Genomic DNA, 115,343 nt, shown 5'->3' on the forward strand with positions numbered 1-115,343 from the left:
CCGCAACGATTGCGGGCTCCACATCCCTTTGAAACTCCTCAATGGAATGCAGATGCTCAGCCACCTCAACGGCAGACTTCTGCTCGGGATTCATCTCTTGTTCTCCTTCCGAACGGGGAACACACGCGGCACACAGCAGCACCACGCAGACACCCGCGACGAAAGCACGCACCAGCCTCAAAACGCCTCCCTCCATCGCCACGAGCCCCACAGCGCCTCATGGTTGCAACCACGAAAGCACTCACGTCACACAAAGAGCATCAGGACCATGCCCCGTTATTGCTCCCTGTATTTCTCCGTCAGCTCCGGGGTGAGCCACTCCGGCACCCGCCCCTCCAGCGGCAAGAACACGGAAGGATTCTCACTGGAACCATCGCTACGCAGCGGACCCGCCGAGTAGGACGTTGAGCTCTGAATACCCACATGGGTGACGACATCGACAGACGCCGCGTAACTCGCGTTCGTCCACACCAACAGCACCGTGTCCGGATCATTCTTCTCCCACAGCTCGAAGCCCAACGGCTTCAGCTTCTCATCGTAAACATCACGAATACGATCAGCGTCAGTCTCAGAGAAGGTGTAGGACCGAGCTCTTAGGCTGTAAAGCGGCGTGCTATCGGGGTACAGCTCATCAATGAAATCGTTCGCATACAAGCCAACGATCGTCTCCTGAGTGAGGAACTCATTGCGTGCCGCAACGATTGCGGGCTCCACATCCCTTTGAAACTCCTCAATGGAATGCAGATGCTCAGCCACCTCAACGGCAGACTTCTGCTCGGGATTCATCCTTTGCTCTCCTTCCGAACGGGGAACACACGCGGCGCACAGCAGCGCCACACACATTGCTGGCAGGACGGCACGCGCAAGCCTCATACTCACTTCTTACCGGCACCGGCGATTACGCCAGCGATCTCGTACTGGGCTCGTGTTTGGTCCTTGAAGTAATCCATGTGTTGGCCGAAGGGACTAAAACCGGAGGGCGCCGGACCCACGTCACCCGACAGACGGTTGAAACCGTCAGCCCAGTCGGGATTCTTACCGAAGCCAAACATGGAGCCCATCCCCTGGACCATGTCGTACTGGTAGGGCGCCGCGCTCACCCACGCGTGCCCCTCCGGCACGTGATACTCAGCGGTATCTTCCACACCCGCGCCCGGGGAACCGGCCAGTACGATGTCGTCCACGACGCCTTCGTTGACGAGGGTGGCCGCCATGCCCGACGTCGTCGACCCGTACGAGTGGCCGAACAGTGTGATGTGAGCATCCCCCGCGCCATGTTCGCGGGAGGCATCCACACCGTTGAGGAACCCGGCAAGACCGGGGGCACCTCTCTTCGCGTAGTCGGTGCTCGCTGCCTCGATTTCAATCTGTGGAGCGTCATAGCCCAGATACTCCACCATCGCTACGGTTTCACCCGGTTTGACTTGCCTCCTGGCTTTATCCAGCATACTGGCTGAGCGATCATCGTAATCGCCGAGCGTATTCTGGACGTTCGTATGAAGCCCCGGGACGATGACACCGACATGGTCAGCCGTATCCACGTTCCCCTGTGCGACGATCGCCTTCAGATTGCGCCCGGAGGAATCGAGGCCCAGCAGCTGACGTGGGATGCCGTCTCCTTGGGCGCCAGTCTTCGGATCGGGGCCTCTCTTGAGAGTTTCGTTGACAACCTTCAATTCGTCGAGCTCGTGCTGAAGCTTCGCCTTCTTTCCCAAGATCGCATTGCGAATGAACGGCGAAGGAGCGTTGGCCGCTTCCTCATCCAGCTTGTCTATCTGTCCCGGCAGATCATTGAGCTTCTGGTCGAGGACGATGCGATTCGCCTTGTCCCTCGACGTAGCATCAACGCCGTTAAGGTTGCCGATCTTCTCCGGATAATTCTCGATGAGCCACTTCTTGTTCGCGTCGCTCTGTTGGGACCACCAGGAGGCCACCTCTTGCTCGCTCGCGACAGCCGGAGGAAGAGAGGGTTTCGAGGCGCCAGAAGCCGAGTAGTTGACACGATTATCGAAGATACCCAGCCCAAGGGCCGCCATCATGGCGACCAGTTTGACCTCGAGGGCGGTGGCCTTCGCAAGAACCTTCCCGATGCGATCCCCAATAGTCTTCACCATCTCTTGAGGATGCGTGACGAGCGATTGAACAGAGTCGACGATGGATCCTACGAAAGAGACGACGCCGCTTGTGTCGATGTGGATAGGCCAGGATGTCAGGAGCTGCTGGATATCCTCGATATCGGCGCGAATGTCGTCGATGCCGTCGACGCCCGCGCTCGCAATTTCGCCGACGCTGATCAGGTAGTTGACCTGCTTGTCGATCTCCGAGATGCGCTTGCTAATAGCCTGCTGAACGGCCGTGACGGTCTTTCCGCTGCCCGTCAGGGAGTTGAGCTGGGCGTTCAACTCTTCACCTGCCGCCTGAAGCTCGCGCGATTTACTCTCCGCATCGCGCGCGAGCTCGGCAAGTGGCGCGGACTCCCACTGGAGGACTTGGAACCAATTCATCGTGACTCCCCGCAGCACCGGTGGGATTCGACCATGGCAACGCTCTCATTCATCGGCGGATGACAATACCGCTCTATGTTACCCGTATCTCAGGAAGGGTGTCACCTTGTCGGATAAACCTAACGCCCTTGTCACTTCACCGGTCGACGATATCCAGGACGGCACGCACCTGCTCGACGGTGAATTGTCCGGGGGCGCTCCCCTCCCAGCCGGGCAGGGTGGCGAAGGTGGCCGCGGAGCCAAGCGCAGAACCGACCAGCCGCGTGGGCGCGCCGTGCTGCCCCATCGAGATGCCGATGATGGGACGGTCGTAGGCCTCGCGCGCCCACGCCTGCGCGGCCAGGACACGGGCCGCATCCGTGGCACTGTGGGCCAGGCACGCGAACTTGAGAACATCCGCGCCGGCAACGTTCATGGCAGCGAGGACCTCGGCGAGCCGTTCATCGCTGGGGGTGGCCTCAAAATCGTGGAAGGAAGCAACGACGATCGCCCCCTCCTCGTGTGCATCCTCGATGAGGGTAGAAGATCCGTCGCGCGAGATCTCCACGTCGACGCCTCCCACGCACGAAGCGAGCCGACGCACGAGGGCGCAGTACTCCTCGTCATCCAGGTATGCCTGGCCGCCCTCGACCGATGTGCGGATGGTCGCCAAAACCGGCAGCGGCGAGGAGTCCGCGACGTAGCGGGCCATGCTCACGAGATCTTCCCCGACGTCGGAGGCTGACACGAAGTGTGCCCCGACGAGGGAGGAAAGGAAGGTGTCGGCCCGCCACTCGACGATGTCCGCGCGGCACGTGGCCATTGCCTGAACTTGCCCGATGAGGGACTGCGAATCCCCGCTGAGGGGAACAATCACCTGGGTGTGGCCACCGAGGGTCGCCTTCTTGGCGGCTCGCCCGATGGTGACGAGTCCGGGCGCAGGGTCAGGGTCGGGCGCAGATGAGTGAGGCATGATTCCTTCGCTTAGTATCCGATTTCTGCCAGGTGCAGGCGATCTCGTTCGCTCTGCGTGAGGTAGGGGTGGTCCAGCCAGCCGTCGGGCAGGTGGGGTGTTTTCTCGCCGCCGGCGCGTCCTCGCGGTCCGCGGGCGGCGGGCGGGAACGCCTGGTCGAGGTCGAGGTCGCCGAGGCGATCGTGCAGCTCCTGGAGGGTGGAGACCATGGACAGGGCGTGACGCTGGGGGCCGCCGACGGCGAATCCGCGCAGGTACCATCCGATGTGTTTGCGCATTTCGCGCAGCGCGCGTCCCTCGTCGCCCTGGTCGACGACGCACCATGCGGCGTGGCGCTCGATGACGGAGACGACCTCGGCGAGGCTGGGGCCGGGCGGGATGGCCCCGCCGTGGTAGGCGGCGACAATGTCGCGGAAGATCCAGGGGCGTCCCTGGGCGCCGCGCCCGACGCTGATGCCATCGCATCCGGTGCGCTCGAGCATGGCCAGGGCGTCGGCGGCCTCGAAGACGTCGCCGTTGCCGAAGACGGGGATGTCGAGCAGGTCCTTCAGGCGCGCGATCTCATCCCAGTGGGCCTGGCCCGCGTAGTGCTGGTTCTGCGTGCGCGCGTGCAGGGTGAGGGCGGCGGCGCCGAGCTTCTGCGCGGCCAGTGCGGCGTCCGTCGCGGTCTCGTGCTCGGAGTCGATGCCGATGCGGATCTTGACGGTGACCGGGATTTCGCGCCCGATGCGTTCCCCGGCCTCGTTTGAGGCGCGCACGACGGCACCCACGAGGTCGGAGAACAGGTCACGCTTCCAGGGCAGGGCCGCTCCCCCGCCCTTCTTCGTCACCTTGGGGACGGGGCACCCAAAGTTCAGGTCGATGTGGTCGGTGAGGTCGCGCTCGATGAGCATCGTCGCAGCGCGGGCCATGACGGCGGGGTCAACGCCGTACAGCTGCAGGGAGCGCACGCGTTCGGCGGGGTCGGGGCGCACCATCTCCAGGGTGCGTTCGTTTTCCTCGACGAGGGCGCGGCTGGTCACCATCTCAGTGACGTACAGGCCGGCGGGCGCATCCACGTGCGGGATGGCGACGTGGCGCGGCTCGTTGGAGCTTTCGTCGGGCGCCTTCGGGGACGAGGCCGTGGCCCCCTCCCCCGACTCGGCCGCCCAGGAGGGGATGCCGGCGGGTCGCAGGTGGTCGGGCAGGCCCGACTCGCCCATGATGCGGCACAGGCGTCGGAAGGGCACGTCCGTCACCCCGGCCATGGGGGCCAGGACGACGGGTGTCCACAGGCGCAGCGGCCCCACGTGAAGAGGGGCCGCTGCGGACGTTGAGGCTATCTGCAAGTCAGCAGCCCAGGCGTTCGATCAGGTACGACTTGACCTTGTCGAGCGGGATGCGCACCTGCTCCATCGTGTCACGCTCACGGATGGTGACGGCGTGGTCTTCGATCGAGTCGAAGTCGTAGGTGATACAGAAGGGCGTGCCGATCTCATCCTGGCGACGGTAGCGGCGGCCAACGGCGCCGGCGTCGTCGTAGTCGACGTTCCAGATGCCGCGCAGCTCGTCGGCCAGCTCCTGGGCGGGGCCGGTCAGTTCGGGCTTGCGGGACAGGGGCAGGACAGCGGCCTTGACGGGGGCCAGGCGCGGGTCCAGCTTGAGCACGACGCGCTTGTCCACACCGCCCTTGGCGTTGGGGGCCTCGTCCTCGTGGTAGGCCTCGATGAGGAAGGCCATGAGGGAGCGGGTCAGGCCTGCGGAGGGCTCGATGACGTAGGGGGTCCAACGTTCCTTAGTGTTCGGGTCGAAGTAGTCGAGCTTCGCGCCGGAGGCCTCGGAGTGGACGGTCAGGTCGTAGTCGGTGCGATTGGCGATGCCTTCGAGCTCGCCCCACTCGCTGCCCTGGAAGCCGAAGCGGTATTCCAGGTCGACGGTGCGCTTGGAGTAGTGCGAGAGCTTCTCCTGCGGGTGCTCGTACTCGCGCAGGTTCTCGGGATCGATGCCGAGGTCCACGTACCAGGCCTTGCGGTAGTCGATCCAGTACTGGTGCCATTCTTCATCCGTGCCGGGCTCGCAGAAGAACTCGAGTTCCATCTGCTCGAACTCGCGGGTACGGAAGATGAAGTTGCCGGGCGTGATCTCGTTGCGGAAGGACTTACCGATCTGGCCGATGCCGAACGGCGGCTTCTTGCGCGCGGCGTTCATGACGTTCGCGTAGTTGACGAAGATGCCCTGGGCGGTTTCGGGGCGCAGGTAGTGCAGGCCGGCCTCGTCGTCGACGGGGCCCAGGTAGGTCTTGAGCAGGCCGGAGAAGGCGCGGGGCTCCGTCCACTGGCCGCGCACACCACAGTTCGGGCAGGCGAGGTCGGCGGTGGTCAGGGAGGACTCTTCGACGCCCTTCTTTTCGGCGAGCTCTTCGATGAGCTGGTCCTCGCGGGCGCGCTTGTGGCAGTTGAGGCACTCGATGAGCGGGTCGGTGAAGGCCTTGACGTGACCGGAGGCGACCCACACTTCGCGCGGGAGGATGACGGAGGAGTCCAGGCCGACGACGTCGGCGCGGCGACGCACCATGTAATTCCACCAGGCGCGCTTGATATTTTCCTTCAGTTCCACGCCGAGCGGGCCGTAGTCCCACGCGGAGCGGGTGCCACCGTAGATTTCACCGCAGGGGAAGACGAAGCCGCGGCGCTTGGCCAGGCTAATAACGTTGTCGAGGCGGGAGGGTCCCTTAGCCACTTGTCACTCCTTGAGTATTTGGGGCACGACTGGCTGTCGTGTCGCCATCGATACTAGTCGATAACTACTGTTTCGGGCGCTTCCGGGCCCCTGCGCGCTCATGGATCCCACCACAGGTGCGCGCCCGGAGTTCTGGCCGAGCCCTGCAGCGCCCTCCCCCGCAATTCTCCACGGGATTGCGCCCGGAGTTCTGGCTGAGCTCGCTGTTCGCTTCGCTCGGCACGCTCGCGGATAGGTTATGAGCATACGGATAGGTTATGAAGATACGGATAGGTTATTAAGCTATCCGCATGTGAATAACCTATCCACATCGCCGTAACCTATCCGCATACGGAGGGGGCAGGCTCCTCTGCGGCGACGGCAAGCATGTCGGCTTCGAACCTATCCGCATGCGCACATGCCAGCACCGACAGGGCCGACAGCGCCGACAGCCACCACCCACGCTCACCAAGCACAGCGCCCCAAAAGTCGCAGGCAATTCCCCTTTACCTATTTCATACGATGAAATAATATCGTTGAAATTCCGCCATTTTCAGCACATGATTGAACATTCCATCATCGAATTGCATGCGAAACTGCAGGGCGCGCACAGAACTACAGCGCCACACCCAGCAACCAGCAGCACCCGAGCATCCCCCCCCCCAGCAACTGGCAGCCCCGGGACACTCACGTGGAGCTGCCACAACACGCCCGAATGCATAAAACAGCCCCGGCCTCGTCCCTGGATGAAGCGGGGACGAGGCCGAGGCCGGGTCGGGGGTATGCTCCCCGGGCGGAACGGACGTTCAGTTGAGGCGGCGGATCCTGCCCGTGAGGGTCAGGCGCCATCCGGCGGCGGCGACTGCGAGAGTGATGAGGCCGAGGAACCAGAAGGCGGGGTGCATCGGGGGAAGGTAGCCGGACTTGTGAACAAGCGTGAGGACCAGCCAGGTGACCGGACCGGCGATGCCGGCTAGGCCCAGCACAGTCGCCACGATAATGGCGAGGGCGACCGACCACGGGCCCCGACCATGGCGCGAGGCCGCACCGATGAGGCGTCCAGCCCCGTCGCAGGCGATCCAGGCGACCACCACAAAGAGCCACGAGTCCAGTCCGAGGGGGTACTCAAGGCTCCCCAGGAAGAAAATGTGCGACTGAGCCAGGGCAAGCACCCACCAGATCACACTGGCGATGGCGATAACGACGGCACTGTGCACGTAGGTCGACAGTGCCAGGGTGCGGCGCGACGCGCCGCTCAGAGACGCTGCCCGCAGGTCCGTCGTCGTAGTGATGATCTGCGCGATGAGGATGTAGATGCCCGTCGAGAAGGCGGCGTTCATGGCGGACTGATCGACGTGCCCCGAGAAGTCGTCCGAGGTCGCGTACATGATGGCGCTCACCGTGGAGTTAATGGCAAATTGACCGACGACAACCGCGGCGTACACTCCGAAAGCGAATCGCCAGTCGACCATTCCAAGTCGCCAGATCGAGGGCTGAGAGGAAACAGTGGTTGCGGTGCTCATTGGTCATTCTCCTGGATGAGGTAAGCGAAGGCGTCCTGGAAGGAGCAGGGCGCTGCGCTGAGGCTATGGGTGGCAAGATCGGCCTCGGTGATGGAGGCGCCGCGCAGGTCCACGACGATCTCTCGCGTGGAGCCGAGCTCGCGACTGGCGATCACGGCGAGGTCCGGGTGGGCGGCAAGGAAGCGCTCAATGTCGGAGGCGTGGCCGGTCAGAGCTGAGACTCGGCAGGTGAAGTCGTCAACGCTCTCGTGAGCGAGGAGCTCGCCCTTCTTCAAGACGATGACGTCCTCGGCGACCTTTTCGAGTTCGGAGACCATGTGCGAGGAGATGAGGAAGCGTCGCTGGGGGCGCTGTCCTTCCATGACCTCCCCCGCCAGAGCGAGAATCTCCTCGTAGAGGGCGTAGCGCGTGGGCACGTCCAGGGGCGCCTGGATCTCGTCGAGGAGGGTGAGGGGCGCTCCCGAGGCCAGCGCGATCGAGGCGGAGAAAATGGCGGCCTGCCCGCTGGAGAGCTTGCGCACGGACTTACGGCTCAAAGCGAGTTCGAAGCGGTCGACGTAGTGCTCGAAGAGCTGCTCGTCCCACGTGGGACGCAGACGCGCGTAGGCGACGAGCGTCTTACTGTTCGCATCATCGAGGTCACGCGCAGACGAGGCCACGATCGAACCGGTGAGCAGGTCGTCAGCGCTGGCCTGGCTGCCGTCGATGGAGATGCTCCCCGCGGTGGGGACCATCAGGCCGCCAAGGATCTGCATGAGCGTCGTCTTGCCCGAGCCGTTGGGGCCGACGAGGGCGGTGACGGTCGCGTCTCCGAGTGTGAGCGAGATGTCGCGCAGCGCCGCCACGTTCTCTCCCGGATACGTGTGCCTGATGGAGTTGAGGGTGATCATGAGTTGTCCTTGGCGGTTGTGTCGGCGCTGTAGGCGCGGACGTGGTCGATGATGGCGTCGAGGTCGAGGCCCAGGGCCAGGCCCGCCTCGACGGCGGGGTTCAGGGTCTCCTCCACGTAGGACGCGAGTCCGTCGGCCACGAGGACATCGCGAGCACCTTCGGCGACGAACATGCCGATTCCGCGCCGCTTTTCGACGAGCCCTTCATCGACGAGGATTGCGAAGGCCTTGCCGACGGTGGCCGGGTTGATGCGGTAGGTCGCGGAGTATTCCGTGGTGGAGGTGAGCTGATCCCCGGCACGCAGGGCGCCGCGCAGGATCTGCGCGCGGATGTCGTCGGCGATCTGCACGTAGATCGGGATCCCCGAGACGAATGTGGGTGCCATGCGTACCCTCCCTTCAGCTTCAGTGGTTCATTACATGACTAATGAACCATATAACCGACTAACCTGTCAAGCGCTCTCACCACACAAGTCTCAGGTCACACTCCACTCCCCCACGCCTGCGCCCACGCCATCCCTCCCCGACACCCACACCCACCACAACGAACCCACTCCCCCAAAAAGTCGCACGTAATTTCCCTTGGTCAGTATTTAACGCAGCCTACAAACGTTGCAATTCCAATGATGCGATTTCAATGTTTGAAAGATTCACATGGGAATTACGTGCGACATTGCTGGGGAACCATACCTGCAATGCTCGTGATGCGCGTATTGTCCACATCCGCACGTCACCTGATCACCTCACACAGCACCCCCCGAACGCAGCACCCCGCCTCGCGCACACTCCACCCCACCCCCGAACGCAGCAACCCACCCCAGGAACACAACACCCCGCGCCCGAACGCAGCAACCCACCCCAGGAACACAACACCCCGCGCCCGAACGCACAAAATAGCCCCGGCCTCGTCCCACGGGGATAGGGGACGAGGCCGGGGCTAGCTAGGCAGGAGTGTGCGGGAGCGCTTACTCCTTGACCGCGCCGGCGGTCAGGCCGGACACGATGTACTTCTGCAGGTACTGGAACAGCAGGACCACGGGGATGGCCGCGATCACGGAGCCAGCGGCGAAGATACCCCACGGGGCAGTACGCGAGTCGGCAGCCCACATGTACATGCCGACCGCCAGCGTGAACTGGCTCTGATCCTGCAGGACCACACGGGCGATAACGAAGTCACCGAGCGAGGAAATGAAGCTCAGCAGGCCGACGACCGCGAGGACGGGACGCACGAGAGGCATGATGATCGTCCAGAAAGTCTGCGCATGGGTCGCGCCGTCAATCATGGCCGCCTCATCGAGCGAACGCGGGATCGAGTTGAAGAAGCCGTAGAGCAGGAACGTGTTCGAACCAAGCGCGCCACCCAGGTAGACGCAGATCAGACCGAGCTTGGAGTTCAGACCCAGCACCGGGAAGATGTCCTGGATGCCCAGCAGCAGCAGGAACAGGGCCACAAAGGCCAGCATCTGCGGGAACATCTGCACCAGCAGCAGGCCGGTCAGGGTCGCGCGACGGCCCTTGAAGCGGAAGCGGCTGAACGCGTAGGCGGCCGCGGCACCCATGAGGACCGTACCAATCGCGGTCGCGGTGGACACGATCAGGGAGTTGAGAATCCACGACCAGTACATGGCGTACTTGCCGCTACCCAGCGCCTGGAAGTTCTCCAGCGAGAACTTCGAGAACAGCGAGTTCGAACCGGTCAGCGTCGCGCCGGGGTTCAGGGACACCGACAGGACGTAGAGCAGCGGGACGACGCAGTAGACGATCGTCAGGATGGCGACGATGTGACGCCAGCCGACCTCGGCCCACCAGCGGGCACCCTTGAGGGTGCTTCCATCATGCTTCTTAGAAACGGTTGCAGCGCTCATCACAGCTCCTCAAGGGTCTTCGTCTGACGGAAGCCAAGCCACGCAATCACGCCCACGACAATGAAGATGACGATGGACATGGCCGAGGCGAGGCCGTAGTTCGGGGATCCGGAGTCAATGGCGATCTTGTAGACCATCGAGATCAGGATGTCGGACTCACCGACGGGCACCGACAGGCCCGGGTAGTTCGGCCCGCCACCCGTCAGCATGTAGATGAGCGAGAAGTTGTTGAAGTTGAACGCGAAGGAGGCGATCAGCAGCGGCACGGTCGACTGCAGGACCAGAGGCAGCTTGATGGACCAGACGGTACGCAGGCCGGAGGCGCCGTCGATCTTCGCAGCCTCTTCAATGTCGCCCGGCAGCGACTGCAGGGCACCGAGGCAGACGAGGAACATGTAGGGGAAGCCCAGCCACAGGTTCACGCCGAGGATCGAAAGCTTGGCGAGCAGGCCGTTATCGAGCCACGGAATGTGCGCGCCGCCGAGGAAGACCTGGTTGATGAAGCCGAAGTCCGTATTGAGCATGCCCTTCCACACCAGGGTGGCCAGGAAGGCCGGGAAGGCGTAGGGCAGGATCATGAGGGACTGGTAGACCTTGCGGCCCTTGATGCGCTTGTCGGAGAAGACGAGGGCCAGGATGAGACCAAGCGCGAAGGTGGAGAGCACCGATGCAGCGGCGAACACGAAGGACCACACGAGCGCCTTGAGGAAGGGGCCGCCCAGGTCATTGCTGGTCACCATGTTCTTGTAGTTACTGAAGCCGACGAAGACGCGCCAGCCGGGGGTGAGCTCGTTGCCGGCGGAATCGACGAAGACACCGGTCTTGTTATCGGCCGTGTACACGGTTCCGGTGGCAGTGTCGGTGAGGGTATCAGCCTGGGCGTCGTAAGCGTAGGTCGACTTGGCCAGGTAGGCGGTCGTACCATCATCGGTCTTGTAGTATCCGTCGTTCGGGTCGGAGGAGACGGGAACAGTCAGCCCGGCGACGTCGGTCTGGCGCTTGAGGATGTCCGCAACCTTGAGGACTTTGTAGCCCTGGACGTCGGAGATCATGCCGGCGGAGACGGTGCCCTGAACATCACGCAGAGGGGTGTCGGGGTTGCCTTCCTTGAGAGCGCCGGTGGTCGGATCTGCGATGACGAGGCCGAGGCCGGAGCCGTCCTCAACGACCGCGGCGGTCACGTTGACCGCACCGGGGGCGCGCTGCTCGGAGGCTTTCAGGATAGCGGAGATCGCGTCTTCCTTGGTCGAGTTGTGTCCCTGACCGTAGTTTGTGAAGGACACGTAACCCGTGTATCCCATGACAAACACCTGGTAGATGAGCAGGAACACCATGCCGGGAACCAGGTACTTCGCGGGGATCATCCGCTTGGAGAAGTAAATCCAGTTCACGACAATGAGCAGCGCGGCGAGAACACCGAGGACGATCCAGGACTTCACCATGTAGGCGGTGAAGACTCCGTAGAGTCCCAGGGCGTCAATCAGCATCATCAGGATGAGCTTGACGAAGAAACCACGCTTGGTCACATCATTTGCATGAGAGGTCTTGGGCCCCTCTTTTTTCTTTTCCGCAGCCTTCACTGGCTCAGACATCGTGTCCTCCACACGTGCGCGTTCGCGCGTCATTGCGACTTGGTTCTGCCCCCGACTGGCGACAGAAGGTGGCACCGGTCGTGCCGCGCGCCGCTAAGCGGCGCTGCTATCAGAGGGCCTCACACCCGCCCGCCGCGTGGGAGGCGGTCGGGTGTGAGGCGGTGCTCACCGGAGGCGAGCGCGTTGCGCGCGGGCGGCTAGCGCCCGGCGCTCACGATCACTTGGAGGCGATCGCGTTGTTGATGTTGGTGATCATCGTCGCCCAGCCGTCGGCAGGAGCCTCGGCGCCGCTCACGATGTTGGCCTCGGTCTGGCCCCAGAAGTTCCACACGGAACCCATTGCGGGGATCGCGGGAGCGAGAGCACCGGACTCGGCGACCTTCGAGAAGTCCTTGATGTCCTGATCGTCCGAAGCCTGCGCAACGGAGGGCATCGCGGAGGCGCGACCGCCGAGCTTCTGCATCTCAGTCTGAGCCTCGGGGGTGGCCAGGTAGTTGAAGAACTGCTTGGCGGCAACCGGGTTGGCGGACTTGGCGCTCTGGTAGAACATCTGGACGCCAACGAAGGGCTGAGCAGCCTGCGAGCCAGCCGAGGGGATCGGCAGGACGGACACGTCCATGCCAGCCTCGCGGAAGGCGGCGACGTTCCAGGGGCCGGTCACCGTGTAGGGGGCCTGGCCATCGAGGAAGGCCTGCTTGGCGATATCGGCGGTGATGGACGGAGCGATGATGCCCGCGTCACCCTGAGCCTTGAGCCAGTTGGCGAAATCGGTGCCGCCGGAGCCGCCCATAGCCAGCTCCGAGGTGTACTCGCCGTCAGCGTTCGTGTTGAAAACCGGGGCGCCGAAGGAGGTCTGGAAGCCGTAGAAGTGGTAGGGATCGCCCTCCGTGCCCATCTGGATGACGAAGGGGTACTGCTTGCCGGCAGTCTTACCCGAGGCGATCATGTCGTCGTAGGTCTTGGGCTCGTCCTTGGTGAGCGCGTTGTTACGCACCAGGGCAACGGACTCGATGGCGTAGGGAACGCCGTAGGTCTGGCCGTTGTAGGTCACGCCCTTGACCGCCACGTCGGCGAACTGGGACTTAGCCTCACCCAGGTCAACGGGAGCGACGACACCGTTAGAGACGAGCGCACCCAGCTTGTCGTGGGCCATGACGATCAGGTCGGGGCCGTTGCCGGTGGGGACCTGGGTGGTGAACTCCTGGTCCATGTCCGACTCGGACTTCTGAACGACATCCACCTTCACGCCAGTCTTAGCGGTGAAGTCCTGGGAGATGGTCTCAACCTGCGTGAAGCGGGTGTCATCCGCCCAGATCGTCAGCGTTGCCGCCGCATCGTTGCTGTTGTCAGAGGACGAGGAAGAGGACGTCGTGCCGTTGTTGCAGGCGGCCAGGGCGGTAGCCGCCGCGATGACGCCGAGTGCTGCGATGCCACGTCGCATTATTACTCCTGTGTTGGTCAGGTGGTCGCCACCATCAGCGACCAGCTACAGGACTCACTGTAATACCCCCGATTTTGTTTCTGCAACAATTTTCGCAATTGTGTGCAAGCTGTTACATTTATAAGGAAACAGCCGCGCGCGAAGACCCAAAGGAGCGTTGAGTCGATGACGAAAAATCGCACGAGCATGGCCGATATCGCCATGCACGCTGGCGTCTCAACCGCAACTGTTTCACGCGTTTTCAACGGCGTTGGACAGGTCTCCGAAGATACCCGCCGCAGGGTCCTGACCGCGATTGACGAGCTGGGATACGATCGCCCGGCCGCCGAGCGCACACCGAGCACGCCAACGATCGGCGTCATCGTGCCGGAGCTCACGAATCCGATCTTCGCGTCCTTCGCCCACCACCTCCAGGAAGAGATTTCTCGCGCGGGCGGCATCTGCCTCATCCGTTCGCAGACACCGGGAGCGACGTCCGAGTTCGATCACCTCTCCTCGCTCATCGAACACCGCGTGAACGGACTCATCTTTGTCTCCGGTCGACATGCTGACCTGCTTGCGGACCTCGCGCCATACCATGACGTCATCGCTCGCGACATCCCCTTCGTAACGATCAATGGCGCCCGCCCGGAGGTCGCGGCTCCCGACTTTTCGACAGGGGACGCGCTCGGCATCCGCGCAGCAGTGACGCACCTGTACGAGCTGGGACATACGCGCATCGCTCTCCTGACGGGACGCACGCACATTGTCCCGGCCCTACGCAAGGCCGAAGCCTTTACCCAGGTGATGGGCGAGCTGATCGGTGACCACTCCCCCATCATCGAAGAAACCTTCTACACGTACGAGGCCGCGGCCGCCCACACGCACGCGCTCCTCGAGCGCGGCGCCACAGCGATTATCACCGGCTCTGACCTCCAGGCCCTCGGCGCAATCCGCACGATTACCTCACTCGGCCTGTCAGTCCCGGGCGACATCTCAGTGATCGGCTTTGACGATTCGTTCCTCATGGGTCACCTGGATCCGGCGTTGACAACGATCCATCAGCCCGTCCCATCGATCGTCTCATCGGCGGTGCGCAGCCTCTTCGAAGCCCTGCATACGCCCGACTATGTGCCCACGCACGCCGACTACGTCTTCTCGCCCGATTTGATCGTGCGAGGATCGACCGGGCACGCGCACTAGCACTCGCAACGGGGTCCGATCTCCGAGAATGACTTGACAAAGATTCTCAATTGCAAAGAGAATGATTCTCATGTCGAAGAGAATCCTTGCTGCCGCCTGCGCAGCCGCCACTGCGCTCGCCCTGTCCGCCTGTACTTCCACGGCCTCATCCTCTGGTAGCTCCTCCAAGGACGAGACCCTGACCGTCATGGCGTCCTTTTACCCCCTGAAGTACCTGGCCGAGAAGATCGGCGGCGACCACGTCACCGTGACCTCGCTGACCCCGGACGGCGCAGAGCCTCACGACCTTGAGCTCTCCCCCAAGATGGTCGACTCCCTGTCCTCCGCGGACGCGGTCGTCTACCTCGCGGGCTTCCAGGGTGCGGTCGACGAGGCCATCGAGCAGCAGGCCCCCAAGACCGTCATTGACGTCTCCCCCGCCGCAGAGCTCGTTGAAGCCGGTACGGACGCGAACCACCCCGCCGAGGAAGAGGAAGAGGGCACCGACGAGGCCCAGTCCGGCGAGGCGGAAGGCCACGACCACGAAGGTCATGACCACGAAGGCCACGAGCACCACCACGACATGAGCGCGGACCCGCACTTCTGGCTGGACCCCGTGCGCATGGCGAAGGCCGCGACGCTGGTGGGCGACAAGCTCGCCGAGGCTGACTCCGCCCACGCGGACACCTACAAGGCCAACGCGAAGGCCCTCTCCGAGGAACTGACCACGCTGGGCGATACCCTCGTTTCCAGGACCTCGACCTGCAAGGTTAAGACGTTCGTGACCGCCCACACCGCTTTCGGCTACCTCGCGGATCGCACGGGTCTGACCCAGGTGGGCATCTCCGGCCTCGACCCCGAGTCCTCCCCCTCCCCGGCACGCCTGGCCGAGATCGCCCAGATCGCAAAGGACCAGGGCGTGACGACGATCTTCACCGAGGCCCTCATCGACCCCAAGGTCGCTCAGACCCTGGCCGACGACCTCGGCATCACGACGGCCGTCCTGGATCCGATCGAGTCCCAGACCGACGCGTCCAAGGACTACGCTGCAACGATGAACTCCAACATTGATGCTCTGACGAAAGCTCTTGACTGCCAGTGACAACTACTGACATCCCCACGACGGCGGGAGCCTCCCACGCGGAGGCGACCGCCGTCGTGCGTCTCGATAATCTGCACGTGGCCTGGGATACAGACCTGATCCTGCATGGCATCTCGCTCAGCATTCCCGCAGGCCAGACCGTCGCGATCACGGGGTCGAACGGCTCCGGCAAGTCCACGACCCTCAAGGCCCTGCTCGGCACGGCGCCCATCACCAGCGGCGACGCCCGGCTCTTTGGTCACTCGGTCACCACCCGTCGCCGCGTCCCCTGGAACAGGATCGGCTACGTGCCCCAGCGCATCTCCTCGGGCGGCGCGATCAGCGCCAGCGCGATCGAGGTCGTTCGTTCCGGGCTGCTCGGACCTCGTCGACTGTGGGCGCTTCCGGGCGACACCGCGAAGGCGTTGGCCGCCCTCGAACGCGTCGGCATGGCTCACCGCGCTCACTCCCCCCTGAATATTCTGTCGGGCGGACAGGCGCAGCGCGTCCTCATCGCCCGCGCCCTCGTTCGCCGTCCCGAACTGCTCATCATGGATGAGCCAATGGCCGGAATTGACGCGGCCTCGCGCGCACGCCTGGCGCAGATTGTCGCCGAGGCCAAGGCGGAGGGGACGACGATCCTCATCGTCCTGCACGAGCTCGGCGAGCTCGGCCCCCTCCTCGACCGAGAGCTGCACATCAGCGCGGGTCACGTCTCCTACGACGGCCCACCCCACATCGAGGACGACCACGAACAACACCACGGTGGCGGCGACCATTGCCACCCCACCATCGAGCCCGGGGCCACGCCGACCGACCACGGCCTCGTGAGCGGAATCTAGACGGGAGCGACGCATGATTGACGCACTGACGACCCTCCTGTCCTCGCCGATGATGCAGCGTTCGCTGCTGGCTGCCCTCATCGTGGGCCTCACCGCCCCAATCATCGGCACGTATCTCGTGCACCGCAGGCTCGCGATGCTCGGAGACGGCATCGGGCACATCTCGCTGACCGGCGTCGCGCTCGGCTGGCTGGTCGGCACGTTCGCGAACGTGAGCCCGGCCGACTCGTGGGCGATCCCAGGTGCGGTGATCATCTCACTGCTCGGCGCGATCACGATTGAGCTGGTGCGCCAGAGCGGTCGCACGTCCGGGGACACGGCCCTGGCCATGCTGTTCTACGGCGGCATCGCCGGCGGTGTCCTGCTGATCGGCCTGGCGGGAGGCACCTCCGCGCAGCTCAATTCCTACCTTTTCGGGTCAATCTCGACGGTGCGATGGAGCGACATCACGCTCATCACGATCCTCGGGATCGCGATCGTGGCCCTCGGCGTGGGATTGGCTCCCGCGCTCTTCTCGGTGACCAACGACGAGGACTTCGCGCGCTCGACGGGTCTGCCCGTGCGCACGCTGTCCCTCCTCATCGCGGTTCTGTCGGCGCTGACCGTCGCCGTTGCGATGCGCGTCGTCGGATCGCTGCTCGTCAGCGCCCTCATGGTCATCCCCGTCGCCATCGCGCAGCTGGGCGCGCGTTCATTCCGCTCAACGATGGGCATCGCGATGGCTCTGGGCGTCATCATTTGCACGTCGGGCCTGTCCCTGACCTACTTCGTCGACCTCTCCCCCGGCGCAACGATTGTTGTGGGAGCCATCGCTCTGTACGCGATTGGTTTCGGGATCAGGGCTATTGTGGATCGTGTCCGCAGGGTGCGCAGGATTCGCGCGGCACGTGGCCACAACCAGCACCCTGAGCACGAACAGACCGCTCACGCAGACGCATGACGACGGAGGGAACACCATGCAGCGCATGACGAAGCAGCGTCAAGCAGTCCTCGACGAGCTCACGCGCGTCAGCGATTTCCGCAGCGCCCAACAGATCTTCGAAGACCTGCACGGTCAGGGGCAGCGCGTGGGGCTGGCGACCGTCTACCGCTCGCTCCAGAGCCTCGCGGAGGACGGACGGGTTGACACGCTGCGTTCCTCCGACGGCGAGGCCCTCTACCGCTCGTGCACGACGCACGATCATCATCACCACCTGGTGTGCCGCGAATGCGGTTTCACCGAGGAGATCGAGCAGTCGCAGATTGAGTCGTGGGTGGAGTCTGTCGCAACCGCGCACGGGTTCAGCGACGTTGAGCACTCGTTGGAACTGTTTGGCGTGTGCAGCTCCTGCCGCGCCAAGGGCTAACGGCGCGATACATCCACGAAGAGGCCTGGGAGGCGGATACACTCCCAGGCCTTTTCTGCACCCCACCTCGCAGGTTAGGATAGGCTTCGTTTGCTGAGCCTCACTCTGGGAGCGTCATGTTTGCCGCCGGTATCGACTCCATGGTCCCCGCCTTCGCACGCGAGGGCATCTGGCTCTTCGTCTTCCTTTTCGTGGTCGTTCTCTTCCGCGCCCAGCTCACCTATTGGCTGGCGCGAGGTGCCGCCTCGGGCGCGGTTCGAGCGAACGGGCGTCAGGGTTTCGTCGGCGCCGTCGCACGCTGGTTCGACGGCCCCATTCCCCGCAAGGGCGCGGCCATCCTGGACAAGTGGGGAATCATCGTCATTCCCCTGTGCTTCCTGACGGTCGGCATCCAGACCGCCGTCAACGCGGGCGCAGGACTCGTACGCATGCGCTGGAGCACCTACACGTTCGCGATGATCCCGGGGTGCATCCTCTGGGCTCTCCTGTATGGCCTGGGCACGCTCGCGGTCTTTGCGGCCGCGATCCGCGCAGTTGCAGGCTCCCCCTGGGGGTGGGCGGGCCTCGCCCTCATCGCCACGTTGATCGCCGCGAAGATTGCGTGGGGCCGCCGCAAGCGCCCCGCGGTGAACGCCGCGCTCGCGCCAGACAGTGCGGATAACGACTAGGAGCTGGCGACACGGTCGATCGCGCCGCCGAAGCGACGATCACGGCCCGCGAACTCTTCCAGACACCCCCACAGCTCTTCACGGTCGAAGGCCGGCCAGGGCGTGTCGACGAACATCATTTCGGCGTACGCCATCTGCCACAGCAGATAGTTGGAGAGGCGCTGTTCGCCCGACGTGCGGATCATGAGGTCGACGTCGGGAACGTCTGGCAGGTAGAGGTGGCGCGACAGTGTCTTTTCGGTGACGCCGCGCGGGCTCAGGCGCCCGGCCGCGACGTCCTCGGCGATGGATCTGGCGGCGTCCGCCAGCTCGGCACGACCGCCGTAGTTGACGCACATGATGAGGTCGAGGGTCTTGCAGTGTGAGGTCGCACGGTCGGCCTTTTCCAGCGCGTTGATGACGCTCTTCCACAGCTTGGGTCGGCGCCCGCTCCAGCGCACGTGCACTCCCCACTGGGCCAGTTGGTCGGTGCGGCGGGCGAGCACGTCGGAGGCGTAGTTCATGATGAAGGAGACTTCCGCAGGCGAGCGTTTCCAGTTCTCGGTCGAGAACGTGTAGACGCTCAGGTAGCGCACGCCCGCGTCGATCGCACCGGCGATGGTGTCCATAAGGGCGTACTCCCCGGCGCGGTGTCCTTCGGTGCGCGCCAGGCCTCGACTGTTGGCCCAACGCCCGTTTCCGTCCATGATGAGGGCGACGTGCGCGGGTTCCTCTCCCTTGCGAAAGACGGGCGCCTCACGGTGCCATTGGCCCGGTCCGAGCAGGGGCGCGGTGGGGTCTTGCGGGGCGCGGTCCATAGGAGTGGGGCGCAGATCTGTCATGGGTGACTCCTATCGATGACGCTCAGCGAGCGCAGGCGGCGTTCCAGATGCCATTGAGTGTACGAGGAGATGATGCCCGAGGCCTCGGTGCGCGCATAGGGTTCGCAGCGGTCGGCGTGCTCCCAGTCGCCGCTGAGCAGTTGGCCGAGGAGGGCCACCGTGTCGGGCGCGGGCGAGGAGGCACCGGGCGGACGACAGGTGTCGCAGACGGTGCCTCCATCGGGGATGGAGAACGAGGAATGGGGTCCCTTGGTGCCGCACACGGCGCAGTCGAAACAGGAGGGCGCCCATCCGGCCAGGGCGAGAGCGCGCAGCGTGTACGAGGTACGAATGAGGGTCGGGTCGTGGCGTCCCCTCGCGAGGGCGTTGAGTGCGCCGAGGAGGAGCAAGTACTGGGAATGCGTGCCGTCCTGCGCATCCGTCGTGAGGCGTTCGGCGGTCTCAACGATGACGGTGGCCGCGAGGTAGAGGTCGTAGTTGGCGGCGATCGCGTCACCGTATTGGGCGATGGACGCAACCTGGGTCAGAGTATCGAGGGTGCGGCCACGATGGAGCTGGGCGTCGATGACGGAGAAAGGTTCGACGCGCGCACCGAACTTGGAGGTCGTCTTGCGCACGCCCTTGGCAACGGCACGCACCTGGCCATGCTCAGCGGTGAGGAGCGTGATGATGCGATCCGCTTCGCCCAGCTTGTGGGTGCGCAGGACGATCGCCTCGTCTCGATAGGACTTCATCACACGAACATTGTGTCACGTCGGCACAGTCGCAGTGACGTGATGCCCGCGTCCATCGCAGGGCGCGAAATCAATTGTGAAGTGCACTGTCACATCCACCGACAAGCCCTCAGACGGGCGCTGACAACAATATATGAGAAACTGACAGCGTGGTCGGTTACACAGCCGGCAAGTAGTTTTCGAGTAGATAGTTTCTTCGTAACTGGTTATGGTTTACTCATAACCGTCGAAGGAAGGATACAGATGGCACCCCCGATCGATGCCCGCGAAAAGCTTGGCACTGCACTGCGTCAGGCACTGACCCAGACCCCCCTGTCAAAGATCTCTGTCAGCGCGCTGACACGTTCCGCTGGGGTCACCCGTCAAGCGTTCTACTACCACTTCAACTCACTGAGCGACCTCAACGCCTGGGTTTTCCGCGAGGAAGTCACATCCCGCCTGACCGCCAGTTCGGGAGAATGGCTCGACGCTATCGAGGCCACCATGACCTGGATGCACAACCATCGCGACGAGACCGCCTCGGCCATGAAGACCATCGAGCCGAACGACCTGTGGGCGTTCCTGACCTCTCACATCCAGGAGCTCATCGAGTCCCGCCTGCCCGGCTCCGCCTCGGCTACAGCGCGCGACGTCGTCGCCCAGCACTTCGCCCTGGCGACCACCGCCCACATGGGACAGTGGATGCTCTCCGGCCTCGAGGTCAACCCCTCGCTCGCGATTGCTCGCATGCGAGTGCTCATGACCGACCAGACCACCCCTGCCCTGGCTCGCCTGGCCAAGTAACGCGGTTATTCCCACCAACCGCACAGGGACAGACACGCAGCCTTCTCAGCCCCGACCTCGTCCAGATAGCGAGGCCGGGGCTGAACCATACACTCCACCACCCAAGAACGACGTTTCCGGATGCATACAAGCCAATCTGAGCTATACAATTGGTCAGCCGCACATTGCACTGAAATTTCGCAGATCCGCGATTCAGCCTGTACAGTTTGCTCGTAACCCCTCTTTTCATGTCGACGAGGATCTCCGATGCCCCACACCGATGCGAAAACGATGCTCGCGCACGCCCTGCGCGACGCACTCCAGACCGTCCCCCTGTCGAAGGTGACCGTCTCCGGCCTCACGCGCACCGCCGGCGTGACCCGCCAGGCTTTCTACTACCACTTCGCCGACATCCGCGACCTGACCGTCTGGGTTTTCAAGCGCGAGGTTGCCAACCAGATCGACGCCCACTCCACCCACGAGGACTGGTCCAAGGGACTGCTCGCCATGCTCACATGGATGCAAGTTCACCCCGAAGAGACGCGCTCCGTCGTCTCAACCCTGTCCACGGAAGATCTCCAGGTCTTCCTCTACAAGCAGCTGCGCGCCGTCATGGAGCCCATCGTCGACCACTACAGCAACGATCTGACCGTGCGCCCCGACGACCGTGAGTTCATCACCGAGCACTTCACGCTCAGCGTGCTCGGACACGTCTCCCAGTGGCTCGCCTCCGACATGAGCGCTGATCCCACCCTCCTCACGGAGCGCATCTCCCGCATCCTCGCCGGGCAGGTACGTCGCAGCCTCGAGCTCTTCGCACACTCCCCCGTTTCCTGAGGGCCCACCTCCTGAGGGCACTGACGCATACGAAGGACCCCGGCCTCGTCACCATGAACGAGGCCGGGGTCCTTCTCGTTGTCGCGCGCGCTCAGCGCAGGGCGCGGTTCACCGCCGAAATGACGGCCTTGTAGGACGCGCGAGTGATCGAGGAGTCGATGCCGACGCCCCACACGATCTGGCCATCCACGGCCGCCTCCACGTAGGCGGCAGCGCGCGCATCACGGCCCTGGCTCATCGCGTGCTCGGAGTAGTCGAGGATGCGCACATCCAGGTCGAACTCGTGCAGCGCGGACACGAACGCGTCGATCGGACCCTTGCCCTGCGCGTGGACCTTGACGACCTCGCCATTGTCGGTGAGCGTCGCATTGAGCTCGACATGCTCATCATCCATGGTGCCCACCTGCGAGGAGCGCAGATCGAAGCGACCCCACGACTCCAGGCCCGGCGCAGCGTTCGTCGGCAGGTACTCGTCGGCGAAGATCTGCCACAGCAGATCCGCGTTAATCTCGCCGCCGTAGGTGTCCGTGTGGCGCTGGACGATGCGAGAGAACTCCACCTGCAGGCGACGCGGCAGCTCAAGGGCGTGTGCCGTCGACATGAGGTAGGCGACGCCGCCCTTGCCGGACTGCGAGTTCACGCGCACCACGGCCTCGTACGAGCGGCCCACGTCGTGCGGGTCGATCGGCAGGTAGGGCAGCTCCCACACGACCGCTTCCTCGTCGCCGCCGGCCGCGTCGACCTTGGCCTTGCGGGCGGTGAAGCCCTTCTTGATCGCATCCTGGTGCGAACCGGAGAAGCTCGTGTAGACGAGGTCGCCGACGTAGGGCGCACGCGGGGAGGTCTCCATCTGCGTACAGTACTCCACCGTGCGGCGGATAGCATCCACGTCCGAGAAGTCGATGCCCGGATCGATACCCTGGCTGAACAGGTTCAGACCCAGCGTCAGCAGGTCGACGTTGCCGGTGCGCTCACCCTGACCCAGCAGGCAGCCCTCGATACGATCCGCACCCGCCAGCAGCGCGAGCTCGGCCGTCGCCACGCCCGTCCCGCGGTCATTGTGGGGGTGCACGGACAGCGCCACGTACTCACGGCGGCTCAGGTTGCGGCTCATCCACTCGATCTGATCAGCGAACACGTTCGGGGTCGCACGCTCGACCGTGGACGGCAGGTTCAGGACAATCTCGCGTCCCTCGCCCGGCTCCCAGACGTCCATGATGGACTCGCAGACCTCGAGGGCGAAATCGAGCTCAGTGTCCACAAAGATCTCGGGCGAGTACTCGAATCCGAAGATCGTCTCATCGCCCAGGCGCTTCTCAGCCTGCGCAATAATCTCGCGCGCACCGGACTGGGCCAGCTCAATCGTCTGCGCCTTATCAGCGTGGAAGACGACCTCGCGGAACACGGGGGCCGTGGCATTGTAGAGGTGCACCGTCGCGCGCGGGAAGCCAACCATGGCCTCGACCGTGCGCTCGATCAGCTCCGGGCGAGACTGCGTGAGCACCGAGATCGTCACGTCCTCGGGCACCGCGTCGTCCTCGATCAGGGAGCGCACGAAGTCGTAGTCGGTCTGCGAGGCCGCGGGGAAACCGATTTCGATCTCCTTATACCCCAGCTTGATGAGCAGATCGAACATGCGACGCTTGCGAGCAGGATCCATCGGCTCGATGAGGGCCTGGTTACCATCGCGCAGGTCGGTGGACATCCAGCGCGGCGCCTTCGTGATGCGCTTGGAGGGCCACTGGCGATCCGGCAGATCGATCGGATTCGTATCAAGGAACGGCCGATACTTACGGATCGGCATACGCGAGCCGGAGGGAACGGGAACAGCGGATGTAGTCTTCACGCTTCGTAGTTTATCGACGAGGAACCGCCCGCGAGCAGGCGCTGCGCATACTGGACGTGAGATGCGGCGCGATGCCGGTCACGTACAGCGCACAGAAAACACCCAAAATTATGTGCGTCACCCCGTTCATATGTCATGATGATTAGGTCCAATGTCCCACACACCGACGCGCGGAGCATCCATGACCCCCCTGTTGTTCGCCCAATCTTTCACCCCGTCGACAACTGCAGTCGCGGGCAACGTCTTCCTGACAGCCGTCGTCGGGCTTCTCCCGCTCGTCGTCTTCTTCGTCCTTATGGGCGTCTTCAAGGTCGCCACCCACTGGTGCTCGATCATCTCCCTGGTGCTGTCCCTGGGCATCGCCGTCCTCGCGTTCCATATGCCCGTCGGCATGGCCCTCCTGGCCGGCACGCAGGGCGCCGCGATGGGCTTCATGCCGATCATCTACATCATCATCGCGGCCGTATGGCTCTACAACCTCACCGAAAAGTCGGGCCGCAGTGCCGACCTGAAGGCCGTTTTTAACACGATCGGCCGAGGCGACCAGCGCGCCCAGGCCCTCATCGTCGCCTGGTGCTTCTGCGGCCTTCTCGAGGGCCTGGCTGGCTTCGGCGCTCCCGTGGCCATCACCTGCGCGATGCTCGTGACCCTCGGCGTCCCGAAGATCAAGGCAGCCGTCGTGGCCGTCGTCGGCAACGCCATCAACGTCGGCTTCGGCGCCATGGCTATTCCCACGACGACCGCCGGCAAGCTCGGCGGCGCGGACCCCGTCGTCGTCGCCGGCGACATGGGGCACCTGACGTGGATCTTCTGTCTGTTCATCCCCTTCCTGCTGCTGTTCATCCTCGATGGCGGGCGCGGCGTACGCCAGCTCTGGCCCCTCGCCATCGTTGCCGGTGCAGCTGCCGGTGCCGGTCACTTCTTCACTCCCTCGATCTCCTACGAGCTGACCGCTGTCGTCGCCTCCCTGCTCGGATTCGCCGCCTGCTACGTGTTCCTGCTGGCGTGGGGGCCGACCACCCCCGCGGAGTGTGCGACCGAGGCAGACGAGGCCGACAAGCCCACCGGCTCGCGCATCAGCCTGGCGCTCCTGCCCTACGTCCTCGTCGTCGTCATCATCGCGATCACGAAGCTGGCCAAGCCGGTCGCGGCCTTCTTCTCATCGACGGACGTGAAGATCCCGTGGCCCGGCATCTACGGCAACCTGCTAACCGGCGACGGATCACCCTCGACCGCCGCAATCTACTCGCTGCAGATCCTGTCCAACCCCGGCACCTGGATCTTCGTCACCGGCATCATTGTCGCCATCGTGTACGGGACAAACTCCTCGAACGGCCGTTTCCAGACCTCCGTGGGTGAGATGTTCGCGGTCCTGCCGCGCACCATCTACTCGCTGCGCATGGCGATCCTGACAATCGCCTCCGTCATGGCTCTGGCCTTCGTCATGAATTTCTCGGGCCAGACCACCTCGATCGGCGCCGCGCTGGCGACGACGGGCGCGGCCTTCGCATTCCTCTCCCCCATCCTGGGCTGGATCGGTACGGCCGTTGCCGGTTCGGCGACCTCGGCGGGCGCGCTCTTCGCGAACCTCCAGTCGACCGCCGCGGCTGGTGCGGGCCTCGACCCGTCCATCCTGCTGGCCGCCAACACCATTGGCGGCGGCATCGGCAAGATCGTATCCCCGCAGAACCTCGCGATCGCCGCGACCGCCGTCGATTCAAAGGGTTCCGACGCGGAGATCCTCAAGAAGGCCGCCCCCTACTCGGTCGGTCTGCTCCTGGTCCTGTGCACCCTCGTGTTCATCGCATCCCAGGGCTGGCTCGGCGCCTACATGCCGCACTGATCATTGCCGCGCATGTGATCGGAGGTCCCGGGAGGCAGGTTGCTTCCCGGGACCTCCCCCTTGTAGGCTCCCAAGACAAGCACCGGAAGGAGACGACAGTGAGCAACAGGTTTTCCTTGCGAGTTCCTCGGCTGCGGACAACAGCTCTCGGGCGAGGCATCATTGCCCTCGTCGCCGTCACCATGCTGTGCTCGGCGTGCTTGGTACCTCCGTACCCGAAGGACCCACGCTTCGCTACGTTCACGTATGAAACCGATGAAGCGGTGAAGGTACAGGAGCGTGTCGACTCATTCAACGGACGTATACCCGAACTGGGAGCGACCGAGGGGCACGTCGTTGTCGCCCGGTTCCGGGACGGATCCTGGCTACCGGCACCCGACTACCAATACTGGATGACCGGTGTCGCCACGGTCCCCGATACGACGATCGCTATGCTCACTGACGACAACAACGGCGGATCTTCGTTGCTGCCCGGCATCCACCCCAGCCTGTACGAGTACGTACCCAAGGAATGTTCTTTCACAACAGTTGACCCTGACGTCGCCAACAAGGTCCTCGGTGCTGATCGAGCAGACATCTACTCGGAGTGGGGCTCGTTCAAGATCCAGTCGTTCGCGGTCTCCGCTAACTGCAACCTCATCATTGTCACAGGCGATGGCATCAACGCCTAGTACACCGAGGTTAAAGACAGCCATGAAGCTCCCACTCACAGCCCTCGTGCCGCTGCTTGCGGTCGCTGCGCTCGGCGCCGCCTGTAACCCCTTCACACCCTGGAACAGGCCGACAGCTGATCCGACTCCCTACCCGCAAGACCCCCGCTTCGCCGAGTTCAAGTATGAGACCGATGACAAGCTGGAGGTACAGGAGCGTGTCGACTCATTCAACGAGCGCATACCCAAACTGGGAGCGACCGACGGCCACGTCCTCGTAGCCCATTTTCGGGATGGCGCCTCCTGGCAGCCGACGCCGGATCGCCAATTCTGGCTGACCGGTGTCGCCGAGGTCCCCGACACGACGATCACCATGCTGGTCGACAAAAGCATCGGCGAATCTTCGTTGCTGCCCGGCATCCACCCCCTCCTGTACACGTACGTACCTGAGGATTGCTCTTTCACAACCGTTGACCCAGCCGTTGCAAATAAGGTCCTCGGTACCGATCCAGGAGCCATCTATTCAGAATGGGGATCGTTCGAGATCCGCGAGTTTGCTGTCTCTGCCGACTGCAATCTCATTATCGTCACCGGCGATGGCCTCAACGCCTAGTACGTTAACGTTAAAGACACGTATTCAACCCATTAGGGAGGATTCAACCTGATCGGGAAGATTCAACCCGATCAGAAGGGGTTGAATCTTCCCGATCGGGTGGAACACCTCATCGGCAACAAGTCTCATCGTGGGGCTGACAGCGGCCGCACCTAACCGGCCAGCACCAGGCGCGGCGCCCGGAGGCAATGCACTAGTTACGACAGCAATGCACTAGTTACGAGGGCATTGCACCACCTACTATCTAGTGCAATGCTGCCCCAAGTAGTGCAATGCCGCTAAGCAACAAGCTCACACGCAGCTAGGTCCGACCCAATACCTTTTCAGCAAGGCACCCGTTCCCCGCATCACTGTCGATGCCCCACGAGACGGAAGTCAGTTCAATCAAGAACGAGGCCGGGGCGACCTCTTGCGCACACAAAACCATCGCAAAACCGAAAAACGAAAACTCACCCTGAGCTAAGTCGCGTCTCGAAGGCCCTAAAACGCCCGATAAGACGCTGTTTTTCACTGATCATTGTGGGCGATTTTTCCGCGATAAATGGCGGGTAAAACAACCTTGCGCACACTGTCTGAACAAAAACGCATGCTGGGACCTCAGACCTAGCCATAACCTGGGTGGGACAGCACCCACGAGGAAGGATCCCCCAGTGCGCATCGCTCTCTTTTCCACCTGCCTGGCAGACGTTATGTTCCCCCAGGCTGCCCAGGCCACAGTGACCCTGCTGGAACGCCTCGGCCACGAGGTCGTCTTCCCTGAAGACCAGGTCTGCTGCGGCCAGATGCACGCCAACACCGGCTACTTCGAAGACGCCGCGAAGATCACCCGCAACCACGTCAAGACCTTCGAGCCCGTGCTCGACGGCCAGTGGGACGCCATCGTCGTCCCCTCCGGCTCCTGCACCGGTGCAGCGCGCCACGAGCAGAAGGTCGTCGCCGAGCACGTGGGTGACAAGGAACTCGCGAAGCAGTCCCAGCGCATCGCCGAACACACCTACGATCTCACCGAGCTCATCACCGACGTGCTGGGCCTGGAGGACGTGGGCGCGTACTTCCCTCACACGGTCACTTACCACCCGACCTGCCACTCGCTGCGCGTCGCCAAGGTCGGCGACCGCCCCTACCGCCTCCTGCGCGCCGTTGAGGGCCTGACCCTCGTTGATCTGCCCGACGCCGAGGTCTGCTGCGGTTTCGGCGGCACCTTTGCCATGAAGAACTCCGAGACCTCCACGTCGATGCTCGCGGACAAGGTCACCAACGTCATGTCCACCCGTGCCGAGGTCCTCGTCATGGGCGACTACTCCTGCCTCATGCACGTCGGTGGCGGCCTCTCGCGTCTCAACTCGGGCATCCGCCCCATGCACATCGCCGAGATCCTGGCATCCACTAAGGACCAGCCCTTCGAGGGCAACATCTCCTTCGCACCCGAAAGCGCACAGGTGATCTGACATGTCTGAAACATTCATCGGTATGCCCGGCGTGGTCTCTGACGACGCGAACGCACAGGCACACACGGGCGGCTGGCGCACCACCGTGTCCATCCCCGAGGACACCCTCCGTTGGGGTCCCACGTTCCCGCAGGGCGCTCGCAAGACCCTGGCGAACACGCAGATGCGCCGCAACCTGGGCCACGCCACCCGCACGATCCGCACCAAGCGCGGACAGCGCGTCGCGGAAATGCCCGACTGGGAGGACCTGCGCAGCGCAGCCGAGGCCGTCAAGTTCGAGGTCGAGTCCCGCATGCCCGAGCTCCTCGAAGAGTTCGAGCGCAACGTGACCGCTCGCGGTGGCATCGTCCACTGGGCTCGCGACAAGCACGAGGCCAACCGCATCATCGCGGACATCATCAAGTCCAAGGGTGTCGACGAGATCGTCAAGGTCAAGTCCATGGCCACCCAGGAGACGAACCTCAACGAGTACCTGAAGGAACAGGGTATTCACGCTCGCGAGACTGACCTCGCCGAGATGATCGTCCAGCTGGCCGACGACATGCCCAGCCACATCGTGGTCCCCGCGATCCACCGCAACCGTTCCGAGGTCCGCGGCATCTTCCTGGATCGCATGGAGGACGCTCCTCGCGACCTCTCCGACGACCCGACCGAGCTGACCGCCGCGGCACGCTCCCACCTGCGTAAGAAGTTCCTGCACGCCAAGGTCGCTGTCTCCGGCACCAACATGGGCGTCGCGGAAACCGGCACCGTCTCGATCTTCGAGTCCGAGGGCAATGGCCGCATGTGCCTGACCCTGCCCGACACGCTCATCACCCTGATGGGCATCGAGAAGCTGGTCCCCCGCTTCCAGGACATCGAGATCTTCTCTCAGCTCCTGCCTCGTTCCGCCACCGGCGAGCGCATGAACCCCTACACCTCCATGTGGACGGGCGTCACCCCCGGCGACGGCCCCCAGGAATTCCACCTGATCCTCATGGACAACGGCCGCACCAAGGTCCTCGCCGACCCGATCGGCCGCCAGGCCCTCGCCTGCATCCGCTGTGGCTCGTGCATGAACATCTGCCCGGTGTACCAGCACACTTCCGGCCACGCCTACGGCTCCGTCTACCCGGGCCCCATCGGCGCGATCCTGACCCCGCAGCTCACTCAGGGCCTCGACGAGCACGATCCTGTGCACACCCTGCCCTTCGCGTCCTCCTTGTGTGGTGCGTGTGGCGAGGTCTGCCCCGTCAAGATCGATATCCCCACGATCCTCATTCACATGCGTGCGCGCACGGTCGACGTCAAGCGCAACCTGGTGCCCGACGTGTGGGACCTCGCGATGGGCGTGACCACCCCGGTCATGTCGAACGCAAAGCTGTGGAAGGCCGCGAACATGCCGACCAAGGCGACGCGCCTCTTCGCGAAGAAGGGCGCCATTGGCGCGCTACCCTTCCCGGCCTCGCTGTGGACCCGCGCGCGCGACCTGCCGGTCGCTCCCAAGGAGACCTTCCGTCAGTGGTGGAAGCGCACTCACAAGGGTTCCGACGCCAACGCGCCTCGCACGGACGCCCCCGCGACAGGTATCCCGCTCGCGTCCGAGCACGGCATGACCACCAACACGACCCCGAAGGAGGCGTGACATGAGCACCACCACCATGGACGCGAAGACCGCGATCCTGGCTCGCGCACGCGACGCCATCTCTCGTTCCCAGCAGGACCGTCCGGTGCGTCCGATCCCCCGCGACTACATCCGCTCCACCGAGCACGCGCCCGGTTCTGACGCGGTCATCGAGGAAATGATCGAGACGCTCGAGGACTACTCCGCGCAGGTCGTCGTGGTCTCCAGCGACGACGAGGCCGCCGACGCGGTCTCGAAGTTCCTGGCGGACAAGGAGGCCACCTCCGTCGTGGTTCCCTCGGGCCTGGATGACGTCTTCAAGAAGGCCGCAGCCCGCGACGGCCGCACGGTGCGCGAGGATAGCCGCGAACAGGCCATTGCGACGCTGGACCTCGACAAGATCGACGCCGTCGTCACGCGTTGCCGCGTCGCTATCTCCCTGTCCGGCACCATCGTCCTCGATGGCGAGCCCGACCAGGGGCGCCGCGCGATCACGCTCGTGCCCGACACGCACGTTGTCGTTCTGCGTGCCTCCGACATCGTCCCCACGGTGCCCCAGGCGGTCGATATTCTCGGCAAGAACCCGAGCCGTCCGATGACCTGGCTCGCCGGCGGTTCGGCGACCTCCGACATCGAGCTGGTCCGCGTCAACGGCGTGCACGGCCCCCGCTTCCTGCGAGTCGTCATCGTCAAGTGATCTGATCACGACGCAGGAGTGCCCGGCTGCCGCGTGGCAGCCGGGCACTGCATTATGCCTTCTTTATGAACCGTTCTGTCCCGGGGCATGGCAGCTGGGTCCTACGGGTGGCACCGCAAACCGCGGCAACGCAGCTGAGCCGGACAGGTCGAAGCGACCCGGGGATCGTGGACAGTGTCGTGGGCCGAAGTCCGCACACAGAAGTTCGCCTGAGGCACTTCATCAACCATAAGTCGCATGCAATTCGGATATCCAAACATTCTACAGCGCCCCAAAACGTTGCAATTCCAACGATATGATTTCAATGTTTGAAGTGTTCGCACGGGAATTGCATGCGACATTTCTGAGGAACCACAACACGAGGCCACAAAAACCCCAAGCAGAAGGCAACTCTCAGAAGGCGCCCACATCCCCGGCACCACCACAACTGCCAGAAGCGCGGGGCACTACACCCGATCTGGGGCGCTGCACCCGATCTGGGGCACTGCACCCGAACAGAAGAGGTGCATTGCCTACGGATCGGGTGCAGCGCCCCAACACACAAGAACAAACGCGGCACAGGCAAACCGAGTGACCTCCCGCCCACAAGCAACCCGAGCACAGGACACCGAGCCCGTAATGATAACCCCGTCAGCGCAGGTAGCGGCCCGTCACCGAAGCCTCGTTGGCTGCAATATCGGTCGGCGTCCCCTGTGCGATGATGCGCCCGCCTTCCATGCCGCCGCCCGGTCCCATGTCGATGACCCAGTCGGCGCAACGGATCAGGTCCAGGTCGTGCTCGATGACGAGGACCGTCGCTCCCCGCTCGATGAGGTGCTGCAACACGTCGAGGAGGACCTGCACGTCGTCGGGGTGCAGGCCGATGGTCGGCTCGTCGAAGACGAACAGCGTCCCGTCTTGGCGCCGTCCCATCTCCGAGGCCAACTTGAGTCTCTGCGCCTCGCCGCCGGACAGAGCAGGTGTTGCCTCTCCGAGCGTCAGGTAGCCCAAACCTAGGCCTGACAGCGTTTCTAAGAGCGCGCCCGCTTTCTTCAGACCGCGCACGGCAACCCGGGCCTCGTCGACGCTCATCGCCATGATGTCGGGCAGGCTCAACCCATCACGGCGGATCGATGCCGCCTGCGCGCCGTAACGGCTCCCCCGGCACTCGGTGCACTCGATGTCAACGTCGGGCAGAAACTGAACGTCCAGGGTGATCTGCCCGGTCCCATCGCAGGTCGGACAACGCAGCGAGCCCGTGTTGTAGGAGAAGGCACCGGGTTTCAGCCCGGCCACCTGCGCCTCCTCCGTGCGTGCAAAGGCCCGGCGCAGCTCGTCCAGCACGCCAGAGTACGTCGCCACAGTCGAGCGCACATTCACGCCAATGGGCGTCGCGTCAATCAGGTTGACCCGCGACAGACCACCAGCATCCACGTCGCGCACGTGCGCGGGCAGCGACTCGCCAGCCAAGCGCGCACGCAGCGCGGGAACCAGCGACTCCAGGACGAGCGTCGTCTTACCCGACCCGCTCACGCCCGTAACGGCCGTCAGCGAGCCGATGGGAATGTCCACACTCAGGGGCCGCACCGTGTGTATCTGCGAGGTCTCCAGGTGAATCGCGCCGCGCCCATCGACGTCCGCGCCCCGATCTGACTCCCCGGCCGCACGCTTAACCCGACGCACCCCAGCCATGTACGGGCCGATGCGGGAGGCTGGGGCGTGGGAGGCCTCGTCGATGGCGCCCTGGAAGATGACGCGACCGCCGTCCGCGCCAGCTCCCGGGCCGATCTCGATGAGGTGGTCGGCGGCCCCCAGGACCCGCGTGTCGTGGTCGACGACGACAACGGAGTTTCCGTCGGCGATAAGCTCACGGATGATCGATAGGACACCGTCGACGTTGGAGGGGTGCAGGCCGATTGTCGGCTCGTCGAGGACGTAGAGGACACCGGTCGTCCGGTTGCGCACAGCTCGGGCGAGCTGCACGCGCTGGCGCTCGCCATTGGACAGCGTCGAGGACGCGCGGTCAAGGGACAGGTAGGACAGGCCAAGCTCCACGAGGCGATCCATCGGCTCGGTCATCTCGTCGACGATGACGCGGGCCATGGGCGCCACTTCCTCCGGGACGAGGCCGGGGACACGCTGGACCCAGTCGCGCAGTTCCGTGAGACTCAGGCGAGAGGCCTCGCCAAGGTCGATGCCGTCGATGAGCGTCGAGCGCACCCGCTCCCCCAGGCGTGTGCCGTCGCATGCCGGGCACGTGCGGGTGATGAGGTATTTGTCGACGCGGGCGAGCGCTTTCTCATCTTTCGCTTTCGACAGGGCATTCTCGACGGTGGCGACCGCGTTGAAGTAGGTGAAGTCCAGCTCCGCGCCACCGGTCTTGGTGGCGACGACGATGTGGCGTTTTTCGGCGGGCCCCTCGTAGACGATTGTCTTTTCGGCATCGCTCAGATCCCGGAAGGGCACGTTCGTGCGCACGCCCATCTCGCGGGCGACGTCTTTCATGAGCTTCCACATGAGAGACCCCCACGGGGAAACCGCACCCTCGTCGATGGTGAGGGACTGGTCGGGCACGAGGGACGCACGGTTGACGACGCGCTGGACGCCCGTCCCCTCGCACACCGGGCACGCGCCGGCTGAGTTGAAGGCCATCGCCTCCGCGCCGAGGCCGTCAAAGGACTCCCCGCATTGCGGGCACGTCAGGGGCACTTCCAGGGCAACGCCCAGCGAGGGCGGGACGCGGTGCCCGTTCGGGCACAGGTAGGAACCCGCACGCGAGAACAGGAGGCGCAGGTGGTTGAGAAGCTCCGTCGCCGTGCCGAAGGTGGAGCGCACGTCGGGCACGCCCGGGCGCTGGCGCAGCGCGAGCGCAGCAGGTACGTGAGCGACTTCGTCCACCGAGGCCTTCGCAGCTTGGGAGATGCGCCTGCGCGTGTAGGTCGCCAGGGACTCCAGGTAGCGCCGCGATCCCTCGGCGTAGAGCGTGCCCAAGGCCAGGGAGGACTTGCCCGACCCGGACACACCCGCGACCGCGACGAACGCGTTCAGGGGAACGTCGACGTCCACGTTCTTCAGGTTGTGGACACGGGCGCCGCGCACGCGAATGACGCTGGGCATATCAGAAGCCGAGGCGTCCCAGCATCTTGGGGTCGGACTGCCAGTCCTTGGCGGTGCGCACGTGCAGGTCGAGGTAGACGCGCCTGCCCAGCAGCTCCTCGATGTGAGCGCGGGCCTGCGTGCCGATCTGCTTGAGCCGCGAACCCTTTCGGCCGATGATGATGGCCTTCTGGGAGTCGCGCTCGACGTAGACGTTCACGTGAATGTCAAGCATCGGCGGGCGGTCGTCGCCCTCGCGGCGCGGCCTCTCGATGATCTCCTCGACCTGGACGGCCAGGGAGTGCGGCAGCTCGTCGCGCACACCCTCCAGGGCTGCCTCGCGGATGAATTCGGCGATGAGGGTGTCGCGCGATTCGTCGGTGACGTCGCCGTCGGGGTAGAGCGGCGGCGAAAGCGGCACCGTCTCGGCAAGCACCTCGCGCAGGTGGTCGATGCCCTTGCCTTCCACGGACGAAACGGGGACGATGGCCGCCCACTCCCCCAGCTTCTCGATCGACAGCAGGTGCTTCATGACGCGGTCGCGCGGCACGGCGTCGCACTTGGTCGCCACCGCGATGATCGGGCGCTTGATGCCGCGCAGCTCGCGGGCGATGAACTGGTCGCCGGGGCCGATGCGCTGGTCGGCGGGCAGGCAGAAGAGCACGACGTCGACCTCGGAAAGAGCCTCGCGCACCATGTCGTTGAGGCGCTTGCCCAGCAGCGTGCGCGGACGGTGGTATCCGGGAGTGTCCACGAGCACCAACTGGTAGTTATCCCCGTGCACGATGCCGCGGATGTTGTGACGCGTGGTCTCGGGGCGGCCCGAGGTGATCGCGATCTTGCGTCCGACCAGCGCGTTCGTCAGGGTCGACTTGCCGACGTTGGGGCGGCCGACGATCGACACGAAGCCGGCACGGTAGTCCTCGGGGAAGTCCGGGATTTCGATGGTCGCAGCCGCGTCCTCGCGCAGGGATGCGAGCGAGGTCAGCGCCTCGAAGGCGTCGAGGTCGGCATCATCCTCGTCCTCCAGGCCCTCGAGGTCCTCGTACTCTTCCTCGTCCTCGTCTTCCTCGGAGTCGTCAAAGTCCTCTTCATCGCCGGACTCAGCCCCGGCCTCGTCCTCGTTATCTTCGCCGAGGCCGGCGTCGATCTGCGCGCGAGCGTCGGCTTCCGGGTCGGCCGCATCGGGTTCGACCTCAATGCGCGTGTCCCCGAAGGCGTTGGGGCCGGCCATGAGTTCGTCGTCGGAGGGGAATCGCATGTCAGTTGTCCTTGTCGTCGGCGGGGTTGTGGTCGGGGGTCAGGGGCTGCGCGTCGGGGTCGAGGCGGCACAGGATCGTGGAGACTTGGCGGCGGCGTCCGCGTGCCTCTTCGGCGGTCATCATGACGCCAGCGAGGGTGCCGGTCGCGCCGGGCAGGGGGACCTTACCGATGGCCTTGGCGAGCAGGCCGCCGACGGAGTCGACGTCCTCATCCTCGATCTCACGGTCGAGGAGCTCGCCCAGTTCGGAGATCGGGTAACGTGCGGGCACGCGCCACACGCCCGGCTCGACTTCTTCGGGTTCGATGGCGTGGCGGTCGTGCTCGTCGGTCAGCTCGCCGACGACTTCCTCGAGGATGTCCTCGAGCGTGACCAGGCCTGCGACGCCGCCGTACTCGTCGATGACGATCGCCATGTGGAAGCGCTCGGCCTGCATCTGGCGCAGCATGTCGTCAGCGGGCTTCATTTCGACGGCATATTCGGCGGGGCGCATCATCTGCTCGGCGCGCATGTCGAGCTGTCCGCCCGTGGCTTCCCAGCGCGAGACGAGGTCCTTGAAGAACAGGATGCCGCGGATATCATCCACGTCGTCGCCGACGACGGGCACGCGCGAGAATCCGGAGCGCACGAAGAGGCGCAGCGCGGAGGGGGCGGGCGTGTCGGCGTCGATGGTCACCATGTCGGTGCGCGGCACCATGACCTCGCGCACGAGCGTGTGCCCCAGGTCGAGGACGGAGCGGACCATGTCGCGGTCCTCTTCCTCGAAGCTCTCGGGTTCGCCGACCTCGTCGACGATTTCACGCAGGTCGGAGATGAGCTCGGCGCGCGCTTGGGCCTCGGTGGGTTCTGGCGCGGGGCGAGAGGAGCGCACGCGGGTCAGCAGCGGGTCCGCGAGGTGACTCAGGCGCGCGAGGCGGTCAGCCAGCCTGGTACCAACGAGGGCGATGCCTTCGGGGTTGCGCGCGCCCCACTGGGCGGGCAGGAAGGAGACGAAGACCAGCTGGATGGCTGCGATCACGCTGACGGCGATGAGGGCGACGGCCCACCACGGCAGGTTCGTGCCGACCAGGACGATCGTGCCCATGACCGCGTAGACGACCTGCCAGAACGTACGGAAAGCACGCAGCGACAGCAGGGTGCGCCGACGGCGATCCACGAGCCCGTAGAGGACGCGCGCGTGCCTGCGTTCTTCCTCGATGAGGTCCTCGACGCCGGCCAGGGTCAGGCGTTGGATAGCCTGCTCGATGCTCTGCGCGTAGGACGCCGAGGCCAGGGCGATGATCGCGAGGATCAGAAGCGCGACGGAGGGCACGTCCAGCGGTGACGAGGCCGGGGACGCTTCAAGAGGAAGGATCATCGGGTGGCCAGGAAGGTCAGCAGGAGCTTGCGCTGGAGCGCGAACATTACCTCGCGCTCCGCGTCGGTCGCGTGATCGTATCCCAGGAGGTGCAGCATGCCGTGCGTGGCCAGGAGCAGCATCTCCTCGGCGGCGCTGTGGCCGGACTCTGCGGCCTGGCGCGCGGCGACCTTGGGGCAGATGCAGATGTCGCCGAGCATGCCGGGAGGCGTGGGGTGATCCGCCGTGCCGGGGCGCAGTTCATCCATGGGGAAGCTCATGACGTCGGTCGGGCCGGGCAGGTCCAGCCAACGCACGTGCAGGTCCTCCATCGGCTCGGGCTCGATGAAGATGATGTTGACTTCCGCGTCGGAGCTGACGTGCATCTGGTCGAGCACGTAGTCGGCCAGCGCGGAAAACTCGGCTTCGTTGATCTCGTAGTCGGTCTCGTTGATGACCTCAGTCATGACGTGTACTCCCTGCGTGCGGTGTTGTGGCTGCGCGTGCGTGCGCGACGCGCGGCGTTTCGATCGTCAAAGCGCTGGTAGGCATCAATGATTGCGCCGACCAGCTCGTGGCGCACGACGTCGGCGCTGGTCAGGTGGCAGAACTCGATGTCATCGATGTCGCCGAGGATGCTTTCGACGACAGACAGGCCCGAGGTCTGGCTGCCCGGCAGGTCGACCTGCGAGGCGTCGCCCGTGACGACGACCTTGGAGCCAAAGCCGAGGCGCGTGAGGAACATCTTCATCTGGCCGACCGTGGTGTTTTGGGCCTCGTCCAGGATGATGAAAGAGTCGTTGAGGGTGCGTCCACGCATGTACGCCAGGGGCGCGACTTCGATCGTTCCGGCGGCCATGAGCTTGGGCAGGGCCTCGGGGTCGAGCATGTCGCCAAGCGCGTCGTAGAGCGGGCGCAGGTAGGGGTCGATCTTGTCGGTGAGGGAGCCGGGAAGGAAGCCGAGGTTCTCCCCCGCCTCAACGGCCGGGCGGGTCAGCACGATGCGGCGTACCTCGCCGGAGAGGAGGCGGCGAACGGCCTGGGCCATCGCCAGGTAGGTCTTGCCCGTGCCCGCGGGGCCGATGCCGAAGACGACGGTCGCGCGGTCGATGGCGTCCGTGTACGCCTTCTGGCCGGGGGTCTTGGGGCGGATCGATCGCCCGCGCGCGGAGAGGATTTCCTCCGTGGGGGCCTCGCCGGAGGTCAGGCGTCCGAGCAGCCCGATGGCCTGCTCGACGGCGGCGGCGTCCAGGGCGGTTCCGCGCCGGGCCATGCCGATGAGTTCTTCGAGGAGGCCCGCGGCCACGTCGATGTCAGCCTGGGTGCCTGCCAGGGAGATTTCGCGCCCGGTGACGAGGAAGCGGACGTGCGGGAAACCGCGTTCGAGGGCGCGCAGGACCTGGTCTGCGACGCCGAGGACCACGATCGGGTCCATGTCTGCGGGGATGGTGACGCGCCCCGTGGTGTGTGCGAGGGTGGCCGCCGCGAGCGCCGGCGCTGTGTTCTCCGTAGTCATACTGATTCTATTCTACGCTGGAGCGCCCCTCTGCAGGCTTCACGGTGCCCTCTCACGCAGTGACCCCGGACGCATCGGCACAGAGAGACGATTCTTCCCCGGATGCGTGCGCACCCCAAGAACACGCACAATGAATCCATGCCTACCCTCGAAGAACTCGTTTCGCACCCGCCACAGCTGCCGGTGACGCGCGCCCTGGGTGACATTGCGGCGGCGACGCGGCCGGGCGGCTGCGCGGTGATCACGGCACCTCCGGGCACGGGTAAGACGACGCTGTTGCCGCCCGCGGTGGCGGTGGCCTTGGCGCGCCATGACGCGTCGGCGGGTCGGGTTCTCGTCACCCAGCCGCGCAGGGTGGCCGCGCGGGCGGCGGCGCGTAGGATCGCGCGTCTGCTCGGCGAGGAGGTCGGCGGACAGGTCGGTTATTCGGTGCGCGGGGATTCACGGGTCAGTGAGCGTACGCGCGTGGAGATGGTGACGCCGGGCGTGGCGCTGCGCCGGCTGCAGCGCGATCCGGAACTACCCGGGGTGTCGGCGCTGATCGTGGATGAGTTCCACGAGCGCGACCTGGATACGGACCTGGCGCTGGCATTTGCCTTGGATGCCCGTTCGGCGCTGCGCGACGACCTGTTCGTGGCCCTCACGTCGGCCACGCTCGAGGCCTCGCGCACAGTTGATTTCCTGCGGTCCTCGACGGGCGAGGAGCCTGCGCTCGTTGATATTCCGGGGGATATTTTTCCGCTGGAGCTGCGCTATGCTCCCCCGCCGCGCGGCGTCGAGGCCGTGGGCGCGATCGGGAACGAGCGGGTGGGCGTGCGCCGCGAGTACCTGGCGCACGTGGCGCGCACGGTCGAGGAGACGGTCGCCGCCACCGAGGGCTCGGTCCTCGTGTTCCTGCCGGGCGTGGGCGAGATCGAGACCGTGCGCAGCAACCTGCACCTGGGCGACATCCCGGTCCTGACGCTGCACGGACAGCTCAGCGCCGCCGAGCAGGACCGCGCACTCTCCCCCGCCAGTGGTCGCCGCGTCATCCTCTCCACGTCGATTGCGGAGTCGTCTCTGACGGTCCCGGGCGTGTCCGTCGTCGTGGATGCGGGTCTGGCGCGCGAACCGCGCTTCGACGCGGGTCGCGGCCTCTCTTCGCTCGTCACGGTCCCTGCTGCCCTCGCGCGCCTCGAGCAGCGCGCGGGTCGCGCCGCGCGCACCGGCCCGGGCATCGCAGTGCGCGTCATGGATGCGGTGGACGTGGCGCGCAGGCCCGCCCAGTCTGCGCCCGGCATCGCCACGCAGGACCTGACGGATGCACGCCTGCAGGTCGCCGCGTGGGGCACCCCGGTGGAGGAACTGGCCCTGCTCGACGCTCCACCCGCGGGCACATGGGAGGCCGCGGGCCAGCGCCTGTCCTCCCTCGGTGCTATTGACGAGGCCGGGGCCGCCACCGCTCTCGGCCGCACGCTGGCGTCGCTGCCGTTGGACCCGCCCTTGGGCAGGGCCCTCCTGGCGTCGAGCGCGGTCCTGGGGGCGTCGAAGGCGGCGCGTTTCGTGGCCCTCCTGTCGGAGGACGTGCGCGTGCCGGGGGCTGACCTGGGTGCGTGGGAGCGTCGGCTGGGTCGCGGAGGCGCCAGCGGCGCTTCAGGTGCGCACGCGCAGGCGGCTCGGGTGAAGGAGACGCAGGCGCGCTTGGAGCGTCTAGCGAAGCGCCTTCCAAACTCTTCAGCGACAGACGCGCTTGCCCCGACAGCTGCGCGCCAGGATGCGCACGGGCGTACCCGCGAGGACGAGTTGGCGCTGACGTGCGCGTTGGCGTATCCGGAGTGGATTGCGCGTCGCCGCCCGGGGTCGATGGCTTACATCTTGGCGGGCGGCGTGGGGGCCGAGCTGCCGCAGGGCTCTCCTCTGGAGGGCCAGGAATGGCTGGCGGTCGCGTCAATTGACCGGGCTCCGGCTTCGCGCCACGCGCGCATTCTCGCGGCTGTCCCCCTGGCAGAGGAGGACGCCCTGGCGGCCGGCGCGGCGCTGCTGGAAACCCGCACGCAGGCCTCAATTGACAAAGGCGCTCTCACAACCACACGCACGCGCACCCTGGGGGCGATTCCCCTGAAGGCCGCCCCGGCCTCGTCCCTGAGCGAGGAGGAGGCGACCGCGCTGGTGGCCGATCACCTGGCCGCCCACGGTCTGGGGGATCTGGGCTGGGGGAAGGAGGCCTCGTCCCTGCGCGAACGCATGCGCGTCCTCCACGAGGTGCTGGGCGATCCCTGGCCCGATGTGTCGGATGAGGCCCTCGCACGCACCGCTGATCAGTGGCTCATTCCCTGGGCCAAGCGCCTCGCAAACGGCGGTTCCCTGTCCAAGGTGTCGATGCTTGACGCGCTGCGTTCGATGCTGCCGTGGCCGGATGCTGCGCGCCTCGATGAACTGGCGCCGGAGAAGATGCCGATCCCGTCGGGCGGCACCCGACCGATCGATTGGAGCGGCGCGCACCCGGTGCTCACGCTGCGCGTCCAGCAGGCCTTCGGGTGGACGGACACGCCCCGGCTGGTGGACGGGCGCGTGCCTCTGGTGCTGCATCTGACGGATCCGGCGGGGCGTCCCGCGGCGGTCACCTCTGACCTGACGTCGTTTTGGGCGGGGCCGTATCGGGACGTGCGCGCGCAACTACGCGGGCGCTACCCGAAGCACCCGTGGCCCGAGGACACGCTGCACGCGGAGCCCACGAACCGCGCCAAGCGCCGGGGGTAGCGCGCTCGCACCCCCGCGCTGGGCGTCTACTCGTCGAGTTTGCCGACGACTCCCCGCCCGTCGGGCAGGTTCTTGGACGGCATCTGGTAGGCGTCAAGGTCCGCCATGGCGGGACGTTCGAGGCCAAGTTCGCGCAGCTGCGCGTAGGTCGACATGCGCACGGGGCCCAGCTCGGCGACGGGCTGGCCTTCCTCTGTGAGCGTGACGACTTCACCGGATGAGGCGCGCGCAAGTGCGGCCCCCACATCCTCTTTGAAATCACCAATTTCTAGAGCCCTCATGCCCCCTATCTAAGCATGCCGACGGGGGTTTGAACGAACGGCACGATCACTATGTGGCCCTTCGCTTCATTACACCCGCCAAACGAGAGTCAGTTTGCTGTTTCAGCGTGATAATACGCACCTTTCGATTGCCCACCTGTCGGAATAGAACACGGCGCGGCGCGTTGAGATAGGTAACCCTGAACTACCCAAGGAGAAACATGTCCACGAACGCAATCGAGACCGTCGACCTGCTGGTCGTCGGCGGCGGCAAGGCCGGAAAGTCCCTCGCGATGGAGCGCGCGAAGGCGGGCTGGAAGGTCGCCATGGTGGAGCGCCGTTTCGTTGGCGGCACCTGCATTAACGTCGCGTGCATCCCGACGAAGTCGCTGGTCAACTCGGCGCGCCGCCTGAGCGATGCCCGCACGGACGAGGCGTTCGGCATCGTCGGCACCGAGGGCGCTCACGTCGACCTGGCCAAGCTCCGCGCCCACAAGGAGGGCATCGTCGGTGCGATGGTCGGCGCGCACGAGAAGATGTTCGCGGCCCCCGGTCTGGACTTCATCCGTGGTGAGGCTCGTTTCACGGGCGAGCGCACGGTGACCATCGCGCTGGAGGACGGTGGCGAGCGCACGATTCGCGGCGAGCGCGTCCTCATCAACCTGGGCTCGCGTCCGGCGCGCCCCGCGATCCCCGGCCTGTGGGAGTCCGGCGCCTGGACGAACGAGGAGATCCTGCGCCTCGAGGAGCTGCCCTCCTCGCTGGCGATCATCGGTGCCAGCTACATCGGCGTGGAGTTCGCGTCGATGATGGCGGCCTTCGGCGTGGACGTCACGCTCATTTCCTCGGGCGATCACGTGCTGCCTCGCGAGGACGAGGACGCCGCCCGCGTCGTCGAGGCCGGTCTGGAGGCCGTCGGCGTGCGCATCGTGCCGGGCCGCGCCGAGTCGGCCTCGCGCGAGGGCAACACGACGACCCTGACGCTTTCCGACGGTTCCACGGTTTCCGCCGAGGCTGTCCTGGTGGCCGTGGGTCGAGTTCCGAACACGGACGGCATCGGCCTGGACGAGGCCGGGGTTGAGCTCACCGATCGCGGTTTCATCGCGGTGGACGAGCACCTGCGCACCTCCGCGCAGGGCGTGTGGGCGGCCGGCGACTGCGCGGGCACCCCCATGTTCACGCACGCGTCCTGGTCTGACTTCCGCATCATCCGCGCGCAGTTGACCGGCGCATCCCTGGACGATCCGACGACCACCACGAAGGGCCGCACGATCCCCTACGCCGTGTTCGCTACCCCCGAGCTGGCCCGCATCGGCCTGTCCGAGGGCGAGGCGCGCGAGGCTGGCCTCGACGTGCGTATCGCCAAGATTCCCACGGCCGCGATTCCGCGCGCCAAGACGATGCGCTACGCGGGCGAGGGCTTCTGGAAGGCCGTCGTGGACGCGAACACGCACCAGATCCTGGGCGCCACGCTGATCGGCCCGAACGTCTCCGAGGTCATCACGGCCGTGCACGTCGCCATGGCCGGCGGCCTGACCTACGAGCAGCTGCGCTTCCTGCCGATCGCGCACCCGACCATGGGCGAGGGCCTGCAGGTCCTCTTCGACTCCTTGGGGTAACCCCCATCGCGCCCCGGGGCATCGTTGGGGCGCGCCCGGATCTCTCCCGGGACCTGTGAGAGAAGGCGGGGCGGGTCCGAACACGATTGTTCGGACCCGCCCCTCGTGTCTTCAGTTGCGCCGAGCGTGTGGCGCTGCGCGTCAGGCGCGCTGGGCGTCAGTTGCGCTCTGCGTCAGGAGCGCTCAGCGCGGGGGTCGAGGCCGAAGTGACCTAGCCCCGGCCTCGTCCCCGCCTGTTCAGCCGAGCCAGGCGCCGGAGGACGCGAAGTGGTAGCGCGTGCCGTCGATGGTGACCCAGCCGGTCACCATCTTGCCGGAGGCATCGAGGTAGTACCAGGTACCGCCGTCGTTAACCCAGCCGATCGCCATCGCGCCGCTGCCGGTGAGGTAGTACCACTTGCCGTTCACGGCGGTCCAGCCGGTGGCCATGGAGCCGTTGCCGTTCAGGTAGTACCAGGAGCCGTCAACGTTGGCCCAACCGGTAGCCATCGCGCCAGAGGCGTTCAGGTAGTACCAGGTGCCGCCGTCGTTAACCCAGCCGGTCGCCATGGCGCCGGTCGTGGGATCGAGGTAGTACCAGGTGCCGTTCGCGTTGGCCCAGCCCTTGGCCATGCGGCCAGACGGGGTCATCCAGTGCCAGGCGCCGTCGAAGGTGACCCAGCCGGTCGCCATCACGGCTTCGCCGTTGAAGTAGTAGGTGTCGCCATCGATCGTGACGTACTTGCTGCGGGCGCAGTAGCCGTCGGTGTAGCAGTACTTCCAGCCGTCGGCGGCGTTGACCCAGGCGCCGCCGTCGTGCAGGGACTCGTCCACGTGGAAGTGGATCGTGTCCTTGACGTCGTCATCGGCACGAGAGTCCTTGTTGCGGCCCTCGGCGGACACGGTGACGTCGACGTGCGGGCCATCACCGATCAGGTCGGCAGCGGCGTAGGGGCCGGCCACGAGAGTGACCTCGTTACCCGTGAAGGCGCCGGTGCCGGTGCCGGTCACGGGCTCCTTGTCGGCGACCTGGAGGGACGCCGCGGTGACGGGGCCGGAGACCGTGGTGCGCACGTAAACCGTGCCCGAGACGTGAGCGTCGGCCAGAGGACGCCAATCGGTGGCGCCGTCGTGCGAGTACTCAAGGTTGCCGACGACCGGCTGCGGCTGGTCCTTCAGGACGGCAGCCAGGGCGTTGACGAGGCCAGCGCCGCGGTATTCCTTGCCGTCGGTCGGCACGGCGAGGCGGTCGTAGGTGTAGCCCGCCTGCTTCTTGAGCAGCTCAATCGTCTGATCGGGGGTGTAGTCCGGGTGGATCTGCTTGATCAGTGCGGCAACGCCCGCGGCGTGCGGGGAAGCCATCGAGGTACCCGACAGGTAACCGAAGGGCGGATCCTTCTTCCAGGTCGGCAGGGTCGACCAGATGCGCGAGCCGGGAGCGGCCACGTCCACGGAGTTCTTGCCGTAGTTGGAGAACTTAGAGCGCTCGAGCGTGGCCGTAGCCGGATCGGTGCCGGTGGGCAGGGCCACGGCGGACACGGAGACGACGGAGTCGTTGAGCATGGCGGGCACGTCCACGCCACCGGCCACGTTGCGCTCAACCGCGGCGCCCTCGACGTCGTTGGGCGAGGCCTTGTCGATCGTCGGGTTGTCGTGGTCGTCGTTGTCGTTACCCTCGGCGGCGATGTTGACGACGCCGTGGTTCTTCGCGTAGCGGATCGCGCGCGAGGCAGCCTCCAGGCCCGCAGCCTGGGAGCCCTCGGTGGGCATCCAGAAGGCGTAAGGGTCCATGTAGTAACTGGAGTTCGTCACGTCAATATCGTGCTCGGCAGCCCAGTCGAACGCGCAGGCCACGTACTCCGGGTAGAAGGAGCCGGCCTCGTTCGAGGTCTTGATCGCGACGATCGTGGCGCTGGGGGCCACGCCGTCCACGCCGTACGCGTTGTGCGCGGCGGCAATCGTGCCGGCGACGTGCGTGCCGTGGTAGTGGTCATCCTTCCAGGCGCTCGGGTCCTGGTTGGGGATGCCGTTCATCTGGCAGCCCACTGAACGCGAGGCGTCGAGGTTGTCCTTGAGGTCCTTGTGGTCGGGGTCGATGCCGGTGTCCATGATGCCGACGGTGACCTTCTCGCGGGCCACGTCGACCTGCTGGGCGTCAATCGCGCCGATGGCGGACAGACCCCAGGCGTTGGCGTCGCCCTCGTCGGGGGTGAAGTCGTTGAGCTGAGAGTCGGCGGACAGGCCGGTCGTGTGCGTGCCGGCGGCGTCGGCGACCGCGTTGGCCTCAGAGGTGGTGTTCTGGGGCTGCTCGGTGCGTACCTCAGAGCCGGTGACCGTCTTGTAGCGGGTGGGGCCGATCGATTGGTAGGAGATGCCGGTGTCGACGAGGTTCTTGCCGAGGGTGGGCGCGAAGGCGGCCTTCACCGACTGGACGAAGAAGGTGTTGAATTCGGGGTACTGGGCCAGCACCACGCCGCTTTCCGAGGCCTTGGAGACGGCCGCGTTGAAGTCGTAGCGGGAGGCGTCGGCGGTCAGGTTGACCGCGTAGTTCATGACCTCGTCCTGGGCGCGAGCCTCAGAGGTGATCCCCGGGGTGCCGGCCGCATGCGCGGGGGCGCCGAACGCGGTGAGCGTGACGCCGACAGCGAGCGCCGCACCTCCCGCGATGAGGGTCTTCCATGAGCGTTGATGCATCATTGTTCCTCGTTTCTGTTCTGATGGGGACGCGTCTCCGGGGCTGTCCGGATGGCACGCCATTGGACCATGGTGTCAAGGTTTGTCGATAACCTCCTAGAGGGTTTCACATTTTAAGAATCCTTGACCTTTTGGTGAAGAAGTGGAGAGGCGGGCACTTGGAGTGGTTACGAACCCACTCCCCTAGCGCCTGTCTGGCAGACGTGGGAGCTTGCCAGAAATCGACCCGACAATCTATTGGACAACTATGGGGCCGCAAATTTACCCTACGATTAAATCAAATGTTACGACAAGGATTTTCCGGCGATCCGCTTGTATTTTTCAACTTGCCAGACAACTTGACAGTTGCGCATGACCTATCCAAACAGCTGTGTTACGGTCGGAGACGACAGTCACATTGGAGTGCTGGAGGGAACAGGGCTGATAGCACAGGGACACGTCAGAGCGAACACCTATTGACACGCCCCACACAAACATTAGACGAGCACCAACAAGCCCAAGCCCCACAGCCCCCACTATTCCAACAAGCCAGAACCATAGGACACCATGAACACAGAAGCCCACGACGAAAGCGAAGAACATAAAGAAACGGAAGAAGAAAGAAGGATACGCGACGAGAGATTCGTCGAAAAGTTCTTCACAGAGCGCGAGCTTATTGTCAACTTCGACGACACCAGCGACTCCGATGAGAAAAACGCTCAGGCGTGGTACGAGGCAGTAGAAAAGACCATTAACACACTGCCAATATACCAACACGACAATATGGGACGACCACTTAACCACGCCGATCCCACAAATACAAATGGCGCCGACTCAGAAAGAGCGGACCAGATCGCCCCAAACGAGCCAGATAACAAAACCACTAATTCAAGACCTAAATCACAAGCCTGGTTTTTCCGCGGCCAAAAGGATACAAAATTTGCTTTTACCTCCACACTCTATCGACGACTATTAAACGCACGCCCCACCAAGCTATCGACTATAAGCCTTCAGAAACTGTCACTCGATGAACAATATAGCCAGCATTTCGAGGAACAATCAACCCTCGAAAGAAGCATGATCAAAGCTGAAACTAAGTTACTAAAGAAGGTAAGAGAAATAGGGATTGGACGAGAGCTGACAGCACTCGAAACTCTCACACTGCTACAGCACCACGGATCCCCAACACGTCTCATCGATGTCACCTCAGACTGGAAGGTCGCCCTCTTTTTCGCATGCGAAAATGACGATGACAGAGACGGCAGAATCTTTCTTATCAACACTAATTTACTCAAATGGAAGACTTTCCCGAAGGAAGAGAGCGAGGTAAATCGATCTGAGCAACTTATATGGCAGGACATGATAGAACGATGGAACAATCTAGATAAGCTGCTCGAGAATCCAGCCTTTGCCACCTTCTGGAGCACCATAACATGGCCAATACTCCTACCATTTTCTGATCCAAGAATGATCTCTCAACGAGGCTTTTTTCTCACCGGAGGCATTCCATTTTGGACATCTGGTACAAAGTTATATACAAACAGGTGCCCAAAATGCAACAAAAATCGTTGCAAATGTGCAGGCAGCATAATATTACCACGCTCAATAAAGCATTTACAAAAAGCGGGTAGACCAACCTACTATCCACTTAACACCGAAGAGTTCCGCATGATCACATCATTACCCATCGATTTTAGGAATGATAGGTTATTTTTTCATGAAATTAAGGAACTGAAAACCCCTCAGCGCAGAGCAGCTGGATACTCCATTAGAGTACCAAAGCATTACAAACGTAAGCTCAGAGAGATTCTTCGTGATAAAGGAGTACATACGGATTCGATCTATCCGCCATTACGGGAGACTGTACGGCTGTTTGAACACGTTGTCGACGAGTCACTGAAACAGTAGCTACCCGGCCTCTTACAGCCCTGCCGACAGTGAGGATCTTTTACCACTAGGCACCCAAGCCCGAGTATGACTCGACACCGAGCCCGAGCACACGACCGAGGCCTCCCCGCGACAACGCGGGGAGGCCTCGGCAATGCGGGACGTGGCAGGAGCACCTACGACCGTAAACCAGCACCCCTCTTCGACGGGTGCCTTCTATCCTCTCCCCTCCACCACGGCATCCAGGCGCGGTACCCATCCGAGGGCGGGGTGGGTGAGTCGGGCTCGAAGCCCAGCTCGGCGGGGGTCTCGGGGATGCGGTCGACGAGGAAATACTTGTCCTTGTCATCGCAGTGTTCGCGTACGATGGTGCGGAACTCGGCCAGCTCGCAGTACAGGACGCCCGTGATCGGATTCCGCTTGTACACCACGATCTTGTACAACCAGTAGGCGAACAGCGCGACGTTGGCCGCGAGCGCCAGGGCCGCGCACGTGATGTTCGCGCGCGGGTCCATGGTCGCGAAGTTGAAGATGTCCGAGGGAGGCACCAAGACCTCGGGCAGGAGCGTGTTCATGGAAATCCAGAAGACCAGCGTGAAACAGCGGAACCAGATCCACTGGCCCTTCGCCCACGTGAACGCCGGAATCGTGCAGGCGAGCAGCAGGGCGAGCGTGCAGTACCACGTGTAGTCGGCCAGCGAGTTGTACAAGAACGCGTGGTTCCACAGGTCGTAGGCGATCACCCACGGCCACACCATGTCCACCCAGATGAGGCCGCGCACGGAACGCTTCCCGGGCGAGGTCACGATGATCTTGCCCAGGCCCGTGATCGTGATGATGTTGAGCAGGCCGGCCGCAGCGGACAGCAGGTTCCAGTAGCCGCCGATCGTGCGGAATCCCGTCTCCGGGTCGATGCCGACGTGACGCTCCGCCAGGTTGGCGGCAACCTCCTGGTACCACTGCTGGGAGTGCAGCTCGGCGGTCACTCCCCTGGCCTCGGGCAGGCCCGCAATCATGTCGATCGTGTGCGCGTCGTTGACGCCCTTCAGGCACTGCCAGTCAGCACCGCACGCGTAGTACGCATCCGCGTTGAAGTAAATCGTCAGGTCGCGGATGTTCGCCTCCATGATGTTGACAGCCAGGCCGATCCACAGGGCCACACCCAGCCAGATCGCGTACTTGTGCGCCTTGACCGGGTTACGCTTCGCGTACACCAGGACCGTGCCCGTCATTGTGGCGGTCAGGATCATGATCGCGTACTTGCCGAACGGAAACCAGCCCACCATCGGCGTCCCATGGATCCACGCGTAGGGCATGAGGGCGATGCCGCCCACGGTCCACACGGCGAAGATCGTCCAGTTCCACCTCCGATTGATTTCCGCGACGGCGATCTGGGCGGCGAGCACCAGCAGCCAGATGAGATACACCTTGGGAGTCCCCAGCTCCCACAGGAAAAGCGAGTCCACGGCATTCTCCTTCGAACGCACAACCAGGCTAATAGTTGTCGGCTATCATAATCCGAAACACTAACCTAGTGTGCGGGGTTCACCGTCGAATCCCCATCGTTCCGGGGCTCCACACGGGCCAGCGCTAGCGCGGGCGCCCCTCGTCAATTCCTCAAGGAGGAGGACCCATGACACGCCTACCCCGTCGTACCCTCTGCGCTGCCGGCCTCGCCGGAACCACCGCGCTCCTGGGAGGCATGTACGCCTTCAGCCAGCTCAGCGGCAAGGCCACGCCCGAGGAACAGGCCTGGCACTACCCGGGTGACGACCTCATCGACGCCAACTACGACAACGGCTACTCCTCGACCTACGCGATCACGATCGACGCGCCCGCCTACGCGGTGTGGCGCCTCTTCAAGCAGATCGGCGCGGAAAAGTCCGGATCCTTCTCCTCGGAGTTCCTCGAGCGAGTCTTCGCGCGCCTGCCCTTCTTCAACTCCTACGAGATCCAGGAGGAGTTCCAGCAGCCCGACTCGATGGTGCCCGGCGACATCGCGGCCTTCGACTTCCACGGCATGTCGATGGAGTGGGCGGACGTCGTGCCCGGCAAGTACATGGTCCAGTGGGTCGACACGAAGAACCCACCCAAGGCGCCCGGCTCCTACGCGTTCCGCTTCCCCGGGATGACGAACTTCGCGGCCGCTTGGTGTTTCTACATGGTGCCTCTATCGGGTGAGCGCACGCGCCTCATCAACCACTGGCGCATCGGATACGAGCCCGCCTCCCCCGCCATGAAGGCCCTGAACTGGATCAACATCGAGTTCATCGGCGGGTGCATGACGCACCTGCAAAACCTCTACGTCAAGCGCGTCCTCGAGTTCAAGAAGAAGCAGCACCTGACGGGCCGCTTCATGCGCGGAATGCTGGGCGGGCGCTTCTTCAACTCGGGCACGCCCGCCGGTCGCTACGACGGGACTCCCCTGTTCGAGGACACCTTCACCCAGTGGTTCCGCTACGGACGGTCCGCCCCGGCCGTCACCGAGATCCGCCCACCCGTCACCGACGACCCCTCCTGGCCGCCGACGGGCGCGGACAGCCCGTGGGCGAGCGAGGTCGACGCCTCCTACTTCGACGGCTGGCGTGAGCCGACATTCTCCTGGGATGAGCAGATCCGCCAGAAGATGGAGCGCACCTACCTGCCCAATTGGGGCAAGGAGCAGCGCTGATGGGCGGCGGCATCACTCCCCCGGACTACCCAACGCTCTTCTTTTTCGAGGTCGGCCAGTGGTGGGACTACGCGATGCTCCTCCTCGTCGTCGCGCTCCTCGCCGGCGCCGCATGGCTGGCCCAGCGCAACATGTGGGTGGTCCTCGCGCTCTTCGTGGTCGTGCCCATCGCGCTGACTATCTTCTGGTGGCCGCACTCGACGGCGGGGACGGCCTCGGCGGGCTGGTTCCCGATCGTGAAACAGTACTCGGCGCTGGCGGGGTCCCTGTGCCTCGTCGCCCTGCAGGTCTTCCCCAGGCTGCGACACAACCGCTGGTACCTCATCATCCCGCCCGCGATCCTGGCGGTGAACATCGCCGAGGCCGTGGTGCGCGACTTCCAGTGCTACGGGATTCACGGGGTGGATCCCGCCCAGGGGATGGTCACGTGGGGCGGGCCGTGGAACATCATGAACGGCGTCGCGGGAATCCTGAACCTGCTCGCGATCTCCGGGTGGGTCGGGATCTTCGTGTCCAAGGGCAAGGAGCGTGCCCTCATCTGGGGCGACCTGACGATCGGATGGATCATCGCCTACGACCTGTGGAACCTCGCCTACGTGTACAACTGCCTGGCGGACCGGGCGTGGTATTCGGGCATGGCGCTGCTGGCCTCGTGCACTATCCCGGCTCTCATGAAGTTCGGGCGAGGCGCGTGGATCCAGTACCGGGCGTACACGCTCACGCTGTGGTCGGCGGTCGTGCTCACCTTCCCCCACTTCATGCAGGACTCGATGTTCGCCCACCGCAGCGCCCACAACCCCTGGGCGATGGTCATCCTCTCGGCGGCCGCCCTCGTGGCGAACGCGTGGGTGTTCGCCGCGCACGTGCGCACGATCGTCTCCAAGCGGCGCAACCCGTTCACGCAGGAGGTCCACTCCGACGAGGCCACCTACGCCTCGTGGGTCCGTGACCTCGCGTCAGAGAAGGACAAGGAGCTCATCGCCGCGCGCCTGGGCACGACGCCGGAGAAGGCAGGCTTTGCATCGGCGAACCGTGGGTAAGGAGCGACAATGTTACGCGACTATCCTCCGATCGGATCTGTACAGATCGGAGAACAGTGACGCTCACTGGACGCATTCCCGTGCCAACAAGACCCGATAACAGAGCTATCGAAGCCCCTCCAGAAACTGTGGACGTGCCTTCATTGCATGGATCAGAAGTTCTCCACCGCTATCGAAAATCAAGACGACCATCTCAAGCACGCGTCCAGATTGATCAATGCCCACCACGAGCCAGCGCCCTGGATCGTTCTCATCATCGAGGGGCCACGAGTTCAAGGCGTGCTCGTAAGCATATCGGACCGCTTCATCAGTAAGCCGGTCACGCACGAAATGTTTGCGCGCGCTGGCGTGGAGTTTAAGCGACATGGGTCCACTCGCGCACGGCTGCGCGTATCGCGTCGGAACGACTATCGATCCCCTCGCGGGCAGCACGTTCCATAAGGGCGTTGAGAGTCTGCGCATCCAAACGCACTGTGACGGCTGCCCCTGGCCCCTTTCCCACCGGAGGACGGCCGGGACGCGGAGGCGGCAGCTTGGTCAGGTCATAGCCGCGCTCAGCCTCATCAGCCCACGCTTGAATCTGCTCGTCACTAACGAACTTTCCATGAAGAAGACGCTCACTCATACAAATATCGTATACGAAATTCATGCCACGCATGGCGACCACCCCATAACATCTTCTTCACTCATTGACGAGGTCGGAGCTGGGTTGCATGGTCGCACGCACGCTTGTGCGGCCGGGGTGGAAGAACGTGCATGGTGGTTACTATGCATTCTTTATGTTTCGTGTCGGTTCTGCGCGTACCCTGAAACAGTAGGGCGCGCTCCCAACGACGGGGGCACGCCGCAGGGCACCTCACCGTGGAGGAGTACTACGCCATGACGGTTCCACCATTGTTCGACCCCCTCGATACCGAGGATGATGATCAGCTGCCGCGCGACACCGCGTCACGGGAAACATGCCTTTCGGCCAGTGGCGGGCTGGGGGTTGATGACGACGCCCATCCTGCGGGGGCCCATCCCCGGCTTCGGGCGTGGCTGCACGTCGAGCCGTTCTACTGGACGATGCGCGTGGTCTACGTGTGCCTCGTCGCAGGAGCCGTCTTCGCCGTCTACATCAACGGGGTTGCCGAAGGCTGGTGGAGAGCCTGGGGCGAAAAACCTAGCGTCGCGGCGACGACCCCTGCCACGCAGCCCACACCCGCATCATCAGTGTCGAGCGAGGCGGCCATGTCGGGCGGCTACCAGATCGGCCCCGACGGCGTCCTCGTACGCCCCGCCCAATACGCCGCAGACACCTACACCAAGCCTGAGTTGCCTGAGGAGGCCAAGGAAAACACCGAAAGAGGCGCAGAAGCAGCCGCAGAACACTACCTCGCACTCCTGATCTATTCTTGGAATACCGGCGACACCCAGCCACTTGCCAATATGTCTGACCCATCATCGAACTTTGCAAAGAACCACATTGCCAATACTCAAGAAATGTATACAAATGGCTGGTCATATGGAAACTCAGTAACAGTACAGGAGGTACTTCGTCTTGAAGCAGTTTCATCGCAAGATGGAACGATTCCACCAAATACCGTCGGAGTTCGCTTTCGCGTCAGCGCAAATAATGGAACAAGGTGCAAGGGGCAGAGCATTATTGTTGACGATTCCGAACACAGTTCAACAATTACCTTATTCATGACATGGAAAGATAACCGCTGGACAGAGGTACAAGGAAGCTCCACAGATCATGATGACGAATAAATTACGCATTTTCCTAGCAATCACCTCCACTTCATCTTCTTTACTAATTTTTAATTGCCTACCTGCGATAGCCCTCGCACCAAGTTCGGGTTTTGACGCCAACGGAATCGATAGGGATGTCAACACTGATATGTGGGAGGATGGGAACGAAGATAATCCTGGCACAGTAGGAAGCCCCTCTCAACCATCAGAAGATGACACGGGTTCACCTCGAGCGACTGAACCAACGACTACGAACAGCGTTTTGGATTTTGCGTTTGGCTACCATTGTGAACACCCAGTTTCCTACGATTCGGGTCATATGATGTTCCCAACCTACTGGAGATGCGACGATCCTCCGCCGTCCGCAGAAACGCCGTCAGATCCTCCTTCAACCCAGAAGATTCTGCGTCACGCTGCTGCCACCATTCACGCGGATGGCGCAGGGATCTACAAGCAGCCACCAAAAGTCTCGTATACGAACAAGTACATCCCGACCCTCGTATCAGTCACTAACCCGACCCAGACTCACGTCATCAACCTGCTCGGACACGACATCACCATCACCCTGAAAGCCACGAACTACGAATGGGACTGGGGCGATGGCACACCGAACACCATCACCGCCTACCAAGGGATGGCCTTCGAAAAGGGCATGGACCCCAACAAGGACCCCAGGCTGATCCGCCACTACTACACCCCGCCCAACGGGTGGCGCTCACGCTTCGACGGCCCCTACCCCGAGGCCACCCGCACCATCACACTGACCACCACCTGGTCGGGTACGGCCACCAACCCCTTCACCGGAGAAACCCAAACCATCAACGGCCTAGTCACCACCAAAGAAACAACAGGCCCCTTCCCCCTCAACCACCTCATCGTCTCCAACACCGACACCTGGGAAGAAAAACAAGGCCACTAAACCGTCACCAGGCCACACACGCACCACGCTCCCAAAAATTTCGCACGTAATTCACACACACCCCTCCGACGACAGAACGCAGAAACCGTGCAATAGCAACGATTCCAAAGACAACCATGAAGGACACACACCGGAATTACGTGCGAGATTGTCAAACAACCACACACCCACCGCGCACCACGGCACGCAACGCACAGGACTCAACGCAGCGGGGCCGCGCACGAGCAATCGTGCGCGGCCCCGGGCACCTCAGCGACATGGTGCCGCCGCGGAGCATACCCGGATCACTGCCTCAAACGCCCACGCGCATCAAACACGTAGCGCTTGCCGTCAATCCAACGAGTCCCCGTCACCATGACGCCCGACGACGACAGGTAGTACCACGAGTCGCCATCGCGCAGCCAGCCAACGCGCATCGCGCCGCTGGACGGATCCAGGTAATACCAGGACGACCCCTCACGCAGCCACCCCGTCTTCATGGCCCCGCTGGACGGGTCCAGGTAGTACCACGAGGGCCCCTCGCGCAGCCACCCGGTGCGCATAGCACCCGACGACGAGAAGTAGAACCACGTGCCACCGACACGCACCCAGCCGACGCTGGCCACCCCACTGGTGGGATCCAGGTAGTACCAGGAGCCGTGCACGCGCACCCACCCGTAGGCCTGCTCCCCCGTCGGGGGCGTGTAGTAGTACCAGTGGCCACCCTCAGCGAACCAGCCGGTCACCACGTACCCGTGGGCGTCGAAACGATACACGGACCCGTTGATGCGCAACGACGTCGAGGCGGGGTACGTGCCGTCGGCGCGACGCCACCACCTGCCCAGCGGATTCGTCATCCACTGGCCATCCCCGGCCTCGTCGGCGCCTCCCGGATCGGCGGTCACGGTGAACGTCACGCTCGCCGACACATCATCGTCGGCGCGCGCGTCACTGTTGCGCCCCTGGGCCTCAACAGAGGCGACCAGGGACCCCGTCACCGGGGTCGGGTCACCCGAAGCGGACACGTCCACTCCGTCAGCGCGCAGCACGAGGCCGTCCCCCGTGAACGCGCCACTGCCCGACGCGGACGCAACCTCGCGCCCATCCACCGCCAGGCGCGCCGACGTCACAGGACCACTCACCCGCACGCGCACGGACACGCGCCCGGACACGCTCGCCCCCGCGAGCGCGCTCCACGTCGCGCCGTCGGACGAATACTCGACCTGCCCGATCGTGGGACGAGGCTGATCCTTCAAGACGGCGTCGAGGGCGCTGGGCATGCCGGCACCGCGGTACTCGTGGTTCTCGTCGGGGGCCACCAGGCGATCCCAGTTCGCGGGATCACTGGCCTGCTTGCGCGCCAGTTCGAGAATCTGCGAGGCGTTCATGTCCGGGTGCACCTGGCGCAGGGTTGCGAGCACGCCGGCCACCAGGGGTGACGCCATCGACGTGCCGCTCGTCATCGCGTTCGCGTCCCCCGCCCACGAGGGCATGGGGGCGTAAATGTCTTGCCCGGGCGCGGCGAAAGCGACGGTACGTGCGCCCCAGTTCGACCACGAGGCCCGCTCCAGCGCGCCCGCCTGTCCGTCCGCCCCCTGGGTGCGAGCCAGGGCAGACACGGGGACGACATTGTCGAGCATCGCGGGCGCGAGCACGCCCCCGTAGACTCGGCGTTCCTGCGGCTTCCACGTGTCGTTAGGCGACTGGTCATCCAGCGACGGCGGATTATCCAGGTCAAACCCGTTGTTTCCTGCCGCCACCACATTGATGACATCGTGGGAGGCCGCATAGTTGATAGCGCGGCGTACCGACTCTAGGCCGGCGGCCTGCTCACCATCGCGGGGAAGCCAGTACATCCACGGGTCGAGGCGGAACGAACTATTCGTCACCGAAATACCGTGGTTCGCGGCCCACGCGAAACCACACACCACGTACTCGGGGTAGAAATAGCCGCCGTTCGCGGAGGCCACATTGATTGCGGCGATGCGCAGCGTCGGATTCACCCCGTCGGTGCCGTGCCCGTCGTGTTTGGCGGCTATCGCCCCGGCCACGGCCGTACCGTGCGTGGACGTCGTACGCCTCCACGCCGACGGGTCGCGGCTCGCAATGCCGTTAAACGAGCAGGACACGGACTTGTCGAGATCCACCTGGCCCGCCAAGTCCGCGATGGTGTCGTCCACCCCCTGATCGAGGATGCCAACCGTCACATCCCCACGCATGACATCCACGCCCTGAGCCTCCAGAGCCCCCAGCGCCTGCAGATGCCACCCGTTCCCCGTCTGCGGGTCGGGCTTCCACCCAGCGTCCGCCTGGTCGCTCGAGGCCGCAGCGGCGTCCGCAACCGAGGTCACCCCCAGCGCACCCGTACTGCCCGGCGCAGCGGCCACCGCCTCGTTCGCAGCCACGCGCACCTCGTGATCGAGAGGAACCATGGCCTCGTTGCCGCCGACCGGCACCTCGCGAGTCGGGCCGATCGAGTCAAACCGGATCCCCTCGCCGGCCAGGGCCTCGCCCAAGTCGAACGCGAACGTCGGGGACGCCGACTGCACGAAGAACGTGCCAAACTCGGGGTACTGTCCCAGCGCCAGGCCCTTCAGGTTCGAGGCCCGGGCGAGGGCCCGCTGGAAGGTCGCGTGATCCGTGCCCTGCGCCAAGTTGACCGCATAGTTGGCGGGCAGCTGAGCGCTCGTGCGCTGCGGTGACGTGATCCCGGGCAGGACAGGCTCGCCGGGGGTCGGCTCCGCACCCGGATCCGGCTCCTGCGGCGTAGGCACCGCCGACGGGTCACGCGCCACCGTAAACGTCGCTTCGTGGAACTCGTCATCGTCGGCGCGCGGATCAGCGTTATTGCCGCTCGCGCTGACCTGCACGCGGGCGCGAACCCACGCCTCGCCCTCGGGTATCAGGGAGGACAGGTCCACGCCCTCCAGCGTCACCGTCAACGCATCGTCGAGGAATTGTCCCGACCCCGCGCGGTCCACGCTGGCCAGCCCCGCAACATCCAGGTGCACATTCGTCACCGGAGAAGTCACCACAGTCTGAATATCCACCGGGCCCGCGGGCAGAACCGCGCCGTCCACACTCGTCCAGCTGCCACCGGCGACACGGTAGTTCACCATCATGATCGAGGGCCGAGGCTGGTCGCGCAGCACCGCGTCCAACGCATCCGGGAACCCATAGCCGCGGTACTCCTTGCCATCCTTCGGCGCGGACAACCGGTCGTAGTTCATCGCCGCCTGCTTACGCATCAGGTCCACGATCTGATCACCCGTCATCGTCGGATGCACCGACTTGATGAGCGCGGCGACACCCACCGCGTGCGGAGAAGCGAAAGACGTTCCGCCGCCGTTGGCGTAGTGCGCCGGCATCACGTCATTGGGGACCGTCGATTCAATATCGTCACCCGGCGCGGCGAAATCAATGCTCTTCCCGTAGTTCGAGAAGTCGGCACGCAAGTACACCTCGCGCATGCCTTCCGACACCACCCCCTGGCGGGCGACCGCACTGACCTGATTGACCCCCTCAATCATCTGGGGGACCATCACGCCGCGCTTCCCGCGCGTCGACGCCAGATCCGCACCATCGTGGGGAAGATCCTGGCCCGCCGGGTGATCATTGTCCGCGTCATCGTTGGCGGCAGCCGCGAAAATCGCGACCCCCTGACTGCGAGCGAACGTAATCGCGCGCGTCGCCGCCTCCAAACCCGCCGCCTGCTCAGGATCCGACGCATCCCAGTAGCGCCACGGGCCCATCACATACGAATTATTCACGATATCCACGCCGTGATTAACGGCCCACGTGAACGCACACGCCAACGCCTCCGGGTACGTGTGGCGCTGGGCATCAGCGGCCTTGATCGACACGATCGTCGAATCGGGAGCGATGCCGTCGATACCGTAACCATTGTGGTTAGCGGCAATAATGCCGGCGACCATCGTGCCGTGAGAGTCATAGTCCTTCCACGCGCCATACTCCTGGTTAGGCATGCCATTCCACGTACACGACACCGAATGATGCGAATCCACGCGCCCGATCATGTCGGGATGGCGATCATCCACACCCGTGTCGATAACGCCCACAACGACGGGAGCATGCGGAACCGCCACCGCGGCGGCCTCGGCCGCGTGCATGGCGACGCTCCCCCAGTTCGTCAGCTGTTCGTACGCCCCTCCCGTGGGCGCAATGTCCTCATCCAACGTGGCCATGTTCTCGGCGGCTACCGTTCCCGGTTCGTCGCCGCTCTGAGGACCGCTCTGAGGACCGCTCTGGCTGCCCGATTCGGGGGTGGGCTCCGCATCGGGGTCAAAGCCCTCGGGTGGCAGCTCCATGCGATCCGACTCGGGTAGCTCCTGCGTGCGCGTCGGACCAATCGAGTGGACGCCGACGCCTTCGCGGGCCAGATCCTGCGCCAGGTCCTGCGCGAACGTCGGCGAATTACTCTGCGCGAAGAACGTGCCGTAACGCGGGTAGCCGGCCAGAATCGCGGCCTGATGATACGGCAAGCGGGCGACGGCCCGATTCATGGCATCCGTGCCGACGTCACTCAGGTTGATGGCATAGTTCATGTAGATGGCGCTCGCCCTGGCGGGCGCGATGATGCCGACGGGAGGATCATCGGCTCGAGTGGGTGGGGGTATCGTTACTGTTCCCATCGCGAAGGCTACGAGGGTGGCGATGCCGATGCGTGCAACGGTGCGGCGCATGGTTCCTCATCTTTCACTTGTCACTGTCACGCACACATCTTTGTGCGCGCAAAAACAATTATCAGCATGTTTGTCACCGGCCACATTCACTTGAAAAATCCCGCCGAAATACAAGGACAACGGCGCAGTTTCCACCCCCGCGAAAAGCCCCTCTCATACACGGCCACGCACCTACCGCGCAGGCCACCCACTCCTCGAACGCGCCATCCCCACGCGCAACGCTCAGGGGCCGCGCACGAGAACTCGTGCGCGGCCCCTGGACGCTCAACCGGGGAAGGAACCCCGGCCTCGTAACGCCTACTCCTGGAGGCGACCCGACTGATCGAACACGTAGCGCGTGCCGTCAATCCAGCGTGCCCCGGTCACCATCGCCCCGGAGGAGGACAGGTAGTACCAGGAGCCGCCGTCCTTCACCCAGCCGACGCTCATCGCGCCGGAGGGGGCGAAGAAATACCAGGAGGAGCCGACGCGCGCCCAGCCCGTGGCCATCGCGCCGGAGTCAGCCAGGTAGTACCAGGTGGAACCCTCGCGCATCCAGCCGGTGCGCATGGCACCCGAGGACGCCAGGTAGTACCAGGTGTCGCGCACCTTGGTCCACCCGCTGGCCATCTCTCCGCTGATGGGATCCAGGTAGTACCAGGTCCCATGTACCTTCACCCAGCCCGCGGCCTGGCCGCCGGAGGGACCGTAGTAGAACCAGTGGTCGCCCTCGCTGACCCAGCCGGTCACCATGTAGCCGCGCGCGTCGAAGCGGTAGATCGCCCCGTCAATGCGCAGCTGCGTCGAGGTCGGGTACGTGCCGTCCTCGTAGCGCCACCACCAGCCAAACGCACCGGAGACCCAGCGGCCCGAGCGGGCCTCGTCGGGGCCGACCTGGTCGGGGCTGACCGTGAAGGGAACCTGGAGGGTCGCATCGTCGTCGGCGCGCGCGTCGTTGTTGCGGCCCATGGCCTCGACCGTCACCGTCGCGGCACCCGCGAAGCGTCCCGTCCCATTCGGGTGGGACACGTCCACGCCGTCGGCCTGCAGCATCACCGAGTTACCCTCGAAGGCGCCGTTGCCCACACCGGTCGCAACCTCACGCTCACCGACGAGGAGTCGCGCCGAGGTCACCGGACCGGTCACCGTCACGCGGATGGACACGCGCCCGGAGACACTCTCCCCCGCCAGCGGCTGCCACGTGGTGCCGTCGGTCGAGTACTCGACGCTGCCGATGACGGGCTTCGCCTGGTCCTTGAGGACGGCGTCCAGCGCGTTGGGCAGGCCCGCACCCCGGTACTCGTGGCCCTCCATGGGCTTCAAGCGGTTCCAGTTCGCCGGATCGCTCGCCTGCTTCTTCGCCAGGGCGATGATCTGCTCGGCGTTCATCTCCGGGTGGACCTGGCGCAGCGTCGCGATGACGGCGGCCGCCAGGGGCGACGCCTGCGACGTGCCGTACAGGTTGCCGTAGGCCTTGCCGTACCAGCTCGTCAGCGGAGCATAGATCTTCGCGCCGGGGGCAGCGAAGTCGATGCTGTTCGCACCCCAGTTCGACCAGGACGTCGGCTCGAGCACGCCGGTGGCGGGGTCAGCGCCCTCGGGCAGCTGCAGGGCGGACACCGCGAGCGTGCCGCGCAGCATCGACGGCATGTAGACGCCGCCCTTCACGTCGCGCTCATACGCGCCCCAGGTGTCGCCCGGCGACGAATCGTCGGTGGCAGGCGGGTTATCCAGGTCCGTCGTCCAGTTGCCGGCGGCCACCACGTTGATGACGTCCTTCGAGGTCGCGTAGTCGACCGCGCGCTGCACGGCCTCCAGGCCAGCGGCCTGCTCGGGGTCGTTCGGCATCCAGTACTTCCACGGGTTGACGTAGTACGAGCCGTTGGTCACGGAAATGCCGTGGTCGGCGGCCCACACGAAGCCGCACGCGATGTACTCGGGGTAGAAGAAACCACCGTTGCGCGAGGCCACGTTGATCGCGGCGATGCGCAGGGTCGGGTTCACGCCATCCACGCCCACGCCGTCGTGCTTCGCGGCGATCGAGCCGGCCACGTGCGTGCCGTGGGTCGCGTCGTCCCAGCGCCACGCGTCGGGGTCGCGGTTGGGCACGCCGTTGACGTTGCAGGCCACGGACTTGTCGTAGTCGACCTGTCCAGCCAGGTCCGGCACGGTGTCATCCACGGACTGGTCCATGATGCCCACCGTCACGGGGGCGCGCATGACGTCCACGTCCTGCGCCTCAAGGGCGTGCAGGGCCTGGAGGTGCCATCCGTTGCCCGTCTGCGGGTCCGGGGTCAGGGTCGCGTCCTGATCGCTCTGAGCCCCCTGAGCTCCCTCGGAGCGGGGTGCGGCCGCAAGCGCCGCGTCCGCCGCGACTCGGGTCTCGTAGGGAACGGGGACCACGGCCTCGTTGCCGCCGACGGGTGCCTGGCGGGTCGGGCCGATCGAGTCGTAGCTGATGCCTTCCTTCACGAGCGCGGCGCCCAGGTCGGGCGAGAAGGTGGGCGAGGCAGCCTGCACGAAGAACGTGCCGAAGGCCGGGTACTGGGACAGGACCAGGCCGCCCAGGAACGAGGCCTGGGCCGCGGCGCGCTGGAAGGTGGCGTTATCGGTGCCCTTGGGCAGGTTGACCGCGTAGTTGGCGGGCAGCTGCTCGGCGGCGCGCGCGGGGGCGGTGATGCCGGCCTTGGCGGGGCCAGCGGGCGCGGGCGTTATGTCGGGCGCGGGCGTCGGCTGCGCCGCGGCGTTCGGGTCGCGCGAGACGGTGAAGACGGCCTCGCGGCCCGTGTCGTCGTCGGCCTGGCGGTCGAAGTTGATGCCGGTGGCGCTCACCTGGACGCGCGCGGTCACGGAGTCGGTGCCCTCGGGCAGGAGTGAGGAGAGGTCAACGTTTTCAGCGGACACGCCGACGGCTGAGTCACCGTACTTGCCTGAACCGTCGCGGTCGACGCTGGTCAGGGAGGCGACATCCATGTGCAGGTGGCTGATCGGTGCGTTGGCCTCGGCGTAGAAGGTGACGGGGCCGGCGGGCAGGGTCGCTCCATCCAGGTCCTTCCATTCACCCTTGCCGACCCGGTACTGGAGGGTCGTGACGGTGGGCTGGGGCTGATCGCGACGCATGGTGGTCAGCGCGTTGATGAAGCCGTAGCCGCGGTACTCCTTGCCGTCCTCGGGCTCCTGCAAGCGCGTGTATTCCATGGCGGCCTGCTTGCGCATGAGGTCGGTGATCTGCTTACCCTGGAAGCCCGGGTGGATCGACTTAATGAGCGCGGCGATGCCCGTCAGGTGGGGTGCGGCCATCGAGGTGCCGCTGGTCTTGGCGTAGCCGGATGCGAAGATCGCCGTGGGCACGGTCGAGTAAATGTCCTCGCCCGGCGCGGTGAAGTCGACGCTCTTTCCGTAGTTGGAGAAGTCGGCGCGCTTGAGGTTCGACCATTCGGGCTTGGTCTCGACGTCGGTGCGCGTGGCGGCGCTGACCTGGCTGACGCCCTCGACCATGGCGGGGACCTTCACGCCGTCCTTGACCGGGCGGTCCTTGATCGGGGTGTCGAGGTCGGTCGGCGATCCACTGTCGGTCGTGACGTTGTCGTTGTCCATGCCGTCGTTGCCCGCCGAGGCGATGACAGCCAGACCCTTACCCTGCACGTAGGCAATCGCGCGGGTCGCTGCCTCGAGGCCGGCGGCCTGCTCGGGGTCGCTCGGGCTCCAGTAGACCCACGGATCCATCGAGTAGGAGTTGTTCACGATGTCGACACCGTGGCTGGCGGCCCACATGAAGCCGCAGGTCACGTACTCGGGGTACATGAGCTGCTCGCTGTTCGCGGCCTTGATGGACACGAGGGTCGAGGTCGGGGCGATGCCGTCGATGCCGATGCCGTTGTGGTTGGCGGCAATAATGCCCGCGACGTGCGTGCCGTGAAAGTAGTCGTCACGCCAGGAACCGTAGGCCTGGGAGGCGATGCCGTTGTGCGCGCAAGAAACAGACCGGGAGGTGTCGACGCGTCCCACGAGGTCGGGGTGCGTGTCGTCGATACCCGTGTCGATGACGCCGACGGTGACGGGCGCGTGCGCGATCGGAACGGCGGCAGCGTCGGCAGCGCTCATCGCCTGAGCACCCCAGTTGACGACCTCCTCGGGCTTATCGGCCTCGGTCGCGCTCTGGCCGCGCAGGGAAGCCGGACCACCCGACTGAGCGCCGGACTGGGCCCCCGACTGGGCACCGGACTGCGCGGTATCCGCGTCCCCGGACTGCGGTCCGGGCTGCGGGTCGGGAGCGGCCTGACGTTCCCCTTCGGGCACGGCGGCCACGCGCGTCGGGCCCACCGAATGCACAGAAATGCCGGCCTTCGCCAGGGCTTGGGCCAGGTCCGGGGCGAACGAGGCCGACTCGCTTTGGGCGAAGAACGTTCCGATCTGCGGGTACGAGGCCAGGGCGACGCCCCCCGCGGAAGCGACCAGCGAGGTCGCGCGCGCGAGATCTTCGGCGCTGGCCTGCGGGCTCAGGTTAATCGCGTAGTTCATCAGGCCGGCGCTCGCGCGGGCAGGCGCGATGAGGCCGGTGTGGTCGTCGGCCCGGGTGGGTGGGGCGGTCGCTGTGGCCACGCCCATGGAGAGGGCGAGGGCAGCGACGAGCCCGATGCGTGCAACATTGCGGCGCATGGTTCCTCGACTTTCGGTTGTGGGTCTGGCGAGTACGGCAATGTACTCATCAGAACTATCATGCTTTAGTTTGTCACTCGCCACAATTTAGCACCGCTTAACTCCGCCAACACCTCGATAAATGACGAGAATTTCCGGTAATCATTCCCCCGCTTACCCTCGCACGGAAGGCGTGACAATAGCACCCCGGCCTCGGGACAAGGCTGCTCCAGAGCCATGATAAGACGGTGGGGCCGGGCACCCGCAGATGCCCGGCCCCACCGCGACGATTCACCGCCGCCAGTTAGCGCATGCGCCCGTCCGGCCCGAAGGTGTAGGCCACGCCGTTCACCTGCTGGCTACCGGTGACCATCGCACCCGTCGCGGGATCCAAGTAGTACCAGGAGCCGCCCTCATGCAGCCAGCCGATCGCCATCGCGCCGGAGGGCGCGAGGTAATACCAGGCGCCATCGACGTAGGCCCAGCCGGTCGCCATCGCACCCGACGCTCCCAGGTAGTACCACGTGCCACTGACGAACACCCACCCCGTCGCCATCACGCCCGAGGCGGGATCCAGGTAGTACCAGGTGCCGTTCACGTTGGCCCAGCCTGCCACCTGCGCGCCCGAAGCACCGTGGTAGAACCACTGGCCCCCGTCAAAGGCCCATCCGGTCACCATGTAGCCGCGCGCGTCGAAACGGTAGGTCGCCCCGTCGATCTGAGCGCTCATCGACGCCGGGTAGCTGCCATCCTCGTAGCGGTACCACCAGCCGACCGCGTCCTTCACCCACGCGCCAGCCTTGGCCTCGTCAATCTGATCCACTCCGGACGTCACCGCATCGAGCGCATCGAGGAAGCCGTAACCGCGGTACTCCCTGCCATCGATGGGCGCGTTGAGGCGCCCGTAATTGGCCGTCGCCTGCTTCTTCATGAGGTCGATGACCTGCGCGCCGGTGAGCTCAGGATGCACCGACTTGATGAGGGCCGCGATGCCCGACACGTGCGGCGTCGCCATAGACGTGCCGTCGGCGACGGCGTAACCGCTCGGGTAGAACAGCAGGGGAACCGTGGAGTAAATCTGGTCGCCCGGAGCAGCAAAATCGATCGTGTCGCCGTAGTTAGAGAACTCGGCGCGACCGAGGGACAGTCCGGGCTTCACGTTGTACGCCTGACCGACCGCGCTCACCTGCGCGACGCCGTCAAGCATGGAGGGAACGCGGATACCGCCGTTCACGGCCCTGTTCTTCGTCGGCGTGGGCACGTCGGTCGGGGATCCGTTATCGATCGTCGGATTGTCAATGTCGACGCCCTCGTTACCGGCCGCCGCGATCACGGCCAAACCTTTATCCTGCGCATACTTGATGGATCGCGTCGCCGCCTCGAGGCCCGCCGCCTGCTCGGGGTCGGTCGGGCTCCAATAGACCCACGGATCCATCGAGTACGAGTTGTTCACGACATCGACCCCATGGCTCGCAGCCCACATGAACGCGCACGTCACATACTCGGGGTAGATGAGACGATTATCGTTCGTCGCCTCAATGGCGACAATGCTCGCCTCCGGAGCAATACCATCAATGCCGATATCGTTGTGATTGGCCGCAATAATGCCCGCGACGTGCGTGCCGTGATAGAACTCGTCACGCCACCCATAAAAATCCTGAGTCGCAACGCCGTTCACCGAACACTTCACGGAACGCGACGTATCAACGCGCCCCTCCAGGTCCGGATGAGTGTCCTCAACGCCGGAATCAACGACGGCGACGGTCACCGGCGCACGCTTGACATTCACGGCCTCAGCCTCGCGCGCATGCATGGCGACCGCACCCCAGTTGAAAACCTCCTCGTTTGTACCAGCGGGGGCGGCGCTCGCGCTCTCCTCACGCATGGAGGTCAGCCCGCCTGCCGCGCCGGACTGCGGGCCCTTGTCCTTCTTGTCTGTGGGTAGCTCGACGCGCTCGTAGTACAGGACGGGAGCCACGCGGGTGGGTCCAATCGAGTGAATCGCGATGCCGGCCTGCCGCAGGGCGGCGGCCAGGTCGGGCGCGAACGAGGGCGTGGCACTCTGCGCGAAGAAAGTCCCGATCTCTGGGTACGAGGCCAGGGCAGCACCGCCCGCCCCGGGGACGAGAGCGAGGGCTCGCTGGAGATCCTCGGGATCGGTGCCCGCGAGGTTGATCGCGTAGTTCATCTCGTCATTGTCAGAGCGGGGCGCAGAGACGAGGCCGGGCTCCTCGGCTCGCGCGGAGGGAGCGTTCACCGCGGCCACGCCCATGGACAGGGCGAGTGCCGCGACGAGACCGATGCGTGCAGCAGTGCGGCGCATAATTCCTCGGCTTTCGTTTGTCACTGTCGGGATATCGACTGCATTCGCAGCTGCGCCCATCATCCTAGAGTTTGCCAGTAACAACAAAACCTAGGCTTACCTAAGCTCGACTCCTCACTGTGCGACCCTCCCCCAATTTCGCATGCAATTCCCCTGGCCCCAATTTTCGAAACCCCCGAAAAACCGCAGAATATCAACGATTCGATTTCAAATCTTGAAATACTCATGTGGGAATTGCATGCGAAATTTGGGGGAATGCAGGCCAGAGGGGCACGAAACGGGGAGCACACGAGCGGGAGCACACGGTACACCGGGGGCACATGGCACACCAGGAGCACATGGCACACCGGGAGCACGAAACGGGGAGCACAAAACGGGGAGCACCCGCAGGCACTCCCCGTCTCGCACTCTGTTTACTCCAGGCCGGCGGTTACTCCAAACCGGCGTCGAGGGCCAGCAGGTGATCGACCGTCTGCGGGCGGATGAACCAGCGGGCGACCCCATCCTCGACGGCGAGAACGCCGGGCTTCGTCAGCATGTTGTAGTTCGAGGCCATCGAGTAGCCGTACGCGCCCACTGCCGGGACGGCCAGCAGGTCACCGCCCGCGATGTCAGCCGGCAGGTCGATGTCGCGGATGATGATGTCACCACTCTCGCAGTGCTTGCCGACGATGCGGCAGCGCACCAGGGACGAGGCATCGGCTGGGTCTCGGTTCGCGAGCGTCGCCGTGTAGACCGCGTCGTAGAGAACCGGGCGAATGTTATCCGACATGCCGCCGTCGATCGCCACGTAGCGGCGCACTCCCCCGTCTTCCAACGAGACGTCCTTGACGACGCCGACGCGGTAGAGCATGACCATCGAGGGGCCCGCGATGGAGCGGCCCGGTTCGACGGACACGTGTGGGATCGGCAGGCCGTGGTGGGCGCAGCGCTCGCGCACGACCTCCGCCAGGGCGCGAGCGACCTCGACCGGTGAGGTTGGGACCGGGTCCTGGCCCGTGTAGGCGATGCCGACGCCGCCACCCAGGTCAATCGCGGGAACGTCCAGGCCGAGCTCGGCCTTCACACGCGCCGCGAAGTCGACGACGATGCGCGCGGCCTCGGCGAAGGCCTCGGTCCCGAAGATCTGGGAGCCGATGTGGCTGTGCAGCCCGCGGAAGTCCAGGTGAGGCGCGTCCTTGATTGCGACCACGGCCTCGTACGCCTGGCCGGTGGCCAGGGACAGGCCGAACTTCTGGTCCTCATGGGCGGTCGCGATGTACTCGTTGCCGCCCGCGTGGATGCCGGACTTCAGGCGCACCATGACGGGCGCGACGACGCCGAGGTCAGCGGCGATACGCTCGATCTGGCGAACCTCGTCCATGGAGTCGATGAAGATGCGGTGGATGCCAGCCTCGAGGGCGAGGCGAATCTCCGCGTCAGACTTATTGTTGCCGTGCAGGCCGATGCGGTCGGGGTCCACGCCCGCGCGCAGGGCCAGGCTCAGCTCGCCGAGCGAGGCGGTGTCGATACCCAGGCCCTCGGCCGCGACGAGGCGCGCGACGTCGGCGCTCAGGAAGGCCTTGCCAGCATAGAAGGCGTCGCCGCCGTTCATGCCGTAGCCGTCCCAGAACTCCTCGGCCATCGCCGAGGCCCACACGCGGGCGCGGCCGCGCATGGCCTCGACGTCGAGCACGAAGGTGGGCGTGCCGAAGTCGGCGGCGACGCTGGTCAGGTCGACGCCTCCCACGCGCAGCACGCCGTCCTCCCGAGAAGCGCTCCACGGCCACAGGTCGGGGCGCTCATCGGGGGTCGGGCAGGTGAGGGTAGCGACGCTTGCCGTCTCGCTCACCAGCTCACATCCTCTCGGGGGCGCTCACGCCGAGGAGGCCGAGGCCGGTGCGCAGCACCTGGGTGACCGCGTCGTTGAGCCAGAGGCGGGCGACGTGGCCGGGCTCGACCGGGTCGTCGCCGCGAGGCGTCACGCGGCACTGGCCGTACCAGGCGTGGTAGGTCGCAGCCAGGGACTCGAGGTAGCGGGCGATGCGGTGCGGCTCGCGCAGCTCGGTCGCCTGCGCGACCTGCGCGGGGAACTGGGCGAGGGCGGCCAGCAGGGCCTCGTCGGCCTCGGAGTCAAGGGCGGCCGGGTCGAAACCGGCGTCGCGGGTGACCCCATGCTCGGCGGCGTTGCGAGCGACGTTGCAGGTGCGCACGTGCGCGTACTGCACGTAGTAGACCGGGTTGTCGTTGGAGTGCTGCGAGAGCAGGTTCAGGTCGATGTCGACCTGGGTGTCCATCGACACGCGCACGAGGGCGTAACGCGCGGCATCCACGCCCACGGCGTCGACCAGGTCGTCGAGGGTCACGATCGTGCCGGCGCGCTTGGACATGCGCACGGGCTCGCCGTCCTTCACCAGGTTGACGAGCTGGCCGATGAGGATCTGCAGGTTCTCGCCCGGCTTATCGCCGAAGGCGGCGCACATCGCCATCATGCGGCCGATGTAGCCGTGGTGGTCGGCACCCAGCAGGTAGATGGCGGCGTCCGCGCCACGCTCACGCTTGTTGAGGTAGTAGGCGACGTCGCCCGCGAAGTACGCGGCCTGGCCATCCGACTTGATGAGGACGCGATCCTTATCGTCGCCGTAGGTGGTCGTGCGCAGCCACACCGCGCCACCCTCGTCGAAGATCTCGCCGCGCTCACGCAGGCGCTCGATCGCCGCGGCAACCGCACCCGAGGTGTGCAGGGACTCCTCGTGGAAGAACACGTCGAAGTCGGCGCGGAAGGAGTGCAGGCGCTCCTTGATCTCCGCAAACATCAGCTCAACGCCGCGAGCACGGAAGACCTCAATGGCCTCTTCCTCGGGCAGGGTGATCGGGTCGGGCTCGCCGGCCGCACGCGCGTCGGCGCGGACCTGCTCGGCGATGTCGGCGATGTACTGGCCGCCGTAGCCCTCCTCGGGGACCTCGCGGCCCATCGCACGAGCGTAGAGGGAATGCGAGAAGCGGTCGATCTGCGAGCCGTGGTCGTTGAAGTAGTACTCGCGGGTCACGGCGGCGCCGGAGGCAGCCATGAGGCGGGCCAGGGAGTCGCCGACAGCGGCCCAGCGGGCGCCACCCAGGTGCACGGGGCCGGTCGGGTTCGCGGACACGTACTCGAGGTTGATCGAGCGGCCCGAGAGGGTCTCGTTGCGGCCGTATGCGGCGCCGGCCTCGACGATCGTGCGCGCCAGCTCGCCGGCCGCACCCGCGCCCAGGCGGATGTTAATGAAGCCGGGACCCGCAACCTCGACGGAGTCAATGCCGTCGGCAGCCGCGAGATCATCGGCGAGGATCTGCGCGAACTCGCGCGGAGCCATGCCAGCCTTCTTACCGAGCTGCATCGCGACGTTGGTCGCCCAATCGCCGTGCTCGCGCACGCGCGGGCGCTCCACGGTCACGGGGTCGGGGACCAGCGAAGGGTCGATCGAAATGCGACCGGCGGCGGCAGCGTCCAGCAGGGTCGCGCGGATGAGAGTAGCAAGTTCTTCTGGAGTCACCCCTTTAGACTACGGGGTCTGTGCACCTATCCGCGAACTCTCCCCGGCCTCGTGGATGAAAACCTGGCCACATACGCGTCCCATGCGCCACTCTCCCACCCCACGCGGGTGCCAATCCGAGTAATGTTTCGGGTAGCCGAAGTATTTCCGTCAGCAGTGAGGATTTCCAGTGACCAGCACGGACACCGAGCACCACCACAAGCTCATCCCCCTCCTCGGCCCCGCCTTCGTCGCGGCCGTCGCCTACGTCGATCCAGGAAACGTCGCCGCCAACATCACGGCGGGCGCGCGCTACGGGTACCTGCTCGTATGGGTTCTCGTGGCCTCGAACATCTTCGCGATGGTCATCCAGTACCTCTCCGCCAAGCTCGGCCTCGTCACCGGCAAGTCCCTGCCCACCCTGCTCGGCGACCGCATGTCTAAGCCCGCGCGCATCGCCTTCTGGATCCAGGCGGAAATCGTCGCCGCAGCAACCGACCTCGCTGAGGTCATCGGCGGTGCACTCGCCCTCCACCTCCTCTTCGGGATCTCACTCCTATGGGGCGGCATCATCATCGGCATCGTCTCCATGGGCCTCCTCCTCGTCCAGGGCGGCGGACGACAGCGCCAATTCGAGACGATCATCGTCGGGCTGCTGATCATCATCACGCTCGGCTTCCTCGCCGGCCTCTTCGTCGCTCCTCCCAGCCCCTCCGGCATGCTCGGCGGGCTCCTCCCCCGCTTCCAGGGAACCGACTCGGTCCTCGTGGCCGCCTCCATGCTGGGCGCGACCGTCATGCCGCACGCGGTCTACCTGCACTCCTCACTCGTCAACGACCACGACGCCGACGAGCTCGGCCCCTCCACCGGCGACGCCCGCCACTCCTCGGGACACCTCTCGCGACTCCTGCGCGCGACCCGCATCGACATCTACTGGGCGCTGAGCATCGCGGGTCTGGTCAACATCGGCCTGCTCCTCCTGGCCGCCGCAGCCCTAGCCGGACAGAGCGGCACCGACACCATCGAGGGCGCGCACGCCGCGATCTCCTCCACGCTCGGCCCCATCGTCGGCACTGTCTTCGCGGTCGGCCTGCTCGCTTCGGGCCTCGCCTCCACGTCGGTCGGCGCCTACGCGGGCTCCGAAATCATGAACGGCCTACTCCACATTCGCGTCCCCATCCTCGTGCGCCGTCTCGTCTCCCTGATCCCCGCGCTCATCATCCTGGGTGCGGGCGCCGAACCCACGTGGGCGCTCGTCGTCTCGCAGGTCGCCCTGTCTTTCGGCATCCCCTTCGCGATCATCCCACTCATGCGCCTGACCGCAAACCGTGAAGTCATGGGCGACTACGTTAACAATCGCCCCCTGCGCGTCACAGGTTTCCTCATCGCGGCCGTCATCGTCGCACTCAACCTGTTCCTCGTGTACCTCACCTTCACCGGCCAGGGGTAAGGGGCTGCCGCCGCTGGGGCTATGGGCCCACTGTGCGGGGTGGCCCGCGGTGAGGGCCGGGTGCGGACCGGATGCAGGCAGGGTGTGGGACGGGTGTAGGCCGGGCGCATGGGCATGCCCCGCGACAAAACTCGCCCTGCAAACCCCCAATCAGGCACACACCGCGAAAAAACTCGCCCAGCACGGCAAAATTCGGCCGTTTTGGCCTTTTTTCGGAGCGCTGGGCGAAAAATATCGCGCTTTCTACGCAGGCACTCGAAGCAGGGCGAATTTTCTCGCGCAGACCACCACACACTAGCCACACAGCGCACACCCACGGTACAAAACTCTCCGGGCACACAGCGTGTAAGGCCGCAACCGGTACAAAACTCTCCCAGCACAGCAAAAAACACCCAAATCAGCCCATTCGAGGCGAGCAGGGAGAAAATTATCCCGGTCGAGACGGAAACAAGCGACGCAGGGAGAATTTTATCCCGCAGACCACCACACACTAGCCACGCTGGGCACACTCACTGGGACAAAACTCTCCCCGCACGCCCCCACACAGGCGCCCACCGGTACAAAACTCTCCCAGCACAGCAAAAAACACCCAAATCAGCCCATTCGAGGCGAGCAGGGAGAAAATTATCCCGGTCGAGACCCGCTCGAGACACAAACAACCGACGCAGGGCGAATTTTATCCCGCAGACCACCACTCACCAGCCACGCTGGGCACACTCACCGGTACAAAACTCTCCGGGCACACAGCGTGTAAGGCCTCAACCGGTACAAAACTCTCCCGGCACTGCCCAATGGGCAGACCTCCCCCAAAATCGCATGCAATTCCCTCAGCCCCCGAACCCACAACGACTCAAAACGTTGGAATTTCAATGATTGAATTCCAAAGTTGGAAATACTCTTCGGGGAATTGCATGCGAAACTGCCGAGCATCCAGAAAGACGGCACACAAAGCGGGGCCGGTGGTCATCCACCGGCCCCGCCTCGTATGTATCAGTTGTATCAGCGCGAACGCGAGCGACTATCAAGCGCGCACGGAACGCTCGTAGTCCTTCATCAGGTCGATGCGACGCTGGTGACGCTCGTCGCCGCTGAAGGGCGTCTCGAGGAACGCATCAATAAGAGCGATAGCCTCTTCTTCGGTGTGCTGGCGGGCGCCAACGGCGACGACATTAGCGTCGTTGTGCTCACGGGCCAGACGCGCGGTCGCATCCGACCACACGAGGGCGGCGCGCACACCTTCAACGCAATTGGCGGCCATCTGCTCACCATTGCCGGAGCCACCGATGACGATGCCGAGGCTGCCCGGCTCTCCGACGACGGCCTTGGCTGCCTCAATGCAGAACGGCGGGTAGTCGTCGAGCGCATCGTAGGCGTGAGCGCCATGGTCAACGACATCGTGACCGGCCTCGCGCAGGTGGGCGACAACCTTTTCCTTGAGTTCGAAACCGGCGTGATCGGTGCCGATATGAACGCGCATGGGATCCTCCTGGAGAGTTCTCAAACAAGCAACGCCCACTAGTATGGCACACATCACCGTTCCGCGTGGATGTATGAAACCCTGCTAAACTGACCGAGCTGCCCCGATAGCTCAGCGGATAGAGCGCTTGCCTCCGGTGCAAGAGGTCGCAGGTTCGAGTCCTGTTCGGGGCGCCACGCATACCCACGCATACCCACTCACGCCCACGCATACCCGTCGGCCACCAATGCCCGCGTCCGCCCAACGAAAACTTACGCGCGGACGCGCCCCGGCCTCGTCGATGAGGCCACTCCCACCTGCCGGTACACTCCACACCCCACTCCCCTACCCCATAAAATGGTGAGCGTATCTATCGTCAACCAAGGACTGGCCGATGACCTACCCCTGGTGGAGCCTGCTCCCCTTCGTTGCGATGCTCGCGTGCATCGCACTCTTGCCTATCATCCCGAAGACCTCGCACTGGTGGGAAAAGGAATCCTCCCAGCTGTCCGTCGCCCTCCTCCTGGGCGTGCCGACGACGGTCTGGATGTTCATGAAGGCGGGCACCGGCCCGCTCATCGCCACGGGCGTGGAGTACGTGCAGTTCATCGCGCTGCTCTTCGCGCTGTTCGTGGTCTCCGGCGGCATTCACCTGGCCGGCGACATCAAGGCGACCCCGCGTAACAACACGATCTTCCTGGCGATCGGCGGCCTCCTGGCCTCGTTCATCGGGACGACGGGCGCGGCCATGCTGCTGATCCGCCCGCTCCTGGAGACCAACAAGGAACGCAAGCACCGCGTGCACACGGTCCTGTTCACGATCTTCATTGTGGCGAACTGCGGCGGCATACTGACTCCGCTTGGCGACCCGCCGTTGTTCCTCGGCTACCTGCACGGCGTGCCCTTCGCGTGGACGTTTGCGCTGTGGAAGGAGTGGCTGTTTACTCTGGCGCTGCTGCTCCTCACCTACTACTCGATCGACCGCGTGCGCTACGCGTCCGAGGACACCACCTCCATCGAGGCCGACGACCGCGAGATCAAGCCCCTGCGCCTACACGGCACAATCAATCTGCTGTTCTTCGCGATCATCATCCTGTCCGTCGCTTTCGCTCCGTCCTGGGACGGCGAGGCGCTGGCCGAGGGACACGTGCACTCGTGGACCGGCTTCGTGCCGTGGCGCGAGATCATCATGTTCGCGGTCGCGGGCCTGTCCTACAAGCTCTCGGACAAGAAGGTGCGCTTCGAGGAGAACGCGTTCACGTGGGGCCCGATCATGGAGGTCGCAACCCTGTTCATCGGCATCTTCTCGACGATGGCGCCCGCCCTGCGCTACCTGGAGCAGATCGCCCCATCCCTGCCGCTGACCCGCATGACGTACTTCGTGTTCACGGGCGGCCTGTCCTCCGTCCTCGATAACGCTCCGACGTATATGACGTTCTTCGAGATGGCGAAGGCGTCCGGCGGCGAGGGCACCCTGGTCGCGGGCGTGCCCGAGTACTACCTGATCCCGATTTCGCTGGGCGCCGTGTTCTGCGGCGCGATTACGTACATCGGCAACGGTCCGAACTTCATGGTCAAGTCGGTCGCCGAGTCCGACGGCGTGCCCATGCCGTCGTTTGGCCGCTACATCGGCTACGCGTTCACGCTCCTGGTGCCCGTCCTGGCCGCTATGGCGATGATCTTCGTGGGCGAGTCGTGGCTGGTTCGAGGCCTGGGCATCGCTCTGGCGCTCGGCTTGGCGTTCCTCTCGCTCGTGCGCATCCGCCGCGCGGGCCTGGACGAGGCCGTGGCCGACTTCAGCGGCAACGAGTGAGCCAGCGGTCTTGACAGATGCGTCGAGGGGGCGGAGCCAAGCGGCTCCGCCCCCTCGTTTTTTGCTGAGATTTTAAGGTTCTAGAGGAACCTAATCTTTTCAATGATGACTTGACGCTCACTTTGACGGAGGGCTATCCTGATCTGTTACTGCTGACCAAGTCGTAAGGGGAGACAGTTGTCCGGTGGAATCGTGTGGGATGCGGACGAAGTGTCTCGTGCCGTCAACATCCTGGAGTACTCGAGCGAGAGTGTCGCCTCTGAAACTCTCGAAGCACCCAGCGGCGCTGGGAGTAATGAAGCGGATCTGGCAGCGAAGATCGAGAGGATCAATAAGGTCATCCAGATGGCTTCCTTCTGTTCTCTGGCTGTCGCTCACGGTCTGACTGCCGCATCTGAAGCTTTTGCTGCAACCGACAATGACGAAGCAACAAACTTCTTTGCGTTGCGAGAGTATCAGTATCAGTCGAACAGAGGCGCATGATGACTACCGGTGACGACACAGGACAGTATGGAGTCTCGTTTTCTATGCCGTTTCCCATCGATGTTGATGCTCTCTTCGCGTTCGAGGAGCAATGCTCACTGAGCGCGGGGGCGTTGCGCCGCGCTGACGGTGACGCGATTCAAGCTTCGTCCATCATTACCCAGCAAGAGGCTCTTCTTGTCGAAGATTGCCGACGTGACCTTCAGATCATGTCAAACGTGTGCGAAGAGGCATCCAATGATCTGAACACCCTCAAGAACGCTGTGTCAGAGTTTGCTTGGGCAATGCGATCTGTGCGTGACGAGTACCTAGGAATCGCGCAGACCGCAAGGGACTGCGGACTGCTGGTTGACGGTGACACGGTGATCCTTTTCGATGAGGATGTGGAGGATTGTGCGCATAGTTTTGAGGAGCTGCGCGCACAGGCCCAGGTCCAACGGTTGAACTACGAACGCGCTGAATACGTATTCTCGCTCGCTTTGGAGAGCCTGAAGGTGGATGCCTATGAACAGTGGATTGAACCTGTGTTCAACGCGTTCAAAGATAAATTTGTGCCTAACGAGAAGCACCTTCTCGCTAACGGAATTGCCTGCGGTGTGGGAATAGTTGACACTATTGGCCAGTCCACTTCCGCGCTCACAATGCAGCACTTTGATGGTTTGTACAAGGCTCCCGAAGGATTTTTAGACAAAGGGGACCTGTCGAAGTGGACATTCGAGCCGATCGGAAAACACGGACTGGAACCTGTGGGCACACGACGGGTGGCTCCAGCCTTGGGAAAGGTCGGGAAAGTTGCCGGTGTGGCAGGTGCGGTCGTCGACGGCGGTATCACCGCCTACGACACGTACCAAACCGATACCCAGCAGCACCCCGAGTGGAGCGAGGGACATAAGGTCGCGCGGGCCGGCGTGAAAGGCGTGACCACCGGAGGTACAACCTTTGTCATGGGTATTGCCGGGGCAAAGGTGGGTGCAGCTGTTGGTGCTGTATGCTCAGGACCATTCGCTCCGGTCGGGGCCGTTGTGGGTGGTCTCATCGGGGGAGTCGTCGGAGGATTGGCAGGGCACTACGGAGGCGAATACCTCGGCGATTTAATCAATGAGCAAGGAACTGATCGTATCGCTGAAGCAATTGGGTAAAGTGAAGTATGCGAGAGAATCTAATCGGTTATCTGTGTTGTCTTGTGATTGCACTCTGCGGGTCTGTCGTCTGGTATGTAGAAATGTTCCGCGATGGGAAAGTGGCACAATTGTGGCGACGAATGAACGGAAGCGGACAGATCAGCCGGAATGTAGCTGCGATTGGAGCACCGGCGATAACATGCATGAGCGCTATAGGACTTTGCATCGGGCTTCTAGGAGAAGTAAATGCCCCTGGATGGCTCATGCTCACACTCGCATGCCTAATGTTCTTACTCTTACTTACATTTGTAGTCTCTCTCCTACCAATCAGGTTCCCCCGGTGGGTCTACGCCGATTGGCAGTACGCCAAGCGCCATGGGCTCTTAGACGCCGATGGCAACATCGATCAGGAGGCATACGAGAAACACGCAAAAGGCAAGGGATTCTGGTGAACGAACGCGGGGCTGTACCTGCTATCTCGGGGTCTTTCGCCCCCGTTGGTGCTGTCGTTGGCGGCGTTGTCGGCGGCGTCATCGGCGGATTGGTCGGGCACTACTTGGGAGAAGCTGCGGGGGACGTAACCAATAACCGCATTGTCGACCCACTCAATGGAGTTTGAACACATGAACGAGAACATTACACTGGCTATTGTCGGAATCGGCTTAGGACTGTTCGGAGCGGCAGTGTGGTACGCCGAGATGTTCACGGATTCCAAAGCAGCAAACCTTTGGCGTCGGATGAACGGAAAAGGGAGGATTGGCAGAAACTACGCGGCTATTGGTGCCCCTGCGATGGCAGTCTTTTTCTTTGCTACCGGCATGACTGGAATCGCCGAAGAATATAGTCTTCCTAGCGTTTGGCTCACAGGCATCGCCGCTGTGATTGTGTTCGCCGCTGCCATCACGCTCATTTCTTTCGTTCCGATTCGGTTCCCACGCTGGGTCTACGCCGATTGGCAGTACGCCAAGCGCCATGGGCTCTTAGACGCCGATGGCAACATCGATCAGGAGGCATACGAGAAACACGCAAAAGGCAAGGGATTCTGGTGAACGAGCAGGTAACGATGGTCCTTTCCTCGGGATGGAGATTCCTGACCCCGGAGGAATACGCGCAGCTCGGACCCGTAACAGACGCCCCCAGCATGCGTCTCGTCGCCGTCGCTCAGACGAAAGATGAGGGAAATGTTCCGACCTTCGTGGTCACCGGCGGAGCGCTCAGCACCGACGCGAGCGACGACGAAGTCTACGCGGACAGCGTCAGGCAGGTGGAGGAAGCGTTGCCCGGATTCCACCTTATTGATGACTTCGCGTGGCCGATGCTCCCCGAGGGCGCCCGCTGGCGCACTGGCGTGTACATTCTCGAAAATGTCTCTCTGACACTCAGCCAGCTCACGTGGATCACACGCACTGCGCCCGCGACGCAGCAACCTCCGCAGCGTTTCCTGTGGACCGCGACGTGCACATGCCCCAGCGTCCTATTCCCAACGATTATCGATGATTTCATCACGATGGCTCAAACCCTGGAGGTGGCGCCGTGAACGACCATCCAATCGAAAGCGACTCCTCGGATCAGATTATCGTCACCGTCGAGCAGGCCGATGCCCTGCTCGAGATGATTGCCAGTGACGAGAATGCCGGGCGTATTTCAAGCGCCGCTCTCTCCAGCGGACTGGTGTCGCTCGGACTGGCCGGCGCCAACGGGTTGTCCGGCGATGCCGCACGCATCCTCGAACCAGTGCGAGCAGCTCGTACCCGACTTGTCATTCGCGTCGTTTCTCCGTCCATACCGGGCACCGTGCGCGACTGGCGAATCTGGCCGGTAGCTCCGCGTTCTGTCGTGATGCGTTCCGACGTGGACGGCGTGCACTTCAGCCAGGTGGATTACTGCGAAGTCCCCCATATCTTGGCCTTTGCCTCCCTGCTGCACGCAGGCCCCACCATCCACGATGGGCCTCCTTACATTCCCGCGGATTTCGTTGCTGCGATTCGTGCCCTGGATGTACAAGGCGCGCAGGAAGCACTCAACAACCTCGTGACCTATGGGCCGGCTGAGTCGCTCTTTTCCCAAGACTGCATCTCTGGACGGTGGAGCGTCGTGACTTGCGTACGCGAACAGATACGGCGTCGACAGTGGCGGACGGGACAGCACGTCGACTGTTTTGTCACCGGCCACATGCACGCGCAAATCCACGCGCCGCTTGAGGAGCAAGCTCTCAACCACCTGTCAGCCGATCCAACACTGGACGCGCCACCACGCGCAGCGATCTGGGCAATGCTGATGGGACTACTTCACGAGTAGAGCTACCCGAAACGCGCACGTCTCTCTCGCACAAGATTCTTGCGCCGCTCACTTCTCCTGTTGTTTCTCAGCTTTGTGGCGTTCCCACGCCTCGCGGTCGATCTTTCCATTGTTGTCCAGAAGCCCGTGCCGTTTGGCATATTGCCAATCTTCATAAAAGCAATCGGGGTACTTGAATGGGATGATAGCGACGAAAGCAGCGATCATGAGAAGCATAGATACGCCAACAATACTGACAATCAACCATGCAGGTGCTCCAAGTGCCTCGGCGTATTTCACGGGGGCCATCAGTAAGACTGCCGTCGAGATTGCAGGAAACGACACTGCAGTGAAGTTCTGAGAGGCTCTCCCCGTTCCGAGGATCCTTCTCAGCTGATACCCGTTCCCCACGCGCCGCCATAGCTCGGTGGTCGGGTTGTCGCAGAACATTCTCATGTACCACATGAGGAGACCCAACGTTCCGAAAATGAAAGCTCCCAATACCCACATCGGTGTTTCCCTCTACTACTCGTTTTCCCACAGCCTCATCGACGAGGCAATCAACACGTTTGTTCAGGTGGATTGGCGGGCGCGCACCCTCCGGTGCGCGCCCGCCTTTTCAAGCAATAGCCTCAGTCCCTGGGGCCCGAGGCAGCACCAGGGGCCGGAGGCTGGGTCCACAGGCCGCGAGCCTCCAGGAAATCGCGCAGGAAGACGGGGCGGTCGGTGATGATGCCGTCGACGCCGACCTCGAGGAGGCGCAGCACGTCGGCCACCGTGTTGATGGTCCACACGTGCACGGCCAGGCCCAGGGTGTGGGCGGTGGCAACGAAACGCTCGTCAACGACGCGGATGGGGCCCTGGTGCATGGGGACCTGGGCGGCGATGGCGCCCTGGCGAGGGCCGGGCACGTGCCACCAGGCGGGGTTCGTGGCGCTCTTCGCGGCGCCCACGAGGCGCACGACGGCCTCGGTGCCTAAAGACGTGGCGACCGCGCGGGCCGGGTCCGAAGCGGCCGTGTCGCGCACGGCGCGCAGGCGCGGCTCGGAGAAGGAGGCAACCAGCACGCGGTTGGCCGCACCATGGTCGGCGATGACATCGAGGAGCGGCCCCTCAACGCCCGGCTCCTTCGCGTCGATATTGAAGTACATATCCGGGAAGGCCTCGAGAACCTGCGCGAGCAGAGGAATCTGCTCGCCGGAGTCACGGTGGCGCAGCTTCGACAGCTCGCGCCACGTCATCTGGGCGATCGCGCCGGTCCCGTCGTAGCAGCGATCCACGGTCTCGTCATGGCAGAGGACGACCTTGCCGTCGGCGGTGATGTGAGCGTCGGTCTCCACGTGGCGGATCCCGGCCTCGTACGTGTGCGCGAAGGCGCTCATCGTGTTTTCGGGGGCCTCTTCACTGCCGCCGCGGTGGGCGAAAATGATGGGTCCCTGACGCATCGTGACGGGCATCATGAGCAAGACTCCTGTCCGAGATAAACAGCTTTGTTTGTCTCCATCCACGACTCGGGGTCCACGGGGGTGTCCGAGGAGTCGTGGATTTCGAAGTGCAGGTGGGGGCCCGTCGACCAGCCGTTGTTGCCAACCGCGCCGATGACCTGTCCGGCGGTCACGGTGTCGCCGACCTTCACCTTAATTTTGTTCATGTACTGGTGCAGGTAGGCGGAGTGGAAGACGGTGCCGTCGGACTTCGTGTGCTTGATCTGCACGTAGGCGCCCGAGCGCGAGTTCTCCGCGACCTCTTCGACGACGCCGCCGTACACGGCCGTAATGGGGGTGTCGAGCGGGGCTGCCATGTCGATACCCTCGTGGGCCAGGAGCTGGCCGGAGACGGGCGAAATACGCATCGTGAAGGGCGACGTGATCGTGTAGGACCCCTCCGGCAGCGGCCAGTAGATCGTGTCGGCGACGACGCGCACGTTGCGGTTGCCGTCCGCGCCGTTGCCCGACGCGCAGCCGGTGATAGACACGGGGGCCTTCGCCTTGGCGCGGGAGTTGGCGGTGAGGGTGCCGTCCAGGGCGGTGGCCTGGGGCAGCGCGGAGGACACGGCCCAGCTGGGTCCGCCCACCGAGGTGCCGAAAGCACGCGCGGGCACGGTCAAGGACGAGTCAGAGCCGACGCGTCCCGTCATGGGCACCGCGATCGTCGTGCCTGCCAGGCCCAGGACGAGGAGGGCACGCAGCACGTAGCCCACGGGGTGGACGTTTCGGCGTCGGCCAGCGGACGAGGCCGGGGCCTCGCTCCCGGGTTCGGCCTCGTTCTCGGATTCGATACTCCCCTCGGGTTCGCCCGCGCTCTCGGGTTCGCCCGCGCTCTCGGGAGCGGCCATGGGCGAGGCCGGGGCGGCCTCGTCGAGTGCGGCCTCGTCAGGCGTGACCGCGGCGCGAGGGGGCGGCGGCGCAGCGGGATCCAGGTCGAGCGGAATCGCCGCGGTAATCGGGGTCTCCTGGGAGTCCTCTCCGCTCTCGGAGCGCGCGGCGCGCAGCTGCGACCGCTTCGGCAGCGGGCATTCGATGTCGCTCACGCTCTCCCCCTTGTCTGTGTTCGTCACGAAGTTTTGACCTCGACCTAATGTACCTTGCGGATCGCGGCTCGTCACGGGCGCTGGAGAACGTCTCGGACTTCGCCGACCAGTAGCTCGAGGATGTCTTCGAGGAAGAGGATGCCGACGACGGCGCCCGCATCGCGCACGAGGGCGCAGTGCACGCCGGTGCGCTGCATGTGGCGCAGTGCGTCTTCGACCTGGTCGTCGGCGGACACGGCCTCGAGGCGTCGGATGCGCCACGGGGTGATCGGCTGCTCGCGATCCTCACCGGTGGCGTACAGGACGTCTTTGAGGTGCACGTAGCCGACGATGGAACCGTCGTCGCCGGCGATCGGGAAGCGCGAGTAGCCCGTGTGGGCGACCTGTTCTTCCACGTCTGCCGGTGTGGCACCCTCGGGCAGGACGATGAGCTTGTCGAGGGGGACCATCGCGGTCCCGGCCGTCTCCTCGGAGAATTCCAGGGTGCCGCTGAGCAGGCCCAGCTCGTCGGTCAGCACGCCCTCCTCCTGCGAGGCGACGACGATCGATGCGACCTCCTCGATCGTGTAGGAGGCCGAGATTTCCGAGCGCGGCTCGTAACCGGACAGGCGCACGAACCAGTTCGCAAAGCGATCCATGGCCTCGATAATCGGGCGCAGGACGTGGCCCAGTCGCACGAGGACGGGCGCGAGGATCAGCAGCATGCGCACGGGGGCGGCGATCGAGATGTTCTTCGGGACCATCTCGCCGAAGACAACGTGGCAGAAGAGAACGACGACGAGGGCGGCGGCGAAGCCGACGACGTGGCTGGTCGCCTCGGGCGCGCCCAGGCGCTCGAGCGGCGACTCGACGAGGTGGGCGATCGCGGGCTCGGCGACGACGCCCAGGGTCGTGGACGCGACCGTCACGCCGAGCTGACAGATCGCCAGCATGAGGGACACGTGCTGCAGCGCGTACAGCGCAGCGGCCGCACCGCGCGCACCCTCGTCGGCGAGAGGCTCGACCTGCGAGCGACGCGTCGAGGTGACCGCGAACTCGCCGGCGACGAAGAAAGCGTTGACGGCCAGCAGGGCCACGGTGATAGCGAGACCAACCCCGACGCTCACAGGGACACCTCCTCATCGCTATCCTCGGAGGCCGCAGGCGTGATCGCCACCTGGGCGACGCGCCTGCCCTGCATCTGGGTGACCTCGATGCCGATGCCGTCCACGCTCACGCGCGATCCGACGACCGGAATCTCGCCCAGCTCGTTCATGACGAGACCGCCGATCGTGTCGTAGGGGCCGTCCTCGGGCAGGTTGATGTCCGTGCGGCGCGCGAGCTCGTCGGGGCGCAGCGTGCCGGGCACGAGGAACGTGCCGTCGGGGCGCGGGCGGATGCCGAGGCGACGCTGATCGTGCTCGTCGGAGACCTCGCCGACGATCTCCTCGACGACGTCCTCGAGGGTCACGATGCCGGACACGCCGCCGTACTCGTCGACGACGACGGCCATCTGCAGGCCCTCGTCGCGCAGCTGGACCATGAGGGGGCCGATCGGCACGGTCTCGGGAACCGAGGGCGCGTCGGTCATGAGAGACGAGGAGATGACGGGGACCTCGGCGCGACGATCGGCGGGCACGGCGACCGCGCGGCGCAGCGAGACCAGGCCGAGGATGTCGTCGGAGTCGTCGCCGATCACCGGGAATCGGGAGTGCCCGGTTTCGCGGGCCAGGTCGAGCACGTCCTGGGCGCTGTCACCCTCGCTGAGGGTGTGCAGGCGGCCGCGGTCCGTCATGACGTCGGCGGCGCTCAGGGTGGACATGCGGATCGTGTTGACGAAGAGGTCGGCCGTGGACATGTCGAAGGTGCCTTCTTCGACAGAATGCTCGACGAGGGCGGCCAGCTCGGAGGCGGAGCGCGCCGAGGAGATCTCCTCCTGGGGTTCGATGCCCATGCGGGCGAGCACCCAGTTCGCGGTCCCGCCCAGCACCCAGATGACGGGGCGGGCGATGACGGTGAAGGCCATCTGGAAGGGGACGACACGCACGGCGGTGGCCAGGGGGTGGGCCAGGGCGAGGTTCTTGGGGACGAGCTCGCCGAAGAGCATCGAGAACACGTTGATGAACGCGGCGGCCACGAATGCCGCGATGCCGGTCGCAAGCCCCCAGGCGAGGCCGACCGATCCGAGCAGGTCCTGCAGCAGGTCCGCCAGCGCGCTCTGCGTCGTATAGCCGAGCAGGATCGTGGTCAGCGTGATGCCCACCTGCGCGCCGGACAGCTGGGTGGACAGCGTGCGGGTTGCGCGCAGGACGGAGGCGGCCCCTCGGTCCCCTTCCTCGGCCTTCTTGTCGAGGACCGCCTGATCGACCGCGACGAGCGAGAACTCAGCGGAAACGAAGACGAAAGTGCCAGCGGTCAGGACGATACCGAGCAGAAGCATGAGGGCGGTCGTCATCGCGTGCCCCCCTCAACGAGGCCGGGGAAGGTCGCTGATAGGCGCGCGGGCAAGGGGTGAGAAAGAGCGGCAATCAAGCCGACAGTGTCGCAGTCCATGATGCTGCCAGTCTACCGTCTCCGCCCCTCTCCCCCAGCGCGCATTTCGGCACAGCGCGGCGCATGTGCCAACAATCATTCTCCAACGGACCAAAGACCCTTGAAGTACACGCCAAAGGCATACCAGGTTTCGTGAAGACGGTCACGCGGCGGTAGAATTATTGAGGTATGGCCGCGCGGGATTTGGCCCATGCGCGCGGCGCGACACTTACGGAGGAATACGTGCCCACTCCCACCGCTTCTCAGCCCGATCCCCAGTGGTACATCGCGAAGATGCGAGACCTCTACGAGCGTGATCCCCAGCTCCTGGATCCCTCCTGGCGAGCCTATTTCTCCACCGAATCCGCTCCCCCGCAGCTGCGCGCCAAGCGCCCCGCGATCCCCGAGGGCGCGCCCACACCCGAGTCGGCCTCGGCCCCCACAGATCACGCGATCCCCGCATCGGTCACGCCGCCCACCCTCGACATTGAGGACGACGCCCCCGAGGCCTCGGAGGCGCCGGACGCCCACGTCGTCTCCGTGACGCGCTCGGACCTGCCGCCTGCACCGCCCGCCGCCGTCGCGGAGGCCACCAGCCCCTACACGCGCCAGCAGCACGGGCGTGCGGCCTTCACCCTCTTCCAGGGTGCCCCCTCGCAGGATGAGCTCCACATCCTCAAGTCCGCGGCGCGCGCGACCGCCAAGCACATGGAGGCCTCGCTCTCCATCCCCACGGCCACCTCCCAGCGCCAGATCCCGGCCAAGCTCCTCATCGAAAACCGTGCCCTCATCAACGCGCACCTGGCGCGAACGGTCGGCGGCAAGGTCTCCTTCACCCACCTCATCGGCTACGCGCTGGTGGAAGCACTGTGCGAGATGCCCGACCTGAACGTGCGCTACACGATCGAAGGCGGCAAGCCCGCCGTCGAGCAGCTCGCGCACATCGGCTTCGGCCTGGCCATTGACGTGGCCGACGCGCAGGGCAACCACTCCCTGAAGGTCCCCGTCATCCACGACGCTGACACCCTGACCTTCGCGGAGTTCGTCGACGCCTACCAAGACCTCGTCGCGCGCGCCCGCAACGCGACGCTGACGACCGCCGACTTCCAGGGCGCCTCGGTCACCCTGACGAACCCGGGCACGCTGGGCACCACCACCTCCGTGCCGCGCCTCATGGTCGGCCAGGGCCTCATCATTGGCGTGGGCGCCACCGACTACCCGGCGGAATACCGCGGCGTGTCCCCCAAGCGCCTGGCCGCCCTCGGCATCGGCAAGACGATGTTCTTCTCCTCCACCTACGATCACCGCATCATCCAGGGCGCGGCATCGGGCCGCCTCCTGGCCCTCGTGGATGCCAAGCTCTCGGGCCGCGACGGCTTCTACGAGCGCGTCTTCACCTCGATGCACGTGCCCGCGCGCCCCTACGCGTGGGAAGCGGACTACGACTACGACCCGAACCACGAGAAGGGCAAGCCCGCGCGCATCGCGGAGCTCATCCACGCCTACCGTTCGCGCGGACACCTCGCCGCCGACACGGACCCGCTGGCCTACCGCGTGCGACGCCACCCAGACCTCGATATTTCCTCCTACGGCCTGAGCGTGTGGGACCTGGATCGTCCCTTCCCCACGGGCGGTTTCGGCGGCTCCGACCAGATGCTACTGCGCGACATCCTCACGCGCCTGCACGACACCTACACGCGCACGGTCGGCATCGAATACATGCACATTCAGGATCCCGAGCAGCGCGCCTGGGTCCAAAAGCGCATCGAGCGCCCCTACGAGGCCCTCTCCCCCGAGGCACAGCGCCACATCCTGGGCACTCTCATCCGCGCCGAGGCCTTCGAAGAGTTCCTCCAGACCAAGTTCATGGGCCAGAAGCGCTTCTCGCTCGAGGGCGGCGAGTCCCTGATCCCGCTGCTCGACCACATCCTGGCCGACTCGGCGCGCACCGGCATCCACGAGGTCGCCATCGGCATGGCGCACCGCGGCCGCCTCAACGTGCTCGCCAACATCGCGGGCAAGTCCTACGCGCAGATCTTCGACGAGTTCGAAGGCAACTACATGCCTAACTCCGTCCAGGGTTCGGGCGACGTCAAGTACCACCTGGGCACGTGGGGCGTCTACTCCCTCGACGACGGCCTGGCCACCAAGGTCTACATGGGCGCCAACCCCTCGCACCTGGAGGCCGCCGACGGCGTCCTGGAGGGCATCGTGCGCGCCAAGCAGGAGCACCTGGGAGACCCGGACCTGCCAATCATCCCGATCCTCATCCACGGCGACGCGGCGTTCATCGGCCAGGGCGTCGTCCAGGAGACCCTCAACCTCTCCCAGCTGGAGGGCTACAAGACCGGCGGCACAATCCACATCATCGTCAACAACCAGATCGGCTTCACGACCGGCCCGACGCAGGGCCGCTCGACCGGATACGCGACCGACCTCGCCAAGGGCCTACAGGTCCCGATCCTGCACGTGAACGCAGACGACCCCGAGGCCGTCATCCGCTGCGCACACCTGGCCTTCGAGTACCGCAACGCCTTCCACAAAGACGTCATCATCGACATGGTGTGCTACCGCCGTCGCGGTCACAACGAGGGCGACGACCCGTCGATGACCCAGCCCGTCATGTACTCCCTCATCGACCGCATCCCCTCCACGCGCGCCGTGTACATCCGCAGCCTCGTGGGTCGCGGTCAGCTCACCGAGGACGAGGCCCGCCAGTCGATCGCCCAGTACGAGGCGGAACTCGGGCGCATCCTCGAGGAGACCCGCGCGGGCGGTGCTTCTTCCGTGTCCGAGGTCAACCCGGGCAGCCGCACGCACGACCCCGCGCTCACCGCCGGCGTCGGCGAGGCCGGGGAGTCCCCCGACGGGGAATGGACCATGCCGGAGTCCCAGATGCCCGGAACCGGCATGATGATCGGCTGGACGTCGGCGGCCCCCGCCGAGCAGCTGCGTCGCATTGGACGCGCACACACGCGCTTCCCCGAGGGCTTCGAGCCCCACCCGAAGCTGCGTCAGCTGTGCGAGCGCCGCCTGGAGATGGCGCTGGGCAACAAGCCGATCGACTGGGGCTTTGCGGAGCTCCTCGCATTCGGCACGCTCCTCATGGAGGGCACCGGCGTACGCCTGTCCGGTGAGGACGTGGGCCGCGCGACCTTCGTGCAGCGTCACGCGATCCTGCACGACGCGAATGACGGACGCGAGTTCACCCCGCTGCGCTTCCTCACCGAGAACCAGGCGCGCTTCGACGTGTGGAACTCCCCGCTGAGCGAATACGGCGTGCTGGCCTTCGACTACGGCTACTCGGTGGAGAGCCCCGAGACCCTGACGATCTGGGAGGCACAGTTCGGCGACTTCGCGAACGGTGCGCAGACCGTCGTCGACGAGTTCGTGTGCTCGGCCGAGCAGAAGTGGGGCCAGCGTTCCTCGCTCGTCATGCTCCTGCCCCACGGCTACGAGGGCCAGGGACCCGACCACTCGAGCGCGCGCATCGAGCGCTACCTGCAGCTGGCCGCCCAGGACAACATGTGGATCGTCCAGCCCTCCACGCCGGCAAACCACTTCCACATGCTGCGCACGCAGGCCTACAAGCGCCCGCGCAAGCCGCTCATCGCGTTCACGCCCAAGCAGCTGCTGCGCCTGTCGGCGGCGTCCTCCCACATTGAGGAGTTCACGTCGGGCGGTTTCCAGCCCGTCATCGGGGACACCACGATCACCGATCCCGCATCGGTGACGCGCGTCCTGCTGTGCTCCGGCCGCCTCTACTACGACCTCGCCAAGGAGCGCGAGCACCGCGGCGACACGTCGACGGCCATCATCCGCCTGGAGCAGCTCTACCCGCTGCCCGAGGCCGAGCTCGCCGAGGTCCTCGCCCAGTACCCGAACGCGTCGGTGACGTGGGCACAGGACGAGCCGCGCAACCAGGGTGCCTGGCCGCACCTGGCGCTCAACCTCTTCCCGTCGCTGGGACGCCCGGTCCGCGTGGTCTCGCGCCCCGAGTCCGCAACGACCGCCGCGGGACGTGCCTCGCTTCACAAGGAGCAAGCAGCTACCCTTATTTCGCAGGCCTTCGAAGGCTAAGAGGGTCCGCGCGCACCGCCTGGGTGCGCGCGGGAGGCACAGGAAAGGAACACCATGCGGATCTGCTTCATCGGAGACGAGCTCGTCGCCGGCGTCGGCGACCCCCGAGGCCTCGGCTGGGTCGGTCGCGTCAACGCTCACTCGACCTTCGATCTGCCCGCCACGTTCCTGACCCTCGCCGTTCCCTCCGAGACGACGAAGCAGATGGCCGCGCGCTGGGAGGCCGAGGTCCTGCCGCGCCTGGCCGAGGATGAGCCCCACGGCCTCGTCATCGGTGTGGGTCCGGGCGACGTCGCGGCCGGCATCTCGACGGCCCGCTCACGCCTGAACCTGGCCAACATCACCGACCGGGCGACCGCGCTGGGTATCCCCAGCTTCGTGGTCGGTCCCCCGCCGCTCGCGGGCGTGGACTCCGGATCCCTCAAGGCCCTGTCCTCCTCGTGCTCCGAGGTGTGCGCGCGCCGAGGCATCCCCTTCGTCGACTGCTACACGCCGCTGGTCGCACACGACCAGTGGTTCGAGGACATGGCCGCCTCCCTCGCTCGCGGCGGGGACGGCCAGACCCTGCCCGGCCAGGCCGGCTACGCCCTCATGGCGTGGATCGTCCAGCACCAGGGCTGGTACGAATGGACGGGAGCGACCCCGGCGGACGTGTGAGCGCAGGAGGACAGCGTGCACTCACGTCACTCACGTTTCTCCCCCGAGTCACGTCCGGCCAACGCTCGGCAGCAGCTCGGCATGACCATATGCGCCTGCGCGCTCATCGGATCCGCGGTCGTCATGCTCGGCGCGTTTTTGCTAGCCGGGAACTTCGGTGTTCGTCAGCTGATCTGTTCACTCATCGGCTCTGGCGCGGCCGTTGTCTTCGGCATCTGTCTCTTGTCGCTCCTTCCGATGCTCGTGCGCACGATGCGCGCACAACTGGATCAACCTGGCGACGCAGGCCCCGCCATCAAGACATTTTTCTGCATTGCTATGATCGCGCTGGTCGCGACCGCGTGCACCGTCATGGGAGGTGGGGCCTTCAGTGAGCTATCCAGTGACGCCCGCCAAGGCCCCCAGACGAAGGCCGTCACAAGCTGCGAAAAATACTTTACAGTGACCGAACACGGGCGTCGCGGCAGCAAATACTACCGCAACTATTTTACTCTCCATTTTGACGATGGAACGTCACGCCGCTTTGAGGTCACGACGGACACAGAAGGTGAGTTTGCGCAGCCGACGAGCCCCTACTACGCCGTCTATCAGGCCTGCGTCGCCCGCCCTGCCACCACCTCGATCGTCGTCGACTACTACCCGCGCAGTGGGATCATGAAGGCCATCCGTGAGGCGTGACGCGAACGCGCCCCGGCCTCGTCCATCCCACACACATCAGTGAGACTATGAGCAACCAGTACCCCATCTCTCCCCCGCCAGGTCCCGTCAACCGCCCCCCGGCCTCGTCGATGATCGAGCGCCTGCCGCGGGGGTTCTCAGCGCGCGCAAACCTGCTCGCATTCGTCGTCATCGGCTTCTTCGGCACCATTGCCTACGCCTTCGCGTCGCTCGGCAGGTACGTGCACTTTGGGTTCTGGCGGCTCGTGTGGGTGGCCGCATGGTGCGTCATCGGCCTGATTGCCGCGATCGCGTGCGCGCTCCTCTGTACCTATCTGCGGAAGCGTGGACACCGCGCGCAGGCCGGAGGGAACGCGTCCTCCGGCAAGCTCTACGCCATTGTCACAATCGCGGTGGGTGTTATCGGAACCGTCGTCATTGTCGTCTCGGGTGTCTATGGAATCGCCGTCGCCCGGGACTTCGCGGAGGGGCCACACACGATGAAAGTCACCTCGTGTCAGCTCACCCAGAAGGCGCACTACAAGCCGTCGGACAATCACAGCAAGGTCATCGACTACTACGACAATCACTTCGCCATGACCCTGGAGGACGGGACGACGCGCACACTCACGCTCGAGACCGAGAGCTCCGACGACCTCGCCAAGGAGGGCGGCATCTCCGCGATCATCTACGAGACATGCAAGGCGCGTTCCGGCGCGACATCCCTGACCGTGGACGTCTACAGCCACAGCTGGATCGTCGTCGACGCGCGGGTGGAATGAGGTTCACATGCCCCAGCAGAAAACCACCACCCGCGAGAAGCTGCTCGTCTGCGCGATCATCATCGCTTTCATGTCCCTCAACATCGTCATAGGGTCCTTCTTCTCACCTCGCTCATGGTCGCCGGCCGTCGTCACCGCAGCGGCCTCCTATCTGATTATCTTCATCGTCGTCGCAGCCGCCGTCGGCATCCGATTCCTGTACCGGGATTGGAAGACGCCTCCCCGCCACGCCCTCGACCACCCAGCCGCGACACTGCCTGCGAACCTCGCTGGACCCACCCCGACGCCCGCGCGCGCCCAGTCGGCCAGCCGCAAGCGCCCGGCCCCTCCCACACCGCCCGGCGATTTCGCGACCATCGACGGTGCCATCAGCTACGCGCAGCAATCCGGCTTTTCCATCATCAACCTGTTCACCGAGCACACGCCGCTCAATGACTTCCGCGAGGCCGTGGGCGCGGAAATCATCTACCTGGTTCTCTCCCACATCGCCGAGCTCGACAAGAACGCCTCGGTGAGCGTCACCGGGTCCGCGATGGACGGGGCGCTGACGCTGACCATCAGCGCCCTCACGCCTGAGGCGTCCGTCCTGGGCGGGCGTCGCATGGGTGAGATACGTGCCCTCATCGATAGCGTGAGCGGTAGTGTGGAGACTGACGAGCAAGTCGGCGCCTGGTCGCTCACTGCGCACCTGGATTCTCCCACAAGCGCACCCGACCCCGCGCAGACACCCTAGGCTCGTCGTCATGCACCCGTTCGACAGGTAGCAGCCATGAGCAATCAGTACCCTTATCTCTCCCCCTACGATCCGTCCACTGACGGCAGTCAGCCCGCCAATCAGCCGCAGGTGCCGCAGCCGCAAGCGGGCGACGCGCAGCCTTCCTTGCCGCCGCTGTCGTACCAGGGTTGGTCATTCCAGGGGTCCCCATACGGGGAGGCGTACGCCGCATCGTCGGACACTTCTGCAGCCTCTCAGAGTGTCCCGTCTCCGGCAGATCCTTCCGGCGAGGACAAGGCGCCGAAGAAGCACACGGGGTGGTGGATCCTGCTCACGCTCGTGGGCCTCCTCCTTGGCACAGTCCTCTATTTCTTCGGTGAGATGTTCGACTTCGGCACGGAACGGATCGTCTGGACTCTCATCAAGTGCGCCGTCGCACTCATCTTCGCCCTTGCCATGATTCCCCTCTATGCTGTTACGCGGCGCAATTACCTCGCGGCGAGCGCGCGGGGCGATGAGAAAGTGGCACAACAACGCCAGCTCGGCCTGGGGATGGTCGGCGTCTTTGGCCACGGGTTCGCCATTTACGCGCTGTCGAACGGCGTTCCCGCGGTGCTTGACGTCGCCGACGGCCCACACACTGTGACGGTCACGTCATGCAGCTTCGAGCAGTACAAGACGAGTCGGTCACGCTACCGCGGCGGCGTCTCGACCGTGTACGAGAACCAGTTCATCATGACGTTTGAGGACGGCTCAACCCACACGCAGACCGTCGAGACGGACAGCAAGGATGAGATTGCGAGGCAAGGGGACGTGACAGCCGTCCTCTACGAGGCCTGCGCCCTTCGATCCGGCAACGCGACCATGACCATCGGTTACTACACGCACTCGAGGGTCGTCGCGAGCGCGAGGATCAACAACTGATCGGTCGGCCCGCCCACCCGGCAGGCCGACGCACGCACCCCGGCCTCGTTCGTGTCCACCCAACTGACAAGGTTCTTATGAGCAACGAAGCACGCCTCTCCCCCTTTCAGGCCCCGACGCCCGTAGCATCGGCAGGCCCCAGCACAGCGGTGCAGGTTCCACCGACGAACGTGTTCGCGACACCCGCGCCCCCGCGTACGCCAGAAGGCTCGTCGAGGGGACGGGCTCGCTGTATCGTCGCGCTTGTCATCGCCTTATTCATTGGCGAGTGCGTGGCGATCCTCCTGTGGGTAAGCACCACGACCTATGGCTTCACCAGGATCCTGTCGCTCGCGTTCGCCTACGGTGTCGCTTTCCGGATCATGAGGGTGTGTCTGGCAGCAATCATCTGGCAGCTGATTCGCTTTCGACGGGCTCGGCGGGCAGGATCGGCATCCGGCCGTCGCAAGCGGCACGCAGCCCTCGCATTGCCGGTCATTCTCCTCGTCCCGAGCGCATACATCACCCTAGTCCACGGAACGCCCGTCGTCCTGGACCTCGTGACGGGGCCTCGAACCGTCACCGTGTCATCCTGCACCCACAAGATGCATACGCACCAGATTAAATGGGGAGACTACTGGGGCAGACCAACGTTCACCCGCAACTTCACGATGACTCTACCCGACGGAACCACCCGTCAAACAGTGATCGGCCTGCGCCTGTTCGGGCATGCCGGCGAGATCGAGAAGCCTCTGTTCGATGCGTGTGTCACGCACGGCGGGGAGACCTCGATGACGCTTGACGTCTACTACCGGACCTGGGTGATTAGCGGTGCCAGACTGAACTGACAAGGCTCGCCGTCTCTCCGTCCGCACGTGCGCTTCGACAGCGTGCCCATAACCATCGGTTACTACACGCACTCGAGGGTCATCGCGAGCGCGAAGATCAACAACTAATCGGTTGGCCCGCCTACCCGGCAGGCACGCGCACGCGCCCCGGCCTCGTCCCAACCACTGTGACCTGAAAGGGAACCCATGTCACGCAACCCCGCTTCCTCTCCTCGTCGGGCCTCCTCGCCCGCGCAAGGCCCGACACGCACAGGTGTCCTCAAGAAGATCGCCACCGCCATCGGGGCCGTCCTCGTGGCTCTCGTCATTTCCGCCTATGGGATCTTCTTGGTCATCGGAGAGCACACAGACTTCGGCCGCGAGCGCGTCGTGTGGTATACGCAGGCCTGCGGCGTTGGGCTCGTCATCGTCGCCGGGCTCCTCATCGCGTGCGCGTTCGCCTACCTCGGCGTGTGGCGGGCCAAGCGCAACGTCGATATTGAGAAGTACAACCAGCGTTCCTTCGGCATGGCCGCCCTGTGCGTGATCGCGTTATACGTGGGATTCCGGTCGATCAGCCAGGGCCTTCCCGCCTTCCGCGACCTGAAGGAGGGCACCACCACCGTCACCGTCACCTCGTGCAGCTTCGAGCAGATGCCACGGTCAAACCCGATGATAGGCGCTGATCATACGCCCGACAACGGATGGGACAACACCTTCACGATGACGCTCGCTGACGGCACCAAGCACCTCACGGTCATCGAAACATACAATGCCAACGACATCGCCTCGCGCGGCGGTCTCACGGGCGTCCTCTACGAGGCCTGCGCTTCGCGCTCCGGGTCCGCCTCCATGACCATGGAGGTCTACCCCCACACGTGGTCCATCGTCGATGCACGCATCGACTGACAACACACAGGAGAGAGCCATGAGTATGCCCCCGTATGAACCTTCCTTTCCGCCATCGCGGCAGGACTACAGGGAGCTCATTGACCACCACTACGTCATCCGCGGCCTCACGTTCGCCCCGCTCATCCTGTTCCCGATCGCGATGAAGACCGGCGCGCAATACGGGCCGCTCAGCCTGTGGACGGGCATCGGCATGAACCTCAGCATCCTCCTCACCTGCCTCACGATCCCGCTGGCGATTCCCGTGATGCTGCGCGACGCCCGCGAGGCGCAGGCCCGCGGCGTCGACAAGGCGATCCCCCGCCGACGCCGCTGGAAAGCCGCCGGACGAGTCGCCATCGCCATCTCTTTCGGGATACTGAGCACCGTGCGCATCGTCCCCCTCGTCCAAGACCTGGCAAGCGGCCCCAAACCCGTGACCGTCACCAGCTGCACGAGTAGCGTCGCCGACCGTGAATGGCGCAGCGGCAGACGAGGATCGCGCACAACCACCATCTATCAGGTCTACGAGATCACCATGCAGCTCGCAGACGGCTCCACCCGCGTCCAAGACATCAGCCTGCAACCGCAGGACTCCGAACCCGCCAACTCCCTCGCGGTCTACGACACCCTCTACGACGCCTGTGTCACTCATCCGGGGCAGACACCCATGACGCTACAGGTCATGCCCCGCAGCTGGCGGATCATCGAGGCCCACCTCGGCTAGCACCGGGCCCCACGGCCTCCACACACAGGACACGATCCCCATGAGTTTTCCCAGCACCCCTCCCCCTGCTCCTCCCCTGCCTCCGACACCCGCACCCGCCGTCGCGAAGCCGGGCCGCGGCGCAGGACGCTCCCTGTTCCTGCTCCTCCTCGTCCCCCCGGCGTTGATCATCACGATCATCGTCGTCATGCGCAACATGGGTTCGTATGGGAAAGGCAAACTCGTCGGCACCATCATCCTGTGTTGCCTGGGCCTCCTCGTCGTGATCGGTGCCGTCGCCACCCTCCTCGCCTCCGTGCAAGACCTGCGCGCCGCGAAACGCTCCGGGGACCGGCAGGCGGTACGCAAGCAGCTGGACAACCTCGCCTCGATGACCTGCGGCGTCCTCGTCATTGCCGCACCGGTCTTGTACTTCCTCACGCCCGCGGTCATCGACCTGGCGCAAGGCCCCCAACCACGCGCTGTCGCCTCCTGCAGCTACGCCCAAGACACCGTCACACGATCACAGTGGTTCACCGGAGGCACCAGCTACAACAACCACTTCGTCATGCGCTTTGACGATGGCACCCAGCACACCTTCACCATCGGCACCTCTGAGCAGGACATTTCCCAGCTGCCGGGCATCATTCATCCGCTCTACGAAGGCTGCGTCCTCCACCCCGACCAGACGCCCCTGACCATCGACATGTACGTGCACAGTAAAACCCTGGTGGACGCACGCCTCGACTAGCTGCCGGGTGACGCCGGGCAGCCTGCAGCCTTCGCCCTCGATCGACGAGGCCGTGAAACAGCCCGTGAAACGCCTCAGTTACGCCTGGGTGAGGATCCCCGAGATGAAGCGAGCGCTGCGGTCGAGGGCGGCCTCGGCCTCGGGAATGATGGGAACGCTCAGGACATACACGTGGAAGCCGCCCGGCTCCACGCGCAGACGCACGTCCACGCCAGCACGGGCGGCCTTGCGCGCAAACTCAATGACGTCGGGGCCGAGGATGTCCGCGTCCCCCTGGAAAATGCGCATCGGCGGCAGGCCCGACGGGTCGCCGTACAGGGGGCTCACGCGCCAGTCGGCCGGATCCAGGTTGCCAGCCCACGCGCGACCCGCCCACACCAGCCCGGGCACGCGCAGGATCTTGTCGCGATGCTGTACCTCCTCGATCGCCGGGTTCGTCATGGTGACGTCCACCCACGGCGCATACAGGACGAGGCCGTCCACCTGTCGATTACCCGCATCACGCCGCTGCATGGCGAGGGAGACCGCTAGGCCGCCGCCCGCCGAGTCGCCAAAGAGGATGACGCGGCCGAACTCCGCCTGGGCCTCGTCGATGATGGGCTGGACAAAGTCGAACGCTTCCGCCGCAGTATGGTTGGGGGCGAGCGGATAGTCCGGAATAATAACGGGCAGCCCGGTGCGGTCGATGAGGCCCTCGACAATCCCCCACTGGCCAGCGACCATCGGGTACGCATACGCTCCACCATGCAGATAGATGAGCACACCGCCCGAGCGCAGGCCCCGCTTCGGGAACACGCGGGTCACGCCGTTGCCGCTCGTCGCTGTGAAACGCGCTCGCATCGACGCGGGCATCGGGTGGGGCTGTGGGGCGTGGAGCGCCATCTGCTCAGTCGCTGCCTCGCTGTGCAGCAACGGAGGCACAAGCCCCATACAGAAGTGGACAACGCGCATCTGGAGGGACATGGAGCCTCTTTCGCTCTTTCGGATCGACAAACGGTTTCTGTTCGCATCGGGACGCACCCGCGCGCCAACAGGTACCAGGATACGCCGCGAGAGTGGTTCGTTTCTCACTGCGAGTGTTCATCGTGGCTATCGGGAGGAAACACCAGTGGTGGTAGGTACCGGTGGCTGACGGCTGTATCTGCTCGCCGCCGGAATCTGGCGAGAGCCCATCGGACGAACCTACTACGCGGATAGGTTATGACGATGCGGATAGCTTATTAACCTATCCACATGTGAATAACCTATCCGTACACGGACAACCTATCCGCATGCGCGCGGCCCAAGCATGATCAGCAGCCTATGAGCACACCGCACACCGTTGTCCAGCGCTGTAGGAACGCAAATCCAGCGGCGCACACCCCCAGACGCCACGCGCGCCTCGCGCAACGGCACCTGGCCCAGCCAGCGGCGCGTAAACAACGCGCATACAAAACGCGTAGACACCGCGCAAACAAAACGCGCCCGGACCATCCGGTCCGGGCGCGCAACGTATTCGGCTCAGGCGTTAGGACGCTTGCCGTGGTTCGCGCCGTGCTTACGACGATCGCGACGCTTACGACCCCGCTTCGACATGTCATTCTCCTTGGGTTTGTTGTCTAGACTGAAGCATTTTTGCACACATTGACCCAAACCACCAAGGCACAGGCGGTTCCCGGCGACGAAGGTCACCCAAAAAACGGGTCGTTCACCAGGCTTCGTCGATGCGCGAGCCGATACGCGGGTTGGCACGCGAATGGGCGCCGACGACGCGACCAAGCGGGTAACATCCCCGCGCAAGGTTCAACGCCAGCTGACGGACACGCTCGTAATGGAGGCGACGACGCGGGCGCGCAGGGCATCCGATGCCTGTTCGGACTCGTAGCAGCCGCGCATGAGGGCGCGCACGTGGCGTTCGGCGTCCAGGGCGTCGGAGCAGTGCTCGCAGGTGGCGACGTGCTGGATCATGAGGGCGCGGGCGCGCGCGTCGGGGCCGGGCACGGACCCGGCGTCGATGAGGCCGCTGCGGCGGTCGCATTCCTCGCAGTCAATCAGTTCGTACAGGGCGTCGAGGACGTCCTGGCAGGTGACGCGCGTGTTCACTTGGCTCCTCCGATCCCGTATTCCGCGGCGACGTCGGCCAGTGCGGAGCGCAGGTTCTTGCGCGCCCGGTTCAGTCGGCTCATGACGGTCCCCATGGGAACTCCTAGTTCTTCGGCGATTTCCTTGTAGCTCATACCTTCAACGTCAGCCATGAGGACAACCATCCGGTGTTCCTCTGAGAGCGAATCGAGGGCGTCGCGCAGCTGCGTGGAGGGCAGCGCCTCGAGGGCTTCGACTTCGGCGGATTTGAGGCCGACCTCCGCGTGGGAGGCGGCGTCGGCGAGCTGCCAGTCCTCGACGGTGTCGCTGGAGGCACGCTTGGGCGAACGCTGTTCCTTGCGGTAGCCGGTGATGTAGGTGTTCGTCAGGATTCGATACAGCCAGGCCTTGATGTTGGTGCCGGGCTTGTACTGGTGGAACTTTTGGTAGGCCTTGAGGTACGTCTCCTGGACCAGGTCCTCCGCGTCGGCTCGGTTGCGGGTCATACCCAGGGCCGCGCCGAACAGTTGGTTCATGAGGGGCATCGCTTCGTCCATGAAGCGCGCCTGGAGCGTCGCGTCGTCCGGGGTCGACGAGGCCGGGGCAGGCTCGGGCGCCTGCGCCGCTGGTTGGGGGGTTGTTGCATCCATCGCCTTCCAGCGTAGTCGCGCGCGGTCGGGGCGCGGCTGCGAGTGGTCGGTGGGAGCTCATACTGAGGGCAACGCCTCAGATGCGCCTTTATTCCACAACCACCCACATCTGTGTGTTGCACCACTTTCAGGCCGGTGTTTGGGAGCGTCAGGGCCGTTCGGCTTCCCCCTGGGGCAAAGGTGTCGAAGAATAGGGGTATGAATCTGCTGCGCGTTGTTGCCCGTCCCCTGCTCGCCGCCCCGTTCATCGCCGACGGGGTTGATGCCCTCATGCATCCGCGTTTCCATGTGGAGCGCGCCGCGGGCGTTCGTCCCCTCATCGATAAGGCAACCGACGCGGTTGGCCTGGAGCCGCTGACGGACCAGCAGCTGGCCGTCGCGACCCGCGTGACGGGAGCGGTCACGGTCGTCGCGGGTCTGCGTTTCGCGCTGGGGCGCAAGCCCCGCGTGGCTGCCCTGACTCTCGCCGCAATCGGCGCGCCGATGGCCCTCGTCAATGCACCTCTGCCGGGCACGACGCGCGGCCTGTCGAAGGAGCAGATCAAGCGTCGCCGCTACCGCACGCTCAACAAGGCGGGTCTGGCCGCCGGCGTTCTTCTCGCGTCGACGGATCGTGTCGGCCAGCCGTCGGCTCTCGTTGCGCGTTCGATGCGCCGCGATCAGCGCCGCGCGATCGCTGCGGCTGAGGCCGCGGTCGTGGAGCGTCTGAGCGGCTCCGCTTCGTGAGCGCGCCCTGGCCCGCTCCCCTGGCCCCCTTTCCCGTGGATGCCACGGTCGAGGTGCCGGGTTCTAAGTCGATCACGGCACGCGCCCTGTACCTGGCGGCCGTCGCTGATTCTCCCTCCGTCATCAGAGGTGCCCTGGATGCGCGCGACACTCGTCTGTTTGCGGCAGCCTTGGAGGTGATGGGCGCGCGCGTCGAGGACGAGGGCGCGGGCACCCTGCGCGTCACCCCGATGTCGCTGCCGCCCCGAGGCGGTCGCATCGAGTGTGGACTGGCCGGAACGGTCATGCGTTTCCTGCCGCCCCTCGCTGCCCTGTCCCCCGAGGAGACGCTTTTCGATGGGGACGAGCAGGCCTACGCACGCCCGCTCGGCCCGCTCCTGGACGCCCTGGTGCGCATGGGCGCGACCGTCACCTATCACGGGGAGCGCGGGCACCTGCCTTTCACGATTCATGGCCCGATCCACACGCCGCTGGGCGCGCAGGCGTGGGTGGATTCCTCGTCCTCTTCGCAGTTCCTGTCCGCGCTGCTTCTGGTCTCTCCCCTCGTGGGCGATCCCCTGTTCGTGTCGGCTCCGGGCATCGTCCCGTCGATGCCGCACGTGGAGATGACGCTGGCTTCCTTGGCGGGCGCAGGTATCGACCTGGAGGTCGTGGACGAGGGCCGCGCGGATCTCTCGACCTGGCACATCTTCCCGTCGCGCCCCATCGGCGGCGACATCACCGTCGAGCCGGACCTGTCCAACGCTGGCCCCTTCCTGGCGGCCGCGATGGTGACGGGTGGGCGCGTGCGGATCCCGGCGTGGCCGGGGGCGACGACGCAGGCGGGCGACGCCTGGCGCGCGCTGCTGGGACACATGGGCGCGACCATCACGCTGGACGAGGAGGGCCTGACCCTGACGGGTCCCGGTGCCGGCAACTACCCGGGTATCAAGGCGACCATGGCCGAGGTCGGCGAGCTCACCCCGACCCTGGCCGCGATCTGCGCCTATGCCTCGAGTCCCTCGCACCTGAGCGGCATCGCGCACCTGCGCGGACACGAGACCGACCGCCTAGCGGCACTGGTCGCCGAGATCAACCGCGCGGGCGGGCAGGCCGAAGAGACCGAGGACGGACTGATCATCACGCCGCACCCGCTCCACGCCGCACAGATCCGCTCGTACGCGGATCACCGTATGGCGACCTTCGGCGCGATCCTGGGCCTCATCACGCCCGGCATCACGGTCGACGACATCGCCTGCACCTCGAAGACGCTGCCGACCTTCGAGGCCATGTGGGCCTCGCTCGTGAGCGAAAACGGTCAGGGAAGCACCCAGGCTGCCCCGGCCTCGTCGATCGAGGAGGAGGAGTGATGGCCCGCCGCGACACTGGAACCGACGACCCACGCGTGCGCGTACGCGCCGGCAAGGGCTCACGCCCCCGCACGAAAGACCGGCCCGACTGGTCCTCCAAGCCGCTGGGCCGCGTCATCGGCATCGACCGCGGCCGCTACCAGGTGAGCCTGGAGGCGGACGGCACCCGTGTGGTCGCCGTGCGCGCCCGCGAGCTGGGGCGCGGCTCCGTCATCATGGGCGACCGCGTGCGCCTGACCGGCGACCTGTCCGGGCGCCCTGACACGCTCGCGCGCATCGTCGCCGTCGAGGAACGCTCCTCGGTGCTGCGCCGTTCCCTTGAGGACGCGCCGGATCAGCGCGGCGAGAAGGCGATTGTCGCGAACGCGGACACCATGTGCATCGTCGTGGCGCTGGCGGATCCGCCGCCGCGCACCGGAATGATCGACCGCTGCCTGGTCGCCGCCTACGAGGCGGGCCTGTCCCCGATCCTCGTCCTGACGAAGGCGGACCTGGCCAGCGCGGACGAGCTGATCGCCGCCTACCAGGACTTTGACGTACGCGTGGTGCTCACGAGCGCCGAGGCCGGGGAGGCCGACCCGGGTATCGCGAAGCTGCGGGACCTCCTGACCGGCCACTGGTCGGTGCTCGTCGGGCATTCGGGGGTCGGAAAGTCCACGCTCATCAACCTCCTGGTACCGGGCGCGGGCCGCGCGACGGGGCACGTCAACGAGGTCACGGGGCGCGGGCGCCACACGTCGACCTCCTCAGAGGCCTTCGAGCTGGCAGAGGGCGGCTGGATCGTGGATACGCCCGGCGTGCGCTCCTTCGGCCTGGGGCACGTGAGCGTCGCCGACGTGCTGGGAGTTTTCCCAGACGTCGCCGAGGCCGCCGCGTGGTGCCTGCCGTTGTGCTCACACGACGAGGAAGAGCCCTCGTGTGCGCTTGACGCTTACGCGCGCGCGACCGGTCCTTTCGCCCTCGACGAGGCCGAGGAGGGTGACGCGGATCGGGTGTGCTCCGAGCGCGCTTCCCGCGTGGCGTCGGTGCGCAGGCTCCTCGAGGCCGTGGCGACGGCGGAGGCCGCCAGCAAGGCGGCCCGGTAGACAAAAGTGGGCACTAAAAGTGCTTGACAGCGCCCCCCTCGCGTGGACAATGAGGGTATAGCGATGGTCGCTACACATGATTACAAGGATGTGATCACTATGAAACTGCCGTCAAAGCTATCGCAGCCTGCGTCTGCACTGCATTCTTGTCAGTCGGCACGACCCTTCCCACACAAGCTGCCGGTCGATTAACGATTCTCCCAACGGGCGAAACGACAGTCGAGGAGACCGAATCGGCCGAGGAAGCCAACGCTGCCAGCGTTGTTGCCGCTGCTCTCATTGCAATGAGGTTTGGGTACGACGCTGCATTTAATGAGGGAGTTAACCAGGCCAGCACCGGCGGCCTCACATGGAGCGAGTGGCAGGGCGCCAAGGGCTGGAGAATCTACTACGCAGCCAACACTATCGGCCTCCTCGGAACCGCCGGATACCTTGGTTTCCGTCACGGGTTCACGAAGGAGTGTTGGTCTCACTACTCCTGCTACGCGCACTAGCGCCAGCTACAAGCAGCTCAACTCTCGAGGAGGAAAGAGAGATGCAACAGTTTCAACCAGCCCCAGTCGGCGCTCCCGATGCAATGCCGACAGCCACAGACAGAGCGCTGCGCGCAGTGTTTGCCTCCATTTTTTTCGCGATCACCATCGCATCCATCGCGTTTTCCATCGCAGCGTCAGGGAGGCCTTCACGCGAACTGACGACCGCCATGTGCGCGGCACTTGCTGCCTGGCAAATGGCAGGCTATTCACGCTCGTGCGCACGAACAACCTCGCGGCTGCGGCCTCGCGCGCTCGAATGGACAGGAATCGCGTGCGCGATTATCTCAATAGGGGCAGCAGTGACGAGTGTGATCACCAGCAACGGTGGCGGTTACGACTATTTCTCGATTCCCTCGCGAGTCGCGAATGGTGCCCTGCTCGGCACACTCTGTTGCCTCATAGCGCTGCTCGTGCTCAAGTACCGAACCCGAGACATCCACGCGTAAACCGCGACACGCCAGTAGCGCACTGGTTCTAATCGAACGTTGGAAGCTGTGCGCAAAGCTACGCGTCACAAAACGCGAGGGGGTCGTATCCATACTGCAAGCTGGATACGGCCCCCTCGCCTCGGATTTTCCATCTTATCTTTTGCGATTGACGAGGCCGGGGATGAGGATGCGGATCAGGTGCGCTCCGAGCGCGCTTCCCGCGTGACGTCGGTGCGCAGGCTCCTCGAGGCCGTGGCGACGGCGGAGGCCGCCAGCAAGGCGGCTCGGTAAGCAAAAATGTGTGCCGAAAGGCCTTGACAGCGCTCCCCCTGCGTGGACAATGAGGATATAGCGATGGTCGCTATCTCTGGTTCACAAGGTCGTGATCGCTATGTCCACCATTGAGTCTCTCTTTATCGGCAACACTGCGGGGCTTTCGCGTGTCGACAAGGCCCTCCGCTACTTCTTCTTCGCGCTGTTGATCGGCACGATCGTCTATTCGATCGGCGGGACCTTCTTCGGGAGGGACAACCGCCTGCATGACTACGGGCTCGCCGACGCTGCGTTGCTCCTCGCTGTCTGCATCCCTGGCTATTCGCGTCACATTCCTGGCGCACACCGGGCACTTCGGGCCTGCGAGTGGGCGGTGATGGCTTGTTCCCTCGTATGTACCGCCACTGTCATCGTCGGTGACGTCACGGACCACGGAGTCCGCCCCGACCCCTACAACATGCCATGGAACGTCGCCATGGGCGCTGCGCTTGTAGCCTTCTGCTTCTATACGATTCTCCTCGTCTCCAAGGAGCGTGCACGCCGACGCGGGCTTCTTCCCCCCGCCCATTGACGGCACCGTGCAGCGCGGCCCCGCCCGTCGGGAGTGAGTCAGCGCTGGAAGCGGCGCACGAAGTTTTGTAGCACGAGGCGCGAGGGGGCCGTGTCCACGGTCGCGACCTGGGCGCGGATGGCCTCGGCCTTCTCGGCCGGGTAGTAGCGGCCCGCGTACTGGTCGATGCGCACGTTGACGCCCTCGAGGTCCATCTCGGGGTGGAACTGGGTCGCCCACGCGGCCTCGCCGACGCGCACCATCTGGATCGGGGTGTCGTCACCGGCCAGGAGGACCTGCATGCCGGGGGCCAGCTCGCGCACGGCCTCGTGGTGGCCGACGTAGGAATGGAAGCGGTCAGGCGTGCCCTCCAGGAGCGGGTCGTCGCGGCCCGCGTCGGTCTTCGTCAGCGCGATGCCACTAATTTCCTCGCCGTGGTGGGTGTCGATGACGCCACCCAGGTGCAGGGTGAGGGTGCCCAGCCCGTAGCACAGGCCCAGGATCGGGAAGGATTCGCCCAGCGCCCGGTCGTAGAAGGAACGCAGCCAGGCCTCGGCGCGCACCTGGCGTTCTTCCTTCAGGTGGTCGTCGGCGTTCGCGTCCCACGGGGAGCCGCACACGAAGGCACCCGAGTATTCGGACAGGTCGAGGTCGGGCAGTTCCCTCTCCATGCGTACCTGTCGCACCTGGTCGGGCCTCAGTCCCGAGAAGCGAGGCAGGTCGGCGCTCTCCGCGGCAAGGACGGGGCCGTCGTCGCGGGAGGTCAGCATGAGGAAGGGCTTGGTCATAGCTCCATGCTATCGACTACCTGCGCTCATGCAGAAGGTGTCCGCTCTCCAAGCGTGTGTGACGGACGCAGATGTGGGCGCCCTCTGCCACACTGGGAGCATGTTGATTCTGCACACCTCCGACTGGCACCTGGGGCGCACACTGCACGGCGCGTCCCTGGGAGACAGTGCGGACGCGTTCATCGAGTGGCTGGTCGCCCTGGTGCGTGAGCGCGGCGTGGACGCCGTGCTCATCTCGGGCGACGTGTTTGACCGCGCGGTTCCGCCCGTGGACGCGCTCGCGCGGATGCGTCGCGCTCTGCGCGAGCTGACGGAGATCACGACGGTCATCCTGACGTCGGGGAACCACGACGGGGCGGCACGCCTGGGGCTGTTCGCCGACATGCTCACCCCCTCGCTACACGTGGTGACCGACCCCGAGGCGATCGGCACGCCCGTCGCGGCCGGGGGTGCTCTCATCTATCCAATGCCCTACCTGGAACCCGACCTCGTGCGCCAGAGCCTGTCGGACCTGCCCCCTCAGGGGGATGCAGGGTTGCCCGCTCCCCTGCCCCGCTCCCATCAGGCGGTTCTGGCGGCAGCGCTGCGCCGCGTGCGCGCGGACCTGTCGGCTCGCCGGGACGCGGGCGACGAGCGCCCGGCCATCGCGATGCCGCACGCCTTCGTGACGGGTGCCCAGGCCTCGGACTCCGAGCGCGACATCCAGGTCGGCGGCGTGCCCTCCGTGTCGGCGGACCTATTCGACACGCTCGGGGGTGAGCAGCCCCTTGCCCACGGCCTGGACTACGTGGCCGCCGGGCACCTGCACCGCCCGCAGAACATCTCGGGCGCATCCGTCCCGATCCGCTACGCGGGCTCCCCCATCGCGTATTCCTTCTCCGAGGCCGGGGCCACCAAGTCCGTCACCCTCGTGACCACGGACGACACGTCGGTGACCGACATTGAGGTGGTGCCCATCCCGACGCTGCGGGGCATCGCCGTGCTCGAGGGAACCATGGAGGAGCTGCTCACGGATCCCGACGAGGCCGCCACGGCCTCGTACGTGTCGATCACGGTCACGGACGACGCGCGCCCCGAGCGCATGGTGCCGCGTATCCGCGAGGTCTACCCGCATGCCCTCGTCGTCGTGCACCGCCCCTGCCAGGCGCCCACGCTCGCGCCTGCGATGACCGTGCGCGCCTCGCGGGATCCGCGCGAGGTGACGGAGGAGTTTTACGAGGCCGTGGGCGGGCGGTCGCTGAACGTTCAGGAGCGCGAGCTGGCCCTGGACGTGTGGGCTGGGCTTCGAGGAAAGGACATGCAGTGAAGATTCGGTGGCTGCGTATCACGGGCATCGGCCCCTTCACAGGGACACACACGGTCGACTTTTCGGCCTTCGAGGACTCGGGCCTGTTTCTGCTGGATGGCCCCACGGGCGCGGGAAAGTCCACACTCATCGACGCGATCACCTTCGCCCTCTACGGGGACGTGGCGCGCACGAAGGACGCATCGAAGGACCGCCTGCGTTCCAATCACATCTCGGATTCGGATCCGTCGGAGGCGGACCTGGTGTTCGAGGTGGCGACGGGCATCTACCGCGTGACGCGCACTCCCGCGTACACGCCGGCGGGCAAGAAGTCGCAGCGCAATTCGAAGTCGACGCTGACGCGGGTCGTGGAGGATCCGGACGCGCCGGACGGGTGGCGCACGGTGGAGCCGATCGCGTCGGGGCCACGCGACGTGGGCTTTGAGATTCCGCGCATTGTCGGTCTGGATAAGGACCAGTTCCTGCAGACGATCGTGCTCCCGCAGGGCAAGTTCTCTCAGTTCCTCAACGCCACGTCGGATGCTCGCGAACAGATCTTGCGCGACATTTTCGACACGCAGATCTACGTGGATTTCACGAAGGCCCTCGTCGATGCGGCTGCCTCGTCGAAGCGCGGCATCGAGGAGCGGCGCGTGGCTGCCGTTAGCGCTTTCGAGCGCGTGCGGGCGTTGGATGACGCCCTGAGCGAGGATGCGCACGCGGATGCCCCCGGCTCGGAGAAGCGCGCAGCCGAGGACGAGGAGGCCGCTCAGCTGGACGCGGGTGCGGAAGATGCCAGCGCGGTGAGGCGATGGGCACAGGATGCGTGTGATCGCGCGCGAGAGGCGCACGCGCAGACCCTGCGCGTCGCCGAGGTGGCCACAGCGGCCGCACGGGAGGCTTCCCGCGCCCTGTCCGAGGGGCGCGCCCTGGCTGAGGCCCAGGCCGAGCACGCGCGCCTGAGCGCGAAACTCACCGAGCTCACCGCGGCGGAGGAAGCGGTCGCATCCGACCGCGAGCGCGCGCGCCAAGCCCGCCGGGCCCTGGCCGTGGCGCCTTTTGACGCGGCCGTCACCGAGGCCTCGGCGCGCCTGGAGTCCGCCGGAGACCAGGTCACGGCTCTGTCCCCCGCTCTCGGAGACGAGGCCTCGGCCGCCCCGGAATCCCTCACGCCCGAGGCCGTCTCTGCTCTCGGCGAGCGGGCGCAGGCCCAGCGCGACGAAGCATCGCGAACGAGGGGTTCCCTGGAAGAGGCTCTCGCCCTTGAGCGCTCACTGCCTGACCTACGCGCGCAGATCGAGTCGCTGCGCTCCCGCCACGAGCAGGCATTGGCGCGCATCGCGTCGATCGAGACCGAGCGCGAGGCGTTGCCCGAGCGCATCGAGCAGGCCACCGAGTCCCTGCGTCGCATGCGAGCGGACGCCGACACGCTGCCTGAGGCTGCATCCACGCTGCGCGCCCTCAACGAGCGTCTCGATGCCTCCATGCAGGCGGACCTGCTGCGCTCGGCCCTCCTCGGCGCGTCGGACGAGCTGCGCGAGGCAACCGTCGCCGCGAAACTCGCGAATGCCGCGGCGGCGGACGGGCACGACCTGTGGATCGCGCAGAGTGCCTCGGCGCTCGCACGTGAGCTCAAGGAGGACACGCCCTGTCCCGTATGCGGGTCGGCGGAGCACCCCAGCCCGGCGCCTGCCACCCATGGGGAGATCACGCGCGAGCAGGTCGCCGAGCTCGACCAGGCGCGCGACCGCGCGGAGAACGCGCTGCGCGACGCGCAGGCGCGCCACCAGGACCTCGTGCGCCGTATCGCCCAGCTCAACGAGGTGGCCGGCGCCCCGACACCGACGCTCGAGACCGAGCGGGATCGGGCCGCCGACATCGTCGCGAAGCTTGAGGCCCTCAGCCCTCAGATTGCCGAGATCGAGGCGGCCCTGGGGCAGGAACGCGTGCGTCTGGGCGGCCTGACGGACAGCCTCGCGAGTGCGCGCGAGGCCGCCGCGTCCCTCGCGTCCACACTCCAGGAGCGCGAGTCGGCGCTGAGTGCAGCCCTGACCCGCGTGGACACCGAGCGCGCCGACTTCGTGTCCCTCGGTGAGCGCGCCGCAGCCCTGGATGAGCGGGCGCACCGGACGGCCTTGCTAGCCAGAGCCTGCGCCGATTGGGACAGTGCCCGCGCTGCGCACGTGAAGGCGCAACACTCCCTCGCGGAGGCGCTGGAGGAACAGAGGCTCGAATCCAATTCCTGGCGGTCCCTCCTCCTCCCGCTTCCCGAGGTCGAGGCGCTTGAGGCGCGCGCGGCGGCTCACGACAAGGAGCTCTTCGCGGTGCGTGAGGCCCTCGCCTCCGAGCGCCTGACCCACGCGGCAGCAGCGCCCGCGCCGGACCTCGAGGCTCTCACTGAAACCGCCCGCAAAGCCGAGGCGGACGCAGCCGGCGCCGCCCGGGCCTCGGGAGTCCTGGAGCAGCACTGCGCGCAGCTGGATGCGGCCCAAGCATCCCTCGAGGAGGCGCTGGACGCGCTCGCACGCGCCCGTGAGCAGGCGGGTCCGATCCGACGACTGGCCGACATTGCGACGGCCTCCGGGCCAGAGAACCTGGCGTCCACTCCCCTGTCGGCGTGGGTGCTCATCGCGCGCCTCGAGGAGGTGCTGGCGGCCGCGAACCCGCGCCTGGCAGCGATCTCGTCGGGCCGCTACGAGCTCGCCTCCGTCCCCGACGACGGCACCGCCTCGCGCAAGTCCGGGCTGGGCCTGGCGATCATCGACCATGACACGGACGCGATGCGCAGCCCACGCACCCTGTCGGGCGGGGAAACGTTCTACACGTCCCTCGCGTTGGCCCTGGGCCTCGCGGACGTCGTCTCAGCAGAGGCCGGGGGCGTCGAGCTGCGCACGATGTTCATCGACGAGGGCTTCGGGTCGCTGGACTCGCACACGCTCAGCCTCGTGATGGCCCAGCTTCAGGCGCTACGCAGCGCTGGACGCACGGTCGGCGTCATCTCGCACGTCGAGGAGATGGCGACCCAGATTGCGGACCAGATCCAGGTACGGCCGCTACCGGAAGGAGGATCGACCCTGAGCGTGCGCGCTTAAGCGTCAGCCCTTGTGCAGCGCCAGGACCGCGGGGCGCTCGGAGCGGTCAAACCAGGCGAGGAAGGACTCCCACAGGGTGGCCACGGCCTCGTCGGCTTCCTCCTGCGTCTCGGCGCTCAGCACGGCCTCCACCGCGGGCGCAGCGTCGGGCAGGTCCGCGAGGATCGCCGCCACGTCCGACCAGGTGTATTCGAAGGCCGCGGCCTCGAAAATGTGAGGCTCGATCTGCTCGCCGGGGGCAAGCGTCGTCGAGGTGGGTGTGTCGACGGCCAGGACGACACGCGCTGTCCCGGCCCCCTCCGTCTCGCGCGCCAGCTCGAGGGAGGACAGTGCCGCCTCGGTGATGGCATCATCCTCGAGGACCTCAATGTCCTCCCCGCTCATGGCGGCCTCGGGCACGCACAGGACGCCGCTGCGCACGGGCGGCAGCGGAACGGACAGGTCGGACAGGACGGCGGGAACGTAGACGCGCATGCTCACAGTGTAGGCATCCACTGCGCGACAATCGCCTCCAACTCGTCGGAGGCCTTGCAATGCGTGCCGCTTTCCCCCAACGCTTTGCCGCGTAGGGCAGCGCGCTGCACGCCCGCATCTTCGCTGACAACGTGGAAGACCTGTTCGGGCATGAAGGCGCCGATCGCGTCCTGCAGGGATGCGACGGGGCGCGCTCCGATCGCATCCGTACTGACGCGGTTGACGATGAGGGTGATCGGGCAATCGACACCGTGTTCGGCCCACCAGCTGGCCAGGAAGGAGAGGCGGTTGATGCCGACGATGTCCCCACGCGCGACGATCACAAGCCGGTCGACGCGCTCGAGCACCCCAAGCGCGGCATCGTCCCTGCTGGCCCCGCGGCTGGATTTTTCGAGGGACGTGGAGGCGATATCAACGACGCTGTAGCGGGCACTCAGTCGCAGGGCTCCGATGATCGATTCGATGCTCGGACGGCTCACTTCGCGCCACCGGTGCCCGGTGACCAGGCCGGTGATGACGCGCAACCCCTCGGATCGCTGGACCGCAGCGGACTGGACGTCCTGGGGCGTGAGCGGCCCACGCGAGGCGGTGCGTGCCAAGATGGACAGGCCCGAGGCCTGGACGGGCACTCCGAGAAGGTGCGCAATCGTCGGGTTCGCGGTGTCCGCGTCGACGAGGAGCGTCGGCGCAGTGCGCGCAAGGATCGTCGCGATACCCGCAGCGAGGGTCGTGCGCCCGGGCGCTCCGCTGGTCCCCCACACCGCGATGACCGTGCCCGGGGACGAGGGCGGTGGAGGTGGCGGGGGTTGTACATCCGCGATGGAGGACTGGAGGCGAACGTTACGTGTCGCCGCTATCAGCGAATTGACGACCTGTTCGGGGCTGCCGGGAGCTGCGACCGAGGCGACGCCGAGGGAGACAAGCCGAGCCCTGAGCGCATGCGAGCCAAGCGCAACGACCGCCATGCCGCACGAGCGCAGCGCATCCACGGCCTCGGCCGTCAGGTCGGGGTCGGCGCCGTCGATGACTGCCAGGTCCGCGACCCCCGCGCGGCCGGCAGCAATGACCTCAGCGAGGTCCGCGCAGCGACGAACGATCGCGAGGGTCTCCCCATGGCGTTGTATTGCCTGGATAAGGGGTGCTTCGTATCGCTGATCGGCGAGGATAACAACCCCGTGAACGGTACTCATGGCGCACCAACGGGCACGGCAGCGAGGCCATCCGTTGAGCTCTGAGCGGCCAGCAGGACGGGCAGCGACGAAGAGTTCGCCAGGATCTCGATGCGCGTTCCCCTCCTCGTTTGAGACGAGGAGGATGCTTCTATCGCGCGCACGAAGGTAAAGGATCCCTCGATTTCGTGTGCCTGCTCCGCCCCCTGGGCCTGCGTGCGCGTGGGAACCGTCCACAGCTGGATCCTGGTACCGTCGGCCACCCCGTCGGGCAGGCCGGTTGTCACGGTCACCGCGAGACGCACCGTCTGGTCGCCGCCCTCCGATGCGCTCTGCGCGATATCGGAGCGCATGATGATCTGACCGGGCACGAGCTGGCGCGTCGCAATGGATCCCATGGGCGCCTCGGACGTGGGCGCATAGACGGAACCATCCACGCGGAGGTCGGTTTCTCGCACATTCTCGGCCGTGATGGCTTCACCGGGCGCGATCGTACTCGTCACGGTGTAGACACGGGATCCGCCCCGAAGGAAGCCGCTGAGGACACTGAAAGCGATCACGGACGCGATGACGAGGACCACTCCGATAATGAATCGGCGGTCTATCTTGCCGGGGGCGCGCGCCGGAATCGACACTGAAGCTGAGACGCGTTTCACTCTTCTATGATGCACGATCGACCGGAAAAGCGGTAGGTTGCCGACTATTCATCAGAACCAACCGAGCACATCGGTCATATGTCGGACAAAAAATTGCCGACTCAAACCAATCAAACGAAGCAATCTCAACTGATAGCATGTTGCCATGGCAACACGATTCCTCACTCTCGCTGATGTCGCCGAGACCCTGAATCTCACGATGTCAGCCACCCGCGCCCTCGTTTCCTCCGGCGAGCTCCCGGCCATCCAGGTCGGCGGCAAGCACGTGTGGAGGATCGAAGAATCGGTCCTGGAGCAGTTCATTCAGGACCAATACGTCGCGACGCGCGAGCGTCAGAAGGCGGAAAACGCTCAGTAATCGGTCGACCATCGCTGGCCGAGCACGCGGAGTCGACGAAGCCCCGCAAGCGCCAGCGAGACGACCATTTCTTCCTGTTCATCGCGGCCGTCATAGCTGATGGCCGTTCCACTGAGGGCGACATCGACGTGGTCCGCATAGACCGCGTCGATGATCCCCCTGTGGTCTCCTCCGTCGGATTCGATGGCGACGCCGACGCCCCGTGCGCTCAGCTCGCGCAGAACGTGCCCAACGCCAATCCCACCCCTGATTGACGACTCGCGAGCCACGCTACGCCCGAGCGGCCAGGCACCGACGACGGCGGACAGCATGACGAGGCTATCTCCCCCTTCGCCGCGCAGGAGCACCCACGTGCGAGTCGAGTCAAGAACCTGCCCCGACACCACGTGCCCGCCGCGCAGCGCGAGGGTGACAACGCCCACCGCGCCAGCCAATCGCGCCGAGAGGGTGACGGATGCGCGCTCCGCATCCGTCAGCTCATCAATGAGATCTTCTAGGTCGCGCACGCGCTCCTCGTCGAAGCGCGACTCCAGCTCGGCCATGAATGCTGACATGTCCATTCCCCAACGATGCCACATCCCAGCTCAAAGCGCCGCACATCACATTTTGATCTTATTATTCCAAACGTATTGACACGAACCAATAAGAAGCGGATAGTTATCTGCACCGAATCCGTCTCACTCGATGAAGAGTTCACCATGACTGATGATTCACGCACTCCCCATGGGCAGGAACACCTGTCTGATGCTTTCCTCTGGCTGGTTGGCGCGCCGCTGACCGTCCTCGACGCCCTGTACCTCACCAGACTCGCACCACCCGTTGACCCAGAGCACCCCGACACACTCATCCTCTGGGCACTCGGGGTAGCCGCATGCCTCCTGTTGTCGTGGAGCCTACTCAGCTCTGTTTGTGCGCACCTTGTCCTCCTGCGCGCTACCCCTCCCATTGTGCGCCACATCGCACACACGGTGGTCACACGCTACGGCACCAGGCTCTCGCGAACGTTGCTCGCCCGTGCCGGTGCCGGAGCACTCATCGGCTCTGCGCTGGTCACCGGCGCCCCGGTGGCTGCGACGCTCGCGGCTCCGCAGGACCTCACCACCCCCGGGGTCTCACTCACCTGGGCGGATAGCCCACGCGCCACGCAGGAACCAACGCAGACAGACCCGGTCGGCTTGACGACACCCGCACCCGCGCAGGACGCACCTCCCCCACCCACGCCCCACAGGCCCAACTCGATCACGGTCGCGCCCGGCGACTCCCTCTGGTCGATTGCCGCATCCCTACACCCAGACGCGGACGACGCTTCCATCGATGCGGCGTGGCGCGCGATTCGTGAGGCGAACGCGGACATTCTCCCAGATCCAAACCTCATTCACCCCGGACAGATACTCACCCTCCCCCAGGACCTGCCATGAGCACGCAAATCGCACCCCGGCCTCGTACGGCCGAAGCACCCAGACGCCGGGGCAGCACGAGGCCGACGCCCACCCGCCCGATCCAGCCAGCCCCCTTCCGCTGGAGTCGCGACGAGGCGCTCCCCCACGGACACGCTGTCGCTGGCGCACCCCAGAGCCCACTTCACCCCGATCCGCAGCCCCTTCCCGATCCCGACCGGTGGGCGGCGACGCTCGCACGCGCGGTCGTCGAGGTCGTCACGGGAGCACGCCAGGCACCGCAGCTTCGCCGGTGGCTCCTGCCCGAGCTCTACGGCGCTCTGGCAGCCGTGCACCTGTCCCCCTGCGCGCGCGGCACACGTCCCGTCCACGTGCGCACCTGTCCGATCGACGCCGCGACCACCGAGGCAGCCGTCATCATCTCCACCGCTGCCCGAACGTACGCTCTCGCCCTGCGCCTGGAGGAATACCACGGGCGCTGGATGATGACGGCGCTGGAGCTCGCCTAGCCCATCGACGAGGCACGCCCACGGGTAAAGCAAACGGGTGAGGGGCTCCCCAGAGAACCCCTCACCCGTCTGAGCGATCAATCAGCGACGGCGACGCTTCTTGGCGGCGGCGCGACGCTCGGCGCGGTTACCGCCGGACGAGGAGGTGCCCGACGCGATGCCTTCGGCGGAACTGTAGTTCACGCGGCTCGGCGCCTTCTCCCGGCCCACGTTACCCATCACCGAGCGGGCATGAGCCACGGCCTCACGCGCGGCCTCGGAAGACGCGGACTCGGCGGCCGCAACATCCTCGACGCTCGGCTCGGAGGCCTGGGGCGAGGCGGGGGCGGACTCGGACGCGACGGACGCGGAGGCAATCGAGCCACCGGCCTGCTCCTCGGCGGAGGCCAGGGCACGCTCGAACTGCTTGGCGTAAGAGAACACCTGCTGGACGGACTCCTCACGGATGCGCTCGACCATCGCCTGGAACATCTGAGCACCCTCGTCCTTGTACTCGACGAGCGGGTCACGCTGACCCATGGCGCGCAGGCCAATGCCTTCCTTCAGGTAATCCATCTCGTAGAGGTGCTCACGCCACAGGCGATCGACCACGGAGATGACGACGCGGCGCTCAAGGGTGCGCATGGGCTCCTCGCCCAGCTGCGCCTGCGCCAGCGGGTTCGCATTCAGACGATCTTCGGTATCCGCGTACACGGCGTGGATGTCGCCGACCAGCTCGGTCACCAGGTCATCGCGCACGAGGGACGCGGCGCCACCGTGCTCCTCCAGGACCTCGTCGATCGTGACCGACGGCGGGTAGTAGCCGCGCAGGTTCTCCCACAGGGAGGGCAGATCCCACTCGTCCACGGCCTTGTCGGCGATGGCCTCATCAACCAGGCCGGTGACCAGGGACTCCATGAAGGCGCGCATCTGCGGGCCCATGTCCTCGCCCTCGAGCACCTTGCGGCGCTCACCATAGATGGTCTCGCGCTGACCCGTCATGACGTCGTCGTACTTCAGGACGTTCTTACGGATCTCGAAGTTGCGTGCCTCCACCTGGTGCTGGGCCGACGCGATCGAGCGCGACACCATGCGGTTTTCCAGCGGCATATCCTCCGGATAGGCGCCCGAGGCCATGATGCGCTGAGCCATGCCCGAGTTGAACAGGCGCATCAGGTCGTCTTCCATCGACAGGTAGAAGCGGGACTCGCCCGGGTCACCCTGACGGCCGCTTCGTCCGCGCAGCTGGTTGTCGATACGACGCGACTCGTGGCGCTCCGAACCGAGCACGTACAGGCCGCCCAGCTCGCGCACTTCCTCGCGCTCAGCCTCAACGGCGGCTTCCGCGGCCTCGAGGGCCTTGGGCCACGCCTCGCGATACTCCTCCGGGTTCTCCTTCGGATCGAGCCCCTCGGCGGCCAGGTTCGCCTGGGCGAGGAACTCCGAGTTACCGCCCAGCATGATGTCGGTACCACGGCCGGCCATGTTCGTGGCGACCGTGACCGCGCCCTTGCGACCGGCCATCGCGACGATGGCGGCTTCGCGGGCGTGCTGCTTAGCGTTGAGCACCTGGTGCGGAATGTGCTTCTTCTTGAGCATCTGGGACAGCAGCTCGGACTTTTCGACCGAGGCGGTACCGATGAGGACGGGCTGGCCGGCCTCGTGGCGCTCGACGACGTCCTCGATGATCGCGTTCAGCTTGCCCTTCTCCGTCGGATAGACGAGGTCGGGCTGGTCCTTGCGGATCATCGGCTTGTTCGTGGGGATCGGGATGACGTCGATCTTGTAGGTCGACGCGAACTCGGCAGCCTCGGTCTCAGCCGTACCCGTCATGCCCGAACGCGAACCCTCGGGGTAGAGGCGGAAGTAGTTCTGCAGCGTGATCGTGGCCAGCGTCTGGTTCTCCGCCTTGATCTCGACGCCTTCCTTGGCCTCGATCGCCTGGTGCATGCCGTCGTTGTAACGGCGGCCCGGCAAGACACGGCCCGTGTGCTCGTCGACGATGAGGACCTCGCCACCATCCACGATGTAGTCGCGGTCCTTGAAGAACAGCTCCTTGGCTCGGATCGCGTTGTTGAGGAAGCCGATCAGCGGGGTGTTCGCGGCCTCGTAGAGGTTCTCCACGCCCAGCTGATCCTCAACCTTGTCGATGCCCGGCTCCAGGATGCCGACGGTCTTCTTCTTCTCATCGACCTCGTAGTCCTCGTCGCGCTTGAGCATGCGCGCGATGCGAGCGAACTCCACGTACCAGCGGTTTAGATCGCCATCCGCGGGGCCCGAAATGATGAGGGGGGTACGGGCCTCGTCAATAAGAATCGAGTCAACCTCGTCGACGATGACGAAAGCGTGGCCACGCTGAACCATGTCCTCGGGCACCTGCGCCATGTTGTCACGCAGGTAGTCGAAGCCGAACTCGTTGTTCGTGCCGTAGGTGATGTCGCAGGCGTACATCTCGCGGCGCTCGGCCGGCGTCTGGCCCACGAGGATACAACCGCACGTCATGCCCAGGAAGTTGTACACGCGGCTCATCAGGTCCGACTGGTACTTCGCCAGGTAGTCGTTGACCGTCACGACGTGCACGCCCTTGCCGGTCAGCGCGCGCAGGTACGAGGGCATTGTGGCGACCAGGGTCTTACCTTCACCGGTCTTCATTTCCGCGATCTTGCCCTGGTGCAGGGCAATACCACCCATGACCTGCACGTGGAAGGGACGCATGCGCAGGATTCGCCACGAGGCCTCACGCACCGTCGCAAACGCCTCCACCAGGATGTCATCCAGGGTCTCGCCCTCTTCGAGGCGATCCTTGAACTCCTGAGTCTTGGCCTGCAGCTCCTCGTCGGTCAGAGCCTCAAAATCCTCCTGCAAGGCATCAACCTGCGACGCAAGCCGATCCAGCTTGCGCAGCATACGCCCTTCGCCAGCGCGAAGGATCTTGTCAATAATCGACACGAATAGCTCCTGACGTTCCTCGCCCGCCCCCTTGTAGAGCGGACAGTCAAATCCACCCATTAGTTTACGAACTAACCGCCCAAAGTGGAAACGCCCGCGCGAACATGGACGCATTTAACGCTCACAGCGCACACAGGGGCGCCCCGGGCCTCGTGCCCGGGGCGCCCCACGGTCCTTCAACCGTCAGACTGTCGTGTTCAAGCGAAGCACACCGTACGTCCACCCGTGGCGGTGGTAGACGACGCACGGCTGGTTCGTGTCCTTGTCGACGAAGAGGAAGAAGGGGTGGCCGACCATCATCATCTGATCCAGGGCCTCATCCACGCTCATCGGCGGGGCCTCGTGCACCTTCTGACGGACGATGATCGGGGTATCACCCCACTGCTCCTCGCGAGCCTCTCCGACCTTCAGGTCCTCAGCGCTGCGCAGCGGCTTGGGAGCCTCGGGTTCGGGTGCGGCAACCTCTTCGACGACGGGAGCTTCGAGGATTTCGGCTTCGGCCAGGTCGCGCGGGTACCGGCGGCGGTGGTCCTTCACGCGATCACGCAGGCGGCGCAGGCGCTCATAGAGCTTGCCGGCGGCGATGTCGACGGCCGCGTAGCGATCAGCGGACTGAGCCTCAGCGCGGATGATCGGGCCCTTACCGTAAACGGTCAGCTCAATGCGCTCGGCGGTGTCGGCCTGGCGGGGGTTACGTTCGTGAGTCAGCTCCACGTCGACGCGCTGAGCGCGGGGGTAGAACTGAGTGATCTTCGAAACCTTCTCCTCCACGTAAGCCCGGAAATTCGGGTGAATCTCGGCATTACGTGCGACGACGGTGATGTCCATGTGTTTCCTCCATGGTGTGCGGCGGGCGTCGTTGCCCGCAGGTGGGGATTGTTCGGTGCTCACTGCCCGAACCGTGGTCTGAGCTATCACCTCCCGCACTGACGTGAGGAGCGTCCCTGCTGCTCACGCTATCGAAAGTCTGTAGTCACATCATACCCCAGCCGGTGACGCACGTCATGAGATAAGGCCGGGTCGGCACAGCGTCACAACCGCCGCAAGCCCACCCAGCACACGCTCCATTTCCCGGATCGTCGCCCCCGTCGTCACCACGTCATCGACCGCCACAACGAGAACACCGCGAGGCGGGACCGCAAGCGCCCGCATCGACCCCATACGCCCCACCGTGCGCTGCGCCCCCGCTTTGCCCGACTGCGACGACGCACCAATGCGCAGTCGCACCGCATCCACCACCCGCACGCGCACGCCCACCCGCGCGCTCGCAGCCAACGCCCGAGCAACGGCGCGCGCCAGCGGCAACGCCACCTGCCTGCCCCGCAGGCGCCTCTTCCACGACGAGGGCGCAGGCACCACCCACACGTCCACCGCTCCCCCACCCACGGGCGCCCTCCCCTCACGGGAACCCCCAGCGGCAGCGGGCGACCCCGCCACGCCCAGCACCCGAGCCACGGCGGTGCCGAGGCGGGCGCCGGCCTCGTCAAGGAAATCGCTCACGTCCGTGCGCGCGGAATGTTTGGCGGTGAGCACGATGCGCCGCAGGGGACCCGCGTAATCCCCCATGGCCAGCCCGGGTAGGTCGCCGTGCGTGCCCTCGATGATCGTCGGGACCGGCTCGACCTGGGCGAGACGCCGACATGAGGGGCACAGGACCTCGTCCCAGGCGCGGCACCCCGCGCATTGGACGGGAAGGATCGCTCCGATCAAGCCCCGCGCGAGAGTGCGATGACCGCGCACGCCCACCACGGCACCTAACCCGCGTAGCGCGCGGACGAAAGCGGCTCGGGGGCGTTTTGCCACAGCGCGCCCGAGCGGATCAGGACCTGTGTCTTACCCGCCTCATCGGTGCCCGTGATGACGATCGAGGAGGAGGACGCGCCGGCGCTCATCGTTCTCACGCGGACGGGCAGTGACACGCTCGAGGGCAACCCACCGAGGGGAAGGGTGATGAGCTGATCGTCGGCGCTTCCTGCCTCGCGCACGACGAGGGCCAGACCCGTCGACGTCGTCCACGAGCCATCGATGACGGTTCCACGCTCGAGACTCACCTGGGTCAGGGATCGCACCGCCTGTGGGCGTCCCGCGGGGCCACGTTCGACGACGCCCACCCACGCACTGGAATCGTTTCCGCGAATAACGAGCGCGCGCGTCCCGTCCGGCGAGATGCGCACGGCGCGG

Annotated in this window: 96 protein-coding genes and 1 tRNA gene (1 of these 97 running past the window's edge); 49 read left to right on the forward strand and 48 right to left on the reverse strand. The window is 65.1% G+C overall.

The genetic code is table 11. The features are described from left to right. Positions 1–276 precede the first annotated feature (276 nt). From HMPREF1478_RS06510 to HMPREF1478_RS06560, 11 genes are all read right to left on the reverse strand, one after another. On the reverse strand, positions 277–786 hold the full coding sequence (locus tag HMPREF1478_RS06510; RefSeq protein ID WP_016461280.1) for a DUF4853 domain-containing protein: 510 nt from the start codon (positions 784–786) through the stop codon (positions 277–279). Positions 787–875: 89 nt separating this feature from the next. Further along, positions 876–2,504, reverse strand: a complete 1,629-nt coding sequence (locus tag HMPREF1478_RS06515) for an alpha/beta hydrolase (RefSeq protein ID WP_016461281.1) — start codon at positions 2,502–2,504, stop codon at positions 876–878. Positions 2,505–2,640: 136 nt separating this feature from the next. Next, entirely contained in the window at positions 2,641–3,456 is an 816-nt protein-coding gene (gene aroD / locus HMPREF1478_RS06520; RefSeq protein WP_016461282.1) for a type I 3-dehydroquinate dehydratase, read from the reverse strand. 11 nt (positions 3,457–3,467) lie between these two features. Then, entirely contained in the window at positions 3,468–4,745 is a 1,278-nt protein-coding gene (dusB, locus tag HMPREF1478_RS06525) for a tRNA dihydrouridine synthase DusB (RefSeq protein ID WP_016461283.1), read from the reverse strand. Positions 4,746–4,785: 40 nt separating this feature from the next. Next, entirely contained in the window at positions 4,786–6,174 is a 1,389-nt protein-coding gene (locus HMPREF1478_RS06530) for a glycine--tRNA ligase (protein WP_016461284.1), read from the reverse strand. A 785-nt stretch (positions 6,175–6,959) separates the two neighbouring features. Beyond that, entirely contained in the window at positions 6,960–7,676 is a 717-nt protein-coding gene (locus HMPREF1478_RS06535; protein ID WP_016461285.1) for a hypothetical protein, read from the reverse strand. Beyond that, entirely contained in the window at positions 7,673–8,566 is an 894-nt protein-coding gene (locus HMPREF1478_RS06540; RefSeq protein WP_016461286.1) for an ATP-binding cassette domain-containing protein, read from the reverse strand. Before HMPREF1478_RS06540 ends, HMPREF1478_RS06535 begins: the two co-directional genes overlap by 4 nt. Then, positions 8,563–8,952 (reverse strand): GntR family transcriptional regulator, encoded by a 390-nt coding sequence (locus HMPREF1478_RS06545; protein WP_016461287.1) that lies wholly within the window; start codon positions 8,950–8,952, stop codon positions 8,563–8,565. The genes HMPREF1478_RS06540 and HMPREF1478_RS06545 overlap by 4 nt, the downstream gene beginning before the upstream one ends. Before the next feature lie 579 nt (positions 8,953–9,531). Beyond that, positions 9,532–10,431: a sugar ABC transporter permease gene (locus HMPREF1478_RS06550; RefSeq protein ID WP_016461288.1), complete on the reverse strand. Its 900-nt coding sequence runs from the start codon at positions 10,429–10,431 to the stop codon at positions 9,532–9,534. Next, complete coding sequence (locus HMPREF1478_RS06555) at positions 10,431–12,023, reverse strand: ABC transporter permease subunit (RefSeq protein WP_016461289.1); 1,593 nt, start codon at positions 12,021–12,023, stop codon at positions 10,431–10,433. Before HMPREF1478_RS06555 ends, HMPREF1478_RS06550 begins: the two co-directional genes overlap by 1 nt. Before the next feature lie 217 nt (positions 12,024–12,240). After that, positions 12,241–13,464 carry a sugar ABC transporter substrate-binding protein gene (locus HMPREF1478_RS06560; protein WP_016461290.1) on the reverse strand — a complete coding sequence of 408 codons (1,224 nt, stop codon included), beginning with the start codon at positions 13,462–13,464 and terminating at the stop codon, positions 12,241–12,243. Between the two features lie 165 nt (positions 13,465–13,629). Here HMPREF1478_RS06560 and HMPREF1478_RS06565 point away from each other — a divergent pair, with 165 nt between their 5' ends. The 6 genes from HMPREF1478_RS06565 (at position 13,630) to HMPREF1478_RS06590 (ending at position 18,562) form a co-directional block, all read left to right on the forward strand. Continuing rightward, positions 13,630–14,646 carry a LacI family DNA-binding transcriptional regulator gene (locus HMPREF1478_RS06565; protein ID WP_016461291.1) on the forward strand — a complete coding sequence of 339 codons (1,017 nt, stop codon included), beginning with the start codon at positions 13,630–13,632 and terminating at the stop codon, positions 14,644–14,646. Between the two features lie 61 nt (positions 14,647–14,707). After that, positions 14,708–15,727 (forward strand): metal ABC transporter substrate-binding protein, encoded by a 1,020-nt coding sequence (locus HMPREF1478_RS06570; RefSeq protein WP_034475306.1) that lies wholly within the window; start codon positions 14,708–14,710, stop codon positions 15,725–15,727. Further along, entirely contained in the window at positions 15,724–16,548 is an 825-nt protein-coding gene (locus HMPREF1478_RS06575) for a metal ABC transporter ATP-binding protein (RefSeq protein ID WP_016461293.1), read from the forward strand. Before HMPREF1478_RS06570 ends, HMPREF1478_RS06575 begins: the two co-directional genes overlap by 4 nt. Before the next feature lie 13 nt (positions 16,549–16,561). Further along, the gene (locus HMPREF1478_RS06580; protein WP_016461294.1) at positions 16,562–17,488 is read left to right on the forward strand and encodes a metal ABC transporter permease; all 927 of its coding nucleotides are present in this window, start codon (positions 16,562–16,564) and stop codon (positions 17,486–17,488) included. Between the two features lie 16 nt (positions 17,489–17,504). Then, a complete protein-coding gene (locus HMPREF1478_RS06585; protein WP_016461295.1) occupies positions 17,505–17,894 on the forward strand; it encodes a Fur family transcriptional regulator in 390 nt (129 codons plus the stop codon). Positions 17,895–18,010: 116 nt separating this feature from the next. Next, on the forward strand, positions 18,011–18,562 hold the full coding sequence (locus HMPREF1478_RS06590) for an SNARE-associated domain-containing protein (RefSeq protein WP_016461296.1): 552 nt from the start codon (positions 18,011–18,013) through the stop codon (positions 18,560–18,562). Here the strand turns inward: HMPREF1478_RS06590 and HMPREF1478_RS06595 are convergent. Together HMPREF1478_RS06595 and recO are read right to left on the reverse strand one after the other, a co-directional pair. After that, the gene (locus HMPREF1478_RS06595) at positions 18,559–19,383 is read right to left on the reverse strand and encodes an isoprenyl transferase (RefSeq protein WP_016461297.1); all 825 of its coding nucleotides are present in this window, start codon (positions 19,381–19,383) and stop codon (positions 18,559–18,561) included. The two genes, HMPREF1478_RS06590 and HMPREF1478_RS06595, sit on opposite strands and share 4 nt — an antisense overlap. Continuing rightward, positions 19,380–20,117, reverse strand: a complete 738-nt coding sequence (recO, locus tag HMPREF1478_RS06600) for a DNA repair protein RecO (protein WP_016461298.1) — start codon at positions 20,115–20,117, stop codon at positions 19,380–19,382. The genes HMPREF1478_RS06595 and recO overlap by 4 nt, the downstream gene beginning before the upstream one ends. A gap of 243 nt (positions 20,118–20,360) precedes the next feature. On the opposite strand from recO, the gene HMPREF1478_RS06605 reads away from it, so the two are divergent. Continuing rightward, entirely contained in the window at positions 20,361–20,900 is a 540-nt protein-coding gene (locus tag HMPREF1478_RS06605) for a TetR/AcrR family transcriptional regulator (protein ID WP_016461299.1), read from the forward strand. Positions 20,901–21,146: 246 nt separating this feature from the next. Beyond that, positions 21,147–21,716, forward strand: a complete 570-nt coding sequence (locus HMPREF1478_RS06610) for a TetR/AcrR family transcriptional regulator (RefSeq protein ID WP_016461300.1) — start codon at positions 21,147–21,149, stop codon at positions 21,714–21,716. A 91-nt stretch (positions 21,717–21,807) separates the two neighbouring features. On the opposite strand, the gene leuA is transcribed toward HMPREF1478_RS06610, so the two are convergent. Beyond that, a complete protein-coding gene (leuA, locus tag HMPREF1478_RS06615) occupies positions 21,808–23,562 on the reverse strand; it encodes a 2-isopropylmalate synthase (protein ID WP_016461301.1) in 1,755 nt (584 codons plus the stop codon). A gap of 181 nt (positions 23,563–23,743) precedes the next feature. Between leuA and HMPREF1478_RS06620 the strand changes: the two genes are divergently transcribed. From HMPREF1478_RS06620 to HMPREF1478_RS06645, 6 genes are all read left to right on the forward strand, one after another. Then, entirely contained in the window at positions 23,744–25,405 is a 1,662-nt protein-coding gene (locus HMPREF1478_RS06620; RefSeq protein ID WP_016461302.1) for an L-lactate permease, read from the forward strand. A gap of 98 nt (positions 25,406–25,503) precedes the next feature. Continuing rightward, positions 25,504–26,076 (forward strand): hypothetical protein, encoded by a 573-nt coding sequence (locus HMPREF1478_RS06625; protein ID WP_016461303.1) that lies wholly within the window; start codon positions 25,504–25,506, stop codon positions 26,074–26,076. A 22-nt stretch (positions 26,077–26,098) separates the two neighbouring features. Further along, complete coding sequence (locus HMPREF1478_RS06630) at positions 26,099–26,668, forward strand: hypothetical protein (protein WP_016461304.1); 570 nt, start codon at positions 26,099–26,101, stop codon at positions 26,666–26,668. A gap of 650 nt (positions 26,669–27,318) precedes the next feature. Then, complete coding sequence (locus HMPREF1478_RS06635; protein WP_016461305.1) at positions 27,319–28,116, forward strand: (Fe-S)-binding protein; 798 nt, start codon at positions 27,319–27,321, stop codon at positions 28,114–28,116. Position 28,117: 1 nt separating this feature from the next. Then, a complete protein-coding gene (locus tag HMPREF1478_RS06640) occupies positions 28,118–29,740 on the forward strand; it encodes a LutB/LldF family L-lactate oxidation iron-sulfur protein (protein WP_016461306.1) in 1,623 nt (540 codons plus the stop codon). A 1-nt stretch (position 29,741) separates the two neighbouring features. Beyond that, positions 29,742–30,416, forward strand: a complete 675-nt coding sequence (locus HMPREF1478_RS06645; RefSeq protein WP_016461307.1) for a LutC/YkgG family protein — start codon at positions 29,742–29,744, stop codon at positions 30,414–30,416. Between the two features lie 630 nt (positions 30,417–31,046). Here HMPREF1478_RS06645 and HMPREF1478_RS06650 read toward each other — a convergent pair. The 5 genes from HMPREF1478_RS06650 to HMPREF1478_RS06670 are packed head-to-tail and all read right to left on the reverse strand — an operon-like array spanning position 31,047 to position 37,604. Beyond that, positions 31,047–33,512, reverse strand: coding sequence for an excinuclease ABC subunit UvrA (locus tag HMPREF1478_RS06650; RefSeq protein ID WP_016461308.1), 2,466 nt, complete (start codon positions 33,510–33,512; stop codon positions 31,047–31,049). A 1-nt stretch (position 33,513) separates the two neighbouring features. Continuing rightward, positions 33,514–34,752 (reverse strand): GTPase Era, encoded by a 1,239-nt coding sequence (gene era / locus HMPREF1478_RS06655; RefSeq protein ID WP_016461309.1) that lies wholly within the window; start codon positions 34,750–34,752, stop codon positions 33,514–33,516. A gap of 1 nt (position 34,753) precedes the next feature. Beyond that, on the reverse strand, positions 34,754–36,109 hold the full coding sequence (locus HMPREF1478_RS06660; RefSeq protein WP_016461310.1) for a hemolysin family protein: 1,356 nt from the start codon (positions 36,107–36,109) through the stop codon (positions 34,754–34,756). Further along, complete coding sequence (gene ybeY / locus HMPREF1478_RS06665; protein ID WP_016461311.1) at positions 36,106–36,555, reverse strand: rRNA maturation RNase YbeY; 450 nt, start codon at positions 36,553–36,555, stop codon at positions 36,106–36,108. The genes HMPREF1478_RS06660 and ybeY overlap by 4 nt, the downstream gene beginning before the upstream one ends. Further along, the gene (locus HMPREF1478_RS06670) at positions 36,552–37,604 is read right to left on the reverse strand and encodes a PhoH family protein (RefSeq protein ID WP_016461312.1); all 1,053 of its coding nucleotides are present in this window, start codon (positions 37,602–37,604) and stop codon (positions 36,552–36,554) included. The genes ybeY and HMPREF1478_RS06670 overlap by 4 nt, the downstream gene beginning before the upstream one ends. Before the next feature lie 138 nt (positions 37,605–37,742). Between HMPREF1478_RS06670 and hrpB the strand changes: the two genes are divergently transcribed. Further along, positions 37,743–40,343 carry an ATP-dependent helicase HrpB gene (hrpB, locus tag HMPREF1478_RS06675; protein WP_034475313.1) on the forward strand — a complete coding sequence of 867 codons (2,601 nt, stop codon included), beginning with the start codon at positions 37,743–37,745 and terminating at the stop codon, positions 40,341–40,343. 26 nt (positions 40,344–40,369) lie between these two features. Here hrpB and HMPREF1478_RS06680 read toward each other — a convergent pair whose 3' ends face one another. Further along, positions 40,370–40,624 (reverse strand): type II toxin-antitoxin system Phd/YefM family antitoxin, encoded by a 255-nt coding sequence (locus HMPREF1478_RS06680; protein ID WP_016461314.1) that lies wholly within the window; start codon positions 40,622–40,624, stop codon positions 40,370–40,372. 200 nt (positions 40,625–40,824) lie between these two features. On the opposite strand from HMPREF1478_RS06680, the gene HMPREF1478_RS06685 reads away from it, so the two are divergent. Then, entirely contained in the window at positions 40,825–42,222 is a 1,398-nt protein-coding gene (locus HMPREF1478_RS06685) for a dihydrolipoyl dehydrogenase family protein (RefSeq protein WP_016461315.1), read from the forward strand. Between the two features lie 237 nt (positions 42,223–42,459). Here HMPREF1478_RS06685 and HMPREF1478_RS06690 read toward each other — a convergent pair whose 3' ends face one another. Continuing rightward, a complete protein-coding gene (locus HMPREF1478_RS06690; protein WP_016461316.1) occupies positions 42,460–44,895 on the reverse strand; it encodes a S8 family serine peptidase in 2,436 nt (811 codons plus the stop codon). A 546-nt stretch (positions 44,896–45,441) separates the two neighbouring features. Between HMPREF1478_RS06690 and HMPREF1478_RS10415 the strand changes: the two genes are divergently transcribed. Next, positions 45,442–46,782: an FRG domain-containing protein gene (locus HMPREF1478_RS10415; protein ID WP_016461317.1), complete on the forward strand. Its 1,341-nt coding sequence runs from the start codon at positions 45,442–45,444 to the stop codon at positions 46,780–46,782. A gap of 155 nt (positions 46,783–46,937) precedes the next feature. Here the strand turns inward: HMPREF1478_RS10415 and HMPREF1478_RS06700 are convergent, their stop codons facing one another. Continuing rightward, positions 46,938–48,227, reverse strand: a complete 1,290-nt coding sequence (locus HMPREF1478_RS06700) for a DUF5692 family protein (protein ID WP_016461318.1) — start codon at positions 48,225–48,227, stop codon at positions 46,938–46,940. Between the two features lie 167 nt (positions 48,228–48,394). Between HMPREF1478_RS06700 and HMPREF1478_RS06705 the strand changes: the two genes are divergently transcribed. Both HMPREF1478_RS06705 and HMPREF1478_RS06710 read left to right on the forward strand, forming a co-directional pair. After that, positions 48,395–49,432 (forward strand): hypothetical protein, encoded by a 1,038-nt coding sequence (locus tag HMPREF1478_RS06705; RefSeq protein ID WP_016461319.1) that lies wholly within the window; start codon positions 48,395–48,397, stop codon positions 49,430–49,432. Then, positions 49,432–50,472 carry a DUF5692 family protein gene (locus HMPREF1478_RS06710; RefSeq protein ID WP_016461320.1) on the forward strand — a complete coding sequence of 347 codons (1,041 nt, stop codon included), beginning with the start codon at positions 49,432–49,434 and terminating at the stop codon, positions 50,470–50,472. Before HMPREF1478_RS06705 ends, HMPREF1478_RS06710 begins: the two co-directional genes overlap by 1 nt. A gap of 105 nt (positions 50,473–50,577) precedes the next feature. Here HMPREF1478_RS06710 and HMPREF1478_RS10870 read toward each other — a convergent pair whose 3' ends face one another. Together HMPREF1478_RS10870 and HMPREF1478_RS06715 are read right to left on the reverse strand one after the other, a co-directional pair. Next, on the reverse strand, positions 50,578–50,838 hold the full coding sequence (locus HMPREF1478_RS10870) for a toxin (RefSeq protein ID WP_083940085.1): 261 nt from the start codon (positions 50,836–50,838) through the stop codon (positions 50,578–50,580). Beyond that, positions 50,828–51,097, reverse strand: a complete 270-nt coding sequence (locus tag HMPREF1478_RS06715) for a ribbon-helix-helix domain-containing protein (protein WP_034475470.1) — start codon at positions 51,095–51,097, stop codon at positions 50,828–50,830. Before HMPREF1478_RS06715 ends, HMPREF1478_RS10870 begins: the two co-directional genes overlap by 11 nt. Positions 51,098–51,351: 254 nt before the next feature. On the opposite strand from HMPREF1478_RS06715, the gene HMPREF1478_RS10425 reads away from it, so the two are divergent. Beyond that, complete coding sequence (locus HMPREF1478_RS10425) at positions 51,352–52,224, forward strand: DUF6318 family protein (protein WP_016461322.1); 873 nt, start codon at positions 51,352–51,354, stop codon at positions 52,222–52,224. A gap of 304 nt (positions 52,225–52,528) precedes the next feature. After that, positions 52,529–53,125: a hypothetical protein gene (locus tag HMPREF1478_RS06720; protein WP_016461323.1), complete on the forward strand. Its 597-nt coding sequence runs from the start codon at positions 52,529–52,531 to the stop codon at positions 53,123–53,125. 284 nt (positions 53,126–53,409) lie between these two features. Here the strand turns inward: HMPREF1478_RS06720 and HMPREF1478_RS06725 are convergent, their stop codons facing one another. The 5 genes from HMPREF1478_RS06725 to argS form a co-directional block, all read right to left on the reverse strand. Then, positions 53,410–57,807, reverse strand: a complete 4,398-nt coding sequence (locus HMPREF1478_RS06725) for a S8 family serine peptidase (protein ID WP_016461324.1) — start codon at positions 57,805–57,807, stop codon at positions 53,410–53,412. Positions 57,808–58,104: 297 nt separating this feature from the next. Continuing rightward, positions 58,105–62,445, reverse strand: coding sequence for a S8 family serine peptidase (locus tag HMPREF1478_RS06730; RefSeq protein ID WP_016461325.1), 4,341 nt, complete (start codon positions 62,443–62,445; stop codon positions 58,105–58,107). A gap of 283 nt (positions 62,446–62,728) precedes the next feature. Beyond that, positions 62,729–64,747 (reverse strand): S8 family serine peptidase, encoded by a 2,019-nt coding sequence (locus HMPREF1478_RS06735; RefSeq protein WP_016461326.1) that lies wholly within the window; start codon positions 64,745–64,747, stop codon positions 62,729–62,731. A gap of 430 nt (positions 64,748–65,177) precedes the next feature. Beyond that, entirely contained in the window at positions 65,178–66,578 is a 1,401-nt protein-coding gene (gene lysA, locus HMPREF1478_RS06740; protein WP_016461327.1) for a diaminopimelate decarboxylase, read from the reverse strand. A gap of 4 nt (positions 66,579–66,582) precedes the next feature. Further along, on the reverse strand, positions 66,583–68,262 hold the full coding sequence (gene argS, locus HMPREF1478_RS06745) for an arginine--tRNA ligase (protein WP_016461328.1): 1,680 nt from the start codon (positions 68,260–68,262) through the stop codon (positions 66,583–66,585). A 169-nt stretch (positions 68,263–68,431) separates the two neighbouring features. Here argS and HMPREF1478_RS06750 point away from each other — a divergent pair, with 169 nt between their 5' ends. After that, positions 68,432–69,691 (forward strand): Nramp family divalent metal transporter, encoded by a 1,260-nt coding sequence (locus HMPREF1478_RS06750; RefSeq protein ID WP_016461329.1) that lies wholly within the window; start codon positions 68,432–68,434, stop codon positions 69,689–69,691. 1,021 nt (positions 69,692–70,712) lie between these two features. Here the strand turns inward: HMPREF1478_RS06750 and HMPREF1478_RS06755 are convergent. After that, positions 70,713–71,168 (reverse strand): ribose-5-phosphate isomerase, encoded by a 456-nt coding sequence (locus tag HMPREF1478_RS06755; protein ID WP_016461331.1) that lies wholly within the window; start codon positions 71,166–71,168, stop codon positions 70,713–70,715. A 100-nt stretch (positions 71,169–71,268) separates the two neighbouring features. Between HMPREF1478_RS06755 and HMPREF1478_RS06760 the strand changes: the two genes are divergently transcribed. From HMPREF1478_RS06760 to HMPREF1478_RS06795, 8 genes are all read left to right on the forward strand, one after another. After that, positions 71,269–71,344 (forward strand) — tRNA-Arg (locus HMPREF1478_RS06760). A 197-nt stretch (positions 71,345–71,541) separates the two neighbouring features. Beyond that, positions 71,542–72,960, forward strand: coding sequence for a sodium:proton antiporter (locus tag HMPREF1478_RS06765; RefSeq protein WP_016461332.1), 1,419 nt, complete (start codon positions 71,542–71,544; stop codon positions 72,958–72,960). Between the two features lie 177 nt (positions 72,961–73,137). After that, positions 73,138–73,443, forward strand: a complete 306-nt coding sequence (locus HMPREF1478_RS06770; protein WP_034475323.1) for a hypothetical protein — start codon at positions 73,138–73,140, stop codon at positions 73,441–73,443. A 44-nt stretch (positions 73,444–73,487) separates the two neighbouring features. Next, the gene (locus HMPREF1478_RS06775) at positions 73,488–74,582 is read left to right on the forward strand and encodes a hypothetical protein (protein WP_034475326.1); all 1,095 of its coding nucleotides are present in this window, start codon (positions 73,488–73,490) and stop codon (positions 74,580–74,582) included. Between the two features lie 8 nt (positions 74,583–74,590). Then, complete coding sequence (locus HMPREF1478_RS11035; protein ID WP_034475328.1) at positions 74,591–75,016, forward strand: hypothetical protein; 426 nt, start codon at positions 74,591–74,593, stop codon at positions 75,014–75,016. Between the two features lie 171 nt (positions 75,017–75,187). Further along, a complete protein-coding gene (locus HMPREF1478_RS06785; protein ID WP_016461336.1) occupies positions 75,188–75,613 on the forward strand; it encodes a hypothetical protein in 426 nt (141 codons plus the stop codon). Further along, positions 75,610–76,101, forward strand: a complete 492-nt coding sequence (locus HMPREF1478_RS06790; RefSeq protein WP_232207439.1) for a hypothetical protein — start codon at positions 75,610–75,612, stop codon at positions 76,099–76,101. Before HMPREF1478_RS06785 ends, HMPREF1478_RS06790 begins: the two co-directional genes overlap by 4 nt. Continuing rightward, positions 76,098–76,862, forward strand: a complete 765-nt coding sequence (locus HMPREF1478_RS06795; protein ID WP_016461338.1) for a hypothetical protein — start codon at positions 76,098–76,100, stop codon at positions 76,860–76,862. Before HMPREF1478_RS06790 ends, HMPREF1478_RS06795 begins: the two co-directional genes overlap by 4 nt. Positions 76,863–76,910: 48 nt before the next feature. Here HMPREF1478_RS06795 and HMPREF1478_RS06800 read toward each other — a convergent pair whose 3' ends face one another. The 5 genes from HMPREF1478_RS06800 to HMPREF1478_RS06820 form a co-directional block, all read right to left on the reverse strand. Next, entirely contained in the window at positions 76,911–77,186 is a 276-nt protein-coding gene (locus HMPREF1478_RS06800; RefSeq protein ID WP_232207440.1) for an ADP-heptose--LPS heptosyltransferase, read from the reverse strand. A gap of 287 nt (positions 77,187–77,473) precedes the next feature. Beyond that, positions 77,474–78,301, reverse strand: coding sequence for a glycerophosphodiester phosphodiesterase family protein (locus HMPREF1478_RS06805; protein ID WP_016461340.1), 828 nt, complete (start codon positions 78,299–78,301; stop codon positions 77,474–77,476). After that, positions 78,298–79,398: a M23 family metallopeptidase gene (locus tag HMPREF1478_RS06810; RefSeq protein WP_016461341.1), complete on the reverse strand. Its 1,101-nt coding sequence runs from the start codon at positions 79,396–79,398 to the stop codon at positions 78,298–78,300. The genes HMPREF1478_RS06805 and HMPREF1478_RS06810 overlap by 4 nt, the downstream gene beginning before the upstream one ends. 44 nt (positions 79,399–79,442) lie before the next feature. Then, on the reverse strand, positions 79,443–80,477 hold the full coding sequence (locus HMPREF1478_RS06815; RefSeq protein WP_016461342.1) for a hemolysin family protein: 1,035 nt from the start codon (positions 80,475–80,477) through the stop codon (positions 79,443–79,445). After that, positions 80,474–81,805, reverse strand: a complete 1,332-nt coding sequence (locus tag HMPREF1478_RS06820; RefSeq protein ID WP_016461343.1) for a hemolysin family protein — start codon at positions 81,803–81,805, stop codon at positions 80,474–80,476. The genes HMPREF1478_RS06815 and HMPREF1478_RS06820 overlap by 4 nt, the downstream gene beginning before the upstream one ends. A gap of 266 nt (positions 81,806–82,071) precedes the next feature. On the opposite strand from HMPREF1478_RS06820, the gene HMPREF1478_RS06825 reads away from it, so the two are divergent. From HMPREF1478_RS06825 to HMPREF1478_RS06870, 10 genes are all read left to right on the forward strand, one after another. Further along, positions 82,072–85,962, forward strand: a complete 3,891-nt coding sequence (locus HMPREF1478_RS06825; protein ID WP_034475334.1) for a multifunctional oxoglutarate decarboxylase/oxoglutarate dehydrogenase thiamine pyrophosphate-binding subunit/dihydrolipoyllysine-residue succinyltransferase subunit — start codon at positions 82,072–82,074, stop codon at positions 85,960–85,962. Positions 85,963–86,016: 54 nt separating this feature from the next. After that, the gene (locus tag HMPREF1478_RS06830; protein WP_016461345.1) at positions 86,017–86,619 is read left to right on the forward strand and encodes a GDSL-type esterase/lipase family protein; all 603 of its coding nucleotides are present in this window, start codon (positions 86,017–86,019) and stop codon (positions 86,617–86,619) included. Positions 86,620–86,634: 15 nt separating this feature from the next. Then, entirely contained in the window at positions 86,635–87,297 is a 663-nt protein-coding gene (locus HMPREF1478_RS06835) for a hypothetical protein (RefSeq protein WP_016461346.1), read from the forward strand. Between the two features lie 47 nt (positions 87,298–87,344). Continuing rightward, positions 87,345–88,058 carry a hypothetical protein gene (locus tag HMPREF1478_RS06840; RefSeq protein WP_232207442.1) on the forward strand — a complete coding sequence of 238 codons (714 nt, stop codon included), beginning with the start codon at positions 87,345–87,347 and terminating at the stop codon, positions 88,056–88,058. Positions 88,059–88,065: 7 nt separating this feature from the next. After that, complete coding sequence (locus tag HMPREF1478_RS06845; protein WP_016461348.1) at positions 88,066–88,791, forward strand: hypothetical protein; 726 nt, start codon at positions 88,066–88,068, stop codon at positions 88,789–88,791. A gap of 36 nt (positions 88,792–88,827) precedes the next feature. After that, entirely contained in the window at positions 88,828–89,697 is an 870-nt protein-coding gene (locus tag HMPREF1478_RS06850; protein WP_016461349.1) for a hypothetical protein, read from the forward strand. A gap of 272 nt (positions 89,698–89,969) precedes the next feature. Continuing rightward, the gene (locus HMPREF1478_RS06855) at positions 89,970–90,524 is read left to right on the forward strand and encodes a hypothetical protein (RefSeq protein ID WP_034475338.1); all 555 of its coding nucleotides are present in this window, start codon (positions 89,970–89,972) and stop codon (positions 90,522–90,524) included. A 186-nt stretch (positions 90,525–90,710) separates the two neighbouring features. Then, positions 90,711–91,412 (forward strand): hypothetical protein, encoded by a 702-nt coding sequence (locus tag HMPREF1478_RS06860; RefSeq protein WP_016461351.1) that lies wholly within the window; start codon positions 90,711–90,713, stop codon positions 91,410–91,412. Positions 91,413–91,431: 19 nt separating this feature from the next. Beyond that, a complete protein-coding gene (locus tag HMPREF1478_RS06865; protein WP_016461352.1) occupies positions 91,432–92,118 on the forward strand; it encodes a hypothetical protein in 687 nt (228 codons plus the stop codon). Positions 92,119–92,158: 40 nt separating this feature from the next. Further along, positions 92,159–92,848 (forward strand): hypothetical protein, encoded by a 690-nt coding sequence (locus HMPREF1478_RS06870; RefSeq protein ID WP_016461353.1) that lies wholly within the window; start codon positions 92,159–92,161, stop codon positions 92,846–92,848. A gap of 78 nt (positions 92,849–92,926) precedes the next feature. On the opposite strand, the gene HMPREF1478_RS06875 is transcribed toward HMPREF1478_RS06870, so the two are convergent. The 4 genes from HMPREF1478_RS06875 to HMPREF1478_RS06885 all read right to left on the reverse strand — a co-directional run bounded on the left by HMPREF1478_RS06875 (position 92,927) and on the right by HMPREF1478_RS06885 (position 95,559). After that, positions 92,927–93,811, reverse strand: a complete 885-nt coding sequence (locus HMPREF1478_RS06875; RefSeq protein WP_016461354.1) for an alpha/beta hydrolase — start codon at positions 93,809–93,811, stop codon at positions 92,927–92,929. Positions 93,812–94,348: 537 nt separating this feature from the next. Next, positions 94,349–94,423 carry a 50S ribosomal protein bL37 gene (locus tag HMPREF1478_RS11040; RefSeq protein WP_106406425.1) on the reverse strand — a complete coding sequence of 25 codons (75 nt, stop codon included), beginning with the start codon at positions 94,421–94,423 and terminating at the stop codon, positions 94,349–94,351. Between the two features lie 207 nt (positions 94,424–94,630). Beyond that, a complete protein-coding gene (locus tag HMPREF1478_RS06880; RefSeq protein ID WP_016461355.1) occupies positions 94,631–94,930 on the reverse strand; it encodes a TIGR02949 family anti-sigma factor in 300 nt (99 codons plus the stop codon). Then, positions 94,927–95,559, reverse strand: a complete 633-nt coding sequence (locus HMPREF1478_RS06885) for a sigma-70 family RNA polymerase sigma factor (RefSeq protein ID WP_016461356.1) — start codon at positions 95,557–95,559, stop codon at positions 94,927–94,929. Before HMPREF1478_RS06885 ends, HMPREF1478_RS06880 begins: the two co-directional genes overlap by 4 nt. A 198-nt stretch (positions 95,560–95,757) precedes the next feature. Between HMPREF1478_RS06885 and HMPREF1478_RS06890 the strand changes: the two genes are divergently transcribed. From HMPREF1478_RS06890 to HMPREF1478_RS06905, 4 genes are all read left to right on the forward strand, one after another. Continuing rightward, positions 95,758–96,285 carry a DoxX family membrane protein gene (locus tag HMPREF1478_RS06890; protein ID WP_016461357.1) on the forward strand — a complete coding sequence of 176 codons (528 nt, stop codon included), beginning with the start codon at positions 95,758–95,760 and terminating at the stop codon, positions 96,283–96,285. Continuing rightward, entirely contained in the window at positions 96,282–97,634 is a 1,353-nt protein-coding gene (aroA, locus tag HMPREF1478_RS06895; RefSeq protein ID WP_016461358.1) for a 3-phosphoshikimate 1-carboxyvinyltransferase, read from the forward strand. The genes HMPREF1478_RS06890 and aroA overlap by 4 nt, the downstream gene beginning before the upstream one ends. Then, positions 97,634–98,719: a ribosome small subunit-dependent GTPase A gene (rsgA, locus tag HMPREF1478_RS06900; RefSeq protein ID WP_016461359.1), complete on the forward strand. Its 1,086-nt coding sequence runs from the start codon at positions 97,634–97,636 to the stop codon at positions 98,717–98,719. The genes aroA and rsgA overlap by 1 nt, the downstream gene beginning before the upstream one ends. Positions 98,720–100,074: 1,355 nt before the next feature. Then, the gene (locus HMPREF1478_RS06905; RefSeq protein ID WP_016461362.1) at positions 100,075–100,527 is read left to right on the forward strand and encodes a hypothetical protein; all 453 of its coding nucleotides are present in this window, start codon (positions 100,075–100,077) and stop codon (positions 100,525–100,527) included. A gap of 38 nt (positions 100,528–100,565) precedes the next feature. On the opposite strand, the gene HMPREF1478_RS06910 is transcribed toward HMPREF1478_RS06905, so the two are convergent. After that, the gene (locus HMPREF1478_RS06910) at positions 100,566–101,294 is read right to left on the reverse strand and encodes a glutamine amidotransferase-related protein (protein ID WP_016461363.1); all 729 of its coding nucleotides are present in this window, start codon (positions 101,292–101,294) and stop codon (positions 100,566–100,568) included. Positions 101,295–101,394: 100 nt separating this feature from the next. Here HMPREF1478_RS06910 and HMPREF1478_RS06915 point away from each other — a divergent pair, with 100 nt between their 5' ends. Further along, a complete protein-coding gene (locus HMPREF1478_RS06915) occupies positions 101,395–102,600 on the forward strand; it encodes an exonuclease SbcCD subunit D (protein ID WP_034475343.1) in 1,206 nt (401 codons plus the stop codon). After that, on the forward strand, positions 102,597–105,671 hold the full coding sequence (locus HMPREF1478_RS06920; protein WP_016461365.1) for an AAA family ATPase: 3,075 nt from the start codon (positions 102,597–102,599) through the stop codon (positions 105,669–105,671). Before HMPREF1478_RS06915 ends, HMPREF1478_RS06920 begins: the two co-directional genes overlap by 4 nt. A gap of 3 nt (positions 105,672–105,674) precedes the next feature. On the opposite strand, the gene HMPREF1478_RS06925 is transcribed toward HMPREF1478_RS06920, so the two are convergent. Genes HMPREF1478_RS06925 through HMPREF1478_RS06935 form a run of 3 tightly spaced genes read right to left on the reverse strand, consistent with a single transcriptional unit; the run spans position 105,675 to position 107,970 of the window. Further along, positions 105,675–106,145, reverse strand: coding sequence for a DUF6912 family protein (locus HMPREF1478_RS06925; RefSeq protein WP_034475475.1), 471 nt, complete (start codon positions 106,143–106,145; stop codon positions 105,675–105,677). 2 nt (positions 106,146–106,147) lie between these two features. Continuing rightward, positions 106,148–107,335, reverse strand: coding sequence for a CpaE/TadZ family protein (locus tag HMPREF1478_RS06930; protein ID WP_016461367.1), 1,188 nt, complete (start codon positions 107,333–107,335; stop codon positions 106,148–106,150). Then, positions 107,332–107,970, reverse strand: coding sequence for an SAF domain-containing protein (locus tag HMPREF1478_RS06935; protein WP_232207443.1), 639 nt, complete (start codon positions 107,968–107,970; stop codon positions 107,332–107,334). The genes HMPREF1478_RS06930 and HMPREF1478_RS06935 overlap by 4 nt, the downstream gene beginning before the upstream one ends. Before the next feature lie 145 nt (positions 107,971–108,115). On the opposite strand from HMPREF1478_RS06935, the gene HMPREF1478_RS06940 reads away from it, so the two are divergent. Beyond that, positions 108,116–108,328 carry a helix-turn-helix domain-containing protein gene (locus HMPREF1478_RS06940; RefSeq protein WP_016461369.1) on the forward strand — a complete coding sequence of 71 codons (213 nt, stop codon included), beginning with the start codon at positions 108,116–108,118 and terminating at the stop codon, positions 108,326–108,328. On the opposite strand, the gene HMPREF1478_RS06945 is transcribed toward HMPREF1478_RS06940, so the two are convergent. Beyond that, entirely contained in the window at positions 108,322–108,888 is a 567-nt protein-coding gene (locus HMPREF1478_RS06945) for a hypothetical protein (RefSeq protein WP_034475347.1), read from the reverse strand. The genes HMPREF1478_RS06940 and HMPREF1478_RS06945 overlap by 7 nt on opposite strands. A gap of 138 nt (positions 108,889–109,026) precedes the next feature. Between HMPREF1478_RS06945 and HMPREF1478_RS06950 the strand changes: the two genes are divergently transcribed. Next, positions 109,027–109,746: a LysM peptidoglycan-binding domain-containing protein gene (locus tag HMPREF1478_RS06950; RefSeq protein ID WP_016461371.1), complete on the forward strand. Its 720-nt coding sequence runs from the start codon at positions 109,027–109,029 to the stop codon at positions 109,744–109,746. Further along, entirely contained in the window at positions 109,743–110,234 is a 492-nt protein-coding gene (locus HMPREF1478_RS10875) for an Rv3235 family protein (RefSeq protein WP_016461372.1), read from the forward strand. Before HMPREF1478_RS06950 ends, HMPREF1478_RS10875 begins: the two co-directional genes overlap by 4 nt. Positions 110,235–110,315: 81 nt before the next feature. Here HMPREF1478_RS10875 and secA read toward each other — a convergent pair whose 3' ends face one another. From secA to HMPREF1478_RS06975, 4 genes are all read right to left on the reverse strand, one after another. Beyond that, positions 110,316–113,162 carry a preprotein translocase subunit SecA gene (gene secA, locus HMPREF1478_RS06960; RefSeq protein WP_034475350.1) on the reverse strand — a complete coding sequence of 949 codons (2,847 nt, stop codon included), beginning with the start codon at positions 113,160–113,162 and terminating at the stop codon, positions 110,316–110,318. 183 nt (positions 113,163–113,345) lie between these two features. Continuing rightward, positions 113,346–113,990: a ribosome hibernation-promoting factor, HPF/YfiA family gene (gene hpf / locus HMPREF1478_RS06965; protein ID WP_016461374.1), complete on the reverse strand. Its 645-nt coding sequence runs from the start codon at positions 113,988–113,990 to the stop codon at positions 113,346–113,348. 174 nt (positions 113,991–114,164) lie between these two features. Next, the gene (locus HMPREF1478_RS06970) at positions 114,165–114,902 is read right to left on the reverse strand and encodes a competence protein ComF (protein WP_232207445.1); all 738 of its coding nucleotides are present in this window, start codon (positions 114,900–114,902) and stop codon (positions 114,165–114,167) included. Positions 114,903–114,916: 14 nt separating this feature from the next. Continuing rightward, positions 114,917–115,343 carry the 3' end of an LpqB family beta-propeller domain-containing protein gene (locus tag HMPREF1478_RS06975; protein ID WP_016461376.1) on the reverse strand. It continues 1,223 nt past the right edge of the window, so 427 of the gene's 1,650 nt are visible here — the last part of the coding sequence; the start codon falls outside the window, past its right edge; the stop codon is at positions 114,917–114,919.

Origin of the sequence: Actinomyces sp. HPA0247 (genome assembly GCA_000411415.1) — a bacterium.
GTDB lineage: Bacteria > Actinomycetota > Actinomycetes > Actinomycetales > Actinomycetaceae > Pauljensenia.

Bases quoted from the DNA above. Each gene is read 5' to 3' on its own strand.
- HMPREF1478_RS06510 (WP_016461280.1), bottom strand. From the start codon at position 786: ATGAATCCCGAGCAGAAGTCTGCCGTTGAGGTGGCTGAGCATCTGCAT.
- HMPREF1478_RS06515 (WP_016461281.1), bottom strand. From the start codon at position 2,504: ATGAATTGGTTCCAAGTCCTCCAGTGGGAGTCCGCGCCACTTGCCGAG.
- aroD (WP_016461282.1), bottom strand. From the start codon at position 3,456: ATGCCTCACTCATCTGCGCCCGACCCTGACCCTGCGCCCGGACTCGTC.
- HMPREF1478_RS06535 (WP_016461285.1), bottom strand. From the start codon at position 7,676: ATGAGCACCGCAACCACTGTTTCCTCTCAGCCCTCGATCTGGCGACTT.
- HMPREF1478_RS06540 (WP_016461286.1), bottom strand. From the start codon at position 8,566: ATGATCACCCTCAACTCCATCAGGCACACGTATCCGGGAGAGAACGTG.
- HMPREF1478_RS06545 (WP_016461287.1), bottom strand. From the start codon at position 8,952: ATGGCACCCACATTCGTCTCGGGGATCCCGATCTACGTGCAGATCGCC.
- HMPREF1478_RS06550 (WP_016461288.1), bottom strand. From the start codon at position 10,431: ATGAGCGCTGCAACCGTTTCTAAGAAGCATGATGGAAGCACCCTCAAG.
- HMPREF1478_RS06555 (WP_016461289.1), bottom strand. From the start codon at position 12,023: ATGTCTGAGCCAGTGAAGGCTGCGGAAAAGAAAAAAGAGGGGCCCAAG.
- HMPREF1478_RS06560 (WP_016461290.1), bottom strand. From the start codon at position 13,464: ATGCGACGTGGCATCGCAGCACTCGGCGTCATCGCGGCGGCTACCGCC.
- HMPREF1478_RS06565 (WP_016461291.1), top strand. From the start codon at position 13,630: ATGACGAAAAATCGCACGAGCATGGCCGATATCGCCATGCACGCTGGC.
- HMPREF1478_RS06570 (WP_034475306.1), top strand. From the start codon at position 14,708: ATGATTCTCATGTCGAAGAGAATCCTTGCTGCCGCCTGCGCAGCCGCC.
- HMPREF1478_RS06580 (WP_016461294.1), top strand. From the start codon at position 16,562: ATGATTGACGCACTGACGACCCTCCTGTCCTCGCCGATGATGCAGCGT.
- HMPREF1478_RS06585 (WP_016461295.1), top strand. From the start codon at position 17,505: ATGCAGCGCATGACGAAGCAGCGTCAAGCAGTCCTCGACGAGCTCACG.
- HMPREF1478_RS06590 (WP_016461296.1), top strand. From the start codon at position 18,011: ATGTTTGCCGCCGGTATCGACTCCATGGTCCCCGCCTTCGCACGCGAG.
- HMPREF1478_RS06595 (WP_016461297.1), bottom strand. From the start codon at position 19,383: ATGACAGATCTGCGCCCCACTCCTATGGACCGCGCCCCGCAAGACCCC.
- recO (WP_016461298.1), bottom strand. From the start codon at position 20,117: ATGAAGTCCTATCGAGACGAGGCGATCGTCCTGCGCACCCACAAGCTG.
- HMPREF1478_RS06605 (WP_016461299.1), top strand. From the start codon at position 20,361: ATGGCACCCCCGATCGATGCCCGCGAAAAGCTTGGCACTGCACTGCGT.
- HMPREF1478_RS06610 (WP_016461300.1), top strand. From the start codon at position 21,147: ATGCCCCACACCGATGCGAAAACGATGCTCGCGCACGCCCTGCGCGAC.
- HMPREF1478_RS06620 (WP_016461302.1), top strand. From the start codon at position 23,744: ATGACCCCCCTGTTGTTCGCCCAATCTTTCACCCCGTCGACAACTGCA.
- HMPREF1478_RS06630 (WP_016461304.1), top strand. From the start codon at position 26,099: ATGAAGCTCCCACTCACAGCCCTCGTGCCGCTGCTTGCGGTCGCTGCG.
- HMPREF1478_RS06640 (WP_016461306.1), top strand. From the start codon at position 28,118: ATGTCTGAAACATTCATCGGTATGCCCGGCGTGGTCTCTGACGACGCG.
- HMPREF1478_RS06645 (WP_016461307.1), top strand. From the start codon at position 29,742: ATGAGCACCACCACCATGGACGCGAAGACCGCGATCCTGGCTCGCGCA.
- HMPREF1478_RS06650 (WP_016461308.1), bottom strand. From the start codon at position 33,512: ATGCCCAGCGTCATTCGCGTGCGCGGCGCCCGTGTCCACAACCTGAAG.
- era (WP_016461309.1), bottom strand. From the start codon at position 34,752: ATGCGATTCCCCTCCGACGACGAACTCATGGCCGGCCCCAACGCCTTC.
- HMPREF1478_RS06660 (WP_016461310.1), bottom strand. From the start codon at position 36,109: ATGATCCTTCCTCTTGAAGCGTCCCCGGCCTCGTCACCGCTGGACGTG.
- ybeY (WP_016461311.1), bottom strand. From the start codon at position 36,555: ATGACTGAGGTCATCAACGAGACCGACTACGAGATCAACGAAGCCGAG.
- HMPREF1478_RS06670 (WP_016461312.1), bottom strand. From the start codon at position 37,604: ATGACTACGGAGAACACAGCGCCGGCGCTCGCGGCGGCCACCCTCGCA.
- hrpB (WP_034475313.1), top strand. From the start codon at position 37,743: ATGCCTACCCTCGAAGAACTCGTTTCGCACCCGCCACAGCTGCCGGTG.
- HMPREF1478_RS06680 (WP_016461314.1), bottom strand. From the start codon at position 40,624: ATGAGGGCTCTAGAAATTGGTGATTTCAAAGAGGATGTGGGGGCCGCA.
- HMPREF1478_RS06685 (WP_016461315.1), top strand. From the start codon at position 40,825: ATGTCCACGAACGCAATCGAGACCGTCGACCTGCTGGTCGTCGGCGGC.
- HMPREF1478_RS06690 (WP_016461316.1), bottom strand. From the start codon at position 44,895: ATGCATCAACGCTCATGGAAGACCCTCATCGCGGGAGGTGCGGCGCTC.
- HMPREF1478_RS10415 (WP_016461317.1), top strand. From the start codon at position 45,442: ATGAACACAGAAGCCCACGACGAAAGCGAAGAACATAAAGAAACGGAA.
- HMPREF1478_RS06705 (WP_016461319.1), top strand. From the start codon at position 48,395: ATGACACGCCTACCCCGTCGTACCCTCTGCGCTGCCGGCCTCGCCGGA.
- HMPREF1478_RS06710 (WP_016461320.1), top strand. From the start codon at position 49,432: ATGGGCGGCGGCATCACTCCCCCGGACTACCCAACGCTCTTCTTTTTC.
- HMPREF1478_RS10870 (WP_083940085.1), bottom strand. From the start codon at position 50,838: ATGTCGCTTAAACTCCACGCCAGCGCGCGCAAACATTTCGTGCGTGAC.
- HMPREF1478_RS06715 (WP_034475470.1), bottom strand. From the start codon at position 51,097: ATGAGTGAGCGTCTTCTTCATGGAAAGTTCGTTAGTGACGAGCAGATT.
- HMPREF1478_RS10425 (WP_016461322.1), top strand. From the start codon at position 51,352: ATGACGGTTCCACCATTGTTCGACCCCCTCGATACCGAGGATGATGAT.
- HMPREF1478_RS06720 (WP_016461323.1), top strand. From the start codon at position 52,529: ATGTTCCCAACCTACTGGAGATGCGACGATCCTCCGCCGTCCGCAGAA.
- HMPREF1478_RS06725 (WP_016461324.1), bottom strand. From the start codon at position 57,807: ATGCGCCGCACCGTTGCACGCATCGGCATCGCCACCCTCGTAGCCTTC.
- HMPREF1478_RS06730 (WP_016461325.1), bottom strand. From the start codon at position 62,445: ATGCGCCGCAATGTTGCACGCATCGGGCTCGTCGCTGCCCTCGCCCTC.
- HMPREF1478_RS06735 (WP_016461326.1), bottom strand. From the start codon at position 64,747: ATGCGCCGCACTGCTGCACGCATCGGTCTCGTCGCGGCACTCGCCCTG.
- HMPREF1478_RS06755 (WP_016461331.1), bottom strand. From the start codon at position 71,168: ATGCGCGTTCATATCGGCACCGATCACGCCGGTTTCGAACTCAAGGAA.
- HMPREF1478_RS06765 (WP_016461332.1), top strand. From the start codon at position 71,542: ATGACCTACCCCTGGTGGAGCCTGCTCCCCTTCGTTGCGATGCTCGCG.
- HMPREF1478_RS06775 (WP_034475326.1), top strand. From the start codon at position 73,488: ATGCCGTTTCCCATCGATGTTGATGCTCTCTTCGCGTTCGAGGAGCAA.
- HMPREF1478_RS11035 (WP_034475328.1), top strand. From the start codon at position 74,591: ATGCGAGAGAATCTAATCGGTTATCTGTGTTGTCTTGTGATTGCACTC.
- HMPREF1478_RS06785 (WP_016461336.1), top strand. From the start codon at position 75,188: ATGAACGAGAACATTACACTGGCTATTGTCGGAATCGGCTTAGGACTG.
- HMPREF1478_RS06805 (WP_016461340.1), bottom strand. From the start codon at position 78,301: ATGATGCCCGTCACGATGCGTCAGGGACCCATCATTTTCGCCCACCGC.
- HMPREF1478_RS06820 (WP_016461343.1), bottom strand. From the start codon at position 81,805: ATGACGACCGCCCTCATGCTTCTGCTCGGTATCGTCCTGACCGCTGGC.
- HMPREF1478_RS06825 (WP_034475334.1), top strand. From the start codon at position 82,072: ATGGCCGCGCGGGATTTGGCCCATGCGCGCGGCGCGACACTTACGGAG.
- HMPREF1478_RS06830 (WP_016461345.1), top strand. From the start codon at position 86,017: ATGCGGATCTGCTTCATCGGAGACGAGCTCGTCGCCGGCGTCGGCGAC.
- HMPREF1478_RS06840 (WP_232207442.1), top strand. From the start codon at position 87,345: ATGAGCAACCAGTACCCCATCTCTCCCCCGCCAGGTCCCGTCAACCGC.
- HMPREF1478_RS06845 (WP_016461348.1), top strand. From the start codon at position 88,066: ATGCCCCAGCAGAAAACCACCACCCGCGAGAAGCTGCTCGTCTGCGCG.
- HMPREF1478_RS06850 (WP_016461349.1), top strand. From the start codon at position 88,828: ATGAGCAATCAGTACCCTTATCTCTCCCCCTACGATCCGTCCACTGAC.
- HMPREF1478_RS06860 (WP_016461351.1), top strand. From the start codon at position 90,711: ATGTCACGCAACCCCGCTTCCTCTCCTCGTCGGGCCTCCTCGCCCGCG.
- HMPREF1478_RS06865 (WP_016461352.1), top strand. From the start codon at position 91,432: ATGAGTATGCCCCCGTATGAACCTTCCTTTCCGCCATCGCGGCAGGAC.
- HMPREF1478_RS06870 (WP_016461353.1), top strand. From the start codon at position 92,159: ATGAGTTTTCCCAGCACCCCTCCCCCTGCTCCTCCCCTGCCTCCGACA.
- HMPREF1478_RS06875 (WP_016461354.1), bottom strand. From the start codon at position 93,811: ATGTCCCTCCAGATGCGCGTTGTCCACTTCTGTATGGGGCTTGTGCCT.
- HMPREF1478_RS06885 (WP_016461356.1), bottom strand. From the start codon at position 95,559: ATGGATGCAACAACCCCCCAACCAGCGGCGCAGGCGCCCGAGCCTGCC.
- HMPREF1478_RS06890 (WP_016461357.1), top strand. From the start codon at position 95,758: ATGAATCTGCTGCGCGTTGTTGCCCGTCCCCTGCTCGCCGCCCCGTTC.
- rsgA (WP_016461359.1), top strand. From the start codon at position 97,634: ATGGCCCGCCGCGACACTGGAACCGACGACCCACGCGTGCGCGTACGC.
- HMPREF1478_RS06905 (WP_016461362.1), top strand. From the start codon at position 100,075: ATGTCCACCATTGAGTCTCTCTTTATCGGCAACACTGCGGGGCTTTCG.
- HMPREF1478_RS06910 (WP_016461363.1), bottom strand. From the start codon at position 101,294: ATGACCAAGCCCTTCCTCATGCTGACCTCCCGCGACGACGGCCCCGTC.
- HMPREF1478_RS06915 (WP_034475343.1), top strand. From the start codon at position 101,395: ATGTTGATTCTGCACACCTCCGACTGGCACCTGGGGCGCACACTGCAC.
- HMPREF1478_RS06925 (WP_034475475.1), bottom strand. From the start codon at position 106,145: ATGCGCGTCTACGTTCCCGCCGTCCTGTCCGACCTGTCCGTTCCGCTG.
- HMPREF1478_RS06930 (WP_016461367.1), bottom strand. From the start codon at position 107,335: ATGAGTACCGTTCACGGGGTTGTTATCCTCGCCGATCAGCGATACGAA.
- HMPREF1478_RS06940 (WP_016461369.1), top strand. From the start codon at position 108,116: ATGGCAACACGATTCCTCACTCTCGCTGATGTCGCCGAGACCCTGAAT.
- HMPREF1478_RS06945 (WP_034475347.1), bottom strand. From the start codon at position 108,888: ATGGACATGTCAGCATTCATGGCCGAGCTGGAGTCGCGCTTCGACGAG.
- HMPREF1478_RS06950 (WP_016461371.1), top strand. From the start codon at position 109,027: ATGACTGATGATTCACGCACTCCCCATGGGCAGGAACACCTGTCTGAT.
- HMPREF1478_RS10875 (WP_016461372.1), top strand. From the start codon at position 109,743: ATGAGCACGCAAATCGCACCCCGGCCTCGTACGGCCGAAGCACCCAGA.
- hpf (WP_016461374.1), bottom strand. From the start codon at position 113,990: ATGGACATCACCGTCGTCGCACGTAATGCCGAGATTCACCCGAATTTC.